The 115343-nt window shown below is 60.6% G+C and carries 106 protein-coding genes (2 of these 106 running past the window's edge); 66 read left to right on the top strand and 40 right to left on the bottom strand.

The annotated features are described in order from the left end of the window. Both H4W29_RS05660 and H4W29_RS05655 read right to left on the bottom strand, forming a co-directional pair. Positions 1–1228: the 5' portion of an inorganic phosphate transporter gene (locus H4W29_RS05660; protein WP_192728057.1), read on the bottom strand. Its footprint begins 269 nt before the window's first position; only the first 1228 of its 1497 coding nucleotides appear in the window; the start codon lies at positions 1226–1228; its stop codon lies beyond the left edge, outside the window. Positions 1229–1290: 62 nt separating this feature from the next. Then, positions 1291–1803, bottom strand: coding sequence for an NUDIX hydrolase (locus H4W29_RS05655; RefSeq protein WP_192728056.1), 513 nt, complete (start codon positions 1801–1803; stop codon positions 1291–1293). A 269-nt stretch (positions 1804–2072) separates the two neighbouring features. Here H4W29_RS05655 and H4W29_RS05650 point away from each other — a divergent pair, with 269 nt between their 5' ends. Further along, entirely contained in the window at positions 2073–2951 is an 879-nt protein-coding gene (locus tag H4W29_RS05650) for a LysR substrate-binding domain-containing protein (protein ID WP_192728055.1), read from the top strand. Between the two features lie 91 nt (positions 2952–3042). After that, the gene (locus H4W29_RS05645; RefSeq protein WP_192728054.1) at positions 3043–4200 is read left to right on the top strand and encodes an adenosylhomocysteinase; all 1158 of its coding nucleotides are present in this window, start codon (positions 3043–3045) and stop codon (positions 4198–4200) included. 52 nt (positions 4201–4252) lie between these two features. On the opposite strand, the gene H4W29_RS05640 is transcribed toward H4W29_RS05645, so the two are convergent. Next, on the bottom strand, positions 4253–5239 hold the full coding sequence (locus tag H4W29_RS05640; protein ID WP_192728053.1) for a zinc-dependent alcohol dehydrogenase family protein: 987 nt from the start codon (positions 5237–5239) through the stop codon (positions 4253–4255). A gap of 104 nt (positions 5240–5343) precedes the next feature. On the opposite strand from H4W29_RS05640, the gene H4W29_RS05635 reads away from it, so the two are divergent. Next, positions 5344–6192: a LysR family transcriptional regulator gene (locus H4W29_RS05635; RefSeq protein WP_192728052.1), complete on the top strand. Its 849-nt coding sequence runs from the start codon at positions 5344–5346 to the stop codon at positions 6190–6192. A gap of 12 nt (positions 6193–6204) precedes the next feature. On the opposite strand, the gene H4W29_RS05630 is transcribed toward H4W29_RS05635, so the two are convergent. Continuing rightward, positions 6205–7101, bottom strand: a complete 897-nt coding sequence (locus H4W29_RS05630; RefSeq protein ID WP_192728051.1) for a LysR family transcriptional regulator — start codon at positions 7099–7101, stop codon at positions 6205–6207. Between the two features lie 136 nt (positions 7102–7237). Here H4W29_RS05630 and H4W29_RS05625 point away from each other — a divergent pair, with 136 nt between their 5' ends. The 4 genes from H4W29_RS05625 (at position 7238) to H4W29_RS05610 (ending at position 11919) form a co-directional block, all read left to right on the top strand. Then, positions 7238–8677: an FAD-linked oxidase C-terminal domain-containing protein gene (locus H4W29_RS05625; RefSeq protein WP_192728050.1), complete on the top strand. Its 1440-nt coding sequence runs from the start codon at positions 7238–7240 to the stop codon at positions 8675–8677. Further along, positions 8674–9873, top strand: a complete 1200-nt coding sequence (locus tag H4W29_RS05620) for an FAD-binding protein (protein WP_192728049.1) — start codon at positions 8674–8676, stop codon at positions 9871–9873. The genes H4W29_RS05625 and H4W29_RS05620 overlap by 4 nt, the downstream gene beginning before the upstream one ends. 257 nt (positions 9874–10130) lie before the next feature. Beyond that, the gene (gene glcF, locus H4W29_RS05615; RefSeq protein WP_192728048.1) at positions 10131–11441 is read left to right on the top strand and encodes a glycolate oxidase subunit GlcF; all 1311 of its coding nucleotides are present in this window, start codon (positions 10131–10133) and stop codon (positions 11439–11441) included. 37 nt (positions 11442–11478) lie between these two features. Then, positions 11479–11919 (top strand): hypothetical protein, encoded by a 441-nt coding sequence (locus tag H4W29_RS05610; protein WP_192728047.1) that lies wholly within the window; start codon positions 11479–11481, stop codon positions 11917–11919. Positions 11920–12147: 228 nt separating this feature from the next. Here H4W29_RS05610 and H4W29_RS05605 read toward each other — a convergent pair whose 3' ends face one another. Together H4W29_RS05605 and H4W29_RS05600 are read right to left on the bottom strand one after the other, a co-directional pair. Then, positions 12148–12819, bottom strand: coding sequence for a L,D-transpeptidase (locus H4W29_RS05605; RefSeq protein WP_192728046.1), 672 nt, complete (start codon positions 12817–12819; stop codon positions 12148–12150). A 135-nt stretch (positions 12820–12954) separates the two neighbouring features. Beyond that, positions 12955–13707, bottom strand: coding sequence for a L,D-transpeptidase (locus tag H4W29_RS05600; protein ID WP_192728045.1), 753 nt, complete (start codon positions 13705–13707; stop codon positions 12955–12957). Positions 13708–13917: 210 nt separating this feature from the next. Here H4W29_RS05600 and H4W29_RS05595 point away from each other — a divergent pair, with 210 nt between their 5' ends. Further along, complete coding sequence (locus tag H4W29_RS05595; RefSeq protein WP_192728044.1) at positions 13918–14547, top strand: DNA-3-methyladenine glycosylase I; 630 nt, start codon at positions 13918–13920, stop codon at positions 14545–14547. Further along, on the top strand, positions 14544–15029 hold the full coding sequence (locus H4W29_RS05590) for a hypothetical protein (protein ID WP_192728043.1): 486 nt from the start codon (positions 14544–14546) through the stop codon (positions 15027–15029). Before H4W29_RS05595 ends, H4W29_RS05590 begins: the two co-directional genes overlap by 4 nt. A 6-nt stretch (positions 15030–15035) precedes the next feature. Here H4W29_RS05590 and H4W29_RS05585 read toward each other — a convergent pair whose 3' ends face one another. Continuing rightward, positions 15036–15740 carry an HAD family hydrolase gene (locus H4W29_RS05585; protein WP_192728042.1) on the bottom strand — a complete coding sequence of 235 codons (705 nt, stop codon included), beginning with the start codon at positions 15738–15740 and terminating at the stop codon, positions 15036–15038. A gap of 244 nt (positions 15741–15984) precedes the next feature. Here H4W29_RS05585 and H4W29_RS05580 point away from each other — a divergent pair, with 244 nt between their 5' ends. Continuing rightward, positions 15985–17037, top strand: a complete 1053-nt coding sequence (locus H4W29_RS05580; RefSeq protein WP_192728041.1) for an aldo/keto reductase — start codon at positions 15985–15987, stop codon at positions 17035–17037. A gap of 57 nt (positions 17038–17094) precedes the next feature. Here the strand turns inward: H4W29_RS05580 and copM are convergent, their stop codons facing one another. The 3 genes from copM to H4W29_RS05565 all read right to left on the bottom strand — a co-directional run bounded on the left by copM (position 17095) and on the right by H4W29_RS05565 (position 18706). Then, a complete protein-coding gene (gene copM / locus H4W29_RS05575; RefSeq protein WP_192728040.1) occupies positions 17095–17454 on the bottom strand; it encodes a CopM family metallochaperone in 360 nt (119 codons plus the stop codon). 69 nt (positions 17455–17523) lie between these two features. Then, positions 17524–17907 carry a hypothetical protein gene (locus H4W29_RS05570; RefSeq protein ID WP_192728039.1) on the bottom strand — a complete coding sequence of 128 codons (384 nt, stop codon included), beginning with the start codon at positions 17905–17907 and terminating at the stop codon, positions 17524–17526. Between the two features lie 40 nt (positions 17908–17947). Next, positions 17948–18706, bottom strand: a complete 759-nt coding sequence (locus tag H4W29_RS05565; protein ID WP_192728038.1) for a hypothetical protein — start codon at positions 18704–18706, stop codon at positions 17948–17950. A 135-nt stretch (positions 18707–18841) separates the two neighbouring features. On the opposite strand from H4W29_RS05565, the gene hisS reads away from it, so the two are divergent. The 3 genes from hisS to hisG all read left to right on the top strand — a co-directional run bounded on the left by hisS (position 18842) and on the right by hisG (position 22407). Next, complete coding sequence (hisS, locus tag H4W29_RS05560; protein ID WP_192728037.1) at positions 18842–20413, top strand: histidine--tRNA ligase; 1572 nt, start codon at positions 18842–18844, stop codon at positions 20411–20413. A 180-nt stretch (positions 20414–20593) separates the two neighbouring features. Beyond that, the gene (locus tag H4W29_RS05555) at positions 20594–21715 is read left to right on the top strand and encodes an ATP phosphoribosyltransferase regulatory subunit (RefSeq protein WP_192728036.1); all 1122 of its coding nucleotides are present in this window, start codon (positions 20594–20596) and stop codon (positions 21713–21715) included. Next, the gene (gene hisG / locus H4W29_RS05550) at positions 21712–22407 is read left to right on the top strand and encodes an ATP phosphoribosyltransferase (protein ID WP_192728035.1); all 696 of its coding nucleotides are present in this window, start codon (positions 21712–21714) and stop codon (positions 22405–22407) included. Before H4W29_RS05555 ends, hisG begins: the two co-directional genes overlap by 4 nt. Before the next feature lie 71 nt (positions 22408–22478). On the opposite strand, the gene H4W29_RS05545 is transcribed toward hisG, so the two are convergent. Continuing rightward, positions 22479–22907, bottom strand: a complete 429-nt coding sequence (locus H4W29_RS05545) for a DoxX family protein (protein ID WP_183728957.1) — start codon at positions 22905–22907, stop codon at positions 22479–22481. Between the two features lie 204 nt (positions 22908–23111). Between H4W29_RS05545 and H4W29_RS05540 the strand changes: the two genes are divergently transcribed. Further along, positions 23112–23822 (top strand): glutathione binding-like protein, encoded by a 711-nt coding sequence (locus tag H4W29_RS05540; protein WP_192728034.1) that lies wholly within the window; start codon positions 23112–23114, stop codon positions 23820–23822. Between the two features lie 98 nt (positions 23823–23920). Here the strand turns inward: H4W29_RS05540 and H4W29_RS05535 are convergent, their stop codons facing one another. The 3 genes from H4W29_RS05535 to groES form a co-directional block, all read right to left on the bottom strand. Continuing rightward, complete coding sequence (locus H4W29_RS05535) at positions 23921–24367, bottom strand: hypothetical protein (protein ID WP_183728963.1); 447 nt, start codon at positions 24365–24367, stop codon at positions 23921–23923. Positions 24368–25028: 661 nt separating this feature from the next. Next, on the bottom strand, positions 25029–26666 hold the full coding sequence (gene groL, locus H4W29_RS05530; RefSeq protein ID WP_183728966.1) for a chaperonin GroEL: 1638 nt from the start codon (positions 26664–26666) through the stop codon (positions 25029–25031). 56 nt (positions 26667–26722) lie between these two features. Next, positions 26723–27019 carry a co-chaperone GroES gene (gene groES, locus H4W29_RS05525; RefSeq protein WP_004675403.1) on the bottom strand — a complete coding sequence of 99 codons (297 nt, stop codon included), beginning with the start codon at positions 27017–27019 and terminating at the stop codon, positions 26723–26725. A 310-nt stretch (positions 27020–27329) separates the two neighbouring features. On the opposite strand from groES, the gene H4W29_RS05520 reads away from it, so the two are divergent. Together H4W29_RS05520 and H4W29_RS05515 are read left to right on the top strand one after the other, a co-directional pair. Beyond that, positions 27330–28178, top strand: coding sequence for a TIGR01459 family HAD-type hydrolase (locus H4W29_RS05520; protein WP_192728033.1), 849 nt, complete (start codon positions 27330–27332; stop codon positions 28176–28178). A gap of 14 nt (positions 28179–28192) precedes the next feature. After that, positions 28193–29176: a bifunctional riboflavin kinase/FAD synthetase gene (locus H4W29_RS05515; RefSeq protein ID WP_192728032.1), complete on the top strand. Its 984-nt coding sequence runs from the start codon at positions 28193–28195 to the stop codon at positions 29174–29176. Between the two features lie 62 nt (positions 29177–29238). Here the strand turns inward: H4W29_RS05515 and H4W29_RS05510 are convergent, their stop codons facing one another. After that, positions 29239–30453, bottom strand: coding sequence for an MFS transporter (locus H4W29_RS05510; RefSeq protein ID WP_192728031.1), 1215 nt, complete (start codon positions 30451–30453; stop codon positions 29239–29241). Between the two features lie 461 nt (positions 30454–30914). On the opposite strand from H4W29_RS05510, the gene ileS reads away from it, so the two are divergent. Next, complete coding sequence (ileS, locus tag H4W29_RS05505; RefSeq protein WP_192728030.1) at positions 30915–33821, top strand: isoleucine--tRNA ligase; 2907 nt, start codon at positions 30915–30917, stop codon at positions 33819–33821. A gap of 131 nt (positions 33822–33952) precedes the next feature. Beyond that, a complete protein-coding gene (locus tag H4W29_RS05500; RefSeq protein ID WP_192728029.1) occupies positions 33953–34582 on the top strand; it encodes a hypothetical protein in 630 nt (209 codons plus the stop codon). 46 nt (positions 34583–34628) lie between these two features. Here the strand turns inward: H4W29_RS05500 and H4W29_RS05495 are convergent, their stop codons facing one another. Together H4W29_RS05495 and H4W29_RS05490 are read right to left on the bottom strand one after the other, a co-directional pair. Continuing rightward, positions 34629–34934, bottom strand: a complete 306-nt coding sequence (locus H4W29_RS05495; RefSeq protein ID WP_192728028.1) for a hypothetical protein — start codon at positions 34932–34934, stop codon at positions 34629–34631. Continuing rightward, a complete protein-coding gene (locus H4W29_RS05490) occupies positions 34931–35368 on the bottom strand; it encodes a nucleoside deaminase (protein WP_192730678.1) in 438 nt (145 codons plus the stop codon). The genes H4W29_RS05495 and H4W29_RS05490 overlap by 4 nt, the downstream gene beginning before the upstream one ends. 89 nt (positions 35369–35457) lie before the next feature. Between H4W29_RS05490 and H4W29_RS05485 the strand changes: the two genes are divergently transcribed. The 3 genes from H4W29_RS05485 to H4W29_RS05475 are packed head-to-tail and all read left to right on the top strand — an operon-like array spanning position 35458 to position 38929. Beyond that, positions 35458–37485 carry a pseudouridine synthase gene (locus H4W29_RS05485; RefSeq protein ID WP_192728027.1) on the top strand — a complete coding sequence of 676 codons (2028 nt, stop codon included), beginning with the start codon at positions 35458–35460 and terminating at the stop codon, positions 37483–37485. Continuing rightward, positions 37466–38026, top strand: coding sequence for a 16S rRNA (guanine(966)-N(2))-methyltransferase RsmD (rsmD, locus tag H4W29_RS05480; RefSeq protein WP_192728026.1), 561 nt, complete (start codon positions 37466–37468; stop codon positions 38024–38026). Before H4W29_RS05485 ends, rsmD begins: the two co-directional genes overlap by 20 nt. Before the next feature lie 21 nt (positions 38027–38047). Continuing rightward, a complete protein-coding gene (locus H4W29_RS05475) occupies positions 38048–38929 on the top strand; it encodes a patatin-like phospholipase family protein (protein ID WP_192728025.1) in 882 nt (293 codons plus the stop codon). A 12-nt stretch (positions 38930–38941) separates the two neighbouring features. Here H4W29_RS05475 and H4W29_RS05470 read toward each other — a convergent pair whose 3' ends face one another. Continuing rightward, positions 38942–40753: a monovalent cation:proton antiporter-2 (CPA2) family protein gene (locus H4W29_RS05470; protein WP_192728024.1), complete on the bottom strand. Its 1812-nt coding sequence runs from the start codon at positions 40751–40753 to the stop codon at positions 38942–38944. Positions 40754–40868: 115 nt separating this feature from the next. Between H4W29_RS05470 and H4W29_RS05465 the strand changes: the two genes are divergently transcribed. The 6 genes from H4W29_RS05465 (at position 40869) to lpxK (ending at position 46715) form a co-directional block, all read left to right on the top strand. Then, positions 40869–42218 carry a TldD/PmbA family protein gene (locus tag H4W29_RS05465; protein WP_192728023.1) on the top strand — a complete coding sequence of 450 codons (1350 nt, stop codon included), beginning with the start codon at positions 40869–40871 and terminating at the stop codon, positions 42216–42218. Positions 42219–42234: 16 nt separating this feature from the next. Further along, entirely contained in the window at positions 42235–43041 is an 807-nt protein-coding gene (locus tag H4W29_RS05460; RefSeq protein WP_192728022.1) for a 3'(2'),5'-bisphosphate nucleotidase CysQ, read from the top strand. Between the two features lie 61 nt (positions 43042–43102). Continuing rightward, complete coding sequence (locus H4W29_RS05455) at positions 43103–43351, top strand: DUF4170 domain-containing protein (RefSeq protein ID WP_192728021.1); 249 nt, start codon at positions 43103–43105, stop codon at positions 43349–43351. Between the two features lie 167 nt (positions 43352–43518). After that, positions 43519–44838, top strand: a complete 1320-nt coding sequence (gene waaA, locus H4W29_RS05450; protein ID WP_192728020.1) for a lipid IV(A) 3-deoxy-D-manno-octulosonic acid transferase — start codon at positions 43519–43521, stop codon at positions 44836–44838. Between the two features lie 9 nt (positions 44839–44847). Beyond that, the gene (locus H4W29_RS05445) at positions 44848–45567 is read left to right on the top strand and encodes an HAD family hydrolase (RefSeq protein WP_192728019.1); all 720 of its coding nucleotides are present in this window, start codon (positions 44848–44850) and stop codon (positions 45565–45567) included. Between the two features lie 104 nt (positions 45568–45671). Next, positions 45672–46715: a tetraacyldisaccharide 4'-kinase gene (gene lpxK / locus H4W29_RS05440; protein ID WP_192728018.1), complete on the top strand. Its 1044-nt coding sequence runs from the start codon at positions 45672–45674 to the stop codon at positions 46713–46715. Here the strand turns inward: lpxK and H4W29_RS05435 are convergent. After that, positions 46712–46939 (bottom strand): DUF2093 domain-containing protein, encoded by a 228-nt coding sequence (locus H4W29_RS05435; protein WP_192728017.1) that lies wholly within the window; start codon positions 46937–46939, stop codon positions 46712–46714. The genes lpxK and H4W29_RS05435 overlap by 4 nt on opposite strands. Before the next feature lie 67 nt (positions 46940–47006). Beyond that, positions 47007–48827, bottom strand: coding sequence for a DNA mismatch repair endonuclease MutL (gene mutL, locus H4W29_RS05430; protein WP_192728016.1), 1821 nt, complete (start codon positions 48825–48827; stop codon positions 47007–47009). A 183-nt stretch (positions 48828–49010) separates the two neighbouring features. On the opposite strand from mutL, the gene H4W29_RS05425 reads away from it, so the two are divergent. Both H4W29_RS05425 and H4W29_RS05420 read left to right on the top strand, forming a co-directional pair. Further along, positions 49011–50723, top strand: a complete 1713-nt coding sequence (locus tag H4W29_RS05425; protein WP_192728015.1) for a response regulator — start codon at positions 49011–49013, stop codon at positions 50721–50723. Positions 50724–50851: 128 nt separating this feature from the next. Beyond that, positions 50852–52219, top strand: coding sequence for a putative bifunctional diguanylate cyclase/phosphodiesterase (locus H4W29_RS05420; RefSeq protein ID WP_192728014.1), 1368 nt, complete (start codon positions 50852–50854; stop codon positions 52217–52219). A gap of 67 nt (positions 52220–52286) precedes the next feature. Here the strand turns inward: H4W29_RS05420 and H4W29_RS05415 are convergent, their stop codons facing one another. The 5 genes from H4W29_RS05415 to H4W29_RS05395 form a co-directional block, all read right to left on the bottom strand. Beyond that, on the bottom strand, positions 52287–52916 hold the full coding sequence (locus tag H4W29_RS05415) for a PRC-barrel domain-containing protein (RefSeq protein ID WP_192728013.1): 630 nt from the start codon (positions 52914–52916) through the stop codon (positions 52287–52289). A gap of 223 nt (positions 52917–53139) precedes the next feature. Next, entirely contained in the window at positions 53140–54027 is an 888-nt protein-coding gene (locus H4W29_RS05410; protein ID WP_192728012.1) for an SMP-30/gluconolactonase/LRE family protein, read from the bottom strand. 4 nt (positions 54028–54031) lie between these two features. After that, positions 54032–54664: a 2-dehydro-3-deoxy-6-phosphogalactonate aldolase gene (locus H4W29_RS05405; protein WP_192728011.1), complete on the bottom strand. Its 633-nt coding sequence runs from the start codon at positions 54662–54664 to the stop codon at positions 54032–54034. 33 nt (positions 54665–54697) lie between these two features. Then, positions 54698–55615, bottom strand: coding sequence for a 2-dehydro-3-deoxygalactonokinase (locus H4W29_RS05400; protein WP_192728010.1), 918 nt, complete (start codon positions 55613–55615; stop codon positions 54698–54700). Beyond that, on the bottom strand, positions 55615–56376 hold the full coding sequence (locus H4W29_RS05395) for an SDR family NAD(P)-dependent oxidoreductase (RefSeq protein WP_192730677.1): 762 nt from the start codon (positions 56374–56376) through the stop codon (positions 55615–55617). The genes H4W29_RS05400 and H4W29_RS05395 overlap by 1 nt, the downstream gene beginning before the upstream one ends. Before the next feature lie 131 nt (positions 56377–56507). Between H4W29_RS05395 and H4W29_RS05390 the strand changes: the two genes are divergently transcribed. The 11 genes from H4W29_RS05390 to H4W29_RS05340 all read left to right on the top strand — a co-directional run bounded on the left by H4W29_RS05390 (position 56508) and on the right by H4W29_RS05340 (position 67634). Continuing rightward, positions 56508–57320, top strand: a complete 813-nt coding sequence (locus tag H4W29_RS05390) for an IclR family transcriptional regulator (protein ID WP_192730676.1) — start codon at positions 56508–56510, stop codon at positions 57318–57320. A gap of 260 nt (positions 57321–57580) precedes the next feature. After that, on the top strand, positions 57581–58312 hold the full coding sequence (locus H4W29_RS05385) for a LuxR family transcriptional regulator (RefSeq protein WP_192728009.1): 732 nt from the start codon (positions 57581–57583) through the stop codon (positions 58310–58312). 552 nt (positions 58313–58864) lie between these two features. Beyond that, positions 58865–60016 carry an Mrp/NBP35 family ATP-binding protein gene (locus tag H4W29_RS05380; protein WP_192728008.1) on the top strand — a complete coding sequence of 384 codons (1152 nt, stop codon included), beginning with the start codon at positions 58865–58867 and terminating at the stop codon, positions 60014–60016. A 405-nt stretch (positions 60017–60421) separates the two neighbouring features. Further along, entirely contained in the window at positions 60422–61399 is a 978-nt protein-coding gene (locus H4W29_RS05375) for a magnesium transporter CorA family protein (RefSeq protein WP_192728007.1), read from the top strand. Between the two features lie 18 nt (positions 61400–61417). Further along, positions 61418–63316 (top strand): potassium transporter Kup, encoded by a 1899-nt coding sequence (locus H4W29_RS05370; protein ID WP_192728006.1) that lies wholly within the window; start codon positions 61418–61420, stop codon positions 63314–63316. A gap of 216 nt (positions 63317–63532) precedes the next feature. Beyond that, on the top strand, positions 63533–64711 hold the full coding sequence (locus H4W29_RS05365; protein ID WP_192728005.1) for a cell wall hydrolase: 1179 nt from the start codon (positions 63533–63535) through the stop codon (positions 64709–64711). A 283-nt stretch (positions 64712–64994) separates the two neighbouring features. Continuing rightward, positions 64995–65333, top strand: a complete 339-nt coding sequence (locus H4W29_RS05360) for an AtpZ/AtpI family protein (RefSeq protein ID WP_192728004.1) — start codon at positions 64995–64997, stop codon at positions 65331–65333. A gap of 59 nt (positions 65334–65392) precedes the next feature. Further along, positions 65393–66145: a F0F1 ATP synthase subunit A gene (locus H4W29_RS05355; RefSeq protein ID WP_192728003.1), complete on the top strand. Its 753-nt coding sequence runs from the start codon at positions 65393–65395 to the stop codon at positions 66143–66145. 67 nt (positions 66146–66212) lie between these two features. After that, positions 66213–66440, top strand: a complete 228-nt coding sequence (locus H4W29_RS05350) for a F0F1 ATP synthase subunit C (RefSeq protein WP_003588243.1) — start codon at positions 66213–66215, stop codon at positions 66438–66440. Positions 66441–66518: 78 nt separating this feature from the next. Next, a complete protein-coding gene (locus H4W29_RS05345; protein ID WP_192728002.1) occupies positions 66519–67139 on the top strand; it encodes a F0F1 ATP synthase subunit B in 621 nt (206 codons plus the stop codon). 3 nt (positions 67140–67142) lie between these two features. Then, entirely contained in the window at positions 67143–67634 is a 492-nt protein-coding gene (locus H4W29_RS05340; protein ID WP_184395271.1) for a F0F1 ATP synthase subunit B, read from the top strand. A 229-nt stretch (positions 67635–67863) separates the two neighbouring features. Here the strand turns inward: H4W29_RS05340 and rnhB are convergent, their stop codons facing one another. Beyond that, on the bottom strand, positions 67864–68556 hold the full coding sequence (gene rnhB / locus H4W29_RS05335) for a ribonuclease HII (RefSeq protein ID WP_192728001.1): 693 nt from the start codon (positions 68554–68556) through the stop codon (positions 67864–67866). A gap of 224 nt (positions 68557–68780) precedes the next feature. Then, complete coding sequence (locus tag H4W29_RS05330) at positions 68781–69938, bottom strand: PA0069 family radical SAM protein (RefSeq protein ID WP_192728000.1); 1158 nt, start codon at positions 69936–69938, stop codon at positions 68781–68783. Between the two features lie 139 nt (positions 69939–70077). On the opposite strand from H4W29_RS05330, the gene H4W29_RS05325 reads away from it, so the two are divergent. Continuing rightward, on the top strand, positions 70078–70596 hold the full coding sequence (locus H4W29_RS05325) for a glycosyltransferase family 2 protein (protein WP_192730675.1): 519 nt from the start codon (positions 70078–70080) through the stop codon (positions 70594–70596). Positions 70597–70774: 178 nt separating this feature from the next. Next, a complete protein-coding gene (locus H4W29_RS05320; protein WP_192727999.1) occupies positions 70775–71089 on the top strand; it encodes a hypothetical protein in 315 nt (104 codons plus the stop codon). 23 nt (positions 71090–71112) lie between these two features. Here H4W29_RS05320 and moaB read toward each other — a convergent pair whose 3' ends face one another. The 4 genes from moaB to H4W29_RS05300 all read right to left on the bottom strand — a co-directional run bounded on the left by moaB (position 71113) and on the right by H4W29_RS05300 (position 75615). After that, the gene (moaB, locus tag H4W29_RS05315; RefSeq protein WP_113295162.1) at positions 71113–71664 is read right to left on the bottom strand and encodes a molybdenum cofactor biosynthesis protein B; all 552 of its coding nucleotides are present in this window, start codon (positions 71662–71664) and stop codon (positions 71113–71115) included. Next, entirely contained in the window at positions 71664–72557 is an 894-nt protein-coding gene (locus H4W29_RS05310; protein WP_192727998.1) for a 4-(cytidine 5'-diphospho)-2-C-methyl-D-erythritol kinase, read from the bottom strand. Before H4W29_RS05310 ends, moaB begins: the two co-directional genes overlap by 1 nt. A 6-nt stretch (positions 72558–72563) precedes the next feature. Further along, positions 72564–74396 carry a tetratricopeptide repeat protein gene (locus tag H4W29_RS05305; protein ID WP_192727997.1) on the bottom strand — a complete coding sequence of 611 codons (1833 nt, stop codon included), beginning with the start codon at positions 74394–74396 and terminating at the stop codon, positions 72564–72566. Positions 74397–74598: 202 nt separating this feature from the next. Then, a complete protein-coding gene (locus H4W29_RS05300; protein ID WP_192727996.1) occupies positions 74599–75615 on the bottom strand; it encodes a polyprenyl synthetase family protein in 1017 nt (338 codons plus the stop codon). Between the two features lie 109 nt (positions 75616–75724). Between H4W29_RS05300 and H4W29_RS05295 the strand changes: the two genes are divergently transcribed. Then, positions 75725–75952, top strand: a complete 228-nt coding sequence (locus tag H4W29_RS05295; protein WP_007814300.1) for a putative signal transducing protein — start codon at positions 75725–75727, stop codon at positions 75950–75952. A gap of 4 nt (positions 75953–75956) precedes the next feature. After that, a complete protein-coding gene (locus H4W29_RS05290) occupies positions 75957–76733 on the top strand; it encodes a tRNA1(Val) (adenine(37)-N6)-methyltransferase (RefSeq protein WP_192727995.1) in 777 nt (258 codons plus the stop codon). Between the two features lie 28 nt (positions 76734–76761). Here H4W29_RS05290 and H4W29_RS05285 read toward each other — a convergent pair whose 3' ends face one another. Continuing rightward, positions 76762–78105, bottom strand: coding sequence for an Nramp family divalent metal transporter (locus H4W29_RS05285; RefSeq protein WP_192727994.1), 1344 nt, complete (start codon positions 78103–78105; stop codon positions 76762–76764). A gap of 190 nt (positions 78106–78295) precedes the next feature. Here H4W29_RS05285 and H4W29_RS05280 point away from each other — a divergent pair, with 190 nt between their 5' ends. The 12 genes from H4W29_RS05280 (at position 78296) to H4W29_RS05225 (ending at position 93154) form a co-directional block, all read left to right on the top strand. Further along, on the top strand, positions 78296–79156 hold the full coding sequence (locus H4W29_RS05280) for a S49 family peptidase (protein WP_192727993.1): 861 nt from the start codon (positions 78296–78298) through the stop codon (positions 79154–79156). A gap of 18 nt (positions 79157–79174) precedes the next feature. Beyond that, positions 79175–79366 carry a hypothetical protein gene (locus H4W29_RS05275; protein WP_192727992.1) on the top strand — a complete coding sequence of 64 codons (192 nt, stop codon included), beginning with the start codon at positions 79175–79177 and terminating at the stop codon, positions 79364–79366. Positions 79367–79465: 99 nt separating this feature from the next. After that, positions 79466–80425, top strand: coding sequence for a glycine--tRNA ligase subunit alpha (locus H4W29_RS05270; RefSeq protein WP_192727991.1), 960 nt, complete (start codon positions 79466–79468; stop codon positions 80423–80425). Next, positions 80422–80973, top strand: coding sequence for an AAA family ATPase (locus H4W29_RS05265; RefSeq protein ID WP_192727990.1), 552 nt, complete (start codon positions 80422–80424; stop codon positions 80971–80973). Before H4W29_RS05270 ends, H4W29_RS05265 begins: the two co-directional genes overlap by 4 nt. Before the next feature lie 248 nt (positions 80974–81221). After that, positions 81222–82970 carry a DUF2207 family protein gene (locus H4W29_RS05260; protein WP_192730674.1) on the top strand — a complete coding sequence of 583 codons (1749 nt, stop codon included), beginning with the start codon at positions 81222–81224 and terminating at the stop codon, positions 82968–82970. Between the two features lie 111 nt (positions 82971–83081). Next, positions 83082–83633, top strand: coding sequence for a LemA family protein (locus H4W29_RS05255; protein WP_192727989.1), 552 nt, complete (start codon positions 83082–83084; stop codon positions 83631–83633). Between the two features lie 83 nt (positions 83634–83716). Beyond that, positions 83717–84988: a 3-phosphoshikimate 1-carboxyvinyltransferase gene (gene aroA / locus H4W29_RS05250; RefSeq protein ID WP_192727988.1), complete on the top strand. Its 1272-nt coding sequence runs from the start codon at positions 83717–83719 to the stop codon at positions 84986–84988. Between the two features lie 35 nt (positions 84989–85023). Further along, a complete protein-coding gene (locus tag H4W29_RS05245) occupies positions 85024–86961 on the top strand; it encodes a DUF2207 domain-containing protein (protein WP_192727987.1) in 1938 nt (645 codons plus the stop codon). Between the two features lie 90 nt (positions 86962–87051). Then, a complete protein-coding gene (gene purD / locus H4W29_RS05240; protein WP_192727986.1) occupies positions 87052–88323 on the top strand; it encodes a phosphoribosylamine--glycine ligase in 1272 nt (423 codons plus the stop codon). 107 nt (positions 88324–88430) lie between these two features. Next, positions 88431–88883 (top strand): plant virulence effector HPE1-like domain-containing protein, encoded by a 453-nt coding sequence (locus H4W29_RS05235; protein ID WP_192727985.1) that lies wholly within the window; start codon positions 88431–88433, stop codon positions 88881–88883. A gap of 349 nt (positions 88884–89232) precedes the next feature. Further along, on the top strand, positions 89233–91053 hold the full coding sequence (locus tag H4W29_RS05230) for a methyl-accepting chemotaxis protein (protein ID WP_192727984.1): 1821 nt from the start codon (positions 89233–89235) through the stop codon (positions 91051–91053). 280 nt (positions 91054–91333) lie between these two features. Beyond that, positions 91334–93154: a methyl-accepting chemotaxis protein gene (locus tag H4W29_RS05225; RefSeq protein ID WP_192727983.1), complete on the top strand. Its 1821-nt coding sequence runs from the start codon at positions 91334–91336 to the stop codon at positions 93152–93154. A 39-nt stretch (positions 93155–93193) separates the two neighbouring features. Here the strand turns inward: H4W29_RS05225 and H4W29_RS05220 are convergent, their stop codons facing one another. Both H4W29_RS05220 and H4W29_RS05215 read right to left on the bottom strand, forming a co-directional pair. Then, entirely contained in the window at positions 93194–93718 is a 525-nt protein-coding gene (locus tag H4W29_RS05220; RefSeq protein WP_192727982.1) for a 2-thiouracil desulfurase family protein, read from the bottom strand. A 32-nt stretch (positions 93719–93750) separates the two neighbouring features. Continuing rightward, positions 93751–94665 (bottom strand): LysR family transcriptional regulator, encoded by a 915-nt coding sequence (locus H4W29_RS05215; RefSeq protein ID WP_192727981.1) that lies wholly within the window; start codon positions 94663–94665, stop codon positions 93751–93753. A 97-nt stretch (positions 94666–94762) separates the two neighbouring features. On the opposite strand from H4W29_RS05215, the gene H4W29_RS05210 reads away from it, so the two are divergent. Continuing rightward, positions 94763–94972, top strand: coding sequence for a tautomerase family protein (locus tag H4W29_RS05210; RefSeq protein WP_112542906.1), 210 nt, complete (start codon positions 94763–94765; stop codon positions 94970–94972). Between the two features lie 53 nt (positions 94973–95025). On the opposite strand, the gene glyS is transcribed toward H4W29_RS05210, so the two are convergent. Further along, the gene (gene glyS / locus H4W29_RS05205; RefSeq protein WP_192727980.1) at positions 95026–97203 is read right to left on the bottom strand and encodes a glycine--tRNA ligase subunit beta; all 2178 of its coding nucleotides are present in this window, start codon (positions 97201–97203) and stop codon (positions 95026–95028) included. A gap of 238 nt (positions 97204–97441) precedes the next feature. Here glyS and H4W29_RS05200 point away from each other — a divergent pair, with 238 nt between their 5' ends. From H4W29_RS05200 to ubiA, 5 genes are all read left to right on the top strand, one after another. Next, positions 97442–99751, top strand: coding sequence for a Tex family protein (locus tag H4W29_RS05200; RefSeq protein ID WP_192727979.1), 2310 nt, complete (start codon positions 97442–97444; stop codon positions 99749–99751). Positions 99752–99884: 133 nt separating this feature from the next. Further along, complete coding sequence (locus H4W29_RS05195) at positions 99885–101144, top strand: cyclopropane fatty acid synthase (RefSeq protein ID WP_192727978.1); 1260 nt, start codon at positions 99885–99887, stop codon at positions 101142–101144. Positions 101145–101192: 48 nt separating this feature from the next. Then, positions 101193–101771, top strand: coding sequence for a histidine phosphatase family protein (locus tag H4W29_RS05190; protein ID WP_192727977.1), 579 nt, complete (start codon positions 101193–101195; stop codon positions 101769–101771). 116 nt (positions 101772–101887) lie between these two features. Continuing rightward, positions 101888–102697: a MipA/OmpV family protein gene (locus H4W29_RS05185; RefSeq protein ID WP_192727976.1), complete on the top strand. Its 810-nt coding sequence runs from the start codon at positions 101888–101890 to the stop codon at positions 102695–102697. A 167-nt stretch (positions 102698–102864) separates the two neighbouring features. Then, the gene (gene ubiA / locus H4W29_RS05180) at positions 102865–103824 is read left to right on the top strand and encodes a 4-hydroxybenzoate octaprenyltransferase (RefSeq protein ID WP_192727975.1); all 960 of its coding nucleotides are present in this window, start codon (positions 102865–102867) and stop codon (positions 103822–103824) included. Between the two features lie 76 nt (positions 103825–103900). Here ubiA and H4W29_RS05175 read toward each other — a convergent pair whose 3' ends face one another. Continuing rightward, positions 103901–104467, bottom strand: a complete 567-nt coding sequence (locus tag H4W29_RS05175) for a DUF6101 family protein (RefSeq protein WP_192727974.1) — start codon at positions 104465–104467, stop codon at positions 103901–103903. A gap of 300 nt (positions 104468–104767) precedes the next feature. On the opposite strand from H4W29_RS05175, the gene H4W29_RS05170 reads away from it, so the two are divergent. Continuing rightward, entirely contained in the window at positions 104768–108508 is a 3741-nt protein-coding gene (locus tag H4W29_RS05170) for a DUF1217 domain-containing protein (protein ID WP_192727973.1), read from the top strand. 53 nt (positions 108509–108561) lie between these two features. Here H4W29_RS05170 and H4W29_RS05165 read toward each other — a convergent pair whose 3' ends face one another. The 3 genes from H4W29_RS05165 to H4W29_RS05155 form a co-directional block, all read right to left on the bottom strand. Continuing rightward, positions 108562–109992 (bottom strand): FAD-binding oxidoreductase, encoded by a 1431-nt coding sequence (locus H4W29_RS05165; protein ID WP_192727972.1) that lies wholly within the window; start codon positions 109990–109992, stop codon positions 108562–108564. 19 nt (positions 109993–110011) lie between these two features. After that, positions 110012–110986 (bottom strand): L-threonylcarbamoyladenylate synthase, encoded by a 975-nt coding sequence (locus H4W29_RS05160; RefSeq protein ID WP_192727971.1) that lies wholly within the window; start codon positions 110984–110986, stop codon positions 110012–110014. Positions 110987–111076: 90 nt separating this feature from the next. After that, positions 111077–111685, bottom strand: coding sequence for a DUF6656 family protein (locus H4W29_RS05155; RefSeq protein WP_192727970.1), 609 nt, complete (start codon positions 111683–111685; stop codon positions 111077–111079). A 393-nt stretch (positions 111686–112078) separates the two neighbouring features. Between H4W29_RS05155 and H4W29_RS05150 the strand changes: the two genes are divergently transcribed. Both H4W29_RS05150 and H4W29_RS05145 read left to right on the top strand, forming a co-directional pair. Next, complete coding sequence (locus H4W29_RS05150) at positions 112079–113323, top strand: aromatic ring-hydroxylating oxygenase subunit alpha (protein WP_192727969.1); 1245 nt, start codon at positions 112079–112081, stop codon at positions 113321–113323. A 142-nt stretch (positions 113324–113465) separates the two neighbouring features. Beyond that, positions 113466–113951 carry a BA14K family protein gene (locus H4W29_RS05145; protein WP_192727968.1) on the top strand — a complete coding sequence of 162 codons (486 nt, stop codon included), beginning with the start codon at positions 113466–113468 and terminating at the stop codon, positions 113949–113951. Positions 113952–114002: 51 nt separating this feature from the next. Here H4W29_RS05145 and H4W29_RS05140 read toward each other — a convergent pair whose 3' ends face one another. Next, positions 114003–114995 carry a transporter gene (locus H4W29_RS05140; protein ID WP_192727967.1) on the bottom strand — a complete coding sequence of 331 codons (993 nt, stop codon included), beginning with the start codon at positions 114993–114995 and terminating at the stop codon, positions 114003–114005. A gap of 308 nt (positions 114996–115303) precedes the next feature. Here H4W29_RS05140 and H4W29_RS05135 point away from each other — a divergent pair, with 308 nt between their 5' ends. Further along, a protein-coding gene (locus H4W29_RS05135) for an acyl-CoA dehydrogenase family protein (RefSeq protein ID WP_192727966.1) crosses the window boundary here: on the top strand, positions 115304–115343 show its start. The gene runs 1739 nt beyond the window's last position; only the first 40 of its 1779 coding nucleotides appear in the window; it begins with the start codon at positions 115304–115306; the stop codon falls past the right edge of the window.

The following is a 115343-nucleotide window of genomic DNA, read 5'->3' as shown; positions in this document are numbered from 1 at the left end:
TGGTACTGACCGGCAGGCCGAGCCAGGAGGCGACGATGACTGTGAATGCGGTCGAGAGCGCCACGCAATAGGCGCGCGCCGGATTGAGCTTGGTGATCTCCTCACCGACGAGCCGGATAAGGCGCGGTCCGAAAAGCAGGAGGCCGACCGAGATTCCAAGGGCGCCGATCAGCATCACCCAGAGCGGCGGGTGGCCGATCATGCTGTTATCGGCAATACCGGCCGAGTGAACGATCGCCGAAAGCGGGCCGACCGCATTGGAGACATCGTTTGCACCATGCGCGAAAGAGAGGAGGGCAGCCGAGCCGATCAGCGGAAAGTGCAACAGTGTGCGAAGCGAGCTGTTACGGTTTTCGAGATTCTCTGCCTGCCGCACGATGACCGGCCGCGCCGCGAGCCAGCTGACGAGACCGATCCCGATGCCGATCAGGAGGATCGTCAGAGACGGATATCGTCCCCGTGGCGCGAGCTGGAGCACCATATAGGCCATGAAACCGCCGGCCATCACGGCGATCATGACGGGCACCCATTGTCTGGCGGCGGCGATCTTATCCTCGCGGTAGACGATGAGGGTCTTGACCAGGTAGAGCAACCCCGCGGCAATCAATCCGCCAATCAACGGCGAGGTCACCCAGCTCACGGTGATTTCCAGCATGACCCGCCAATTGACAGGCTCGAATCCGACCGCTCCCACGCCGGCGCCGATCACCGCGCCGACGATCGCATGCGTCGTCGAAACTGGCGCATTCATCCATGTGGCGAGGTTGATCCAGAGCGCGGCGGCCGTGAGGGCCGCCATCATGATCCAGCCGAGTGTTGCCGGCGGTACCTGCACCGTATCGACGATACTGGAGGAAATCGTCTTGACGACTTCGCCACCGGCAATTGTCGCGCCCAGCACCTCGAAGATCGCGGCGACGATCAGCGCCTGCTTCATTGTGATGGCGCGTGCTCCAACGGCCGCGCCCACATTGTTGGTCACGTCGTTGGCGCCGATGTTCAAGGCCATGTAGGCAGCAAGTGCCGCCGCTGCGATCACCAGCACTGCGCCGGGCCTGTCGAACACGTAGACGCCGGCAAAAAGCATGGCGAGGCCGAGAAAGATCAAGCCAAGCCCCGGTGCCACCAGCCGTCGCGAGACATATTTGGCCGCATCCTCGACATGGGTGAGCTTGTCGAGATCCTTATCAAGCGTGCGTTTCGTAAGGACGGGGTTGCGTTGCGGCATTCTGTTTCCTGGCCAGGTCCTGCTTTTGCGCTGCGTTTTCTAGCCGCACAAGATGGCAAGACTTATTCTGCCGGAATTTGTTTCGGAATACCGCTGGAAAGCTTTTCGGCCATGCGCCGTTTAAAGGCGAGGAACAGGTTGCGCAGTTCAGCTTCCTGGACGCGCTTGACCGCTTCGTCGCAGGAAACCCACTCGACGGTTCGCTCGCCCTTTTCTTTGAAATTCTTGGCCGCACCAGTCACTTCGAGGGCATAGACCTGAACCTTGCAGATCACCTTCATGCCGTCGCGCAAAACTTTTGGGTAGGTATAGTGGCCGAGCGTTTCGGTCTCCACCGTGCCGCGGACGCCAGCTTCTTCCAGGGCTTCCTGTGCCGCAACTTCATAGGCACATTTGCGGTTCATCGGCCAGCCCTTGGGGATTACCCACCGCCCGGTATCGCGGCTGGTCATCAGCAGAACTTCGAGCTCGCCCGTCTTCTTTTTGACCCGATAACAGAGCGCAGCATACTGCTGTCGCGGCGGACGCCGAAACATGAGTTGCACATCAGAAGCCAGGCGGGCAAGAAGGGTCAATTGTCGGGTCACCTTTACGATCGTTAAGCTGAGTCGTTATTATATTAGTATGATATGAAAAGCTTGCGCGATCCATACGTGCAAAACGAACTGAAAAACTATTTTATCCACTGTACATAGGAAAAATCGAGGTCAGGCAGGTTCGGAAATCTCGCCATTTTCTGTCTCGAATACGTCGTCTTGCACAGCTGTACAATATGGCCCGACCTTGTGTTTCATTCAATGGCGAGATCTTCTGATCCACCATCATTTTCTACAATGTGGTAACTATGCGACTCCCGCCCCTCAACGCGATCCGCGCCTTTGAAGCTGTCTGTCGTCACGGCAGCATTCTGAAGGCGGCCGAAGAGTTGGGTGTGGTGCGCGGCGCCGTGCGTCAGCAGATATCGACACTCGAAAATCACCTCGGCAGCAAACTCTTCTCGCGTGACGGGCGCAGGCTGGTTGCGACCGAAAAGGCAAGCGCCTTTGCCGAGGCCGCCGGTGCTGCTCTGACCATATTGAAACGCGCCGCCGATGAATTCGAAGAGGCGGGCAGGCAGCGTATCCGCCTTGGCGTGCCCTCGGCTTTCGCCATCTGGTGGCTGATGCCGCGAGCAGCCGACATGCAGGCAAGCCTTGGTGATATCGAGATCGATATCGTGCCGATGACGGTAGTCGAGCCCTTGTCGCAACATCCGGATTTCGATGCCGTGATCATGGGCGGCGAGATCAGATCCTCTGCCGGTATCACCGAGACACGTTTCATGGAGGATGAATTCGGCCCGGTTGCAACACCTGCAATCGCTGCCGGGCTTGCAGGCGATGTCGCGGCCTTGGCGCAATCAAACATCCTTGTCAGCCGCAGCGCGCCGAAACTCTGGACGGAATGGTTTGCCGAAAGCGGCACGCCGCCTGTTGCCTTTTCCCGTCTTCGGGAATTTGAGGATCTTCTTCTGGCGGTGGGTGCGGCCCGAGCCGGTCTCGGCATTGCACTGGCGCCGAAAGCCTCGATCGAGGACGATCTCGACCGCGGCATTCTGGCCGCCCCTTACGGCTTCATCCGCCGGCCGGCCGGTTACAGCCTCTGCTGCCGAACATCAGATGCGAAACGGTCGGCCTTCGCAGCGCTCCGCAACTGGCTGCTGCGCTCGGGCGGCGCTTCCTGAAAGGGCAGTTTTTCTGCCCTTTCATCAGAAATATCTCCATGCCCGCCCTATCTTTGCCTCGCTAGAACAGAGGGGAACGAAAGGGCATGAGATGGAAAAACCTGCGACACGCATAGACTGGATCGGCAATAGCTGCCGCCTGCTGAAGGCAACGGCTGCGGAATTCGAAAAGACGCGGCCCTTTGCCGGTCTTTCGATCGGTACCGGCATCCATCTGGAGCCGAAGACGGTCGCTCTGCTGATGACCCTGCGGGCTGGCGGGGCGCGCCTGATCTGCACCGGCAATCTGAACAGTACACAGCCGGCAACCGTGGAATTCCTGCGCACGCAGGGCATCACCGTCTTCGCAACCCCGACGACCGATCCCGTCGCCCATCACCGGAGCCTCGAAGCTGTCCTTGCCGAAAAGCCCGATCTCCTGCTGGACAATGGCGGCGATCTCTTCGCCATTGCAGCCGAGAGGCCCTACGCCAATTTGCTCGGCGGCACGGAAGAAACGACATCCGGCCGAACCCGCCTGCTGCCGATGCGTGAGAAGCTCGCCATGCCGATCCTCGTCATCAACGACAGCCCGATCAAGCAATTCGCAGAAAACAAGCACGCCGTCGGCCAGAGCCTGTTCGAAAGCTACATGCGCTTCACCAACCGCTCCACCAATGGCAAACGCGTGACCGTCTTCGGTTACGGCGCCTGCGGCAAGGGCACGGCCGCCGCCTTCCGCAATGCTTTCTCCACGGTCAGCGTCGTCGATGTCGATCCCGTTATCAGCCTCGAGGCGCATCTCGATGGTTTCGTCACGCCGCTCCACGAACAGGCGATCCGCTCGGCGGACGTGATCGCTACCGTCACCGGTTTCCCCGGCATCGTGACTGCCGCCGATCTGGCGCTGATCAAGGACGGCGCAATCCTCATGAACGGCGGACATTTCCCGCATGAGATCGATGTGCCCGCCTTCCGCAGCCATCCCGATGTCGTTGATATCGATCGCTACGAGGCCGATTTTATCGAGACTTTCCACCTGAGGGACGGCCGGTCATTCCACGTTCTTGGTGGCGGTCATATGGCCAACCTCGCCGGCCCGCGTCCGCTTGGCAATTCCGTGGAATCCATGGACCTTGGCTTTACCCTGCAGGCCCGCTGCCTGGAGCGGGTCGCAAAGCGTGGCGTCGGCGCCGAATCCTGCATCGTGCCGGTTCCGGCGGATATCGATGCGATGGTTGCGAGCGCCTATCTCGATCTGGCGCGCTAGAGCTCCAGCGAGAGCGTGTCGCGGTTCCGCGTCGGAAATTGTGGGAGCATCGTCAGATGTTCACGACCACCTTGCCTTCAGCCTGCCGGCTTTCGAGCAGCCGGTAGGCCTCGCCCACGTCTCCAAGCGAAAATTGCCGCCGGTCGAGATTCGGCATTAGCGCACCGGCTTCGACGCGCGATGCGATCTGCTTCAGTATCTCGCCATGATGGGCGCGGTCTTCGCCCGTCAGCAGCGGCGCCAGCGTGAAGACGCCGGAATAGGTCGCGCCCTTGAACGACAATGGCGCCAGCGAATGCGTCCCCCAGCCCAGACTGGTGACGACATGGCCGAACTTGGCGACGGCCTGGAAGGCGGCATCAAGCCCCTTGCCGCCGATCGTGTCATAGACGATGTCGAAGCCTTTCCCGTCGGTATACCGGGCGACAAAATCCTCTGTCGTCTCCTTCGCATAGTCGATCGGCGCTGCACCAATACTGAAGATGTATTCGGCCTTCGAACTGCTATCGACGGCATAGACCCCGGCACCGGCAGCGACTGCCATCTGCGCGGCGATATGACCGACGCCGCCACCACCACCGATGACCAGCACCTTCTGCCCGGCCTTCACCTGAGTGCGTTCTTTCAGACCTTCCCAGGCGGTGATGGCGATCAACGGCAGGGCGGCCGCCTGGCGCAGGGTGAGATTGCGCGGCTTCAGCGCAACGAGATCGGCATCAACGGCCGCAAATTCCGCCAGCGATCCCTGCAACCCGCCGACGCCACCCGTCATGCCATAGATTTCGTCACCGACGCGAAAACTGGTCACGCCAGGGCCAACCGCCTCGACGATCCCTGCCATGTCGATGCCGAGAATGGCGGGCAGGGGATGGCGTGCATGGGCCGCCTCGCCGGCCCGGATCTTCAGATCCAGCGGATTGAGCGCGGCGGCCTTGATGCGCACGAGAATCTGACCGGCTTCCGCGACGGGCTTTGCAATATCGGCAATGGTGAATTCGGCATTTTGCGCTTCGACAAGCGCTGCTTTCATGCTGCTCATGGAGCTTCTCCTCGATCTGTTGGACGCAGAATGCCGCATTGAATTCTGAATGAAAATCAAAGATAACGCATGTAGATCATGCATTTTTGTTTGAGGCTAAATCCTTGGAATGGAGCGATCTCAAACTCTTCCTCGCCATTGCGCGGCTTGGAACGCTGGGTGCTGCCGCCCGCAGCCTCGGCCTGACGCAGCCGACCATGGGCCGGCGGCTGCGTGCACTCGAAATCTCGCTCGGCCAGACGCTCTTCCAGCGTACCGCTGATGGTTTCATCCTGACGGATGAAGGCACGACCGTCTTTGCCCATGCCGAGCGGATAGAAGAGGAAGCGCTCGGGCTGGAGCGCGAGCTCGCCGGCCAAAGCAGGCAACTCGACGGGTTGCTGCGGCTCTCCTCGTCGGACTGGTTCGGAGCCCATGTTCTTTCACCCGTGCTTGCCGAGTTCTCTGCTGCCTATCCCAAGGTTATCATCGAACTGCTGACCGATAGCCGGCTTCTCAGCCTCTCACGCCGCGAAGCCGATATCGTCTTCCGGATCGCGCCTTTCACCGAGACCGAGGTCATATCCCGCAAGTTGCTGCATATCGACTATGGTCTCTATATCCGTCGCGGTCTGCCGCATCCTGAGGCGGGCGATGGTAGAGGTGCCCGGCTCGTCACCATGGACGAGGCCTTCGGCGGCATGCCCGATGTCGGCTGGCTGCAGCGGATGTTGCCAAAGGCGGATATCGCCATGCGCAGCAACAACAGGGATGTGCAGGCGACCCTCTGTGCCGGAGGCGCCGGCCTTGCCGTCCTGCCGCGCCCGCTTGGCGACGCCATCCCGGCGATCGAGCCCGTCGATCTCGGTGAGACGCCGCCCGGTCGCGATACCTGGGTTGGCTATCACCGCGATATGAAGCGGCTGGCGCGGCTGAGGGCGCTGCTCGACCTCGTCATCGAGAGGCTGGCATGATAGTCGCCCGCTTCAGCGCTCCCAGTAGGGGACCGGGCCGTAAAGCTCGGCCAGAAAATCGATGAACAGCCGAACCTTGGCCGGCAAAAACTGGCGGCTCGGGTAGACTGCGGAGAGGGTCACATTGTGTGAGCCCTCGTAGGCCGGCAGCACCTGCATGAGCTTGCCGTTTTTCAGCTCCTCGCCGATATCCCAGGTGGAGCGCAGCGCAATGCCGAGGCCGGCAATGACCGTTTCGCGGATCACCTCACTGGAATTGGTAATCAGCATGCCCTCGGGCCGCAGGCTGAAGGCCCCATCCGGGCCGTCCAGTCGCCAGACGTCGTTGTTATGAGCCGGCAGACAGCGGTGCTGCTTCAACTCTTCGATATGTTTTGGCATGCCATGGGCAGCGACATAATCAGGCGAGGCGCAGAGCACGCGGCGCACGGGCGCGAGCCGGCGAGCGACAAGGCTGGAATCGGTCAGCTCCGCGATCCGGATGGCGAGATCGAAGCCGCCGCCGACGATATCGCTGAACTCGTCGGTCAGCACCAGATTGATCGCAAGCTCCGGATGCGCCTCCATGAAGGCTTTCAGATAGGGCGCGATATGCATGCGGCCGAAGGAAGTGGGGGCGGAAATTTTCAGCGTGCCGTGCATCTGCGCCGAGCGGCCGGAAATATAGAATTCTGCTTCCTCCAGCCCCGCCAGAATGCCGAGGACGCGGTCGTAGAAACCCTGGCCGGCTTCGGTGAGCGAAATCTGCCGCGTCGTGCGCTGCAGGAGCCGCGTGCCGAGCCGGTCCTCCAGCCGCTTGATGCGCTTGGAAACCACAGCAGGGGAAAAGCCGAGCGCGCGGCCGGCGAGCGACATGCTGCCGGTCGAAACGACCTTGGCAAAGATTTCGAGATCACCCAGATTGGTCATAAGCTTTTACAACTTTTTCCCTTTTGGCATAAGTGCTTAACATTTGCGCCGGTTTCGGGAAAGTGCTAAGCCGAAAGGACCGGTCACAGGGAGGATTTGTCACCGGTTTCCGTCCTGTTGGCCGAGGGAGAACGCCATGTCCGACGCCATTTCGTTCCTCGCTCCGCGCCCCCAAGTTCTTGCGCGCCGCAAGGAAATTGTTGCCGATCTCGTCGACCTCCTGCCGCCGGAATGCCTGATCCACGAAGCGCGCGAACTCGTGCCATTCGAGACGGATGCCTTCGTTTCTTACCGCCGCCTGCCGCTTGCCGTTGCCTTGCCGCGTTCGACGGCGGAAGTAGCGGCCGTGATGAAATACTGTCATCGTTACGGCATTCCGGTTGTCCCGCGCGGCGCTGGTACCTCGCTCTCTGGCGGCGCCATCCCGCAGGAGGATGCCGTCGTGCTCGGCCTGTCGAAGATGAACCGCATCCTCGAAGTCGATTTCGCCAATCGCTGCGCTGTCGTCCAGGCCGGTGTGACCAATCTAAATATTTCCGAAGCCGTCTCGGCGGACGGTTTCTTCTATGCGCCTGATCCGAGCTCGCAGCTTGCCTGCACGATCGGCGGCAATATCGGCATGAATTCCGGCGGCGCCCACTGTCTGAAATATGGTGTCACGACCAACAACCTGCTCGGCGTCAAGATGGTGCTGACTGACGGCACGGTCATCGAGCTCGGCGGCAAGGCTCTGGATGCGGCGGGTTACGATCTGCTCGGCCTCGTCTGCGGTCATGAGGGCCAGCTCGGCATCGTCACCGAAGCGACGGTGCGCCTCATCGCCAAGCCGGAGGGGGCCCGACCGGTGCTTTTCGGTTTCGAAAGCTCCGAAGAGGCAGGCCGTTGTGTGGCCGACGTCATCGCCGCCGGCATCATTCCCGTCGCCATCGAATTCATGGACAAGCCGGCGATCGAGATCTGCGAAGCCTTCGCCCATGCCGGTTATCCGCTCGATGTCGGCGCGCTCCTGATCGTCGAGGTCGAGGGATCGGAGGCGGAAATGGACGACATGCTGAAAAGCATCGTCGACATCGCCCGCAAACACGGCGTCAAGACGGTGCGCGAATGCCAGTCCGCAACCGAGGCGGCGCTGATCTGGAAAGGGCGCAAGTCCGCCTTTGGCGCCACCGGCCGTATCGCCGATTACATCTGCATGGATGGTACCGTGCCACTCAGCCAGCTTTCGCATGTGCTGCAGCGGACGTCCGAGATCGTCGCCGGTTACGGCCTGCGCGTCGCCAATGTCTTCCACGCCGGCGACGGCAACATGCACCCACTGATCCTCTTCAATGCCAATGATCCCGAGGATGCCGCCAAGGCCGAAGCGGCCGGCAACGATATCCTGAAGCTCTGTGTCGATGCCGGCGGCTGCCTGACCGGCGAACACGGTGTCGGCATCGAAAAGCGCGACCTCATGCGCCATCAATATTCCGATGTCGATCTCGCCCAGCAGATGGCTGCGCGATCAGCCTTCGATCCGCAATGGCTGCTGAACCCTTCCAAGGTCTTCCCGCTCGAGGGGCGTCCTGCCGCATGATCGATCTGGTGCCTGCAAGCGAAGAAGAAGCCGCGGCGATCGTCCGCGCACATGCGCAAGAGGGTCGTGCGCTCGCCATCAGTGGCGGCGATACGCGCTCGGGTTTCGGCAATGCGGTCGATGCGGAGGATCGCCTGCGCTCGACTGGCCTGTCCGGTATCGTCGCCTATAATCCCGGTGAGATGGTAATGACCGCGAAAGCGGGCACGTCGCTTGCAGACGTCGAGGCCGCCCTTGCCGAAAACGGCCAGATGCTCGCCTTCGAGCCCATGGATCACCGCGCCCTGATGGGCACATCAGGCGAGCCGACGATTGGCGGCGTCTTCGCCGCCAATGTCTCGGGGCCGCGCCGCTTCGTGGCAGGGGCTGCTCGTGACAGCCTGCTCGGCATCCGCTTCGTCAACGGCAAAGGCGAGATCATCAAGGCAGGTGGCCGGGTTATGAAGAATGTCACGGGCCTCGATCTGGTGAAGCTGCTCGCCGGCTCGCATGGCACGCTCGGCTTCCTGACCGAGGTGACTTTCCGTGTACCGCCGCGCCCCAAGACCGAGGAGACCATCGTCATCTCCGGTCTCAACGATGCCGAGGCCGCAAATGCCATGGCGGCGGCCATGGCTTTGCCGGTGGAGGTTTCGGGTGCTGCCCACCTGCCTTTGACGGTGACCTGGAAATTCCTCGACGGCAAACTGCCGGAGGGAGAAGCAACCGTGCTGCGTATTGAAGGCCTGCCGGGCTCGGTGGAGCCGCGGGTGGCCAAGCTTCTGTCTGCGATGACCTCTTTCGGCGACGCGAGAAGGCTCGATCAGGCGGCCAGCCGGCAGCTTTGGCAGGGCATTCGCGACGTAGCGCCCTATGCCGATGGGACGCAGCGTCCCGTCTGGCGCGTCTCGGTCGCACCCAGCATCGGTCATCAGCTGGTGGCGGCGCTCCGGCTCGAAGCCGGGGTCGACGCCTTCTATGACTGGCAGGGCGGTCGCGTCTGGATGCGCATGGAGGCCGATCCCGAGGCCGATCTCCTCCGCCGTTTCGTCAAGGCGCTCGGCGGCGGTCACGCGACGCTGCTCCGAGCAACGGCGAATGCAAGGGCCGCTGTTCCTGCCTTTCATCCGGAAGAAGAGGGTGTGGCCCTGCTGTCGCGCCGGGTGAAGGAAAGCTTCGATCCGGCGGGAATCTTCAATCCGGGCAAGATGGGATGACTGAGATGCTTGTTCCGGCTTATCCACGTTCGATGGATTGCGCGATGGCAACGTTTGCTCCCCCTTCGCTCCGGCGGGGAGAAGGTGGCCGTAGGGCGGATGAGGGGGCTACACCCGCAGCGAAAGCGGAAGAGCAGCAAAAGCTGTGCCGCGTGGCCCCCTCATCCGACCCTCCGGCCACCTTCTCCCCGCCGGAGCGAAGGGGGGAGCAAGCGGCACCGCTCCGCATCCTTCACGCTCGGCCGGAGCTCGCGTAAATGCAGACCAACTTCACCCTCGCCCAGCTCGCCGATCCGCATGTGGCCGAATCCGAGCAGATCCTGCGCAAATGCGTCCACTGCGGTTTCTGCACCGCCACCTGTCCGACCTATGTCACCCTCGGCAACGAGCTCGATAGTCCGCGCGGGCGCATCTATCTCATCAAGGACATGCTGGAGAACGACCGTGCGGCCGATACCGAGGTCGTCACCCATATCGACCGCTGTCTTTCCTGCCTTGCCTGTACCACGACCTGTCCCTCCGGCGTCGACTACATGCATCTGGTCGACCATGCCCGGGTTCACATCGAGAAGACCTATAAGCGGCCAGTCATGAACCGGCTGACGCGTGCCATTCTGGCGGCGGTGCTGCCCTATCCCCGCCGCTTTCGCGCGGCCCTTGCGCTTGCCCGCATCGGCCGTCCGTTTGCTGGCGTGCTGCGCGGCGAGGCGCTGAAGCCTTTTGCAGCCATGCTGGCGCTTGCGCCGTCAAGCGTTCCGGCGCCGTCGCCTTTTGCCCGGCCTGGCCGGCATGAGCCGCAGGCCGAACGCCGCGGCCGTGTCGCGATCCTCACCGGCTGCGCGCAGCCCGTTCTCGATCCCGCCATCAACGAGGCGACCATCCGGCTGCTGACGCGATTGGGCGTGGAGGTGGTCGTTCCCGAGGACGAAGCCTGCTGCGGCGCTCTCGTCCATCATATGGGGCGCGAGGAACGGGCTCTCGCCTCGGCCCGCGTCAATGTCGATGTCTGGACCCGCGAGATCGAAGCTGGCGGCCTCGACGCGATCATCATCACCGCCTCCGGCTGCGGCACGACGATCAAGGATTACGGTCACATGCTGCGCCTCGACCCCGCCTATGCCGGCAAGGCGGCGCGGGTGTCGGCGCTTGCCAAGGACATCACCGAATATCTGGCCGGCCTCGAACTGCCCGCTCACACGCCGAAAGGCATCACGGTTGCCTATCATTCAGCCTGTTCCATGCAGCATGGCCAGAAGATCACTACGGCGCCGAAGCAGCTGCTCAAGGCGGCCGGTTTTACCGTTCGAGATCCGGCCGAGGGCCATCTCTGCTGCGGCTCGGCCGGCACCTATAACATCCTGCAGCCGGATATTTCCGCCGCCCTGAAGGTCCGCAAGGTCAAGAACATCGAGGCGACCAAGGCCGATATCATCGCCACCGGCAATATCGGCTGCATCACCCAGATCAGGTCAGGCACGGCCACGCCGATCCTGCACACCGTCGAGCTTCTGGACTGGGCGTATGGTGGTGCTGTGCCTGAAAAATTAAGGGGTTTGCCGCTAGCCTGAGTGCACCGATTCATTGGCCGATTCAGGAGTTCTGGCTATGTGGCGTGGATTGATGGTGCTTGCCGTATTGCTCGGCGCGGCTGGTGCGGCACATGCCGACAGTCGCTATTTCTGTTCTGCGGACGACAAGGATGTGCGCTTCACGCTCGAAAGCGCTTTTGAAGATGGAGGCGGTCACCCGCTGATCCATTTTCGTGGCGCGCTGATGCTCAAGGACGTCAATAAATCCAAGAACTTCGGCAAGCGGATCCTCGAATCGAAGGATTTGACAAACCGCTGGTCGCGTGATGGCGATCTGCGTCTGGAAGTTTTCACGACGGAAGGTACCGATGCTGAAAGCGAATCTCTGGATCTCGCGGTTCTCGCCGGCGAGCATGGCAAGGCTTCGCCGAATTTCAGCGGCACTTATGCTTTGCGGATCGAAGGCAGCACAAGCTTCTTCGTCGTCGAAGGCAAGGTGAGCTGCGGCACCAAATAATCCCGCAGCTCTATCTGTTTGTTTGACGCAATTCCGGACGCAAGACCGCTGCACACTTTTGCTGGAATTGCTCCGGATCACCAGTGGTAGGAAATACCGACGTTGACCGCGTTGGCGACGATGTTCGTCTTTAGGCAGTCGCCGCTGTCTCTGGCAGATTCATGTGTCACAATCTTAAAGAACAAAAAGGCGCATCGAGTGCGCCTTCATTTTTGCCAAAAGTGTTGCTCAGCCGCCAAACATGGTCCGCAGGATATCGATGCCCTTGTCCTGGAAGGCGACATTGCCTTGCTTGTTGCCGGGGCCGACGACGATGACCTTGGTGCCGACTGAGACGCGGTTGTAAAGATGCGTCACGTCGCTATTCATCATGCGGATGCAGCCTGACGACATGTTGAGGCCGATTGTCCAGGGCTGGTTCGTGCCGTGAATGCGGAAGATCGTGTCGCGGCCGCCCTTGTAGAGATACATGGCGCGCGCGCCGAGCGGATTGTCCGGGCCGCCGGGCTGAACGGCGGGAAGATTGTGACCCGCACGCGCCTCGCGGGCGCGCATTTCAGCCGGTGGCGTCCAGCTCGGCCATTCGGCCATTCGGCCGACCGTCACGACACCCGACCAGCCGAAGCCGTCGCGGCCGACGCCGATGCCGTAGCGCGTAGCGCGGTTGTTGCCTTCGACGAGGTAGAGAAACTTGTTGTTGGTGTCGACGATAATGGTGCCAGGCTTTTCGCTGGTGGCCAGACGGACGACACGCTTGCGGAACTGCGGCTTGATCTCGCGGGTCTGCTTGACGCCACGCACGGCGTCCGTAGCCGTCATGACCGGTTCCGCGCTGACGGCCACAACTGTACAGGACAACGCAACGGCAGCCGCCGCCGCGAGCCTAAAAAACTGCTTCATTTTCGATACCCTCTCCTTCAGACCGCGTAGAGGCTAGTCAAATCGGTTTGAATTTCAAGTCGAAGAGGTGAGGGACACGGTTTTTTGTTGTCCAGCGGGCGGCTGTTCTTGCCATCCGCTGGCGTTATTTGGCCTTTACATCACGATGACGCGGGTGCCGACATTGACGCGATCGTAAAGGTCGACCACGTCCTCGTTACGCATGCGGATACAGCCGGAGGAGACGGCGCTGCCGATCGTCCAGGGCGCATTCGTGCCATGAATGCGGTAAAGCGTGGAGCCGAGATACATGGCGCGGGCGCCGAGCGGATTTTCCGGGCCGCCATCCATGCGGGCGGGAAGATAATGGCCCTTGGCGGCTTCGCGGCTCACCATTTCGGAGGGTGGGGTCCAGTCCGGCCACTCCGACTTGCGGGTAATCTTGTGGGCGCCCGCCCATTCGAAGCCGGGCTTGCCGACGCCGACGCCGTAGCGGCGCGCCTTGCCATCATCCATGACGAGATAGAGGAAGCGGTTGTTGGTGTCGATGATAAGCGTGCCGGGCCTTTCCTTCGTATCGTAATCGACGATCTGCGGCAGGAACTGCGGCTCGACCTGCCCGCGGATGACGGGAACGCCGGGGCGAATGGCCGAAACGGTCTGCGGTGTTGGCTGCGGCGCGCGCTGGATGTACGTCCGGCGCTGCTGGAAAAGGCCGCGCTGCTGGTAGACGACCGGCCGCTGGTAGACGACAGGACGAACCGAGCCGCCGCCGAGCTGGTTGATCCAGGGGGCGGTAAGATCGGGGCTCAACACCACGGGTGGACGGGAGGCGTAGCGGTCGTCTGCAAGGGCGGCCGTGGACAAAATGCCGAGCATGGCTGCGGCAAGGACAAGGGGTTTCATCATCGGACGAACTCTCTACAAATGGCCGAAAATGCGCTGGCGGAATTGTCCGCCTGCGGTCATGCTGCCACTGCGTTTGCCAGCGAATGGTAAATGCGGATTCATGAAAAGGCGGCGGACGGAATAAACTTTTCGTCAGGGTTACCGTCCGGTTTGGAAAGAAGGTTTGCAAATGGTAAAGCCGGTTTCACAGCCGCAAAACGAGAAGAAAATATGAGCGAAACCGGCATCATCATCGGCGAAGACGGCAAGAGCCGCTGTCACTGGCATGCGAATCTGCCCGACTATCTGCGCTACCACGATGAGGAGTGGGGCAGGCCGGTCACCGATGACACCAGGCTCTTCGAGAAGATCTGCCTCGAAGGGTTTCAATCAGGTCTTTCCTGGCTGACGATCCTGCGCAAGCGCGAGAATTTCCGCGCCGCTTTTGCCGGTTTCGATTTCGAGAAGGTGGCGCGTTTCGGAGATGAGGATATCGCTCGCTGTCTCGCCGATGCCGGCATCATCCGCCATCGCGGCAAGATCGTCTCGACCATCAACAATGCGCGGCGCGCGATCGATCTCAGAAGCGAATTCGGCTCGCTCGCCCGCTACTTCTGGAGCTATGAACCGCGCCAGGAAGATCGGCCTGCAGTCGTCGACCGCGAGCATATCGTCGCCAATCCGACCACCGCCACGTCAGTCAGGATTTCCAAGGATTTGAAGAAGCGCGGCTGGACCTTTGTCGGACCGACCACAGTTTATGCCTTCATGCAGGCTATGGGTCTCGTCAACGATCATCTCGAAGGCTGCTTCTGCCGCGCTGAAGTGGAGGCGATGCGGGCAGCATTGGTGCGCCCATGAAATCGCTTCGTTTGCTTGCCACAACACTTTTCCTATCCGCCTCGGCAGCCCTTGCACAGACGCCGCAACTCGACCCGGGCGAGAAAATCGAAAAGCTGCAGTTCCCCGCCGTGACCATGCAATTGAAGGGTTGGACCAAGTTCGGCAACAGCCACGTCTATACGCTGCCCGTGCGCGCCGGCCAGCATGTGAAGATCAGCTTCGAGACAAAGAGCAAATTCGCCTATCTCGCGATCTTCGATCTGTCGAAACCCGATGACGAAGCCTTTTTCGGCACGGACGAGGACGGCACCAGCTACGAGACGACAGTCAAAGAAAACGCCACCTGGCTGCTGCGCCCTTACTATTCCAAGGTCTCGCCGCGGCGCGGGCTCGGTGCGCCCTACAGCATCCTGATCGAGCCGCTTGCCGCCGCTCCTCAGGCTACGCAACCGGCGCCTGCCCAGCAGGAGCAGCCGTCGCTGTTTCCGAAGCGGAAATAGTGTCGCTTAGTGTAACCCGTCGATCAGCCCGTGCAGTTCGCCGAGATGGACGATCCTGCGGAAGCGCGGCGCGTCCTTCGGTTCCTCGACCCGCTCCAGGACCCAGGTGAGTTCATGGGGCACGAAGACGCCGTAGCTGCCGGCGGCAATGGCCGGCACGATATCGGACTTCAGCGAATTGCCGACCATCATCGCCCGCTCCGGCCCGTCGCCGACCTTGGAGAAGATGCGCCGGTAGGTGACCGCCGTCTTGTCGGAGACGATTTCGATAGCATCGAAATAGTCGCCAAGTCCGGATTGGGCGAGCTTGCGCTCCTGATCGAAGAGATCCCCCTTGGTGATCAGCACCAGCAGATATTTTCCGGCAAGCGTTTCCAGCGTGTCGCGCACATGGGGGAGGGTCTCGACCGGGTGGGACAGAAGGTCGCGTCCGGTATCGAGGATTTTGGCGATCACACTCGCCGGCACCTTGCCCTCGGTGATCTCGATCGCCGTTTCGATCATCGACAGCGTGAAGCCTTTGATGCCGAAACCGTAATGGGCGAGGTTGCGTTTTTCGGCTTCGAGAAGCCGCTCGGAAATCTTCGCGCCTTCGGCGAAATCGGCGAGAAGCCGGGTAAAATGCTCTTCCGTCAGCCTGTAATAATGTTCATTCTGCCACAGTGTGTCATCGGCATCGAAGCCGATCGTCGTCAATGGTCGGGCGGTCATATACGCACCTCTAGAAATACGCCCTGTCGATATAGGGCGGCAATCTATTCCCGGCCTGTGTCGAGACAAGGGCGTCTCCACAGTGCCGTGTTCCGTTGAAAAACGCGGGCTGGCGACCTACATGAAGAGTGCCTCACCTTCAGCCAGCCCCGGCTGTGCCTGTTACGCGCAGGCCAATAATCAAAAAATAGAGTTCAGCAGTCCGCAAGCCCCTATTGCGGCAGACACAAGGGAATTTCTCGACATGCGTTATAATCAACTCGGAAATACCGGACTTTTCGTATCTGAAATCTGCCTTGGCACCATGACTTTCGGTGAAGCCAAGGAAGGTACTCCTTGGGGCGCCATCGCCGATGTCGATCAGAAGGCGGCGGATGAGATCGTCCAGCGCTCGCTTGATGCCGGCGTCAATTTCATCGATACCGCAGACGTCTATTCCTTCGGTGAATCCGAGCGGCTGCTCGGCCAGGCGCTGAAGAACCTCGGCGTACCGCGCAAGGATGTCGTCATCGCCACCAAGGTCTATGGCGTCATGGGCGACAAGCCGAACGACCGCGGCGCCTCGCGCGGCCATATCATGGATTCCGTCGAAGCGAGCCTCAAACGCCTGCAGACGGATCATATCGATCTCTACCAGATCCATGCCACCGACCCGGTCACCCCGATCGACGAGACCCTGCGCGCCCTCGACGATCTCGTCTCCCGCGGCTTGGTCCGGTATGTCGGTGTGTCCAACTGGCAGGCATGGCGCATCGCCAAAGCGCTCGGCATTTCCGAGCGCAAGGATTATGCCCGTTTTGAGACCGTGCAGGCCTATTATTCGATTGCCGGCCGTGATCTCGAACGCGATATCGTCCCGCTGCTGCAGGAAGAAAAGCTCGGCCTCATGGTCTGGTCGCCGCTCGCCGGCGGCCTGCTCTCGGGCAAGTATGGTCCGGGCGCACCGGGCAATGGTGAGGGCCGCCGCGCCAATTTCGACTTCCCGCCTGTCGATAAGGATCGGGCCTGGGCCTGCGTCGCCGTCATGCGCGAAATCGCCGAAAAGCATGGCGTAAGCGTCGCCACCGTGGCGCTCGCCTATATCCTTGCCAAGCCTTTCGTGACGACCGTCATCATCGGTGCCAAGCGTGTCGACCAGCTCGACCAGAACCTTGCCGCCGTCAAGCTGAAGCTCGATGCCGACGAGATCAAGCGGCTCGATGAGGTCAGTGCTCTCGCTCCAGAATATCCGGGCTGGATGCTTACCCGTCAGGCCGCCGGCCGCCGGCCCGTCGATTTCGAGCCCAAGGCCCAATAAAACAGGCCTGATCAAAAAGGGCCGCCGTTTCGATGGCGGCCCCACATTCCTCGCCGCTTACTTGGCGTGCTTCTTCAGCCAGGCATTCATTTCGGCGATTTCCGCCTCCTGTGCCTTGATGACGCTTTCGGCAAGCTTGCGGATCTCGGGATCCTTTCCGTATTGCAGCTCGATCTTCGCCATGTCGATCGCGCCCTGATGGTGAGGGATCATGCTGCGGACGAAATCCACATCGGTATCGCCGCTCAATTTGATCATCATGTCCTTGTGCATCCTGTCATTGGCCTCTGTGAAGGCCTGGCTGGATGGACCATGGCCTCCCATGTGCTTGGACATGTCCATATCAGACATATCCTCGGCAAAGGCCGGCGCTGCAAAGGCGACGAGTGCGGAAAGGGTGATAATTTTCAGAGACATGAGTATTCCTTCCTCTGTCTGACAATAGGTTCCGATGGCAGCGAACGCTGCCGTTCTGCAAAGCGCTGGTCAGATGAAGCGGGGAGGAGGCGCCTGCGGTGCGGGCCTGTTGTCCCTCAATGCCCGGTCGGGCGCAGGAGCCGGATATGCAAGAACCGCCTTGCCGCCATCGGCAATGAAATCGGCCGGCGGCACCATCATGCAGGCGGCGCAAAGCGGCGTATGGGCGACGCCAGTGGCGCAAGGATCTTTGGCGGAATTGTTTTTGGCGGCCATGCCACTCTTCGACATCATGCCACCCGTGCCCATGCCATCGGTGTGGAGATGGGCCGTGCCGGCTTCGGCTTGAACAGCCATATTCATCGACGCGCAGGTCGGACAGCCCGCCCATGCGGACATGGTGCTGTAGACCAGCCAGCCGAAGAACATCGTCATGAGGGCGAAAGCGCGCATGGGAAAAACATAGGTAGGTGCCGGCGAAAAGCCAAGGACCTCACAAGGCGGCAATGACCTTGTGCACGATCGTGTAGTCACGGCTCTCCTCACCGAATGGCGCGACGGGCCAGTCCCAGCTGGCTTTCCCATCAGGTGGTTTAACACCGTGCAGCAGGTCGGCTTCCTCATGCACCTTGCCGGTGAGATCAATAACGGCGTAGGAGATATCGGTCACCAGACAGGTCCGGCAGGGCAGGTCTGCCAGCCCCTGAATATGGGCCGCGATCAAGCACTCCACTGTATCCGCCGGCATTCCGGGAGAGGCTTCGGCCTCGTATCGCCGTTTGACGCCCCGGCCGATCTGCGAGAGCAGGTTGGCGGACACGACGAAATCGAGATAAGGCACGCTTCTCAGGAAGCCGAGCGGCTCCGCATCCTTCCCGGCCTTGAGGTCGTCATAACCGGAGAGATCGCGTTCGATCAGCCGCACGTTCCGATAACGCTTGCCCTTCAGCCCCAGGCGCACGGATGCCAGATGCACGAGGTCGACGAGCACCACCGTATCGAAGCTCCCAGCCAGATCCTCGATCGGCACGTCCCGGAGCAATCCGGAGCCGAGCACGACGGCGGTCCGCCGCTGCGACAGGCCTGATATTGCAGCGGAAATGGCCTCCTTGCTGTTGGCCTCGTGGGACGCCCAATCCCGGCTGCAGCGGCCGGCGCGCGACCAGAGACTGACCGAATAGCGCACGAAGCGGCGGTGCGCGCTGCCCGTAAGCGCTGCTGTGGCGAGATACTGAAGCGCTTCCGCGATCATGGCTATATCCTGATGACAGGTCCTTTCCGCATCGTTCCATCGATTCTGGTCGCCATATCAAGACCCTTGCCCTTGCCGCTCCCGGCCCAATCCGCTAGGAAACCGCCACTGTCACATATGTGGAAATCCCCCGAAATGAACGACAAGCAGAAGAAACCGCAAAAGCTCAAGGCCCGCCTTCCGCGCGGCTTTGTCGACCGCTCCGCAGCCGATCTCCGCGCCGTCAACGAAATGACCGCGAAGATCCGCGAGGTCTACGAGCATTATGGTTTCGATCCGGTCGAAACGCCGCTGCTTGAATATACCGATGCGCTCGGCAAGTTCCTGCCGGACAGCGACCGCCCGAACGAGGGCGTCTTCTCGCTGCAGGACGATGACGAGCAGTGGATGTCGCTGCGTTACGACCTGACGGCGCCGCTCGCCCGTCATGTTGCCGAAAACTTCAACGAGATCCAGCTTCCCTACCGCACCTATCGCGCCGGCTACGTTTTCCGCAACGAGAAGCCGGGTCCGGGCCGTTTCCGCCAGTTCATGCAGTTCGATGCCGATACGGTTGGTGCACCGGGCGTGCAGGCCGATGCCGAAATGTGCATGATGATGTCCGATACGCTGGAAGCGCTCGGCATCAAGCGCGGTGATTATGTCATTCGCGTCAACAACCGTAAGGTTCTGGATGGCGTGCTCGAAGCGATCGGCCTCGGCGGCGACGACAAGGCCGGCCAGCGCCTCAATGTGCTGCGTGCCATCGACAAGCTCGACAAGTTCGGCCCCGAAGGTGTGGCGCTGCTGCTTGGCCCCGGCCGCAAGGATGAGTCCGGCGACTTCACAAAGGGCGCCGGCCTTGACCAGAGCCAGATCGAGAAGGTTCTCTTCTTCGTCGGCATCAAGGACTATGCAGAAAGTGCTGTCCAGCTGGCCGAACTGGTCGCCGGCACTGAGAAGGGCGTCGAAGGCGTCGAGGAGCTGAATTTCATCGGCGCGCTCGTCACCAGCGCCGGCTATCGGTCCGACCGCATCAAGATCGATCCGTCCGTCGTGCGCGGCCTCGAATATTATACCGGCCCGGTCTATGAAGCTGAGCTGCTCTTCGACGTCACCAACGAGAAGGGCGAAAAGGTCGTCTTCGGTTCCGTCGGCGGCGGCGGCCGTTATGACGGTCTCGTCTCCCGCTTCATGGGCCAGCCCGTTCCGGCAACCGGCTTTTCCATCGGCGTCTCACGCCTGATGACGGCGCTGAAGAACCTCGGTAAGCTCGGCCAGCAGGACATCATCGAGCCTGTTCTCGTCACCGTCATGGACGGCGATGTCGGGGCGATGGGCCGCTACCAGCGCTTCACGCAGGAGCTTCGTTCAGCCGGCATCCGCGCTGAAATGTTCCAGGGCAACTGGAAGAAGTTCGGCAACCAGCTGAAGTATGCCGACCGCCGCGGCTGCCCGATCGCCATCATCCAGGGCGGCGACGAGCGTGCACAGGGCGTCGTCCAGATCAAGGATCTGATCGAAGGCAAGCGGCTCTCCGGCGAGATCGAGGACAACACGACCTGGCGCGAAGCGCGTGTGGCACAGGAAACCGTTGCGGAAACCGGTCTCGTCGCCAAGGTGAAAGAAATCCTCGCCGCTCAGGCGGAGGACCGGAAGAGGGCTGCTGACGGCTTCGAAATTCCATATGACCCCGCTCAACCCGGTGATGACGATGACGACGTTTGAGGGGGATCTCCCCTTCTCCCCTCGGGGAGAAGGTGGCCCGCAGGGTCGGATGAGGAGGCGGCATATCGGAACCTGTCCTTCGCTCGCCGCTCAGGACATTCGTCGTTTACACTCCTCATCCCCCTCATCTGCCCTGACGGGCATCTTCTCCCCGCTGGGGAGAAGCGGGAGATCCAGCCAATGCCACTGATCAACCTCCCCGCATTCTCCGGCGAGCTTCTCGACGAATTTTCCACCCGCAAGGCGGAGCGCATCGACACACCCGTCATCCAGCCAGCCGAGCCCTTTCTCGATATCGCGGGTGAAGATCTTCGCCGGCGTATCTTCATGACGGAAAGCGAAACCGGCGCCAGCCTTTGCCTGCGCCCGGAATTCACCATTCCCGTCTGTCTGCGCCATATCGAGAGCGCCACCGGTACGCCGAAGCGCTATTCCTATCTCGGTGAGGTCTTTCGCCAGCGCCGTGACGGCAGCAACGAATTCTATCAGGCAGGCATCGAAGATCTTGGCGACATCAATCTCGCCAGCGCCGATGCCCGCGCGATCGGCGATGCCGTCGGCATACTCTCACGCCTGCTGCCCGGTCGGCCGCTTTCGGTGACGATTGGCGATCAGGCTGTCTTTGAGGCCGTGGTGCAGGCGCTAGGCCTGCCGCTCGGCTGGCAGAAGCGGCTGATTCACGCTTTCGGAAACATGATCCAGCTGGAGAGCCTGCTGGCGAGCCTCGTCAGCCCGCAATTCGTGACTGGCCTCGACGACAAGGTCGCTGGCCTCGTTGGCCAGGACGACGAGACGGCGCTGGTTGCCTATATCGATGAGACGATGCAGGCGACCGGCTATTCCACCAATGCCAGCCGCTCGCCGCAGGAAATTGCCCGGCGGCTCAAGGAAAAGCTCGTCCTCTCCGAAACCCGGCTGGATGACGCGGCCTTCCAGGTACTGGAACAGTTCCTGTCGCTCAACGTGCCGCTGGTCAACGCATCGGCTGCACTCTCGCATTTCGCCGATGCGGCCGGGCTGAAGCTCGGCAATGCGCTCTCCCGTTTCGATGGCCGTGTCGCCGCGCTTTCCAATGCCGGCGTCGATCTCTCGCTCATCGAATATCGTGCTGCTTTCGGCCGCCCGCTTGATTACTACACCGGCCTGGTCTTCGAGGTAATGGTTGAGGGCTCCTCGGCGGTTCTGGCAGGTGGCGGCCGTTTCGACAGGCTGATGACCTTCCTCGGCGCCAAGGATCGTATTCCCGCCGTCGGCTTCTCCCTCTGGCTCGACCGTATCGAAACCGAAAGGGCAGCCGCATGACGATCACCATTGCGCTTCCCTCAAAGGGCCGCATGAAGGACGACTGCTCTGCGATCTTCGAACGCGCCGGCCTGAAAATCTATGCCGTCGGCAATGATCGCTCCTATCGCGGCCGCGTCGAAGGCTGGGACGATGTGGAAATCGCCTTCCTCTCGGCCTCGGAAATTTCCCGCGAGCTCGGCAACGGCTCGATCGATTTCGGCGTCACCGGTGAGGATCTCGTGCGCGAGGGTCTGGCGGAAGCCGACAGGCGGGTCGAATTCTGCGCCCGGCTCGGCTTTGGCCATGCCGATGTTGTCGTCGCCGTGCCGGAAATCTGGCTGGATGTCGATACCATGGCCGATCTGGTGGACGTTGCCGCCGACTTCCGCGCCCGTCATGGCCGCCGCCTGGCGATCGCCACGAAATACTGGCGACTGACCCAGCAGTTCTTCTCCAGCCAGCACGGTATCCAGCTCTACCGCATCGTCGAGAGCCTGGGCGCCACTGAGGGCGCTCCTGCCTCGGGTTCGGCCGATATCATCGTCGATATCACCTCGACCGGTTCGACGCTGCGTGCCAATCACCTCAAGGTGCTCTCCGATGGCGTCATCCTCCGCTCGGAAGCCTGCCTGGTGCGCGCCCGCAAGGACGCCCATGCCGATACGCCTGCGGTGAACGCGATCGTCGAGGCTGTCCGCTCGGTTCTCTGATCACGTTATTGAATATGCAAAACCCGCCGTCAGGAGAGACGGCGGGTTTTCGTGTTTGGGAGGAAATGGAATTAGCGGGCCGCGACGGCCTGCGGGCTGCGGCGTGCGTCGATCGAATAGGCACCGGCACCGACGGTGGCGAGCAGGATGTACGCACCGGCCAGTGTGATGTTCTTCATGACCATGATCTGGTTGAGGATATTCACGAGTTCCGCGCCACTTGCGTAGGGCAGATGGAAGACAACGCCCGTGAAGACACAGAAGCCGGCAAGCAGCCAGCCGACAATGCGGACCTGGAAGCCCGTGAGAACCGCAAGGCCGGCCAGCAGTTCGAAGAGGCCTGCGACATAGGCCAGGAGGGTTGCCGCCGGAAGGCCGGCACCGGCGATCATGCCCGCAGTACCGGCAGCATCCGTTACCTTGCCGAAGCCGGCAAGGATGAACATGAAGGATAGAAGAATGCGGGCGAGAAGGATGAGGGCGTTATTCGTATTCGACATGGACATTGCTCCGTTGAATGACTTTTGAGGTCTTGATGCCCCGGCACCGTGTTGGACCTCGGCTGCCCTCTATTTCGCCTTTTTCTGACATTGAGGAAAGATAAACGCCAGCGGACAGTTTGTTCACTAATATGAAACGATCGGTTCGCTTGCCTTGTATGGCGGCTGTCTTTTATGGTCGCCGCCTCACCCAAGGAGAAACCGATGGCAGATCTTTCCGCATTTCCGATCACCAGCCGCTGGCCGGCGAAAAATCCGGATATTATCCAGCTTTATTCGCTTCAGACGCCGAATGGCGTGAAGATTTCAGTCGCGCTGGAGGAACTCGCTCTGCCCTATGAGCCCCATTATGTGTCCTTCGCGACGACGGATCAGAAGACGGCGGAATTTGTATCGCTGAATCCGAATGGTCGCATCCCCGCTATTATCGATCCCAACGGCCCGGACGGAAAGCCGATTGGCCTTTTCGAATCCGGCGCCATTCTGCTCTACCTGGCGGAAAAGACCGGCAAGCTGATCCCGGCTGATGCGGCAGGCCGCTATGAAACCATCCAATGGGTCTTTTTCCAGATGGCGGGCATTGGCCCGATGTTCGGCCAGTTCGGCCATTTCTACAAATTCGCCGCCGACAAGGTCGCCAACAATTCCTACCCAGTGGAGCGCTACCGCGACGAGGCGAAGCGCCTGCTCAGCGTTCTGGAAAGCCGCCTGAAGGGCCGACAGTGGATCATGGGTGACGAATACACGATCGCCGACATCACCACCTTCCCGTGGATCCGCGGCGCCGACATTTTTTATGGCGGCCGCGAGGTGCTGGACTATGCGAAGTTCCCTGCCGTCATGGACTGGCTCCAGCGCTGCATCGCCCGCCCGGCGAGCGAGAAGGGCCTCAACATTCCGGTCAAGCCGGCCTGAGCAATCCCAGCAAAAGTGCGCAGCGGTTTGCGTCCGGAATTGCGCTAAACCAAAAAAGGCCGGTCGCGGGACCGGCCTTTTGAGGGTATGCAGGCAAATTACTGCCGGCTGGCGATCTGGCTCGCGCCTTCCAGCTTGAAGCGCGGGAAGACGAAAACGCCGACCATGCTACCGCTGTACTTTTCTTCCAGCCCGTTGGATTCGCCCATGCAAAAGAGCGGCTGGCGAAAGCCGTTCGGCATGATGATGGTCGTCGAAAAACAGAAGGATGAGGAAAGCGTCGCAGCCTGTTCAAAGAGCTGCAGAACGTGGTTGCGGTCCTTGGCATCGTAGCAGCGTACCAGGCTCAACAGGCCGCATTCCTGCGCCAAGAGACCATGCAGCATCGCGCTCCACTCGCCGAGCCTGATGACTCCGGTCGAAAAGTCTCCGATCCAGCTTTCGGAGACGGAAAACTGCGCCAACATGTCGTGATTATGATTGTTGTAGTCCAGCGAGCCGGGCATCAAGGGTGCGGCAACATTGGCTTTGGCGATCTTAAACAAGGCGTTCCCCAGTTCGGGTGCGGCTCCCCTGCCGCACGCTCGGCAAACACAAAGAAACAGGATCACGTAGCGCCAGGCATCATGCCTGTGCTTTCACCTTGCGAAAACAGTTGCTCGGCTGCGCCTTTGATGGTCGCCGCTCGAATATCTCCCGCAAGATTTAATCTCGTATGTTCGCGGATACCTTCGAAAGCCCGAATGTTCACGCATGGCCTTTGGCGTGTCCGGTCTCTCGTCTGCGGCGAGAATTCTTCCAGGGCGAACGTCAATTGCAGCGCGGATTTATAGGAACTTTTGCGCAAACGGCAACGGCTTTTTCCGGGGCGTTAGGCTGACGTTATGATTGGGATTTGTATGAATTTGCGCGTCATCCGCTAATTTTATGACCAAAAATCTCATTTATGCATTGTGGGAGCGGTTCCACTCGCGCCATAGTATGCAAATTTCGCAAATTAGGCAGCGCGGCGACCGAATTTCCCTGAAGTGGAAAATGCGCGGCACGCAAGCCTCGCGAAAGCTTCGAGCCAAAAGCGAGGGCTCCAGTGACCGGCTTAAACGTTCGAACGCCGGGTATTTCCGAATCGGCCGAATAAAAAAGGGCGGTCCGAAGACCGCCCTCCATAGACTGAACCGGATGGCTCAGATGTACGACCCAAAGGTCTTACATCATGTCCATACCGCCCATGCCGCCCATGCCGCCCGGCATTGCCGGAGCATCCTTCTTCGGCAGCTCGGCGATCATGGCTTCCGTGGTGATCAGCAGCGAAGCAACCGAAGCTGCGTTCTGCAGGGCCGTACGGACAACCTTGACCGGGTCGACGATGCCGAGCTGGATCAGGTCGCCATATTCGCCGGTCTGGGCGTTGTAGCCGTAGTTGTCCTCGTTCTTGTCGAGGATCTTGCCGACAACGATCGAAGCTTCGTCGCCTGCATTTTCAGCGATCTGGCGAACGAGGGCCTGGAGAGCGCGGCGAACGATGTTGATGCCGGCTTCCTGGTCGTCGTTTTCGCCCTTGGCCTTGATCTTCGTGGAGGAGCGCAGCAGAGCGACGCCGCCGCCCGGTACGATGCCTTCCTGAACAGCAGCGCGCGTCGCGTTGAGGGCGTCGTCGATGCGGTCCTTCTTTTCCTTCACTTCAACTTCCGTCGAACCGCCGACGCGGATAACGGCAACACCGCCAGCGAGCTTGGCAAGACGTTCCTGCAGCTTTTCGCGGTCGTAGTCGGAGGAGGTTTCTTCGATCTGGGCCTTAATCTGGGCAACACGGCCTTCGATGTCGGACTTGGCGCCGGCGCCGTCGACGATCGTGGTGTTTTCCTTGGAGATCGAAACCTTCTTGGTGCGGCCGAGCATGTCGAGGGTGACGGACTCGAGCTTGATGCCGAGGTCTTCGGAGATGACAGTGCCGCCCGTGAGGATAGCGATGTCTTCCAGCATGGCCTTGCGGCGATCGCCGAAGCCCGGAGCCTTGACGGCAGCAATCTTCAGGCCGCCGCGCAGCTTGTTGACGACGAGCGTAGCAAGAGCTTCGCCTTCGACGTCTTCAGCGATGATGAGGAGCGGCTTGCCGGTCTGAACGACAGCTTCGAGAACCGGGAGCATGGACTGCAGGTTCGAGAGCTTCTTTTCGTGCAGCAGGATAAAGGCGTCTTCGAGGTCAGCAACCATCTTTTCCGGGTTGGTGACGAAGTACGGGCTCAGGTAGCCGCGGTCGAACTGCATGCCTTCGACGACTTCGAGTTCGGTTTCAGCGGTCTTGGCTTCTTCGACGGTGATAACGCCTTCGTTGCCGACCTTCTGCATTGCTTCAGCAATGTCGAGACCGATCTGCTTTTCGCCGTTTGCGGAGATCGTGCCGACCTGGGCAACTTCTTCCGACGTGTTGATCTTCTTGGCCTTGGCCTGGAGATCCTTGACGACTTCAGCAACAGCGAGGTCGATACCGCGCTTCAGGTCCATCGGGTTCATGCCGGCAGCAACTGCCTTTGCGCCTTCGCGAACGATGGCCTGTGCGAGAACCGTTGCAGTCGTGGTGCCGTCGCCGGCGACGTCGTTGGTCTTCGAAGCAACTTCGCGGACCATCTGGGCGCCCATGTTTTCGAACTTGTCTTCGAGTTCGATTTCCTTGGCGACAGAAACACCGTCCTTGGTGATGCGCGGAGCGCCGAAGGACTTGTCGATAACGACGTTACGGCCCTTCGGACCGAGGGTGACCTTCACTGCGTCAGCGAGGATATCGACGCCGCGCAGCATCTTTTCGCGCGCGCCGCGGCCGAATTTTACTTCTTTAGCTGCCATTTTGAGAACTCCTGAAAAGGGGTGTCAGCGATATCGGATGAAAGACAACCGGCTGATTAGCCGATGATGCCCATGATGTCGGCTTCCTTCATGATCAGAAGGTCTTCGCCGTTGATCTTGACTTCGGTGCCCGACCACTTGCCGAACAGAACACGGTCGCCAGCCTTGACGTCGAGTGCAACGACCTTGCCGGACTCGTCACGAGCGCCGGAGCCGACAGCGACGATCTCGCCTTCCTGCGGCTTTTCCTTAGCGGTATCCGGGATGATGATGCCGCCCTTGGTCTTCTCTTCGGATTCAACGCGACGGACAACGACGCGATCGTGAAGGGGGCGGAAATTGGTGCTTGCCATTGTCTAATCCCTCGATCAAATGACATTCGCGGACCGGGGTGGTCCACATGGTGAATGTTAGCACTCAACTCCCGTGAGTGCTAGCGCCGTGCATTTAGGGATGGCTCCGGAAGGAGTCAAGGAGAGCCATCACGGATTTTTGTGCCGGAATTGTGGAGACAGGCAGGGATTTGTCCGGCGTGGTTACCGGGCGTTGCTCAAGTCCAGCTTTTGAGCCTCCTGCGTTCTTCGCCTGACGCAGAAAATGCCTTGCCATTAAAGCCCGCCTTTGCAATGTCACCGGTGACTGAAAGCGAAGCAGGAAAGCGGAATGGCAAAGCGGATTGCGAACTTCTCCGAGATCACCGATCGATATGACGCGGTGTTCTGCGATGTCTGGGGCGTCGTTCATAACGGCGTCGATCCGTTTCCCAAAGCCGGTGAGGCGCTTCAGGCAGCCCGCGCCGCGGGTCTGACCGTCGTTCTCATCACCAATTCGCCGCGCGTTTCCTGGCAGGTCGTCGAGCAGCTGCGCCAGATCGGCGTGCCCGATGGCGCTTATGACCGCATCGTCACCTCGGGCGATGTCACCCGGGCGCTGATTGCCGAAGGCCCGCGTGAAGTCTTCCTGCTCGGCCCCGAGCGTGACAACCCAATCCTTGAAGGCCTCGACATCGAGCGCGCCGCCGCGGGCGAAGCTACTTCGGTTGTCTGCACCGGCTTCTTCGACGACGAGACGCAGAAGCCGGAGGATTACACCGACATGCTGCTGGACTTCAAAGCCCGCAACGTGCCGATGATCTGCGCCAATCCCGACCTTGTCGTCGAGCGCGGTCATCGCATCATTCCCTGCGCCGGCGCCATGGCCGCCTATTACGAGCAGCTCGGCGGCTCCACCCGTATCGCCGGCAAGCCGCACCGGCCGATCTATGAGGCGACACTTGCCGCCGCCCGCGAAGTCCGAGGCGATTTTCCTGTTAACCGCGTGCTGGCGATCGGCGATGGCATGCCGACGGATGTTCGCGGCGCCTTGAATTACGGCCTCGACCTTCTTTACATCAGCGGCGGGATCCACGCGAAGGAATATACGCTGAACGGTGAGACCGATGAGGCGATCCTGCATGCCTATCTCGAACGGGAAAAAGCTGCGCCCAAGTGGTGGATGCCGCGCCTCGCATAAGAGAATTGAAGCCGATGACCGTTTTTCACCGCAATGAAACCCGCGATCCGCTGCCCGAGCATCTGAAAGGCGGCGTCATCGCCATCGGCAATTTCGACGGCGTCCACCGCGGTCATCAATCGGTGCTGAACCGGGCTCTCGATATTGCAAGGGAGCGTGGCATTCCGGCCCTGGTTTTGACCTTCGAGCCGCATCCGCGCACCGTTTTCAAGCCGGATGCACCGGTCTTCCGCCTGACGCCGGCGCCCTTCAAGGCCCGCATCCTGGAGGAGCTGGGCTTCAACGCGGTCATCGAATATCCCTTCAATTACGAATTCTCGCAGCGCTCGGCGGATGATTTCATCCATTCCATCCTGAAGGACTGGCTCGGTGCGTCCGAAGTTGTGACCGGCTTCGACTTCCATTTCGGCCGCGGCCGTGAGGGCGGGCCTGCCTTCCTGATGGATGCTGGCAGCAAATATGGTTTCGGCGTCACCCTGATCGACGCATTCCGCGACGAGAACACGGACGTCGTCTCATCGAGCCATATCCGTGCGCTCCTGAAGGAAGGCGATGTCTCCTCGGTCGCCGCCATGCTCGGCTATCACTATACGGTGCAGGCGAAGGTGATCGATGGCGAGAAGCTTGGCCGCCAGCTCGGCTTCCCGACCGCCAATATGCAGCTGCCGCCGGAGGCGGAACTTGCAGCCGGCATTTACGCCGTTCGTTTCCGCCTCGAAAACGGCAGGCTCTATGATGCAGTGGCAAGCTATGGCCGCCGCCCGACGGTGACGGAAAACGGTGCGCCGCTGCTCGAAACCTATCTTTTCGATTTCAGCGGCGATCTCTACGGCCAGACCTGCTCGGTCTCCTTCTTCGGCTATCTTCGCCCCGAACTGAAGTTCGACGGGCTCGATCCGCTCGTCGCGCAAATCAAGCGCGACGAAGAGGAGGCGAGGGCACTGCTATCAGGTGTGAGACCGCTCGGCGAGCTCGACCGGAAGCTCTGTTTCGATTAAGCAATTCCAGCAAAAGTGCCTGAGCGTTTTGCGTTCGGAATTGCGCAAAAACGAAGAACCGCTCAGGCCGCGCCAAGCGCGGGCTGCGCCTTCTGTCGCGGCAGCGGCGGGAATGCGAGCGCGATCGCCGCCGCACCGAGCCCGACCAAGGCGGAGCCGATGAAAAGCCAGGAATAATTGGCATAGGTGTCGTAGATCCAGCCGCCGACCAGCGGGCCGAAGGCCATGCCGAGGCTTGAGAGCATTGTCGCCGCCCCGAAGACCGTGCCGATGATGCGCGGGCCGAAATATTCACGCGCCAGCACGGCATAGAGCGGCATCACGCCGCCATAGGCGCTGCCGAAGATGACGGCGAGTGCATAGAACTCCCCGAGCTTGCTGACGGCAAGATAGGTTGCAAGGGCCGCCGCCTGCACCAGCAGGCCTGCGATGATGACCGGCTTCACGCCGATCCGATCGGCCAGCGTGCCATAGAGCAGGCGTCCGCCGAGACCGGCAAGACCCTCGACACTGTAGATGCTGACGGCAGCCATCGGCGCGACGCCACAGAACGTTGCGTAGCTCACCATATGGAAGATCGGTCCGGAATGGGCGGCACAGCAGGCGAAGAAGGTCAACCCCAGCACGATGAACTGCGGCGAGCGGAAAACCCTCCAGAGATTGGGGGCACTGCCATCGGCTGACACGATGGCCTCCTGCATATCCTGCGGCGGCGACGGCCGCCGACGTACGAGAAGTGCTGCTGGGATCATCAGGATGAGTGCACCGATGCCGATGATCAACATCGCCGGGCGCCATTCATAGGCGGTGATCAGCCAGCGCGCGAAGGGCGAGATCGTCATCGGCGCAACACCCATGCCCGCCGAAACCAGGGAGACGGCAAGGCCGCGGTTCTCGTCGAACCACTCCGTCGTTGCGGCGATCATCGGTGCGAAAAAGGCGCTGGCCGAGAGCCCGACCAGCACGCCATAGGTCAGCTGGAACTGCAGCAGCGTTTCCGCGCGGCTGGCAAGCATCAGCGCCAGCCCGAGGATGACGGCACCGATCAGCACCACCGGACGTGGTCCGTATCGGTCGCTGGCAGCGCCCCAGAAGAAGCCGCCTATGCCCATGACGATGAAATTCAGCGTCATCGCGCTGGCGATGCCGGCATGCGACCAGCCGGTCGCGTCGGCGATCGGTTGCTGGAAAATGGCGAGAGAAAACATGGCGCCGAGAGCAACGCACGTCATCAGTGCGCCGGCTGCGACGATTACCCAACGATAGGAACTGCTCATATCCACATCACTCCTTGCGGGCGGGTTTGATCGGCATGATGAATTTCCCATGCCTGCCAGTCAAAGACGTTCGGGCAGTCTGGAATTCGACAGGGACTGCGGATTTTTTGCATTGGGAGCAGTAAATCGTCGCCGTCATCGTCAATCTCCTCGCGCCGGCGAGGGGAATAGCAAGAGCCTGAGTGCCGCAGAAAGCAAGCCACAGGCGTCCGGCCGCGGCATCTTCGCAGCGGCTGGAGACTGAAATCCCTCTTCCTTTTCCAGCGAAAAGCGCCTATGAACCGGCGCAATGAGTAAATTCCGGCTGGCGCATTCGATACGAATTATCGGCCCGGTCTTCCGCGCGCGCTGAGCGGCCGGAAGGTCCGGGTTTTCGGCGCTTGGCTTGCGCGAGCGCTTTCCGTCACCACAGATTTCATATCGCGCGCCCTTGTCCGGGCCGCCAGAAACGATTGTCACACATGACCGACACAGCCGAAAAGATCGATTACTCGAAAACCCTCTATCTGCCCGAAACGGATTTTCCGATGCGCGCCGGCCTGCCGCAAAAGGAACCGGAACTTGTTGCCCGCTGGCAGCAGATGGACCTCTACAAGAAGCTGCGCGCCTCCGCCGCCGGCCGGGAAAAGTTCGTCCTGCACGACGGCCCGCCCTATGCCAACGGCAACATCCATATCGGCCACGCGCTGAACAAGATCCTCAAGGACGTCATCACCCGCTCCTTCCAGATGCGCGGTTACGACTCCAATTACGTTCCCGGCTGGGACTGCCACGGCCTGCCGATCGAATGGAAGATCGAGGAAGAGAACTATCGCGCCAAGGGCAAGGCCAAGCCTGACCTGAGCGAGCCGTCGGCGATGATCGAGTTCCGCCGCGAATGCCGCGCCTATGCCGAAAAGTGGATTGCCATCCAGGGCGGCGAGTTCCAGCGCCTCGGCATCGTCGGCGATTTCGAAAACCCCTATCTGACGATGAACTTCCACGCGGAAAGCCGTATCGCCGGCGAACTCTTGAAGATCGCCAGGAGCGGTCAGCTCTACCGCGGCTCCAAGCCGATCATGTGGTCGGTCGTCGAGCGCACTGCGCTAGCGGAAGCCGAAGTCGAGTATCATGACTATGAGAGCGACACGATCTGGGTGAAGTTCCCGGTTGCGAAGGGCTCCGATGTCCTCAAGGACGCCTTCGTCGTCATCTGGACGACCACGCCCTGGACGATCCCCGGCAATCGGGCGATCGCCTATTCCTCGCGCGTTTCCTACGGCCTTTACGAAGTGACGGCTGCCGAGAACGATTTCGGCCCGCGTCCGGGCGAAAAGCTGATCTTTGCCGACAAGCTCGCCGAAGAATCCTTTGCCAAGGCGAAGCTGCAGTACAAGCGTCTCGCTGATGTCACGGCCGCCGATCTCGCCGGCATCACCTGCGCCCATCCGCTGAAGGGCCTCGGTGGCGGCTACGAATTCCTGGTACCGCTACTCGATGGCGATCACGTCACCGACGATGCCGGTACGGGCTTCGTCCACACCGCACCGAGCCACGGCCGCGAAGACTTTGATGTCTGGATGGCGCATGGCCGGGAGATCGAGGCACGCGGCATCGAAACCAAGATCCCGTTCCCGGTCGACGACGGCGGCTTCTACACCGCCGATGCGCCCGGCTTCGAAGGCGCGCGCGTCATTGACGACAACGGTAAGAAGGGCGATGCCAACGACCGCGTCATCAAGGCGCTGATCGAGGCCAACGCGCTCTTTGCCCGCGGCCGCCTGAAGCATCAGTATCCGCATTCCTGGCGTTCCAAAAAGCCGGTGATCTTCCGCAACACGCCGCAGTGGTTCGTCTATATGGATAAGACGCTCGCGGACGGAACGACGCTGCGCACCCGTGCCCTGAAGGCGATCGACGACACCCGCTTCGTGCCGGCCGCCGGCCAGAACCGTCTGCGCGCCATGATCGAACAGCGCCCGGACTGGGTTCTCTCCCGCCAGCGCGCCTGGGGCGTGCCGATCTGCGTCTTCGTCGACGAGCATGGCGAGGTGCTGCAGGACGATGCCGTCAACCAGCGCATCCTCGACGCGTTCGATGCCGAAGGCGCCGATGCCTGGTTTGCCGAAGGCGCCAAGGAGCGCTTCCTCGGCAACGAGCATGACCCGGCCAAGTGGTCGCAGGTCATGGATATCCTCGACGTCTGGTTCGACTCGGGCTCCACGCACACCTTCACGCTGGAAGACCGCCCCGACCTGAAATGGCCGGCCGATCTCTACCTCGAAGGCTCCGACCAGCATCGCGGCTGGTTCCATTCCTCGCTGCTGGAATCGGCTGCGACGCGTGGCCGTGCGCCTTATGACACCGTCCTCACCCATGGCTTCACCATGGACGAGAAGGGCGAGAAGATGTCGAAGTCGAAGGGCAACGTCACAGCACCTCAGGAAGTGATGAAGGATGCCGGCGCCGATATCCTTCGCCTCTGGGTCATGACCTCGGACTATGCCGACGATCTGCGCGTCGGCAAGACGATTATCCAGACCAATGTCGATGCCTATCGCAAGCTGCGCAACACGATCCGCTGGATGCTCGGCACGCTGGCGCATGACAAGGGTGAGGTCATCGCGCTCGCCGATCTGCCGGAGCTGGAGCAGCTGATGCTGCACCGCCTCTCCGAACTCGACCAGCTCGTGCGCGAAAACTACGACGCCTTCGACTTCAAGAAGATCGCCCGTGCGCTCATCGATTTCGCCAATGTCGAGCTCTCGGCCTTCTATTTCGACGTTCGTAAGGACGCGCTCTACTGCGATGCGCCCTCCAGTCTTCGCCGCCGTTCGGCCCTCTATGTCATCCGCACGATCTTCGATTGCATGGTGACCTGGCTTGCGCCGATGCTGCCATTTACGACGGAAGAGGCATGGCTCTCGCGCAATCCTTCAGCCGTCTCTGTGCATCTGGAGCAGTTTGCCCCGGTTGCCAAGGAATGGCGCAACGAGGCGCTGGCCGAGAAGTGGAAAAAGATCCGCGCGATCCGCAGCGTCGTGACCGGCGCGCTCGAAATCGAGCGTAAGGATAAGCGCATCGGCTCGTCGCTGGAAGCGGCACCTATCGTCCATGTCGCCGATGCGGAACTCCGCAAGGCGCTGGAAGGGCAGGATTTCAGCGAAGTCTGCATCACCTCGGGCATCACGATCGAGACGAGCGCCGGCCCGGCTGATGCTTTCCGCTTGAGCGAAGTGCCTGAAGTTGCCGTCGTCCCGGCGCTGGCCGAAGGCGTAAAATGCGCCCGTTCCTGGCGCATCACCACTGATGTCGGCTCCGATCCGGATTATCCCGACGTTTCGGCGCGTGACGCTGCGGCCCTGCGCGAACTCGGCATCCGTGGCTGAAGATATTTGCCGGGTGAATTGCCTTTATGGCGTTCATCCGGTAAAAGCTGCCTGAAAATGGCCGGATTTTTGCGTCAGGGGGACGATTGTCCGGTGGGCAGTACTGATTCCGGCATGCGGGAAGGGTTTTCATGTTAGCGACGCATTGGTTCCGTTTGGGCGCCTGCCTGTCTCTTGTTATGGCGGGAAGCTCCATGATGTCCGGCTGCGCCAGCAGCCCGACCTACGGCACCGACAAGACCGCCATGGAACAGCTTGCCGACGACCTCGGCCAGTCCGTTTCGCTGACAGGCCCCGGCCCCAAGAACACCGGCGTGAAGTACACGCCGCGCCCGACGCTGGTCATGCCCGCTCCGGGCCAGAAGGAAACCCTCGTTCAGCCGCAGGAAACGGTTGCGAACAAGGATAATCCCCAGTGGGTTGAATCGCCGGAAGAAGCCCGTACGCGTCTCGTCAAGGAAGCCGACGAGAATTCGGATAATCCGAGCTATCGTTCGCCGCTCGCCAGCTCCGCCATCGAAGGCGGCCGCCAGACGACAGAAGCCCAGACCAAGGCCTATCGCGAAGCGCGCGCCCTGCAGAAGGGCGCCTATATCGACCAGCGCCGCTACATTTCCGATCCGCCGACCGAGTATCGCGCCGTCGATGACCCGGCAAAGCTCGATGATCTCGGCACGCCGGAGCAGAAGAAGGCCAAGCAGCGCAAGAAGGATGCAGCGGTCGCCAATAGCGGCACCAAGTGGTGGCAGATCCTTCAGTAAGAGCAATTCAGCAAAAGCGTCTAGCGGTTTTGCGTCGGGAAATGCTTTAACGGCGCGACGCGTTAAACCAGCGTTGTGTCAGCGTGATATGCAGAAGCTGGCACGCGAGAAAGACGCCACCCATCAAGGCGATATCGGCGTTGCGCGCTTGGTCGCCGAGCAGGATCGCGGCCATGATGATAGCTGCAAGCCCTGGAATGAAGGTGAAAGCGATCGTCCGCGGCGCCGTCCAGTTCACACTTCCTTTCAGTGACCATTGCATTGGCAGCTTCGCCACGCCGGGCGCAACTGTTCGGTTGGCGTAGGCGGCGAGCGCGCCCATCACGATGATGGTTCCGATGGCCAGGATCATGGCAGGTCTCTTCTCTCAGAAAAGAATGCCCTCAGCATATCCGCCGCTTCCGTCTCGTTGAAGCCTGAATAGACCTCCGGTGCGTGATGGCAGGTCGGCTGAGCATAGAAGCGCACGCCGTTGTCGACTGCTCCCCCCTTCGGGTCCTCCGCGCCATAATAGAGCCTGCGGATGCGGGCGAAGGAAATGGCTGCCGCACACATGGTGCAGGGCTCCAGCGTGACATAGAGATCGGCGCCGGTAAGCCGTTCCTGGCCAAGCTCTTCGCAGGCCATGCGGATAGCGGCGATCTCGGCATGCGCGGTAACGTCGTTGAGCTCCCGCGTTCGGTTTCCGGAGACGGCGATTGCCGCGCCATCGACGACGACGACGGCGCCGATCGGCACTTCGCCGCGATCTCCCGCAGCGCGCGCTTCCCTTAACGCCATCTCCATAAATCGATTTGTCTTCACGTTCGCAGAATTTCCACTTAACCGCAGGTGCATGACCTGATAGACAGGCCGAAAAGGCAGGCAAACAACAAATGACACCCAAAGACAAGCCAAAACGCCCCGGCACCACGGCCCCCGCGCGCGAAGCCCGGGCCAAAAGCGGCCCGAAGAGGGGCAGCGAGAAGCCGTTGAAGGCTGCTGCCGCGAAAGCCGCTGCTAACGAAGCGGATGGCGACGCCAAGGCGGAACGCATCTCCAAGGTGATGGCGCGCGCCGGCGTCGCCTCCCGTCGCGATATCGAGCGCATGATCATGGACGGCCGCGTCACGCTGAACGGCAAGCTCCTGGACACGCCCGTCATCAACGTCACGCTTGAAGACAAGATCGAAGTCGATGGCGTGCCGATCCGCGGCATCGAGCGCACGCGCCTCTGGCTCTACCACAAGCCGCAGGGTCTTGTGACGACGAATTCCGATCCCGAGGGACGCCCGACCGTCTTCGACAATCTGCCGGAAGAACTACCGCGCGTCATGTCGATCGGTCGTCTCGACATCAACACAGAGGGCCTGCTGCTGCTCACCAACGATGGCGGCCTGGCCCGTGCGCTGGAACTGCCGACCACCGGCTGGCTGCGTCGCTACCGCGTCCGCGCGCACGGCGATATCGACCAGGATGCGCTGGACAAGCTGAAGGATGGCATTGCCGTCGACGGCGTTCTCTACGGCTCGATCGAGGCGACGCTCGACCGCACGCAGGGGTCCAATGTCTGGATCACCATGGGCCTGCGCGAAGGCAAGAATCGCGAAATCAAGAACGTGCTCGGCGCGCTCGGCCTCGAGGTCAACCGGCTGATCCGCGTCTCCTACGGCCCGTTCCAGCTTGGCGAATTGCCGGAGGGTCACGTGATCGAAGTGCGCGGCCGCACGCTGCGCGACCAGCTTGGGCCACGTCTCATCGAAGATGCCAAGGCGAATTTCGACGCGCCGATCTACAACGCCCCGGCCGTTACCGCCGAAGAGGCTGAGGAACCGGCGCCCGAGCGTCGCGAACGCCCGCGCCGCGACGAAGACAAGCGCGAACGTGCGCTGAGCCGCCTCGACACCAAGCGTGATGACAGGCGGGATGACCGTCGTGACGATCGCCGTGGCGACGATGACAAACCGAAGCGCCCGGCGCTCGGTACCCGTCGCAACGCCAATGTCTGGATGGCGCCCGGCGCGCGTCCGCTCGGCGAGAAGGCGGCGGCCAAGGCTGCCAAGAATGCCCAGACCGCACGTCGTCGCGGCGAGACGGCCTCCCCGGCGAAGGAACAACGCTTCGATCGCGGCCCGGATCGTCCGCGCCCGCAGATCAATCGCGTCCACGAAGAGGATGGCGAGTGGATCCGTTCCAGCGAGGAACAGCCCCGCAAGCGCGACGAGGACGAAGGTTTCGGCCGCAAGCGCTCTTTCGGCGATCGCCCGCCGCGTGGTGAGGGTGGCGATCGTCCGCGCTCGGCCCGAGGCTTTGGCGGTGAGGGTCGCTCCGAGCGTCCGCGTTCCTTCCGTGATCGTCCACGTGAGGATGGCGAACGCTCTTCGCGTCCGGCCCGCAGTTTCGGCGGCGAAAGCCGCTCCGACCGTCCGCGTGGCGACAAGCCTTTCGGTGCGAAGCCCCGCGGCGAACGCGGTCCGAGGGCAGAGGGTGAAGGAGGTGCACGTCCTTTCCGCTCACGTGAGGATGGCGGCGAACGCTCCTCGCGTCCGGCTCGCAGCTTCGGCGGCGAAGGTCGCTCGGAACGCCCGCGTGGCGACAAGCCTTTCGGTGCGAAGCCCCGCGGCGAGCGCCGTCCGAGGGCAGAGGGTGAAGAAGGTGCACGTCCTTTCCGCTCGCGTGAGGATGGCGGCGAACGCTCCTCGCGTCCGGCCCGCAGCTTCGGCGGCGAAGGTCGTTCGGAACGTCCCCGTGGCGAAAGATCCTCTGGCGACAAGCCCTTCGGCGACAAGCCGCGTGGCGCAAAGAATTTCTCCGGCAAGCCGAAGGGCGATCGGCCCGGTGGCGGCGGCAAGCCTTCCGGCGGGCCGTCCAGAGGTGGTGCGAAAGGCAAGGGAATGACGCGCGGTGCGGATCGTCGGCGGTGAGTTTCGCGGACGGCCGCTAGCCGTACCAAAATCCAACGACATCCGGCCGACTGCGGACCGGACGCGTGAGAGCCTATTCAACATTCTGAGCCATGCCTATCCGGAATGCGTCGATGGCACCCGGATACTCGATCTTTTCGCCGGTACAGGCGCCGTCGGCCTCGAGGCCGTCTCGCGTGGCTGTCGCCATGCGCTATTCGTTGAAAACAGCGTGGAGGGCAGGGCGCTCCTCTGGGAAAACATCGATGCGCTGGGCCTGCATGGCAGGACGCGAATCCTGCGCCGTGATGCGACCGATCTCGGCAGCATTGGCAATCTCGAGCCTTTCGACATGCTCTTTGCCGATCCGCCCTATGGCAGGGGGCTGGGAGAGAAGGCGCTTGCGGCCGCTGCCGACGGCGGCTGGCTCAAGCCTGGAGCGATTACCGTTCTGGAAGAACGCGCGGATGTTGCCGTTTCGGTTCATCCCTCCTATGTTTTCCTCGAAAGCCGAATATTCGGCGACACAAGAGTACATTTCTTCCGGTATCAGCCGCAGTAGTCGGCACGTTGGGAGCAGGTCGTGCCGCAGGCGGAAATCATCAGTCCGAAATCGCCTGCGATCAGCGACCTTCCGACGGTTGCTGTCGCCTTCGGCGGCGGTGGCGCACGCGGCCTCTCGCATATCCACATCATCGAAACGCTGGATGAGCTCGGCATCCGCCCGGTGGCGATCTCAGGGTCCTCCATCGGCGCCATTATGGGCTCCGGCATGGCCGCCGGCATGTCGGGTGCTGAGATCCGCGAACATGCGCTGGCAACCGTCGGCAACAAGGCAGCCGTCGTCAGCCGTATCTGGGGGCTGCGGCCGACAACGGTGCGTGATGCCGTCGCCAAGGGCATCCGTATCGGTCAGTTCAATCTCGAACGCATCCTGAAAGCCTTCCTGCCCTCAGAGCTTCCGGCGCGCTTCGAGGATCTGCTGGTGCCGATGAAAGTGATCGCCACCGACTATTACGGCCAGGCCGAGGTCATCGTCGAACAAGGCCAGCTTTTTCCGGCACTCGCCGCATCATCGGCTATTCCTGCGGTGTTCATGCCGGTGAGACTGCATGGCCGGGTGATGATCGATGGCGGCATCGCCAATCCCGTTCCCTACGAGTGCCTGATGGACCTCGCCGATATCGTCATCGGCATCGATGTCGTCGGCGCGCCCGAAGGCGACGGCACCCATATTCCGAACCGGATGGAAAGCATCTTCGGCTCCGGCCAGCTGATGATGCAGGCGGCAATTTCCCTGAAGCTGAAGCTCCTGCGGCCGCATATCTTCCTGCGCCCCATCGTCGGTCGCACAGGCGTCATGGATTTCCTGAAGGCGCGCGACGTGCTCGCCATGTCCGTTGGCGTCAAGGACGAGCTGAAATATGCGCTCGACCGGGAAATCGAGGCGCGGCTGAAGCGGTAAACCGGTACTGCCTCAGGCGTCTGCCGTCACATCGGCCGTATTTGCCAGCGGATCGTTGTCGAAGGGATCGGGCGCACGCTTGGGTTTGACCAGCGGTTCCGGATGGATCGGCTTCGAAAACAGCAGGTCCTGTCCCGCTTGCAGGCCCTCGGAAACCTGCAGCACGAGCCGCGCTTCGTCGCGCTTGCGAATGTCCTCGCCGATCTCATAGGCATTGACTTCGGAAACGCCAAGCGCCTCCAGCGTGCGCCGGCCGAAGAGCAGGCCGGATTCCAGTGTTTCGCGTAGCTCGTAGTCGACGCCCTTGTTGCGCAGTTCGATGGAGTGAATACGGTCATAGGAGCGCACGAAGAGCGTCGTCTGCGGGTAGTCGGCCTGGATCAGTTCGACCACCTTGTCGGTGATCTCTTTCTTCTGGGTGCAGACGAGCACGATCTTGGCCCGGTCGATGCCGGCCGAGCGCAGCACATCCTTGCGAGTGCCGTCGCCGAAATAGATGCGGAAACCGAAGGAGGACGCCTGCCGGATGCGGTCGGCGGAAAAGTCGATGACGGTCACGCTCCGGCCGCCGGCAAGCAGGATCTGGGCGGCGATCTGGCCAAAACGCGAGAAACCGACCATCAGCACATCCGCACCCGCACCCTCGAAATCCTCGTTGAGTTCTTCATGTTCCTCTCCCGACAGCATCCGTTTGGAAAGGGCGGCACCCAGAGGTGTCAGCGCCATGGAAAGGGTGACGATCGCAACGAGCAGCGAAGCTGTACTGCTGGGCATCAGTCCCGCGACGGCAGCCGTGGTGAAGAGGACGAAGCCGAATTCACCCCCTTGCGGCAGCAGGAAGGCGATGCGTACGGCATCATTATGTGAGGAGCGTGCCGCGCGGCAGAGCATATAGATGATGAGCGCTTTCACGGCCATGATGATAGGCACGGCGATGATGATGAAGAGCACGTTGTCGAGCAGTACCTGAAGCTGCAGCGACAGCCCGACAGCAATGAAGAAGATAGCGAGAAGCACGCCGCGGAAGGGTTCGATATCGGCTTCCAGCTCATGCCTGTAGGAGGATTCCGCCAGCATGACGCCGGACAGGAAGGCGCCCATCGCCATCGAGAGCCCGGCAAGCTGCATCAGGCTTGCCGATCCCATGACGACGAAAAGCGCGGCCGCGATCATTGCTTCGCGCGCGCCGGTACGCGCAATGATCTGGAAGAGCGGCGTCAGCAGGTATCGGCCCATGATGATCATCGCGCCGACTGCGGCCACGGAGATAGCGAAATCGACCAATGGATTGCCGCTGCCCTTGTTGCCATCGAGGATAGTGACCACAGCCAAAAGCGGGACGATCGCCAGATCCTGAAAGAGCAGCATGGAGAAGGAGCGCTGCCCGTAGCGGGTGTTCACGTCGCCATCGCCTTCGAGGATCTGCATGGCGAAGGCGGTGGAGGAGAGCGCCAGCCCAAAACCCGCAACGATGCTGCCGCGCCAGTCGAGAACGCCGGAGGCCCATGCAAGTGCTGTCAGCGCCAGACCCGTTACCACCACCTGTGCCGTACCGAGACCGAAGATGTCGCGCCGCATCTGCCAGAGGCGGGTGGGCTTCAGTTCAAGACCGATGATGAACAGCAGGAAGACGACACCGAGTTCGGCGACATCGAGGATCTGCTCGCCATCCGTGATGCCATGGAAGATCGGCCCGATGACGATACCCGCCGCCAGATAGCCGAGAACCGTGCCGAGCCCGAGCTTCTTGAAGATCGGTGCGGCGACGACCGCGCCGCCGAGCAGCAGGATCGTTTCGGTGAAAAGCGCGTTGGGTGCGGACATGCTTCATTTCTTTCGGGTGGCGGGGCAAGCAGGCAGCCAGGAAAAGAATCGGCATCCACGGCCTTGATGCTTTCAGGAGTGCACAATAAATGGAACGGGAAGGAAAGGCCAAATCATGTCCTCTGAAATCGATTCCTCGACACTTCTTTCCCGCGCAAGTCAACTGATCGATCTGGCGAGAAAGGCAGGCGCCGACGCCGCCGACGCCGTGGTCGTCCGCTCGCGCGCCCAATCAGTCAGTGTACGCCTCGGCAAGGTCGAAGGAACCGAGTCCTCCGAGAGCGATGACTTCTCGCTGCGTGTCTTCGTCGGCAAGCGAGTGGCAAGCGTTTCCGCCAATCCGGGCTTCGACCTGCAGGCTCTGGCCGAACGCGCGGTGGCCATGGCCAAGGTCTCGCCGGAAGATCCGTTTGCCTGCCTCGCCGATGAGAACAGGCTCGCGAAAACCTATCCCGATCTGCAGTTGCTCGATACGACCGATGTCAACGCCGACCAGCTGCGGGAGGCAGCCCTTGCTGCAGAAGCTGCAGCCCTTGCCGTGAAAGGTGTCACCAATTCCTCCGGCGCTGGCGCCTCTGCCGGCCTGGGCGGGCTGGTGCTTGCCACCTCGCATGGCTTCGAAGGCAGCTATATGGCGTCGCGCTTCGGCAACTCCGTCAGCGTCATTGCCGGCGAAGGCACCGGCATGGAGCGCGACTACGATTTCGACAGCCGTCTCTATTATTCCGAACTGGACGATCCCGCCGAGATCGGCCGCCGGGCCGGCGAGCGCGCCGTCAAGCGCGTCAATCCCCGGCAGGTGCCGACCGGCAAGGGTATTACCGTCATCTTCGATCCGCGTATTGCTCGTGGTTTCGTCGGCCATATTGCCGGCGCCATCAATGGTGCGTCGGTTGCCCGCAAGACGAGCTTCCTGCGTGACAAGATGGGTCAGCAGGTGCTGAAGTCAGGCCTGTCGATCACCGACGATCCCCTGATCGTGCGGGGCCCGTCCTCCCGTCCCTTCGATGGTGAGGGCGTCTCCGGCGAGCGGCTGGTGATGATCGAGGACGGCGTGCTCAAACACTGGTTCCTGTCGACTTCCACTGCAAACGAGATCGGCGGTCTGGAAACCAATGGCAGAGGCGTGCGCGGCGGCACCTCTGTCACGCCCGCCTCCACCAATCTGGCGCTGGAGCCCGGCGACATCTCGCCCGAAGAGCTGATCCGCAGCGTTGGCAACGGTTTCTACGTTACCGAGCTGATCGGCCAGGGCGTCAACATGATAACCGGCGAATATAGCCGGGGTGCAACTGGTTTCTGGATCGAAAACGGCGAACTCACCTTCGCGGTATCGGAGGTGACGATTGCCTCGAACCTCAAGGACATGTTCATGCGGCTGACGCTCGCCAACGACATAGACCGCAAATTCGGTGTCGCGGCTCCGACCTTCGCCATTGAAGGCATGACGCTTGCCGGCCGCTGACGAACGGATCGACGCGATGAGCGACACGGATAACCGCTGGCAGAGCGATCTCGCGCTGATCGCCGATGCTGCAAAACAGGCGGGCGCCGTCGCACTTGGTTTCTTCAACAAGTCACCGGAAGTCTGGTGGAAGAACGAGGAACGCTCGCCCGTCAGTGCCGCCGATTTCGCCGCCAATGAAAAGCTTGAAACCATCCTGCGCAGGGCGCGGCCGAACTATGGCTGGCTGTCCGAAGAGACCGACGACGATGCCGGTCGCCTGGAACACGAGACGCTGTTCATCGTCGATCCGATCGATGGCACACGGGCCTTCCTCGCCGGCAAGGATCTCTGGTGCGTCAGCGTCGGCATCGTCCATCGTGGCCGCCCGGTTGCCGGCGTACTTTATGCGCCGGCGCTCGATGAACTCTACGAAGCGGTGGAAGGTGGTGCGGCGCTGAAGAACGGCGAACCGATTTCCGTCTCCACGCGCGGTGAGGCCGATCTCAGCCAGCTTGCGGTCAGCGAGGAGCTGTTCAAGCTTCTGCCGGCGGCAGTTCGCGAACGCAGCGAGCGTGTCAAACATGTCCCCTCGCTCGCCTACCGCATCGCCATGGTGGCCGACGGCCGTCTGGACGCGACGTTTGTTGGGCGCAATGCCCACGACTGGGATATTGCCGCCGCCGATCTCATTCTGGAGCGGGCCGGTGGCTGCCTTGTTGACCTCACAGGTCGTCCGGCAACCTATAATAGAGAAAAAGTCAGCCACGACGCTCTTTGTGCCACGCCAATTACCCGCCTTCAGGAATATCTGGACTTACTCACTCAGCTAAGAGACGGTTGACGTTTCCGTCAAAATCCCTCAGATGAGGGGCCGGAGGAGAATAGGCAGAAAGAGAATAAAAATGACGGACTCCGGCGGTAAAAAGCAGCTCCTGCACCTCGTCTTCGGTGGCGAACTCGAAAACCTCGATGGCATCCAGTTTCGTGATCTGAAGGATCTCGATATTGTCGGTATTTTCCCCGACTATGCCACGGCACTGACGGCCTGGAAGGCCAAGGCGCAGCAGACGGTCGACAATGCGCATATGCGCTATTTCATCGTCCACATGCATCGTTTGCTCGATCCGCAGGATACGACCGGGAGCAAGTGACCCGCGCAGCAAATCGGCTTGTCCTCCGCTGTCCACAGCGGGGGCCTTCGCGCATCGGTTCTCGCCCTCGTTCGACGCATTCTGAACAAATTGATCGGTCATGGCGGCCGCAACGATAATTAGGGAATTGGATTGATGTCGGTCTGCATGGATCGGAGGCCTACTGAATGAGCTCCCGGATGGCGCGGATCGGTCTGAGCGCGTACCGTCTGGCGGGAACTGTGGCGTCGCCGGTCGTCGGCCTCTACATCACCTACCGCACGGCCAAGGGCAAGGAAGATCGTGCCCGCCGGTTGGAGCGCTTTGGCTATGCGAGCGCCAATCGGCCGCAAGGCCCGCTCGTCTGGTTTCATGCCGCAAGTGTCGGCGAAACCAACGCTGTCATTCCCCTGATCCGTGAAATTCGCCGCCGTGACATCAATGTCATCCTGACGACAGGCACCATCACCTCCGCGAGGCTTGCCGCTGAACGTCTCGGCAATGACGCGATCCATCAATATGTGCCGCTCGACCTGAAGCCCGCCGTTGGCCGCTTCCTCGATTACTGGCAGCCGGATTGCGCCATCATTGCCGAATCCGAGATCTGGCCCGCAACCGTGCTCGAACTTGGCCGTCGCCGCATTCCGCAGATCCTCGTCAATGCCCGCATGTCGGACCGCTCCTTCGCCCGCTGGCGCCGCCGCCCGTCGCTTGCCGAGGCACTCTTCGAAAACCTGGCGCTCGTCATCGCCCAGTCGGATTTGGATGCCGAGCGTTTCCGTGATCTCGGCGCCGTGCCGGTCATCACGTCAGGTAATCTGAAGGTCGATACCGACGCGCCGCCCTATGACGGCGCTGTCTTCGCCCGCTACAAGAAGCAGATCGGCGACCGCAAGACATGGGCAGCGATCTCCACCTTCGACGGCGAGGAAAATGCAGCCGGCATCGTCCACCGGGCGCTGCGTGACCGCGACAAGCAGCTGACAATCATTGTGCCGCGCCATCCCGAGCGCGCTGACGAGATCGAGGCAGCCCTCGTCAAGCAGGGGCTGAAGGTCGCCCGCCGTACACGAGACGATGTCCTGACCCCCGATATCGATATCTTCCTTGGTGATACGATCGGCGAAATGGGCCTTTATCTGCGCCTGACGGAAGTGGCCTTCGTCGGCCGCTCGCTCTTTGCCGAAGGCGGCCAGAACCCGCTCGAGCCGGCCATGCTCGGCTGCGCCATCCTGTCGGGCGGCAATGTGCAGAATTTCCGCGAGGCCTATCAGAAACTCGCCCGCAGCGGCAGCGCCCGCATGGTGCGCGACACCGAGATGCTGGCGAAGGGCGTGCATTACTTGCTGACCAATGACGAGGCGCGCGGCAAGATGATCCAGGCCGGCATCGCCACCGTGCATGAAATGCGCGGCGCGCTGAGCGCCACATTGAAGGGGCTGGAGCCCTATATCAATCCGTTGACGGTGAAGGCGCGTTTGCTGCCGAAGGCCGCGGCGCAGGCCTGAGGAGCGGTCATGTCGGCAGAGAAGATCAGGGGCATCCTCTTCGACAAGGACGGTACGCTGCTCGACTATGATGAAAGCTGGCTGCCGGTAAACCGAGAGCTTGCCCGCATCGCCGCCGAAGGCGACGCGACGCTTGCCGATCATCTGCTTGCCGCATGCGGCATGGACCCCGTCACGGGCCATATCGTTCCCGACAGCCTGCTTGCTGCCGGCAATACCCACCAGATCGCGGAAGGCCTCGTTGCCGCTGGCTCGAAGGTCGATGTGATCGAACTGACGATCAAGCTCGACAATCTCTTTGCCAATGCCGCAGAATTCTCGGTGCCGGTCACCGATCTCGCAGCCTTCTTCGGACGCCTGCACAAGCGCGGCTTCAAGCTCGGCATCGCCTCCAGCGACAATGAGCGCTCGATCCGCCAAACGGCCCAGCGCTTCGGCATTTCCGACTATGTCGACTACATCGCCGGTTACGACAGCGGCTTCGGCAGCAAGCCTGAGCCCGGCATGGTGCTGGGCTTTTGTGCTGTGACGGGCCTGCAGCCGGAAGAGATCGCCATGGTTGGTGACAACAACCACGATCTTCATATGGGCAGGAATGCAAAAGCCGGCCTGACGATCGCGGTTCTGACCGGCACCGGCTCGCGTGAATCGCTCTCCGCCGCCGCCGATCACGTTTTGGACGACATCACCCACATCGAAGCCCTATTGCCGGATCTGCAACTGGCTTGACGCGCAAAGGCTTGCATTTTCACGCATTTTGGCTTCTCAATCCGCCCTGGTCGATTTTGTGAGACCTCGCCTGGGGGTGAGGGCAAGGGAAACGGGACGGCATCATGATATCCGAAGCGCCGCCTTTCTGGTGGAGGCGGGCGGGTTGGCAGGCATGGGCTCTGTCGCCCCTTTCTTTCCTCTATGGTCGTGTGGCGGGCTACCGCATGGTCCATGCGCGCCGCGCCTCGGTTCCGATCCCCGTCATCTGCGTCGGTAATTTCACGGTCGGCGGCGCCGGTAAGACGCCGACGGCAATCGCCATTGCCCGTGCCGCCAAAGCCAAGGGTCTCAAGCCCGGTTTCTTAAGCCGCGGTCACGGTGGCTCGCTGGATGTCACCACCGTCGTCGATCCCGCTCATCACCGCGCAGTCGCTGTCGGTGACGAGCCGCTGTTGCTGGCGCAGGAAGCATTGACTGTGATCTCCCGCAGGCGTGTCGACGGTGCTGCGAGGCTCGTCGAAGAAGGCGCCGACTTCATCATCATGGACGATGGTTTCCAGAGTGCGCGGCTCGCAATCGACTACGCGCTTCTGGTGATTGATGCGACACGCGGTCTCGGCAACGGACATATCGTGCCGGGTGGCCCGGTGCGTGCGCCGGTTCGCCTGCAACTGCGCCAGGCGACCGCGCTTCTGAAGGTCGGAGACGGGAATGAGGCCGACCGTATCGTCCGCATCGCGGCACGCGCTGCCAAGCCCTATTTCACCGCTGCGCTGAAAGTGTCCGGCGAGAATTATCTGGAGGGCCTTAAGGTACTCGCCTTTGCCGGTATTGCCGATCCGGAAAAATTCTTTCGCACCGTCCGCTCGCTTGGAGCGGCCATCGAGGTCGCGACCTCCTTCGGCGATCACGAGCATTTAAGCGAGGAAGAGATCGACGGTCTTCTGACGACCGCAGACCAGCAGAACCTGACGATTGTCACGACATCGAAGGATTTCGTGCGTCTCGCCGGTCATCACGGCAAGGCGGAGCAGCTTGCGGCCCGCTGCCGTGTCGTCGAGGTGGAAATGGCCTTCACCGACCCGCTTGCCCCCGGTCTCATCATCGACCGCGCCTTTGAAGCCTGCCGTGAGCGGCGGCTCAAGGAGGCAAAGGCAAAAACTTAGCGCTGGGTCGGCAGAGCTCCGGCGCGCCGGTCGGCTTCCAGTGCGGAGGCGACATCGACATAGGGCTCCTGCCGCGCCACGCTCCAGTAGCGAAGTTCGTCGAGTGGGACGTGTTTGCCTGTCAGTGCGCAGACGACATAGGAGCCTGGCGACAGAATCTGGAAATCGCCGTCGAGATAACGGATCTTCGCCTCGCGGTTTCCGTGTCCTTCGAACAAGTTCATGCGCTCCATTCCCTGCAGTCTGTCATCTGTCTGCCATACTCCCCGAGAAGCCGTTTTGCCAGCTTTTTCAGCTCCGGCCAAACAAGCGCTCGATATCGGCAAGCTTGAGTTCGATATAGGTCGGGCGTCCGTGATTGCACTGGCCGGAGCCTGGAGTCACCTCCATTTGGCGCAAAAGCGCATTCATTTCTTCCGGCCGCAGCCGTCGTCCTGATCGGACCGAGCCATGGCAGGCCATGGTTGCGGCCACATATTCGAGCTTGGCGGAGAGACCGGAGGCCGTATCCCATTCGGCGATCTCATCGGCAAGCTGGCGGATGAGGCCTTGCGCATCCACTTCGCCGAGCATGGCCGGCGTTTCGCGCACGGCAATGGCGCCCGGCCCGAAACGTTCGATCGCGAGACCGAGTTCGGAAAACTCCGCCGCATGCACCATCAGCCGGTCGCAATCCTCTTCGGGAATGTCGACGATCTCGGGGATCAGCAGCACCTGTGAGGCCAGCCGCTTGGAATGCAACGCCTTGCGCATCGCCTCGAACACCAGCCGCTCGTGAGCAGCGTGCTGATCGACGATGACGATGCCGTTGTCTGTCTGCGCGATGATGTAGTTTTCATGGATCTGTGCCCTCGCGGCCCCGAGTGGATAGCGCGCCACCGGTTCGGCTACAGTGGCTGCGGCCTGCGCTTGGGATGCAGGCTCGAAAACCGGTTCTGAGCGCGCCGTCGGATGGACGAGCCCGTCGAAGGAGGCTTGCGGTCTTTCACCGAAACCGGCCGTCGACTGATACGGCCGGGAGGGAGAAGTTGCCGCCGACCATGGTGCCTGCGGCCGCTGTGGTGCCGCCTGAAAGCCGGGGCGGAAAGCGCGCAGCATGTCGCTTGCACCAGTCGTTGCCGCCCGGCTGCCATCACGCGCGAGAGCTTCGCGGATCGCGCCGACAATCAGCCCCCTAACCAGTCCCGGATCGCGGAAGCGGACATCGGATTTCGCCGGATGTACGTTGACGTCAACGAGCGCAGGATCGAGCGTGATGGACAGCACCGCGACCGGATAACGGCCGGAGGGAATCGTTTCGGCATAGGCGCCGCGGATCGCCGACAGGATGAGTTTGTCCTGTACGGGACGGCCGTTGACGAAAGCATACTGATGAGCCGAATTGCCCCGGTTGAAGGTCGGCACGCCGGCAAAACCGGTCAGTTGCACGTCTTCACGTTCGGCGTCCAGGGCGATGGCATTGTCGCGAAATTCCTTGCCGAGCACCTGCGCCATGCGCGCCAGATGATCCTCGCCGGTTGCCGGAAATTCCAGCGTCGAGCGATCAGGGCCGGACAGCACGAAACGCACGCCCGGAAAGGCGATCACCATACGCTTGACGATCTCGGTGATTGCCGCCGCTTCCGCCTTCTCCGTCTTCAGGAATTTCAGCCGCGCCGGTGTGGCGAAGAACAGGTCGCGCACTTCGACGATCGTTCCGGGATTGGCGGCAGCTGGGCGCAGATGCACGATCTTGCCGCCCGCGACGGAAATTTCGTTACCCGCAGCGCTGTCGCGCCTGCGGCTTGCGATGCTGAGCCGCGCCACCGAACCGATGGACGGCAATGCTTCGCCGCGGAAGCCGAGCGTGCGGATATCGTCGAGCGTCTCCGATATCTTCGAGGTGCAGTGCCGCTTGACCGCAAGTTCCAGATCGGCGGCATCCATGCCCGAGCCGTTATCGCTGACGCGCAGCAGCGCCTTGCCGCCGCCGGCGGTTGCGATTTCGATACGGGTCGCGCCTGCGTCGAGCGCGTTTTCGATCAGCTCTTTTGCAGCACTCGCCGGCCGTTCGATGACTTCGCCGGCGGCGATCTGGTTGATAAGCGTTTCGGAGAGTTGTCTGATGGCCATGTCCCTATTTTCGGGGATTCGCGGCCGGGAGGAAAGGGTTTTCATAAGCCCGTGAGAGGACACGGGAGGCTTCTCCCCCAGATTTGGGGGGCATTACTGTTAAGCGGCCCTTAAGACAAAAAAGGCATTTTATTCATATACCTCCGAAACCGCGAAAATCGGACAGATGTGGGATGTGAATGAATGAGTGCCGGCTTCGAAAAGGCGGACACATCATCAGCGAGTGACGCAATGCCGCCTGAGGCTGACCTTCAGACGGTGCTTTTCGATGCCGTATGCGATAGCCTTTCTGCTGCGTTCGTCATCTATGACCGCAACGATCTTCTCATCTTCGCCAGCCGTCAGGTCATGGAATTCTTTCCGGTGCCCGAGGATGTGCTTCGGCCTGGCGCCCGGCTTCGTGATTTCCTGGGCGCGGTCTATGATACCGGCATTCGCGAGCAGACCCTCGTGCGCCAGCCGGGTTCGCTCAGCCGCGAGGACTGGTTGTCCCAGCGCATTGCCTCCCATTGGCGCGAACGGTTCGAATCCGTCGAGCGCCACGGCGCCGACCGCTGGGTGCGCTTCCTGAAGCGCCGTCTGCCGAACGGCTACGGCGTGACCGTTATTTCAGATATTTCCGAAGTGCGTAAGCGCGAGGAACAGTGGCGCTACGATCTCGAGCGCGTGCAGCTCACTGAGGACATCCTCGACCATCTGCCGTTTCCGCTCTTCGTCAAGGATCGCAACCTCGCGTATGTCGCCGTCAACCAGGCCTTCTGCGAGAAATACCAGACGACGGCGGACGAGGTTCTCGGCCGCAAGAGCGGTGATCTGTTTTCGCCTGACATCGCGAAGCGCTTCGAGGAAAGCGACCGCCACGTGCTGGAAACCGGCGAAATGTCGATCTCCCGCCAGCGCCAGATCGCCCGCGACGGTACCGAGCGCGACATCGTCAGCCGCAAGCACCGGATCGGCAAGCCCGGACGCTACTTTCTCGTCTCCACCATGCAGGACCTGCCGCGCGACGGCGACGATCTCGACGAATTCAATCAAGCCTCCGAGATCACTACTTCCAGCAACCAGACCTACCGCCGCGCCTATGTGCCGGTAGCAAACGCATCGCAGCGCCGTGAACCGGCGGCGATGGAGGCGATCGTTCCGGAAAACTTCTCCGGCCGAAAGATCCTCATCGTCACCTCGGATCTCGCCGCCGAGGCTGCCGCGCTGCGCACACTCGCCAAATACGGCTTCGAAGCCTGCTCGGTCCGCGGCGAGGATGAGGAGGAACATTTCCTCGAGATTGCCAACTCCTCCGGTATCGTGCTCGATCTTTTGATTATTGATAACCAAATGGGCATGCGCTGCCTGGAGCTCGCCGAACAATACGGCATTCCCGCCCTCGTCATGGACGGCTTCCAGATCGCCAACGAGCTAACCTTCCAGATCGCCCGTCACTTCAACCGCAGCGGACGTGGCGGCACCGAAGGCGACTGGGAAATCACCACGACTGAAGAAGCAGCAGGCCTGCAGGTTCTCGTTGCCGAGGACAACGACATCAACCAGATCGTCTTCACGCAGATCCTCGAAGGTCTCGGTTACCGCCATCGGATCGCGGCGACCGGCGAAGAGGTCGTTCGTCTCTGGGCGGAACACAGGCCACAGATCGTGCTGATGGATATTTCGCTTCCGGTCTTCAACGGCTTTGAGGCCTCGCGCCTCATTCGCCAGATGGAGGAGGGACAGGGCACGCGGACCCCGATTATCGGCGTGCTGACACAGGCCTTCGAGCGCGACCGCGCCGAATGCGCCAAGGCCGGCATGGATGACGTCATCATGAAACCGGTCAGCCCCGACATCCTGGAAACGGTATTTCAGAAGCACCTGATGGACAGGCCGATCAAGGCGCAAATCTAGATAAAATGCCGGTCAACTCCCCAGAATTTGGGAATGCTTCGGGTTGTAGCGCTGTCGATTTACTATCGAATTGTTAAGATTTGGCCGTCATTCTTCCCCACGCCGTGGAGCAAAATCTTGGGTTTGGAGTGATGGTGTCGGCGGAAATACCATTCATGGCTGTGAGTCAAAACGAACTCCAGACGATGGCCTATACCGATCCGCTGACCGGATTGGGAAACCGCAATCGCATGCGGGACAAGGTGATACAGATTTCCTCCGAGCGGGCGAGCGATCCCGCGCCTTTCACCATCGGCATCGCCAATCTCGACAGCTTCAAGCCGATCAACGATCTCTTCGGTTCTGCCGCCGGTGACGAAATCCTGTGTCAGGTCGCTCATCGCCTGAAAGCCTGCATTCCGGATGGTGCGCTGGTGACCCGTCATGACGGCGACGAGTTCGCCTTCGTCCTGCCGCTGATCTTCGAGCGCGCCAGTGCCGAAAAGTTCGGCCAGATGATCCGTGAGGTGCTCTCGGCCCCCTACGATCTCGGCGACCGCAACGTGCGCCTTTCCGCCTCCTTCGGCTTTGCGATCTATCCGTTTGCCGGCGAGGACTGCGAGGAACTGCTGAAGAGTGCCGAAACCGCACTCTATCGTTCCAAGCGCCGTGGCCGCGGGCAGATCACCGTCTATTCGCGCGAGATCGCGCAGGAGATGAAACGGGCGACCCAGCTCGAACAGGCGCTTCGAAACGCCATCATCTCCGATGCGATCGACGTGCATTTCCAGCCGATCGTCTCGCTCGCCAACAATCAGGTGGTGGGTTTCGAGGCACTTGCCCGCTGGAACGATCCCGATCTCGGCTTCGTCTCGCCCGGCGTCTTCGTCCCGCTCGCCGAGGAGCGCGGTTTCATCGACGCACTCTCGGAAGCGCTGCTGCGCAAGGCTGCCGAAGCGGCACTCTCCTGGCCGCGCGAACTCTTCCTGTCCTTCAATCTGTCTTCGGCCCAGCTCATGGATCCGGGCACGAGCAGCAGCATCCTGTCGATCCTCGGCCGAGTCGGCTTCGACCCGCATCGTCTGGAGCTCGAGATCACCGAGACAGCTGTCATGAGCTCTGCCGATACGGCGCACCGGATCATTGCCGATCTGAGAGCTGCGGGCGTGCGAATCTCGCTTGACGATTTCGGTACCGGCCAGTCGAGCCTCGGGCGCCTGCGCGATTTCATCTTCGACAAGATCAAGATCGACCGCGCCTTCGTCTCGCGCATCAATTCCGACCGCGCCTCCGAGCACATCATCAAGGCGATTCTTGCCATGTGCGAAGGCCTCGAACTCGAGGTCGTGGCCGAGGGCATCGAGGATTATTCTGAAGCGGTCAAGCTGCGCATGCTCGGCTGCGGCATGGGGCAGGGCTATCATTTCGGCCGGCCGGCCGATGGCATCGCAACGCTGCGCTTCCTGCACGAGAACTATTATCACGATACAAGCGCACAGGAGCGCGTCAGCGCATAGCTGCAGGAGCAGAAAAAACGATGGCGCCCCATGGACGCCATCGTCTACGCTCTGCTCTCCGTACGGATTACTTGTTGGTCGTGGACCCTGTTGCGGTGTTATCCGTCGGCATGGCCGTGCCGGTTGCTGCCGGAGCCTTTTCAGCTGACTGCATGGCCAGCGTCTTGAATTCCGGAGCTGCCTTCAGGGATTCGGCAGTTTCGGTGGTCGTCAGCTTGACGGAGCCGTCCTGCGTATTCTGGGCAACGGTAACCTTCTCCATGGGAACGGCGACATTTTTTTCGCCGATGCCAAGGAAGCCGCCGACACCGATCACGGCTGCAACAAGGCCGCCGTCCTTCTTCATGATCAGGTCATTGACGCTGCCGATGCTCTCATTGTTGGCGTTATAGACCGACTGGCCGATATAGGTATTGGCGCTGATCTGGTCAGGGGCCTGCTGTGTCAGATAGGTGTCGCCACCTGCCTGAGCCGTATCGGTGGCCGGTGCCGGGGCCGGAGCCTGGGCGGCATCACCTGCAGGCTCCATCGGCTTGACCGGCTCTGCCGGTGCGGGAGCTGCCGGATCGGCGGGCGCAGACTGCGTCGGGGCAGCAGGGTTCGCCGGCTGTGGAGCCGTCTGCGAAAATGCCGCCGGTGCGAAAGCCGTGGCAAACAGTGCGCCAGCGGCAACGGTCGTCAGAAGTTTGCGTGTCATTTCGAACCTACTTTCGTTCCTTGAGTGATCCCTGGTGCAGCAGCGCCTGTTTTTCAGGCATTCCTGCCGCGCCGGCTCAAGAGTGAAATGACCGATGAGCTTATTGGTTCCGGACGAAGACACGGAAAATTTTACGGTTTTCACGGAACCTTGATCGGAAAACGATCCAAAAAGAAAAGGCGCCCTGCAACAGAACGCCCTTTGTAAATGTGAGCTTCGACGTTCAGATCACATAGGCAGGATCGAAAACACCCTTCACCGTGATACCGAGCTCGAGCAGCGCGCCTGCGCTCGGCTGGGCTGAGCGAGCATCCTCGTCCAACCCTTCCCAGGCCGTCGTCACCACAAGCCGGTCGGCATTGGCACCGATGAAGGCCGGGCAGGAAGGCTGTGCGGCCGGCACCTTGTAGCGGGCGATGCGCAGGCCGTCCGGGCTGTAGCGGTCGACGACGCCAGCACCCCAGCGCGCGTTCCAGATATAGCCGTCGGCATCGCAGACTGAACCGTCGAGCCCGCCGGGTTCGTCCATGCTGTCGACCATCACGATCGGTTCGCCCGAAGGAAGGCCGGTATGCGGATCGACCATAACCCGCATCAGGCGGCTGATGCGGGTATCAGTGAAGTAGCCGATCGTACCGTCGGGCGAAAAGCAGATGGAGTTCGGAATGCTGATACCGCTGAAGATCTTCGTCACCTTGCCGGCGGCAACATGATAGATCGCGCCGGCCTGGTTTTCGGCGCGCTTGCTCATCGTGCTGATCCACAACGCGCCTGAGGGATGCGTGCGCCCGTCGTTGGAGCGGTTTTCCGGCTTGTCGTTTTCCAGCGCCGCATAGAAGGTCAGCTTGCCGCTCGCGATATCACGCACGAAAAGCCCTTCTTCGGTCGCCAGCAACTGACGATTGGAATCGATACGAGCGAGTACACTCGCCATGACAGGCAGCGGATGCACCTTCTTCTCTTCCGTCGAAAGATTGAGCTCGTGAAGTTCCTTGCCGAGAATGTTGAACCACCAGACGGCGTTGGTATCAGGGTCATAAGTGGGGCCTTCACCGAGAACCGAATTGGTGTTGCAAAGTGTTTTGCCCTCGAATTCATAAATATCAGTCATATGCCTATGCTCCTATGGCTGCGTCATAGGCTAAGATGGTTGCCTTGGCGCGCTCGGCAACCTCTGCCTCGGTCATTCCAGGCTTGTAAATGCTGGTCCCGAGACCGAAGGCGAAAATGCCGGCCTTGGTGTAATCGGAGAAGTTCTTGTCCGACACACCACCGACCGCCGCAATGACCAGTTCCGGCGGCAGGATGGCGCGGATTGCGGTGATGCCTGACGGCCCCAGAACGCTGGCGGGGAAGAACTTGAGGCCGGTCGCACCCGCGCGCGCTGCCTGCAACGCTTCCGTGGGCGTGAAGACGCCGGGCATAGTTACCATGCCATAGTCGCGGGCGCGGATGATGACGTCGGGCTCGACATTCGGTGTCACCAGCAGCTTGCCGCCGGCCGCATGCAGGCTGTCGACGGCTCCGGTGGTCAGCACGGTGCCGGCGCCTATCAGCACATCTGCCGGCGCCATCTTGGCGGCGATCTCGATGGACTTGAAGGGCTCCGGCGAATTCAGCGGGATCTCAATCGCCGTCAGGCCGTTTTCGATCAGCGCGCCGACCACGGCTTCGGTTTCCTCCGGCTTGATGCCACGTAGAATGGCAATCAGCGGACGCTTCATGTCGGGGAAGGGGATACGGTTCATGGGGAGGGATCTTTCTCAATTCGGCCAGATGGCTCAGTTCGGCCAGATGGCTTGGGCAGCGGCCGAAAGCCCGCCGCGAACGGCGGCATCGGCGTCGATGGCGGTGAAGGAAAGGGAGAGCGTGCGGAAGGCCTGCTCGTAGAGCGCCTGCAGGCGCCCGGAGGCGACGAGCGTAATGGCCGTATCCTTTCCGGCATCCTGCAGCGCGCCGGCGATTTCGAGGCCGATCAGCGTACCCGAGAGCTTGGCTTGGGCAGCGGCAGCCGAAATACCGTGCAGAAGCTGGCCGGAGCGGGCGGTGAAAATCAGGTTCGACGCGAGCGCCGGCCGCTGGAAGGCGGCTGCAACCGCCGCTTCGAAGGCCGCGGCATCGGCCGGCTGGCCCTCGGCGCCGGCAACGGCATGCATGAGGATCGTATGTTTGGTGATGGTGTCGAAGAGCTCTCCGGTCATGAAAGTGGAAAAGCCGGTGACCTTGCCCTCCTTGACATGCACCCACTTGGAATGCGTGCCCGGCATGCAGACGGCCTGTGTACCCTGACTGTCAGGCCCCAGCGCCCCGAGAAGCTGCGTTTCCTCGCCGCGCATGACATCCGGCGTCGCCGCATCGCGCTGGGCAAGGCCCGGCAGTATGCGTACGTCACGGCTTTCGCCAGGCACAGAGACCGCACCCGATAGAATCGAGGAAAGCGAAGCTGGCACGTCGATATAACCCGCCTCTACCCAGCCCTGCCGCGCGCCCGCCATGCCGCAGACGATGACCGGCAGGTTGTCAGGCGCTTCGACGGCTGCGAGATGCCCTTCAAGAACCTGAGAAAAACCGGTCTTGGCGGCGGTGGTCATGCCTTCGCCGCTGCGGCGTTCGGCAAGAACAGCCCCATCGGCATCAATAAGCCAGAGCCGGAAGCTGCTGGTGCCCCAGTCCACCGCGACATAAGCGGGATTTACCATCAGAGAACGCCTCCATCGACGATAAGGGACTGCGCGGTCATGCCGGCCGCACAGTCGGATGCAAGAAACAGAGCCGGACCGACGATCGCGTCCGGCTTCAATGGGGTCTTCAGGCATTGTTCCTGCACGGAGCGGGCAATGCTTTCCTCCGTCAGCCATAGTTTCATCTGCCGCTCCGTCACCACCATGCCGGGCAGAATGCAGTTGACGCGGATATTCTCGGGGCCAAGTCTCCCGGCCATGCTCTTCGTCAGGCCGACGATTGCTGCCTTGGCGGCGGCATAGGCGGGAAAGACGCCCATGTTCAGCTTGAAGGCAATCGACGACATGTTGATGATCGCTCCGCCGCCGGCTGCTCGCATCGAAGGGGCAACCGCCTGCGAGGTGAAGAAGACATGGCGCAGATTGACCGCCTGGTTATTGTCCCAATAGTCCTCGGTTACATCGTCGAATTCGTGTCGGTCGTCCCACGCGGCATTGTTGACGAGCACCCGGATCGGCCCGGACTTTTCGACAACCTCGTTCACCGCGCGCCTGATGGCATCGATATCGCGCAGGTCCGTGTGGTAGAAGCTGACAGGATGCGCAGTCTCTCGGGAAAGCCGTTCCGCCAATTCCCGGCTTTCTGCCTCGGCGATGTCGAGAAAGGAAACCTTAGCACCCTGCCTCGCGAAACCCTCGACAAGGGCAGCGCCGATGCCGGAACCGCCACCGCTCACCAGCACCGTGCAATCTCTGAATTCGGGGAATTGTGCGGACATAGCGCTCACCGTCTCTCCTCCGGTATGCTGTTGTTCCATTATTTGGAACTTAATTTGACTATATGGAATTATCCGATTAGGCTGCGTTTCCTGTCAAGAGTAGGAAGGCAATGAGTTCCAGCGGCGACAGCATGGCGCAGGCGAATGACAAAGACACATCGCGTAACATCGGTACGTCGCGCGACACTGGCACGCTCGGCAAGCTGATGGTGCTGCTCGATCTCGTCACGCATGTCGATGCACCGTTGCGTTTCACCGACATTCTCGCGCTTGCCAACCAGCCGCGTGGTACACTGCACCGGCAGCTTAGCCATCTGGTCGAGGAAGGGCTCCTCGAACTTGACGTCGAAGGCCGTTATGCGCCGGGCCTCCGGCTGCTCGACTTTGCCTCGCGAAGCTGGGCGCGCAACGAATTTCGCCTGATTGCCGCGCCGCATCTCGCCGCCCTTCATCGGCAAACGGGCGAGACAGTCCATCTCGGCGTGCTGCGCGGTTCGTCCATCATCTATCTCGACAAGGTCGAGGGACACCAGCCGGTCCGCATGTATTCACAGATTGGCAATGCCTCGCCCTGCTATTGCACCGGTGTCGGCAAGGCCGCCCTCTCGGTGCTGCCGTCGGATAAAATCGATGAAATGCTTCCTGGTCTGCATTTCAACCGCTTCACCCCGGCGACGCATATGAATGCTGAAAGCCTGTTGGCGGAGATCGGCGAAATCGCCGCTGCCGGTCATGCTTTCGATCGCGAGGAGCACGAGGCAGGTATTTGCTGTGTCGCCGCCCCCATCTGGTCGGATGACCGCTCCTTCATCGGCGGGATCTCCGTCACTGGTCCCGCTTATCGGCTGTCAATGGAACTTCTGCAGGGATGGGCCGTTCCGGTTCAAGCGGCGGCACGGAAAATCATGGACGAAATGCGCATCCGCCTCGGGCCGAGGCGTTGAAACCGATTTGACCATTGTCATTGCTGGACGTCGTATACATAGCATGCTTATGATGAGTGCGTTATTGAGATTTGACGGCGAATCACGCCAACTGGGGTCGTCCGCAAAATCATCGACAATTCACCGGCCAAACGCGCTGCACGCCGAGGCTGAATCCTATTGATATGACGGGCGTTGTGTAACTCACCCTGTACCTGACCGTTTTTCCACACAGGCTGCCAGCGGTTTACCCAAAGCCCGGTTCGAAGGCGAAAAATCTGATGGCAAGCTTACCGCAAAATTCGGTGGAAGACGCCTACGTCCAGGAGGTCGCCGGTCTAAAGACGCAGTTCGACATTTTCCGTTTCATGAAGCGGGTGACGGAGGTCTATCGAAGCCGGGCATTCATGGTTTTGAACCTGCCGCCGATTACCTCCTTCGATCTTCAGGCCAATACGATTATCACCAGTTGGCCCGCTGAACTGCTGTCCATATACGATCAGGAAGGACTGATGGTGAACAGCCCTGTCCTGCGGCGACTGCGCACGTCGACCCTGCCTTTCTTGCACGATACGTCGCGCGCCAACTGGGTGCGCGACGACGGCAAGACTGGTGTCGTTGCAACCCTTTTCGAGCGCTTCAAGATGATGCGCGGCGCCTATTTTCCGACGCATGAACCATCTGGCGCGCGCGGTGCAGTCTCCTTCGCCGGTGATCGCGAGCCTTTCACCTCCGTAGAGATGCGTGAACTCAGCTACATCGCGATCCATGTCTTCGATCGCCTGGCTGAGATCCGCAATCTCGATACGCGCATCACCGATACGCTGACGGACCGCGAGATCGATTGCCTCAACTGGACTGCCGCCGGCAAGACCAGTGCCGAGATCGCCGAAATTCTCGATCTCTCTGAACACACGGTCAATCACTATCTGAACCGCGCAACGAAGAAGCTGGATACCGTCAACCGTACCCAGGCCGTTGCCAAGGCGCTGCGCATTGGCCTCATCAAGTAAGGGCCCCGATTTAGCAAGAATTGCAGCCTAAAATTACATCATTCGCTACCAGGTTGATCAACATCTGAGCGTCGATTTCTTCATCGGCTGCCAGAACTGACGATTACCGGTCTTTTTCCGCGGATTTCGCAGTTGGCACGCTTCCTGCATTCGTATCGGCAGAGGTCCAGAGGGGACTTTGAAACAGCGCCAGCTCAATGGCGCGACCGACACGCCGCCGTCTGATGTCGCCGCCGCTTTTCTCCCGGCGGTCCGATATCGGCGGCGGTTGTTGCGTTTGGGCAACCGCCTCCTGCCCTGTTCCAAAAACCGGACGATTTCTTTCAATTTTTTTCTGGCCTTTTTTGCCGGTTGCTCTACTTCGCCCCGAATTGCGCCGGTTCTCGGGGAGTCCGTTGCGGCCATCAGGGCGAGAGCCCAGCGGACTTGATGGCCGCAACGGCGAGAGAACGCGCTGCCTTTCCTTTGATGTGAGATGTGCTTCCGACCGATTTTGTTTGGCGAAGCTGCTGGCCTCCACTATTTACTGAAGTGAAAAGCAGTGAGGGCTGAATGACCGAGATCACCAAGGAACAGGTTCTGGAAACGCTGAAGACCGTGCGCGGGCCGGATCTGGAGCACAGCATCGTCGAACTCGGCATGGTTTCCGATGTCTTCATCTCCGATGGCAAGGTCTATTTCTCGATCACTGTGCCGGCCGAACGCGCCAAGGAACTGGAGCCGCTGCGGCTCGCTGCCGAGCGTGTGATCAAGGAAATGCCAGGCGTGAAAGGTGCGCTCGTGGCGCTGACGGCAGACAAGAAGGCGGCCGCAAATGCACCCGCAGCACGTCCCGCCCCACAGGTTGATCACGGCCATCACGGCCACTCCCATGCTCCGCAGCAGCAGCCGCGCACCGCCAAGATCGGCGTTCCCGGCATTGGCGCCATTATCGCTGTCGCATCGGGCAAGGGCGGCGTCGGCAAGTCGACAACGGCGGTCAATCTGGCGCTCGGCCTGCAGGCGAATGGTCTTCGCGTTGGTATTCTCGATGCCGATATCTACGGCCCCTCCATGCCGCGTCTCCTGAAGATTTCCGGCCGTCCAACCCAGATCGATGGTCGCATCATCAATCCCATGGAAAATTACGGCCTCAAGGTCATGTCTATGGGCTTCCTCGTCGATGAGGAAACCGCGATGATCTGGCGCGGGCCGATGGTCCAGTCCGCCCTCCTGCAGATGTTGCGCGAGGTCGCCTGGGGCGAACTCGATATTCTCGTCGTCGACATGCCGCCCGGCACTGGTGACGCCCAGCTCACCATGGCCCAGCAGGTGCCGCTCGCCGGCGCCGTGATTGTCTCCACACCGCAGGATCTGGCGCTGATCGATGCCCGCAAGGGCCTCAACATGTTCCGCAAGGTCGAAGTGCCGGTTCTCGGCATTGTCGAGAACATGAGCTATTTCGTCGCGCCCGATACCGGCACGCGCTATGACATCTTCGGCCACGGCGGTGCCCGCAGGGAGGCCGAGCGCATCGGTGTGCCCTTCCTTGGCGAAGTGCCGCTGACCATGAATATCCGCGAGACTTCGGATGCGGGAACGCCGCTTGTCGCCTCCGATCCAAATGGTATTGTCGCCGGCATCTACCGCGCAATCGCTGCCAAGGTCTGGGAACAGGTCGGCGAAAACCCGCAGCGCGCCGCACCTGCGATCGTCTTCGAATAGTGCGAATCACTTCGCCGCTTACCTCAAATTGTGGGGGAAATGAGATGAAAGGGCGCAGTTCACGTAAGATGTCTTGATTATTTTCCGGCTTTGCTTCATATGCGCGCCGGCGTCATGATGGCGCGTCTGCAAATGCTCTGTGATGGCCGCCTGTCGATGGAGGTTCCGGCCTCGCTGCATATTCGGAGTTGACTTGTCGATCGAAGGATTGGTGACTGCGATGCGGTGGAGCAACCCGGCCGGTAAGGCCGGACATGACCGGAGTTTTATGAACTTTCTTTATCCGCTTCCGTTACGATCGATGGGGAGTGTGCCCTGGCGTCACCGCACTCGCGAGGGTATGGAAGGGTTTTCAATGAAAAGCACCGTGACGGCTGAGTGCCGGTGCCGCCGGAGATGCGGGCTGTGATCACCGCATACTGTTCCAACTGCAAGTCGGTCGAGATTCGTGATCTTGCCAATCCTCCGGAGTTTCCGGCGGATGTGGTATGGATCGACATGGTCGAGCCGACTCGTGAGGAGGAACTGCATGTCGAAACGATTCTTGGCATCGAAGTACCGACCCGCGACGATCTCAGGGCGATTGAGCCGTCAGCCCGCCTTTATGTCGAAAATAACGCCGTATACATGACTGCTTCGCTGATATGGAAAGCGGAAACGGAAGCGCCGACCCTGACGGATGTCGCCTTCATCCTTGCCGGCGACAAGCTGGTGACCATCCGCTATGCCCATCCGAAGTCCTTCGCACTCTTCATCGCCGCCCTGCACCGCGTACCGGAACAGTGGCGCAGCGGTGCCTCTCTGCTTGCAAAGCTCCTGGAAACGATCGTCGATCGCACCGCCGAAGTTCTGGAAATGTCGGTGTCCCGTCTGGACATCCTGTCGGTGCATGTTTTCGGGGACCGCGCCAAGAAGGTGCGCAAGCCTTCAAACTATCTGGAAGAGAAGCTGAAGGACATTGCCGGCCATCACCGCATGATCAGCAAGCTGCGCGACAGTCTTGGTTCGCTTTCGCGCCTTCTCACCTTCTTCTATACGATCCCGGTCGTGCAGAACGATCAGGAAACCAAGGAACTTTGCCGAACGATTTCGCGTGACATCCAGTCCCTTTCGGAACATGCGTCCTTCGTCGCCGGCAACATCACCTTCCTGCTCGACGCCTCGCTCGGCCTTATCAACATCGAGCAGAACGCCATCATCAAGATTTTCTCGATCGCTTCGGTGGTGTTCTTGCCGCCGACGCTGGTCGCCTCCATCTATGGCATGAATTTCGAGTTCATGCCGGAGCTGCACCTGGCCGCGGGTTATCCCTACTCGCTGGGCCTCATGGTGATCTCCGCCGTCATTCCCTTCTTCTTTTTCCGCTGGAAAGGCTGGCTCTGAGGAGCCTGTAATTGCTTCATGTCCGAAGAAAGCCATTCTCAAGAACGCAACCTTACGCCGCGCAAGCTCTTTTATCTTGCGCTAGGCTCCGTAGGTGTCGTTTACGGGGATATCGGCACGAGCCCGCTTTATGCCTTCCGCGAAGCGCTGAAGCCGGTCGCCCATGATGGTCTCACCCGCTTCGAGGTCATCAGCCTCATTTCCCTGATGATCTGGGCGCTGACCATCATCGTCACGATCAAATACGTGCTCTTCCTGCTGCGCGCCGACAATGATGGCGAAGGCGGCACGCTGTCGCTGCTCGCCCTCCTGATGAAAACCGCCAATGGCCATACAGCGCTTTTGATGCTGCTCGGCCTGATGGGCGCGGCACTCTTCCTTGGCGACGCTATGATCACGCCGGCGCTCTCGGTTCTGTCGGCCGTCGAAGGTATCAAGCTCGTTACGCCGCAACTGTCGGAATATATAGTGCCCATATCGGTAGCGATTCTGGCGCTGCTCTTCGTCGTGCAGTCGCATGGCACGGGGGCGGTCGCACGGTTCTTCGGCCCGATCACGGCGCTTTGGTTCCTCGTTATGGCCGCCGCCGGTATCGCTCATATTTCCGATGACTACGGCATCCTCGCCGCCTTCAACCCCTATTATGCCATCAGCTTCCTGCTGCATGAGGGTTTCTACGGCATCGTCGTTCTCGGTGCCGTCTTCTTGACGGTGACGGGTGCCGAAGCGCTCTATGCGGATCTCGGTCATTTCGGTCGTCGCCCGATCCAGTGGGCATGGTTCCTGCTGGTCTTCCCGTCGCTGACGCTGAACTATCTGGGGCAGGGCGCGCTCGTTCTCGGCAATCCGATGACGATGTCCGATCCTTTCTACCTCATGTACCCGAAGTGGGCGCTGCTGCCGGTCGTCATCCTCGCGACTGCCGCCACCATCATCGCCAGCCAGGCCGTCATCACGGGGGCCTTCTCGCTCGTACGTCAGGGGATCAACCTCGGCTTCCTGCCGCGGATGGAAATTCTCTTCACCTCAGAGACCAATACGGGGCAGATCTTTGTACCTTCGGTCAATGCGGTGCTGTTCTTCGGCGTCATCTTCCTCGTGCTCGGCTTCAAGACCTCGGATTCGCTGGCGACCGCCTACGGCATCTCGGTCACCGGCGCGATGGTCGTCACCTCGATCATGGCCTTCGAATTCGTCCGCGTCCGCTGGAACTGGTCGCTTCCGGTTGCCATCATCGCGCTGCTTCCGCTGGTCACGCTCGAACTGATCTTCTTGGGCGCCAACCTCCTGAAGATCCATGACGGCGGTTACATCCCGATCATGATTGCGACGGCCTTCACCGTCATTATGTGGACCTGGCGTCGCGGCACGGCGATCCTGACGGAAAAGACCCGCCATACGGATATTCCGCTTGCTTCCTTCGTAAGTTCCATCGAGCGCAAGAGCGAGCATTCGCCGGCCCATGTTCCGGGTACCGCGATCTTCCTGACCAGCGATCCGGATTCCGCACCCGCGGCCCTGCTGCACAATCTCAAGCACAACCACGTGCTTCATGATCGCAACGTCATTCTGACGATCCGCACGGTCAACAAGCCACGCGTCTCGCCGCAGGAGCGCTACAAGGTCGAGCAGATCTCCGAACGTTTCTCGCGCGTGGAACTGCTCTTCGGCTTCATGGAATCGCAGAATGTCTCCCAAGCGCTGGCAGCATTGCGCAAGACCGGCCTCAAGTTCGACATCATGACGACGTCCTTCTATCTCGGCCGGCGCAAGCTGGTGCCCGATGCCAAGTCCGGCATGCCCTACTGGCAGGACCGCCTCTACATCGCGCTCGCCAATGCTGCCGCCAATCCCTCCGACTACTTCCGCCTGCCGGCCAACCGCGTGGTGGAATTGGGTTCGCACGTCATCATTTGACGAGAAGCAAGGGGAGGGCGCCGTCTCGCTCTCTCCCAATTTTGCCACCGGCACGGGAATGAGCGGGCGGCGTGATTCGCCTCTCGAAAATATCCGCCGCATCAGAATATGCAGAAATCCTCATGGGCATATTCCGGGACAGGTCGTTAACCAGCTATCAAGGTTAATGCGAGATTTTCTTGGGACTGTTCCTGCGTCCCATGCCCGGAGTCCGCGTTGCGTCGAAATGGCCGCTTCCGCAGCAAGCTGCGTCTCTTGCCCCAGAATTGGGTCTCTCCCGCGATCTTCGGCGTGGCCGGATGGCTGATCTTCCCGAGCGTCGCCTCTCATGCCGATCTCGCCACCATGCTCGCCGGCCTCGACAATGATGGCGAAAGCTGGCGCATGGTACTGACCAATTCGCCGGCCGGCTCCATCCATCAGGCTGAGCTCGCTTTTGCCGATCCCGCTGCCACCGGCTCGATCGTATCAGGTGCAGGCATGGTGCTGCCCGACGGCCGCAAGGTTGCCTTCGTCTCTGGTGGGAAAAGTAATGACGGCAGCCTGGACGAAGATCGTGTCAATCGCAATGCCAAGAAGGGCCGCGTCGTTGCCGTCGAAAAGGTGCTGCCGCCGAAGGATTTCTCCGCCGGCTCCATCCTTGACCGCACCAGGCTTCTCTTCCGCCCGGTCTTCGATCTCAAGGATAAGTCGGCCTTCGTGAAGCCGACGATCAAGGGCAAGGAGATCGAGATCGCCACGGCCTTCTACAAGACGCAGCCGGTGCCACAGCAGAACACTGCTGTGCCGGCAATGCTGGCAAGCCTCGTGACCAGCAACAAGGCGGACGTACTGGCGACAGCCTATGCACCTGCCGCACCGGATTATTCCCGCCAGTCGCCTTTCGATTCGATCCTGACGGACAAGGATGAAGGCCGTTTCGTGCCGCAGATCGGCCCGAGGGACCATGCCTGGGCTGCCAGCATCCTGCCCTCCAGCGTCTTTTCCGCCCGCGAGCAGCAATGCCTGGCTTCAGGCATCTATTTCGAAGCGCGCGGCGAATCCGTGAAGGGGCAGGCGGCCGTCGCGCAAGTCATCCTCAATCGCGTCCGCAACCCCGCCTATCCGAAGACCATTTGCGGCGTCGTCTACCAGAACGAGGACTGGCGCAACCGCTGCCAGTTTTCCTTCGCCTGCGACAACATCAAGGACCGCGTGAATTCGCAATATCACTGGCGCGTCGCCCGCGATGTAGCCATGGCCGTGACCGCCGGCAAGATCTGGCTGCCGCAGGTCGGCTCCGCCACGCATTATCATGCCGTCTATGTTCGTCCGAACTGGGCAAAGACCATGGAAAAGGTTGGCCGCATCGGCATGCATGTCTTCTACCGCACCTATGGGGGCGGCTGGAGCTGACCAGAAAGGGCCGCGGATCGCGGAATTTCAACCGTCTAGCCGTGTTGGATGACGGATTCTTTCCGAGAAAACGCGGCGAGGCGACAAAATTCCGTTTAAATCTTTGATTCTCTGCGGTTATTTTATGGCTGGACACAAGCTGTCTACGCCTTGACTATGCTAATCCCTAAAACTATGTTGCGCGCGACTTCAGAACGGGCCGGAAGGTTCTCTAACCTTTGCGTCCGTGGTTCGGAAAACCGGGGTAGCGGGATTGCGGGCGACGGGAGCGGAGGAGAGCACGATGGCGGATGACCGCGAAGAAAGTCTTGAGCAGCGCCGTCGGCAGCTGGAAGCGGAACTTGCCTCCAAGCGTGTCGATGACAGGAAGGAAGAAGCGCGGGAGGCCAGCGCCGAGCAGAGCCGTAAAGGTTATGCCCAGGCGATGAAGCTCTCGAGCGAATTCATTTCCGCCATCGTTGTCGGTGCTGTGCTCGGCTGGCTCTTCGACCATTTTGTTGGCACGACGCCTTGGGGGTTGATTGTTCTTCTGCTTCTTGGATTCTGTGCTGGCGTTTTGAATGTTTTGCGCGCTGCAGGGAAGGTTGCCCAACCCCTGGATCGCCAAAACAATGATAAATAGGGCCGCCCGGCCCAGTGCAATTTCCGCCTCTTGGGCGGGCCAAAGAGAGAGAGCAACCGGTGTCAAACGATCCGACTCATCAGTTCCAGATCTTTAAGATTGTGCCGATCGAGATCGGCGGGATTGATTTCTCGTTCACCAATGCATCGCTCTTCATGGTTGCTTCGGCTGCCGTAGCCGCTGGTTTCCTCTATTTCTCGACTTCGAACCGCGCCATCGTTCCCGGCCGTTCGCAGTCGCTTGCCGAAATGTCCTACGAGTTCATTGCCGGCATGCTCAAGGAAGGGGCGGGCACCAAGGGAATGAAGTTCTTCCCGCTGGTCTTCTCGCTCTTCATGTTCGTGCTGACGGCAAACTTGCTCGGCATGTTCCCGTATTTCTTCACGATTACCAGCCAGATCATTGTCACCTTCGCACTGGCGATCCTCGTCATCGGCACGGTTCTCGTCTACGGCTTCTATAAGCACGGCTTCCACTTCCTGAACGTCTTCGTGCCCTCGGGTGTGCCAGGCATTCTGTTGCCGCTGGTCGTCGCGATCGAAATCATTTCCTTCCTGTCCCGTCCGATTTCATTGTCGGTTCGTCTTTTCGCAAACATGCTCGCTGGTCACATCACGCTGAAGGTGTTCGCAGGCTTCGTCGCCTCGCTTGGAGCCCTCGGTGCTGTCGGTGTCGGCGGAGCCATTCTTCCTCTCATCATGACCGTCGCCCTGACCGGTCTCGAGTTCCTCGTCGCCTTCCTCCAGGCTTACGTCTTTGCGGTGCTGACTTGCATGTACCTCAACGACGCGATCCATCCGGGCGGGCACTAAGGATAACGACATCGACGTCAAAGGGCGTCAGTCATTCGCCGCAACAACCATTTCAAAGGAGTTCAACATGGAAGCGGAAGCAGCAAAGTTCATCGGTGCAGGCCTGGCTTGCTTTGGTATGGCCGGTACGGCTCTCGGCCTCGGCAATATCTTCGGCAGCTACCTCTCCGGCGCTCTGCGCAATCCGTCTGCAGCTGACAGCCAGTTCGGCCGTCTGGTATTCGGCTTCGCCGTTACGGAAGCTCTGGGCATCTTCTCGCTGCTCGTCGCTCTCCTTCTGCTCTTCGCCGTCTAATATCGGTGGATTGAAGGATCACGGCCTGCGAACAGCGAGCCGTGATCCTTTGCATTTGCAGTACACCTGGAGGTGAGCATGTACTTTGTGACCCCGGCCTACGCTGAAGAGGCACCGGCGGGAACCGCGACGGATGCGCATGCCGCTCCGGCTGCCGGCGAGGTTCATACCGAGACCGGCGTCGCCGAAGGCGAGCACGCGCGTGGGCCTTTCCCGCCTTTCGATTCGTCGACCTATGCATCCCAGCTTCTGTGGCTGGTGATTACGTTTGTCATTTTCTACCTGCTCATGCAAAAGGTCATTGCCCCGCGCATCGGCTCCATCCTCGAGCAGCGTCACAACCGCATCTCGCAGGATGTCGAAGAAGCCGGCCGCTTGAAGGCTGAGGCCGACGCCGCCGTCGCAACCTATGAAGGTGAGCTTGCCGCTGCCCGCACCAAGGCGAATTCGATCGGCACTGCCGCTCGTGATGCCGCCAAGGTCAAGGCCGAGGAAGACCGCCGCGCCGTCGAGGCAAGCCTGACCGAAAAGCTGAAGGCTGCCGAGGCCCGCATCGCCGATGTGAAGGCAAAGGCTTTTGCCGATGTCGGTGCCATCGCCGAGGAAACCGCAGCAGCGGTTGTCGAGCAACTCGTCGGCAGCTCCGCTGCCCAGTCTGATGTCACCGCTGCCGTTGCAGCCGCCAAGAAGGAGGCTTGATCGATGGAATTTGCTTTTGATGCAACTTTCTTCGCCTTCGTTGGCCTCGTTCTCTTCCTGGCGCTGGTCGTCTATCTGAAGGTTCCGGGCATGATGGCGAAGTCGCTTGACGACCGCGCCGACCAGATCCGCAACGAGTTGGCGGAAGCCAAGCGTCTGCGCGAAGAGGCCCAGCACCTGCTCGCTGAATATCAGCGCAAGCGCAAGGAAGCTGAGGCCGAAGCCGCTCACATTGTTGCAGCTGCCGAGCGCGAAGCTGAAATGCTGACCGCCGAGGCGAAGAAGAAGACGGAAGAATTCGTCGCCAACCGCACGGCGCTGTCCGAGCAGAAGATCAAGCAGGCTGAAGCCGACGCAATGAAGGCTGTTCGCTCTGCTGCAGTCGATCTCGCCATTGCAGCCGCTGAATCCGTTATCGGCAAGCAGGCTGATGGCAAGGTTCAGTCCGAACTCTTCGGTCAGGCCGTCGGCGAAGTGAAGACCCGTCTGAACTGAGCTGTAGCGCTATAGGATTGGAAAAGCCTCGCCTCAGCGGGGCTTTTCTGCTTTTGGCGGTGCTGTTGTGTTTGGCGTGATATCTAAACTTGTGATGGGCAGCGCCGCGAATAACGGATAGCTCGTTTTGGAAGCTTTTACCGCCCCATGCCGGTACGGCAATGAAGCGTCTTTGACAGTTACCATCCCGGTGGCTTACAGCGAAACGCGACGGATATCTGGCTGGAGCCTAATCCTCCAGCATCTCTCCATTCACATCTCCCACGACGCCGTCCTTGCGGAGCGGCCGGAAGCTCATCCGGTGCAGCGAGCACGGTCCGTGCTTCTCGATGCCGGAGCGATGCTGCGTCGTGCCATATCCGACATGAGCAGCAAAACCATATTCGGGAAACACCAGATGTGCGCGCGCCATCATTCGGTCGCGAGTCACCTTCGCCACGATAGACGCGGCGGCGATCGAAACAGATCGCGCGTCACCCTTCACCACGGCCTGCCCGGGGCAGTCGAGCCCTGCCGGCACGTCTAGCCCGTCCGTCAGCACATAGCTTGCTGGTACGGAAAGGCCGCAGATCGCGCGGCGCATGGCGTCGAGGCTTGCCTTGCGGATATCGGTTTCGTCGATGCGTGTCGAACTGGATGAGGCGATGGAAACCGTAGCGGTCGCAAGAATTTGGACGAAGAGCTCCTCGCGCTTCTGCGCCGAAAGCTGTTTGGAATCGTTGAGGCCCTCAGGAATACGCTTGGGATCGAGGATCACGGCTGCAGCAACGACAGGGCCTGCCAGCGGTCCGCGTCCGGCTTCATCGGCGCCTGCGACAGGCCAGTGGCCGGCCTTGCGAGCCTTCAGCTCCAGCCGGAAATCCGGCACGAGGGGGAACTCTTCAAAAAGCAGAGGAGAATCGGGTGACGTGCGACGTTTCATGCGGTTGAACCTCGCACGCCAACCCGATTTCCTGCAAGCCCCCGGATCAGGGCGGCGACGGCCGGGGGCAGTCCGACGGATGGTGCGGTCAGGGCCATCCGCGGGAATTGCGCAAGACAGAAGACGCAGGGCAGGTCTTCTTCAGGCCTTACGCAAGCTCAAGAGCAATTCCAGCAAAAGTGCATCACGGTTTTGCGTTTTCGGAATTGCGTGAAAATAAGCAGTCAAAGCAACGAAAGCTGCACGCCGCTTCCATTTGGCGGCACGAAGAGATCGTCGCGCAAGGCAAGGCTTCGACGGGTCAACTCCAGCCGCTTTGCCGCCATCTCGAAGCGTCGGGCGATTTGCCACGCGTAGGGGCCGGCACCTTTCATGCGTTTGCCGAACTCGGCGTCATAATCCTTGCCGCCACGCATCGAGCGCACCAGCGACATGACGTGACGATAGCGATCAGGATAATTCTGCAGCAACCAGTCGCGGAACAGCGGACTCACTTCCAGCGGCAGCCGCAGCAGCACATAACTTGCCTCTCCTGCGCCTGCCGCCTTCGCAGCATCCAGAATACGCTCCAGCTCATGATCGTTGAGCGCCGGGATAATCGGCGCAGCCATCACTGATGTGCGCACACCGGCCTCGGAAAGCCCACGGATCGCCTCCAGCCTGCGCGTCGGCGTCGAGGCCCGCGGCTCCATCAGGCGCGCAAGCTTGCGATCGAGCGTCGTGACCGAAATACCGACACGCACGATGTTCTTCGCCGCCATCTCCGTGAGAATATCGAGATCGCGCAGGATCATCGCCGACTTGGTGACGATCGCAACCGGGTGGTTCGCCTTGTTCAGCACGTCGAGGATCTGCCGCATGATGCGCCATTCCTTCTCGATCGGCTGGTAGGGATCGGTGTTGGTGCCGATCGCGATGACGCGGACCTTGTAGCCAGGCTTGGCGAGCTCGCGCTCCAGAAGCTTCGGCGCGTCCGGCTTGGCAAAAAGCTTGCTTTCGAAATCCAGCCCCGCCGAGAGACCCATATAGGCATGTGTCGGCCGGGCGAAACAGTAGATGCAGCCATGCTCGCAGCCACGATAGGGATTGATCGACCGGTCGAAGGAAAGATCGGGGGACTCGTTGCGGGTGATCGCCGTGCGCGGCTTCTCGATCTGCACATCCGTCTTGAAGGGCGGCAGTTCCTCAATCGTCTGCCAGCCATCATCGAAGGCCTCGCGCTGGGTCGGTTCGAAGCGGCCGCTCGGGTTCAGCCCCGCGCCGCGGCCACGCCGCCGGTCAACCTCTATGCGCAGCCCCGAGGCCGCGATCATCGCGTCGGCAATATCCGCCGTATTGGCAGGCGCAAATGCGGCCTGCCCTGCAAGGGACTGTGGTCTCATCGGATTCTCCAGCGGCGGAAAACGCTCGATCCCGCTCGTTTTGATGATTATATTCCTATCTATAAAAAGAGAACAATGCAAGAACAAAATGAGGAAAGTGGTGCTGGCAAAATTTTGTGCGGCGCTCTATAAACAGGCAATGTTGACTGTCGTTCTTGAATGCCAGGATCAGGAACCTGAACTGGCCCAGACTCTATCGGTATTGGTGGCAGGCGCCGTGGAAGGTCTCGTCAGCGACGTGGTCGTGCTTGATCACGGCTCACGCGACGGCACCTCGCGGGTGGCGGATGCCGCCGGCTGCCGTTTCCATTCGCAGTGGGATATCAAGGACATCATCCGCTCCGCTCGCGGCGAATGGCTGCTCTTCGTCGAGCCGGGCGCAAGACCTCAGGCGGGCTGGATCGACGAAGTCTCGGAATATGTGGCCTTGAATAAGGTCTCGGCGCGCTTTACTGCCTCCCGAGGTTATCGCCGCCCTTTTTTCCAGCGCGTTGGCCGTGCCAGGCCGCCGCTGGAACTGGGCTTGCTCATGCCGAAGAAACTTGCCATTTCAGTTGCAAAGAGCGGCATGCGCCTTACAGAATTCGTCAAGGCACAGAAGCCACGCCAGCTCTCCAGCGAATTGATTCCCTCCTGGGTCGCCCGCGCCGCGCGATAGCTGCACTCCTCGATATTGCGAAAAGATGGCGCCCAATAGGATTTCGCGCTATAATCTGGCTATGGCGCCGCCGAAGCGCCTCGCTTCGCAACGGATGGCCATGGAATGCCGGTGAACGGCAGAGCAGGTCAGCGAAAATCTCCTCTTCTGCCGGGATTCCGGCGAAAGGAGGTGCGTCATGCTACGCAATATGGTCCAAGGCCTGCTGGCCGCCATATTGACGACATCGCTGATCGCGCATCCGCATCCGGCAGCATCGCAGATGATGCGCAGTTGCGCAGGCCGATCCGAGATCGTCAAATTCCTGGACAGCAACTTTGCTGAAAAGCTGACGGCAGTCGGACTGATCAACCAGAACGCCATTCTCGAGGTCTATGCCGCTGAAAGCGGCACCTGGACGCTCGTCGTCACGGATGTTCACGGCATAAGCTGCGTGCTGCTATCAGGTGACAGCTGGGAAACGATGCCCGCCCTGCCGGGCCTCGCGACATAGAGGAAACCGCTGTCGCAGCCAGCCTATTTCGTCGCGCCGCGCTTGAGGTGCTCGTCCAGGCGCGGCATGATCTCCACGAAATTGCAGGGCATCTGCCGGTAGTCGAGCTGCGCCTTCAATATGCCGTCCCACGCATCTTTGCAGGCGCCGGGCGAGCCCGGCAGCACGAAGATGAAGGTGGCGTTGGCAACACCTGCCGTGGCGCGCGACTGGATCGTCGAGGTTCCGATCTTGTCGTAGGAAATGCGGTGGAACACGGCCGAAAACCCGTCCATCCTCTTTTCGAAGAGCGGTTCCAACGCGTCGGGTGTCACGTCGCGGCCGGTGAAGCCGGTCCCACCCGTGGTGATGACGACGTCGATCTCCTTGGCTTCCGTCCAGGCGCGCACGCGTGCGGTGATTCTCTCGCGGTCGTCAGGCACGATGTCGCGGTCGACCAGCTGATGTCCGGCTTCCGCAATCCGTGCCACCAGCGTGTCGCCGGATTTGTCGTCCGCCAGCGTACGCGTATCCGAAACGGTCAGAACCGCAATGCCGAGGGGTATAAAAGCTCGTTTTTCATCCAGGCCTGCCATCATGCACCTCCTGCGAAAGTCTCGGTCGACTGGAAATACCAGTCCGGGCGGGCCGCGTGAAGACGCTCAGCGGCGCGCAGCGCAGCAACGGGTGTCTCGAAAATGCCGAAGCAGGTCGCGCCAGAGCCGGACATGCGGGTGAAAAGCGCGCCTTCTGCCGCGAGCATGTTTGAAATCTCGGCGATTTCGGGAACCAGTTCCCGCGCCGGCATCTCAAGATCATTGCGTGTCGCCCGTATGGCTTCCATCCAGTGCTGCGTCTTCTTCAGGACGAGCGGAGGATTGTTCTTGGTGACAAGCCGCTGGAAGATCTCGGGCGTGGAAACGCTTTTCAACGGATTGGCGAGCACCATGGCGAAGGAGGGCAGGGCATCGGCGGTCTCTATCTGTTCACCGATACCGCGGGCAATCAGTGGCGTGCTTTTCAGGCACATCGGCACGTCGGCCCCAAGCTTCAGCGCGAGGGCGGCAACGGTCTCAGCGGGAAGCGTCACGCCCCACAGGCGCATCAGCCCGCGCAGCGTCGCGGCCGCATCGGCAGAGCCGCCGCCGATTCCGGAAGCGACCGGCAGATTCTTTTCCAGATGGATGCGCACGGGCGGAGCATCACCTGCCGTTTCTCGCAACAGGTCACGCGCCTTCAGCACCAGATTGGTGCCGGGGTCATCGGCAAGCACGTCGGCGAACTGGCCGGAAAGCGTGAAATCATCGGCATCGGCAGGCGCAAAGCCCAGCCGGTCGCCATGGCGCGCAAATGTCACCAGCATTTCAAGAAGGTGGTAGCCGTCAGGCCTCTGGCCCGTCACATGCAGGGCCAGATTGATTTTTGCGCAGGCATCTTCGGTAACGGCAAAGTCGCCTGTCACGGAAAGTGGCATGCCCATGTCAGGCATGCGGCCTCAGGATTTCTTGTCGACCGGCGGCGGCGTTACCGGCTGCGGGTCCGGCTGCTTCTTGTCGACGGTCTTGGAGTCGTCATCCTGTGCAGGCAGGCCATTGGCGACCTTTTCCTTTATCTTCGGAATCGCCGCTTCCTCTGGTTCGGAGGCCAGTGCTCGGTTCCACTGATAGACGGCTTCCAGCTCGCGGCCGACACGCCAGTAGGCATCGCCGAGATGGTCGTTGATCGTCGCGTCGCCAGCCTTGATCTGCGCAGCACGCTCCAGCTCATCAACGGCATCGTTGTAACGGTTGAGACGGAAATAGGCCCAGCCGAGCGAGTCAATGATGTAACCGTCGTCAGGACGCAGCTCGACGGCCTTCTTGATCATCTCAAGGCCTTCATCGAGGTTGCGGTTCATGTCGATCCAGGAATAGCCGAGATAGTTGAGAACCTGCGGCTGGTTCGGATTGAGGTCGAGCGCCTTGCGGAAATTCGGCTCCGCCTGGTCCCACTTCTTCAGCCGCTCATAAGCGATGCCGCGCTGGAAGAAGACGCTCCAGTCTGCGCGGCCCGGCAGCGGCCCGATCACTTCGACGGCCTTGTCGTAATTGTCGGCCATCGCCTGATAGTCCTTGGCGTCGGAAAGCACGCTGCCATAGGCAAGATAGCTCCTGACATCCTTCGGGTCGGAAGCGATCAGCGCCTGAAGGTGCTTGCGGGCTTCGTCCACCTTGCCGCCTTGCGCGAGCGCGAGGCCCAGCTGCAGCTCGGAGATGCGGCGCATCGGCGAATTCGCCGGCACCTTCTGGTAAAGCGCAATCGCCCGGTCCATCTGGTTCTGCTTTTCGGCAATGCCGCCGAGCAGAACCAGCGTGTCGGCACTGTTCGGATCAAGCGCGTTGGCCGTCTGCAGATAGAGCGAAACAATGTCTTCGGCGCCGTCACGGTTCAGCGCGCCGCCGACCGAAAACAGCACGCCGGCCGCACCTTCTTCCGCACTCTTGACCTGCTGTTCCTGCTTTTCGCCCTTTTCGATACTGTCGCGCAGCGCGTTCAGCGGCGTGTAGTTCGGCAGCAGGTTGTCGCCGACCGAGACAGCGTCGAGCGCCTTCTGCTTGTTGCCCTGCGAGGCTTCGAGGCGTGCGAGCGCCATGATGGCGCGCATGAACGTGTCGGGTGCCGTTGCGCCGCCTTCCTTGTCCAGCACAGCATCATTGAGATGCTGGCGGGCAGATTTGACGTCGCCGTTGACGATCGCGATCGCACCGGCATTGTAGTTCTGGAAGATGCGGACCCAGTCCGGTCCCTTCATCTTCTCGACCATGGCGAGCCCTTCCTTGCCGCGGCCGGCGCCGACACGCGCCCAGGCCAGCAGGAGGTCGTTCATCATGCGGTCGAGATCGTTGGGCCCGTCATATTTCAGGATCGATTCCGCCGTCTTGAACTCGCCGCGGCGCATCGCATCCATGCCGCGCACGATCGTGGTAATCCGCTCGACGGTCGGGTCGCTCTTCAGGTCGTTGGCATATTTCACGCCGTCCTTGATGTCGCCGTTCAAGAGCAGCGAGATCATCAGGCGCTGGCGGATTTCCGGATTGCCCGGCTCGATTTGCAAGGCTTTCTTGTAGAGCTCGATCGCCGTCGGATAGTCGTGGTCCACATCGGCCGTGCGGGCAGCGAGAAACGCGCCCGAGAAAGTGGTGACGCTGTCCGGATCGAAAGTCACGGTCTTGCCGGCATCATCCGCCTTAGCCGCGTCTTCGGCACTCACACCGCCGATCCCGCCGAGCGAAAGCACTGCCGCCAGGGCTGCGCTCGAAAGGAGACGGGTGACAAATCTCTGCCGCATTAGAAAACCTTTCTTCAGGGACGGCCGACTCAACGCGCCGACCGCAAAATCAGTTGCAAACACTGATTCACAACAGGATGGCTTTTTTGAAGCGGCCCTGCAAGAAATTCAGCCCACGTTCAAGGACGTTTGATTAAAGCGCCGCCGCGCAAAAACGTGCGGCGGCTTTGCTGCAAAGACATGCCCCTCGCAGAGGCACGCGTCAGTTCACGCGCTCGATGCAGAAATCGATGACTTCTATCAGGGCCGATTTCCAGGGGCTGTCCGGCAGCGGTGCCAGCGCATCCCGTGCGATCGTGCCATAGTGCACGGCCCGTTGGATCGTGTCGTTGAGCGTGCCGTATTTGGTGATCAGGCCAAGCGCCTTTTCCAGATTGGCATCGCTGCTGTTGCCGCCTTCGATCGCATCACGCCAGAAAGCACGCTCGTCCTGCGTGCCACGGCGATAGGCGAGGATGACGGGAAGCGTAATCTTGCCCTCGCGGAAATCGTCTCCGACATTCTTGCCGAGATCGGCCGCCTTGCCGCCGTAATCCAGCGCGTCGTCGACGAGCTGGAAGGCGAGACCAAGATTCATACCGTAGGATTTCAGTGCGTTGCGGTTGGACTTGCTGGTCTCGGCAACGATCGGGCCGACTTCGGCGGCAGCGGCAAAGAGTGCTGCCGTCTTGGCACGGATGACCGAGAGGTAGTCATCCTCGGTCGTTTCCATGTTCTTTGCGACGGAAAGCTGCAGCACTTCGCCCTCGGCGATGACGCAGGCGGCAGAGGAAAGAACATCGAGCGCTTCCAGCGAGCCGACTTCCACCATCATGCGGAAGGCCTGACCGAGGAGGAAGTCGCCGACCAGAACGCTTGCCTGATTGCCCCAGATCGTGCGTGCGGTCGACTTGCCGCGGCGCAGGTCGCTTTCGTCCACCACGTCGTCATGCAGCAGCGTTGCCGTATGCATGAACTCGACTGACGTGGCGAGCTTGACGTGATTCTCGCCCCTGTAATTGAAGAGCGAGGCCGCAGCGAGCGTCAGCATCGGCCGCAGGCGCTTGCCGCCGGAGGAGATGAGATGGTTCGCCACCTCCGGGATCATCTGGACATCGGAGCCGGCCTTGGAAAGGATAAGCTGGTTCACCCGCTCCATATCCGCCTTGGTGAGATCCACCAGCGGCTTGATGGAAGCCAGTTTGTTTTTGTTTTCTTCAAGCGGTATGACCACGCCCAACGACCCGGACTCCTGTTCATTCGTTGCCTTTGACAATAGAAAGGGGCGATGGAGGCGGCAAGGGGTGAATTGTCGCTGCCAGCAAATTCGAAAGGGAAAATGACGGCAAATGCATGAGCTTATCCGCGCAAACGATCCCGTTCTGCTCTCATTTGCCGAGAGCCTCATGAAGGATGCGGGAATTGCGTGCTTCATCGCCGATCAGGGGATGAGCGTGCTGGAGGGCTCGCTCGGCATGCTGCCGCGCCGCCTCTTGGTTGACGAGGCGATGGCCGATCAGGCCCGGCGCATCCTCACCGATGCGGGTCTCGGCGGCGAATTGCGCGAGCGGAAGTGAAGAGATGACACAGGCGGTGACTGACACGATAGACGCCTTTCATCGCGGCCTTTTCCATATTGTCCAGCCGAAGGGCAGGGGCCATCGCGCCGGCATGGACGCCATGCTGCTCGCTGCTCTCGTTGCCGATGATCGCCCGATCAAGGTGGCCGATCTTGGTGCCGGAGCCGGTGCAGCCGGCCTTGCGGTCGCCTCCCGCCTTGCAAAGGCCGAGGTCGTACTTTTCGAGCGATCGGCGGAGATGGCCGACTACGCCCGCCGCAGCATCGAACTGCCTGACAACGCCCATATGGCGGGCCGCGTCTCGGTCGTTGAAGCCGATGTCACACTGACGGCCAGGGCGCGAAACGACGCAGGTCTCATCGACGAAAGCTTCGATCACGTTATTATGAACCCGCCGTTCAACGATGCCGGCGACCGCAGGACGCCGGATGCGCTGAAGGCTGAAGCCCACGCCATGACCGATGACCTTTTCGAGAGCTGGATCCGCACGGCCGGCGCCATCATGATACCGGGCGGACAATTATCGCTGATCGCGAGGCCGCAATCGATCGCGGAGATCATTGACGCCTGCGGCAGGCGCTTCGGCGGCATCGAGATCACGGCCATTCATCCGCGTGAGGGGGAAAACGCCGTCCGCATTCTCGTGACGGCGATCAAGGGCTCACGGGCACGGCTTTCGCTGCGTGCGCCCCTCGTTATGCACGAAGAGGGGAGCCACAAGTTCTCCCCTCTCGTCGATGATTTCAACAATGGCCGCGCGGCCTATGCTAGGCTTTAGACCGTGCCAAACTGCTTGAGAACAAACATTAGCCGCCGGTCACAAAGTCGAGGAGCAGCTTGACGTTCAGGCCGGCAATCACGACAGCGACCACATAGGCGACGGCGCTGAGCCATCTCGGAGCGACAAGTTCCCCCATCTTCGCCTTGCTGGCTGTGAACATCACAAGCGGGAAGACGGCGAAGGAAAGCTGCAGGCTGAGCACCACCTGGGTCAGGATAAGCAGTTCCGCCGTGCCTTGATCGCCGTACCAGATTGTCACGAAAGCCGCGGGAACGATGGCGATGGCGCGGGTGATCAGGCGCCGCACCCAGGGCTTCAACCGGATTTTCAGGAAGCCTTCCATGACGATCTGCCCGGCAAGCGTGGCGGTGACCGTGGAATTCAAGCCGCAGCAGAGCAGCGCGATGCCGAAGAGCGTCGGCGCAATCGCAAGGCCGAGCAGCGGCGACAGCAGCGAATGCGCCTCACCAAGTTCCACTACATCCGTCTTGCCGTTGGCATTGAAGGCGGCCGCAGCGAGGATAAGGATCGAGGCGTTGATCAGGAGCGCGAAGCAGAGAGCCACGGTGGAGTCGATTGTGGCAAAGGTCAGCGCTTCCTTCTTTTCCGGCACGGTATGGCCGTAGGAGCGCGTCTGCACGATGCCGGAGTGAAGGTAGAGATTGTGCGGCATCACGGTCGCGCCGAGAATACCGAGTGCCAGGTAGAGCATTTCCGGGTTGGTGACGACCTCGGGCGTAGGCAGGAAGCCCCTTATGACGGCGCCCCATTGCGGGTCGGCCAGGAAGATCTGCACCGCAAAGCAGATTGCGATGACGCCGAGCAGCGTAATGATGAAGGCCTCCATCCAGCGGAAGCCGAGCCTTTGCAGGAGAAGGATGACGAAGACGTCGAGCGCGGTGATCACCACGCCGATCTCGAGCGGAATTCCAAAAAGCAGATTGAGGCCGATCGCCGTCCCGATCACTTCGGCAATATCAGTGGCGATGATGGCGATTTCCGCAAAGGCCCAGAGCGGTACGGCCACATAGCTTGGATAGGCATCGCGACAGGCCTGCGCGAGGTCGCGGCCGGAGCCGATGGCAAGACGCGCGCAAAGCGATTGCAGCACGATTGCCATGATGTTCGAAAGCAGTGCGACGGTCAGCAGCGCATAGCCGAACTTCGATCCGCCGGCGAGCGAGGTCGCCCAGTTGCCAGGATCCATGTAGCCGACCGCCACCATGTAGCCGGGGCCGAGGAAGGCTGCCGCCCGCCGCCACGTGGAGCTGTGCCGCCCCGTACCAACCGTACGGTAGACGTCGGAGAGCGAAGCCTCCCCGCGCTCGGTCCGCCAGCCGCCCTTTGCATTCGGATTTACGATGTCCATGCCATTTTCACCTGTTTAGCCATGCCGGCACTATGCCTGACTGGAATGATAATGCAAGTCATTCGCAACAAGAAATTAGGAAGACGATGTTTTGGAGCTTGGCCATTGCGTTTGTCGTTGCAGCGCATACATGCAATGCCCTTGTAATGTGCACATGCATGCTGGCGCCGATCATGGTGAAGGAAGAGAAATGGCTGGATTTTTGAGAAAGCTGATGCCGAAGCGGTTTCGCGGGGACGGGATCGTCATCCCCGTCGTCAGGCTGCAGGGCGCGATCATCAGCGGCGGTGGTCAGTTTCGCCCGACCCTCAATCTCGCCAATGTTGCGCCGGTGCTGGAAAAGGCCTTCTCCATGAAGGACGCACCCGCCGTTGCCATCTCCATCAATTCGCCTGGCGGCTCGCCTGTCCAGTCCCGCCTTATTTTCACGCGTATCCGCGAGCTTGCGCGGGAAAAGCAGAAGAAGGTGCTGGTCTTCGTGGAAGATGTCGCGGCCTCGGGCGGCTACATGATCGCGCTGGCGGGCGATGAGATCATCGCCGATCCGACGTCTATCGTCGGATCGATCGGCGTCGTCTCGGGCGGCTTCGGTTTTCCGGAGCTCCTGAAGAAGATCGGCGTCGAGCGCCGTGTCTATACGGCAGGCGAAAACAAGGTGATACTCGATCCCTTCCAGCCCGAGAAGGAAAAGGACATCGAATATTTGAAGAGCCTGCAGCTCGAGATCCATCAGGTCTTCATCTCGATGGTGCGCGAGCGCCGTGTCGGCAAGCTGACGGACGATGCGACAGTTTTCTCCGGCCTCTTCTGGAGCGGTACGCGCGGCCTGGAACTCGGCCTCATCGACGGCCTCGGCGACATGCGCCAGGAATTGAAGAAACGCTACGGCCAGAAAACGAAACTGCAGCTCGTCACGGCCACTCGCGGCCTGCTCGGCCGCCGTATTCCCGGTGTGTCGCCGGTTTCGCTTGAAGGTGCAGCATCCGGCCTCGCATCGGGGCTTGCCGAAGCAGCGGAGGAAAGGGCATTGTGGAGCCGCTACGGGCTTTAACGGGAGAAACGAGGGGACATGGCACAGCTAATTACGTTATTGATCCTCGTCTGCGCGGGTTGGTGGCTCTACCGTCGCTTTGTTTCCGATGCGCGGAGACTTGCTGAAAAATCCCGCCGCGCCGAGAAGGAGCGCCAAACGGGAGCGGTCGGCACGCTGGTGAAGGATCCCGCAACGGGCGAATATCGCCTCAAGCGGGAAGACGAATAGCAGCACCTGGCTTTAGGCGAATACAGTGCAAAAGCCTTGACCCCTGCAGCGCTGCATGGCACCTGTCGCGCTCATATTTCAAGCAATCGGTGCCCCTCCATGTCCGCGACAATTCCAGACCATATGAACCCGAAGCGCTCGTTCCAGGCGCTGATCCTCACCCTGCATCATTACTGGGCGGACAAGGGTTGTGCGGTTCTGCAGCCCTATGACATGGAAGTGGGCGCTGGCACCTTCCACCCGGCCACGACGCTGCGCGCCCTTGGCCCAAAGCCGTGGAAGGCCGCTTACGTGCAGCCCTCCCGCCGCCCGTCCGACGGCCGCTACGGCGAAAACCCGAACCGCCTGCAGCACTACTATCAGTATCAGGTCATCCTGAAGCCGAACCCGCCGAACCTGCAGGAACTCTATCTCGGTTCGCTCGCCGCCATCGGCCTCGATCCGCTGCTGCACGATATCCGCTTCGTCGAGGATGACTGGGAAAGCCCGACGCTCGGCGCCTGGGGCCTCGGTTGGGAATGCTGGTGCGACGGCATGGAAGTCTCGCAATTCACCTATTTCCAGCAGGTCTGCGGCATCGAATGCTCGCCCGTCGCCGGTGAGCTGACCTATGGTCTGGAGCGCCTCGCCATGTATGTGCAAGGTGTCGACAACGTCTACGACCTGAACTTCAATGGCCGCGAAGGCGACGAGAAGATCAGCTACGGCGACGTCTTCCTGCAGGCCGAGCAGGAATATTCCCGCCATAATTTCGAATTCGCCAATACCGAGATGCTGCATCGCCATTTCATTGATGCCGAAAAGGAATGCCAGGCGCTGCTCGCCGCCGGTGCTCCCGGTGACAATGCCAACCAGCGCCTGCACAAATGCGTCTTCCCGGCCTACGACCAATGCATCAAGGCCAGCCACGTCTTCAACCTGCTCGACGCCCGCGGCGTGATTTCCGTGACCGAGCGCCAGAGCTACATCCTGCGTGTGCGCACGCTCGCCAAAGCCTGCGGCGAAGCATTTCTGCTGACGGATGCGGGTGGTGTAAACGTGTCGAAAGAGGCCGCGTGACGCAAAAGCCTGCCAGCCGTATAGTTCATATCAACGGCTGGCCAGGCACTGGGAAGCTGACTATCGGCCGCTTGCTGGCGAAAAGGCTCGGCGCGCGGCTTATCGACAATCACATGCTGCTTAATCCAGCGGAAGCTCTTTTCGCCCGCGGCAACCCTCTGCATGCATCACTGCGTGAACAGATTCGGCGAGCGGTTTTCGATCATGCCGTGCGTGCCGATCCGGCTGAAAGCTTTGTCTTTACCGATGCTCTTGCGGATGACGAGCATGATAAGGCGACGTTCTCCTGGTATCTCGATTTGGCTGCTGCTAGAGGCGCGGATCTGGTCGCGGTTCTCCTCGATTGCGCGCCGGAGGAGAATGCCAGGCGCCTCATCTCTCCTGGCCGATCCGAGGCGCTCAAGCTGACGGATACGGCGATGCTGCAACGGCTGCGGGCAAACTATAAACTGCTGCGCGGGTTGGCTGAACACACGGTCGAAATCGATACGACGGACCTTTCACCGGAGCGGACGGCGGCCCGAATTCTCGCGCATATCGGTGGTTGACGACAGCCGAGATCCTGCGTCGTTGCCCGAAGATTTCCGCGAAACCTTGCCGTGCTGGCGGCGTCAACTGACGAGCGAGGCGGCGTAAGCCGTCTCGAAAATTCCCGTCGCTTCAGGGCCAGCCTTCTTTTGTATTGCGTAAAACACTACTACGTTGTCAGCTGTTGTGACAACGTAAGCTTCGGTATCTCTTTTTGAAGAACGATATTCTTTACTTTAAATTTTCAGATGAGAATTTCGCCGCCAAGGTGTTGCGTCTTTTAGCATGGCCCATCTTATGCGCCATGCTGGTCTTTCTGACGTCGTGCAGCGATTTTGACAAGGAGTTCACGGTCCAGTCGGCAAACAGTACGGTTGAAGTCTACACCGACGGCACTGGCTTCGTGTCGGAGTTCTTCGACATCGCAGTAAAAAAGGCAGAAAATTACGGCGGTGTCTACGTCGATATCCCTCAACGTTTCACGGATGCGTCAGGGGGTGTTCACTGGCGAGATTTCCAATTGGCCGCAGCCCGGCGCGACGGGCGCGACGAATACTATTCCTGGGAAAACAACGTACCGGGCTACTCGATCTACATCGGAGCGGAGCACTGCAAAAACTGCTCTGCAGATCTGCCCACCGGTCTTACAAAGATCCAGATCGCTTACTGGCTCGGACGCCTGGTTCGTCAGGAAGGCGGCCGCGAGGTTCTCTTCCTGCCTGCCTATATGGGCCGCGTGCACGGCCAGGGTGCCAAAAAAACGCTGACTCTGAAGCTACCGCCAGGGGGAACGTTGCGCCCTTCGCAACAGGATCGGACGGCGGCCTATGACGTGGTGAGGAGCGCACCGAATGAGATCCAGGTGTCTATTCCAGCAGGTAAAGGGGACCGAGTCCTACCTGACATCGAGGTCGAATATCCCGCTGGGACCTTTGTGACCGTAACGAGCGGCAAGCGGGTAGAGTGGTGGCTCTCCGATCACTTTCTCCCATTCATCAGCATTTCGGGATTGCTCATCGCCGGTCTGTTTATCCTCAATAGGTGGCGGGGCTGGCGATTGCCTGCATGTTCGATTGCTGTCGATAGCAAGGAGACGGAGAGCATATCGCCTGCTCTAGCCGCCTATTTATTCTTGGACTGGAAGCCCGGTGCTGCAAAGGCGGCCTTCATGGCGTCTGCCTGCCATCTCGCAATGAAAAGAATGCTTCGCCTTTCTGGCCTCGGCGAGGATTGCGAAGCTTCGGATTTGTCTGCCAGACAGGTGCGGAAGAAGGGTAAGGTGGCGCGCGCCAGATGGTACGGTCTTCCAGCTGTGACGCGTTCGGTATTTGGCCGAATTGAAGGGGAACGGCCTGTCAATGACCGGCGGACAGTCGTAAATGCCCTGTACGGTTTCGAACGTGACTTGCATCAGATCGTCGCTGAGGAATATCGGAAAATCAGAGGCGGTGTTGATCGAACACGGCTGGCAACTGCGGCTATCATTCTGGCCCTTGGCGTTGCCGTCGCCTATTTTATCGGTCTTTTGCTCTATTCCGCCGCCATCTCAGGGTTATTGTTGATTGTTTTTGTGGTTGTAACCATGTTCCGCCATCCTGAGCGGTTTCCCGTGGCAACCGGCACCGCCGAGCAGTTCAAGCAGGCGCTTGGTTTGATGGTGGGTCTTCCGGTGATGGTGATTGTTGCACTTGTCTATATCGGCACGACTGAGGTGATCAGCGAACAGTGGCCGTATCTGATGGCGATCTTGCTGCACATTGCCGGCATCATTGCGGTTTTGGCGATGTTGCGCATGCCAACGTCGAAGCAGCGGCGGATCCGCAACAACATTCTAAATTTGAGTCGTTATTTCAACGGCGAGATGGATGGCCCGGCAATGTCGGTCGAATGCTACGAGCACTATCTCCCGTTCGCGGTTGCGCTTGATGTCGAGCAACGCTGGACCGAACGCTTCAATCTGTGGCGAGAGAGCCAAAAGATGGATGCCTGTGCTCCGGATTGGCGGATCAGTTCTTAGAGACATTGTGAATTCGAAGTCTGCTTGAATTCCGCGAAGACGTCCGCGCCGAGATGACTTTCCCAACCCGAATCACTAACGTGCGATCATCAAATCGGGGAGCCCATCTGCATGTACGTGATACTCGCTGTTCTCGTTGTCATCGCACTCTACGTCGTCTTCATCTACAACGGCTTGGTTCGCTCCCGGCAGATGGCCGAGGAAGCCTGGTCCGGTATCGATGTGCAGCTGAAGCGCCGTGCGGACCTGATCCCCAACCTGATCGAGACCGTCAAAGGCTACGCCGCCCATGAAAAGAGCACGCTCGAAGAGGTCGTCGAACTCCGAAACAAGGCGCAGGCGGTTCCCGCTGGTGATGTGGCGGGCAGGGCGCAGGTGGAAGGTCTGCTCGGCCAGGCGCTCGGCCGGGTGATGGCGCTTGCCGAAGCCTATCCCGATCTGAAGGCTAACCAGAATTTCTCCGAGCTTCAGGCTTCGCTGGAAACGATGGAAAGCGAAATCCAGATGGCGCGGCGCTATTATAACGGCGCTGCCCGCGATCTGAATGTCAAGGTCGAGAGCTTCCCCTCGAACCTCGTCGCCGGCCAGTTCGGCTTTTCCAAGCGCGAATATTTCGAAATCGCCAACGAGGCCGACCGGGCCGTACCGACCGTCAAGTTCTGACCTTTGTCTTTGCACAAAAACTGCTATGAGCAGTCCCAGAGGGTCGCTCGCGGCCGCTGTAATGGACGGAAGAGACAAGCGCAATGAGTAAAGCCAAGCTCACCATCATCCCGCCGGGCAAGCCACTCACCGGTCGTGCCGTGGTTCCGGGCTCCAAGTCAATCACCAACCGCGCCCTGCTCCTGGCGGGCCTTGCCAAGGGCACGAGCCGGCTGACCGGCGCTTTGAAGAGCGACGACACGAAATATATGGCCGAGGCGCTCAGGGCCATGGGCGTGCAGATCGACGAGCCCGATGAGACGACCTTCGTGGTAACAGGCAGCGGCAAGCTTTTGCCTCCGAAAGCTCCGCTCTTCCTCGGTAATGCCGGCACGGCGACGCGCTTCCTGACGGCGGCTGTCGCTTCCGTCGAAGGCACTGTCGTCGTCGATGGCGACGAGCATATGCGCAAGCGCCCGATCGGCCCGCTGGTCGCAGCCCTGAAGTCGCTCGGACTGGATGCCGAAGCCCCGACCGGCTGCCCGCCGGTAACCGTGCGCGGTAACGGTCATTTCGCTTCCGGTCGCGTCGAGATCGATGCCGGCCTGTCCAGCCAGTATGTCTCCGCCCTTCTCATGGCAGCACCGCTTGCCAATCCGGGCGCTAACGCACCCGTGACGATCGCGCTCGCCGGCACCGATATTGGCGCCCGCGGTTATGTCGATTTGACCCTTGCCGCCATGGAAGCCTTCGGCGCCAAGGTGGAGCAGCTCGATGCTGCGACCTGGCGCGTCGAGCCGACCGGCTACACCGCAACCGATTTCGTCATCGAGCCGGATGCCTCCGCGGCAACATATCTCTGGGCGGCCGAAGTGCTGAGCGGCGGCAATATCGATCTCGGCGTCGCCAACGAGGCGTTCACGCAGCCCGATGCCAAGGCCTATGAGACGATCGCCAAATTCCCGCATCTGCCGGCCGAAATCGACGGCTCGCAGATGCAGGATGCCATCCCGACGATCGCGGTTCTTGCCGCCTTCAACGAGACGCCGGTCCGTTTCGTCGGCATTGCCAACCTGCGCGTCAAGGAATGCGACCGCATCCGCGCATTGTCGACGGGGCTCAACAATATCAGCGAGGGCCTGGCGGTCGAGGAGGGCGATGATCTGATCGTCCATTCCGATCCTGAACTCGCCGGTCAGACGCTGCCGGCCGACATCGATACCTTTGCCGATCACCGCATCGCAATGAGCTTTGCGCTCGCCGGCCTGAAGATCAACGGCATCACCATTCTCGACCCTGACTGCGTCGGCAAGACCTTCCCTGCCTACTGGCGCACGCTTGCGGGACTGGGGGTTGCCTACAAGGACGAAGCCTGAGCTGAGCTGGGGCAAACCGTAACCGGGGAGGGGACATGATCCGGCGGTTTTTCGGCATTTGTTTCGCATTGCTGCTGCTGTTTGCGGCGCAGGCAGCGATAGGCGAAGAATTCATCGCCTCCTTCGATGCCGCCATCCAGCTGGAAAAGAGCGGGGCATTGACGGTGGCGGAAACGATCACCGTCAATGCCGAAGGCGACCGCATCCGGCGAGGCATCTTCCGCGATTTTCCATTGACATTCAGGGATGCGAACGGGCGGCGCCGCAGCGTCGATTTCAGTGTCGTCTCGGTCAAGCGCGACGGCAGGGACGAGCCTTGGCACACGGAATCCATCACTGGCGGCATCCGCATCTATGCGGGCTCCGAAGACGTGACGATCTCTCCCGGCCGCCACCAATATGTCTTCACCTACAAAACGAACCGTCAGATCCGTTACTTCGACGATCATGACGAGCTCTATTGGAACGTCACCGGCAATGGCTGGATTTTTCCGATCCGCTCGGCCGTAGCGACGGTCACCTTTCCGCAGGGCGTTGTGCCCGAAGATGTCGCCGTCTTCACTGGCCCCGTCGGCGCCGCCGGCAAGAACGCTCGAGCGAGCGTAGACGACGGCAGACTGGTCGTCGCCACTACGGCGCCCCTCGGTGCGCAGGAGGGGCTGACCTTTGCCGCGAAACTGCCGAAGGGTGCGATCGATCCGCCGAGCGCCGATCAGGAAAGCAGTTGGTGGTTCAGTGACAACAGGGACTATTTCATCGGTTTCGGCGGCCTCATCCTAGTCTTCCTCTATTACACGCGCTCCTGGCTGAAGGTTGGCCGTGATCCAGCGCGCGAGATTGTCGTACCGCGCTGGGATCCGCCTTCTGGTATCTCGCCCGCGCTTGTTAATTACGTCGACAACAAAGGCTTTTCCGGCCAGGGCTGGACTGCACTTTCGGCAACCGCGCTCGATCTTGCCGTGCGCGGCTACGTCACGCTGGGAGATCTCAAGGACTCGATCCTCATCCGCCGCACCGACAAGCCGCTCGGCAAGGAGAAGCTCCAGGCCGGCGAGGCCGAGCTCCTAAAGGCGGTCGGGGGCAGCGGCGATACGCTCACCATCGACAAGGCCAACGGCGAAAAGGTCAAATCGGTCGGCCAGAGCTTCCGCTCATCGATCGAACGGGAACACCGCGGCAAATATTACAATTCCAATGCGGGTTATATCACCGGCGGCGTGATATTAAGCGCCGCCGCCCTAGTGGCACTCTTCGTCTTCGGCTCTCTGGAGCCGGATACGATTGCGCTGATGATCATCCCCATCGGCATTTCCGTCTTCCTGTCTGTCTTCGTGGCAGGTTTTGCGAAGGCGCTGCATCGCGGTCGTTCGCTCGTTGGCAAGATTTTCGCGGTCATCGCCATCGCTATCGCCGTTTTTGTGGGCTTGAGCATTCTCTCGGCCGTTGTGCTGGCGCTCGGCTCTTCGCTGATGGAATTCCACGAAACGCCCATGCTTTTTGCGGTGGGCGGCATCGTGCTCCTCAACATCCTCTATTTCTTCATCATGGGCGCTCCGACACCGCTCGGTGCCAAGATGACAGCTGGCGTTGATGGCTTGCGGCAATACCTGACGCTCGCCGAAAAAGACCGCATGAACACGGCCGGCGCTCCGCAAATGTCGCCGCAACATTTCGAGACCCTGCTGCCCTATGCCGTGGCTCTTGGTGTCGAAAAGCCATGGTCGCGCACATTCGAGACCTGGCTGGCGGCGGCTTCCGCAGGGGCGGCCGCGGCGGCCTATAGTCCCGGCTGGTATTCCGGCAATTTCAATAGCGGCAGCTTCTCTGATCGCATTGGCGGCTTCTCGTCGTCGATGGCCTCGACGATCGCGTCCACTATTCCTTCACCGCCGCCCTCCAGTTCGTCCTCGGGTTTTTCCGGCGGCGGCTCGTCCGGCGGAGGTGGCGGAGGTGGCGGAGGCGGGGGCTGGTAAGCTTTCCCGCTTGACCTTTCGGGCCTTCCCGCTTAACCGCCAGACCAACAGGCTAGGCCAAAGGCCAGACCAGCAGGAAAGGGATCAGGCATGAAGGTTCTGTTGATCGGATCGGGCGGACGCGAGCACGCACTTGCCTGGAAGCTGGCACAATCGCCGCTGATGACGGAATTCTATGCCGCCCCGGGCAATCCCGGCATCGCCGAACATGCCACGCTCGCTGCCCTTGATATTGATGACCACGATGCGGTGGTCACCTTCTGCCGGCAAAAGTCGATCGACTTTATCGTCGTCGGACCGGAAGCCCCACTGGTTGCCGGTATTGCCGATCAGCTGCGTGCTGCGGGCTTTGCGGTCTTCGGCCCATCTGCGGCAGCGGCTCAACTCGAGGGTTCCAAGGGTTTCACCAAGGATATCTGCGCCCGCTACAACATCCCGACCGGCGCCTATCAGCGTTTCAACAACGCGCCGAAGGCCAAGGCCTATATACGCCAGCAGGGCGCACCGATCGTCGTCAAGGCCGATGGTCTCGCCGCCGGCAAGGGTGTGACGGTCGCCATGACGCTTGACGAGGCGCTCGCCGCGGTGGACGATTGTTTCGAAGGCGCTTTCGGGGAGGCCGGGGCCGAAGTCGTCGTCGAAGCCTATCTCGATGGCGAGGAGGCGAGCTTCTTCTGCCTCTGCGATGGAAAGAGTGCCCTGCCGCTCGCAACCGCGCAGGATCACAAGCGTGTCGGTGAGGGCGATACCGGGCCCAACACAGGCGGCATGGGCGCCTATTCGCCCGCGCCTGTCATGACGGCCGAGATGATCGAACGCACGATGAAGGACATCATCGAGCCGACCATCCGTGGCATGGCCGAAAGTGGCCATCCCTTCAGCGGTGTCTTCTTCGCTGGCCTGATGATGACCGCCAAGGGGCCGGAACTCATCGAATACAATGTCCGCTTCGGTGATCCGGAATGCCAGGTGCTGATGATGCGGCTGAAGAGCGATCTCCTGCCGCTGCTGCTTGCCTGTGCCCATGGCACGCTGGACCAGGTCGAGGCCGAATGGACCGATGACCCGGCACTGACCGTCGTCATGGCCTCGAAAGGCTATCCGGGCTCCTATGAGAAGAACACCCCGATCCTCGCGCTGCCGGCAGCCGGCGAGGGCGAGAAGGTGTTTCATGCCGGCACATCGCTGAAGGATGGTGCTCTGGTGGCAACCGGCGGCCGCGTCCTGAACGTGACGGCGACGGGCCGCACGGTCGGCGAGGCGAAGGACCGCGCCTATGCCCTGATCGACGGTGTGAAATGGGAAAATGGTTTCTGCCGCCGCGATATCGGCTGGCGCGCGGTCGAGCGCGAAAAGGCATAAGCGGCGGGCGGACACGGCCCGTTTCGCTAAATTTTTACCCTTTCTTCTGACGGGATGGAAACAAAGCTGCGCTAATCTGGCTCCTGATATAAGACGGAGTAGGGCTGATGCGTCGGATTTTCCTCAGTGCAGTATTTCTGCTGGCGGCTGGTTCCGCCATGGCCGGTTCGATCGAAGTGGTCGGGCCGAGCAAGCCGAAGGAAGCCGGCAGCATCATTACTGAGACCTGCGGCCATTGCCCGCCGCTTCGGACGGAAGCCTCTAGGAAGGATTATACGGTGCCGGAGCTGCGCCCCGGCGCTTTCCAGCAGGCCGAGGTCCGTGATGTCGATGGAGAGAAAAAGATCTATCGCACCGAAAACTGGATGGGTGGTTCCCCCGTCCTCTTTGTGAGCAAGGCAACGCCCGAGCAGATGCTTGCGCTGGCCCCGCCGGTGCCAACCGAAGGTATCGACAATCAGGCGACGGCAGCTGTGGTCGGCGGCGATGCGAAGCCGATAGCGGCCGACATGGGCGGAACCACATCTCTCGACGCTTCGGCGTTTGAGCTCCGTTTCTAATTCGCATCTCATACCAGTCCGATTGAAGTTTCGATCGTTGCGAACGCACCTCTGAAGAGAAGCAGGGTGCGTTTGTTTATTTTAAATAAGTATGCTCTAATTTATATGATTGTGCTCATGAAGAGCTGCAACTTATACAGGTCTGCAAGAAGATACCCATCAATTCTACTAGAGCGACCGAGTAGAAGCTCTGTCTTTGTTAAAAGATAATTTAGTCATTCGCATTAATTTTACTTACGGAGGGCCGGAGGACGCATGATTGCGCTAGCTGAGCGCGCGATGTTTCGCGCGCAGGTCGGGAGTTGACCGATCCGGGATACTGCATTTCACCTTTTCCGTGAGGCCAATCATGAAGAAACTCAAGATTGCTCATCAGCTTTTTGCGCTGGTCGGTGTTTTGATGGCTGCATTTGCAGTCGCAACCTATTTTGAAATCCGCACATCCGAGCAGGCGATCTATGATGAGCGCTTCGATATGCTTCGCACGCAGGTCGAATCAGGCATCTCCGTCCTTAATACTTTCTACGAACGCGAGAAAGCCGGCCAGATGACGCATGAAGCGGCCCAGGCCGAAGCTTTCGACGTCCTGAAGCGCATCACCTTCCAGCCATCAGGTTATCTCTTCGGCTTCGATTACAATGTCGTCCTGCTCTTCCATCCGAGCCCGGTCAATGTCGGCAAGGACATGAGTGGACAGGTCGACAAGACAGGCGCGAAATTCAGCCAGGCGCTCGTCGACCACGGCAAGGCCGGCGGCGGCCGCACCTTCTACTATTGGGGCAAGCCCGGTCAGCCGGAAGACCAGCTCTTCCTCAAGGGCGGTTACTCCAAGGCCTTCGAACCGTGGAAGATCGTCGTCGGCACCGGCGTCTATCTCGACGACCTGCAGCAGAAGGTCAACGCGACGATCTGGAAGGCGCTGACCGCCTCGCTGATCGTCTTCGTCTGCGGCATCGGCGCCGCCGCCTACTTCATCCGCGGTATCACCAGTCCGCTGAAGGACGTGCACACCGCGCTGCAGGCGGTTGCCGAAGAAGATGTTTCCCTGAAGATCCCGCATACCGGCATGAACAACGAAGTCGGCATGATGGCGAAGGCGACGCAGTCGCTGCAGGAGAAGATCCGGGAACGTCACGCGATGTCGGATCGCGAGGCAGCCCAGCAGCTGGCGCTCGAAAGCGAGCGCGAAAGCAACCTGCGCCATCAGCAGGATGAAGCCTCGCTGCAGGCCCGTGTCGTCAGCACCATCGGTCAGGCGCTGGAGCAGATCGCCCACGGCGACCTGACGGTGCGCTGCGCCGACATCGGCCAGAAATACGCGGCTCTGCGTGACAACTTCAACGATGCGCTCTCGCATCTCGAGGCCGCCATGGCCCAGGTCAGCGCCAAGGGCGGTGATATCGGTGTCGCCAAGGAAGAGATCCGCCGTGCCTCCAACGAACTGTCGCAGCGCACCGAGCGCCAGGCCGCAAGCCTGGAGGAAACCTCGGCTGCTCTCGACGAGCTGACCGTCGCCGTCCGCCAGACGGCCGATGGCGCCCATGAAGCCAGCAAGCGGGTTCACTCGGTCTCGACCGAAGCAACCCACAGCGATGCGATCGTCACCCAGGCGATCGAAGCCATGAGCGGCATCGAAAAGTCCTCGTCGGAGATCACCAAGATCATCGGCGTCATCGATGAAATCGCCTTCCAGACGAACCTTCTGGCGCTCAACGCCGGTGTCGAGGCAGCCCGTGCCGGCGAAAGCGGCAAGGGCTTTGCCGTCGTCGCCCAGGAAGTGCGTGAACTGGCCCAGCGCTCGGCGGCTGCCGCCAAGGAGATCAAGGATCAGATCGCCCGTTCCTCCAGCCAGGTCGACCATGGTGTCCGCCTCGTCGGCGAGGCAGGCGAAGCGCTGAAGCGCATCTCCGACCAGATCAAGGCCGCCAACGAGATCGTTGCCAAGATCGCCCACAGCGCGTCCGAACAGGATACGACGCTGCGCTCGATCTCGTCCTCGATGAACCAGCTCGACGCCGCCACCCAGCAGAACGCCGCCATGGCCGAAGAGACCACAGCATCGGCCGAAACGCTGGCTGCCGACACCGATGAACTGCTCGGCCTTATCCGCGGCTTCCGTGTCGGCAACGCCGCAGCGCCTGCCATGCATCACGGTCGCCGCGCCGCTTAAGACGGGGCGGAGACATCAGGACTTTTCATCACCAAAATATTAGCGGCCGCCGGATGAAGATCCGGCGGTTTTGCTTTTGGCGCACCCCCGGATTTGTAGGGAAATTTTGTCCAAAATCTAATAAAATTAAAGCTTTATTATAGGATGAATGCCAATCGTAGCGAACCGGTCGCAGCATGTTCTTTTAGCAGCGGTAGACGCGCGCCTTCATCCGGCGCGTTCGCACAGGCGGTAGAAAACCGCACCGGAATGCAGCCACTCATTCCCGTTGCGAGGCATCATGAAAAATTTGAAAATATCGAAGCAGCTTATCTTGCTGGTCATCGGCCTGATGGTAGCGTTTGCAATCGCAACCACCCTCCAGGTCCGCTCCTCGGTCGATGCGATCTACAAGGAACGCTATGACATGCTGCGTTCGGAGGTCCAGTCCGCAGTCTCCGTTCTCAAGCTCTATCAGGCGAAGGTGACTTCAGGCGAAATGAAGCTGGAAGACGCCCAGAAGCAGGCCTACGCCACGCTCAACGCCATGAAATACGACCCGGATGGTTATTTCTTCGGCTATGGCTACGACATCCAAATGATGTTCCACTATGACGCCTCGAAAATCGGCCAGACCAACAAGGGGCTGCCGGACAGCAAGGGCAAACTCTATCGCGAAGAGCTGGTCAAGGTCGGGCAGCAGGGCGGTGGTCTCGTCGAATACTATTCCACAGCCAAACCGGGCCAGCCCGTTGGCGACTATCGCAAGACGGCCTATGCACTGGCCTTCGATCCCTGGAAGGTCGTTGTCGTCACCGGCGTCTACATGGACGATCTCGATGCCCAGGTGAACGACAAGATTCTGTCCGCGCTGTCTGGCACCATCGTCCTGTTCTTCTTCGCCCTTGTCGCCGCCTATCTGGTCATCCGCGGCATATCGAACCCTTTGAAGGACGTGCATAACGCTCTGCAGGCGGTTGCCGAAGAAGATGTTTCCCTGAAGATCCCGCATACCGGCATGAACAACGAAGTCGGCATGATGGCGAAGGCGACGCAGTCGCTGCAGGAGAAGATCCGGGAACGTCACGCGATGTCGGATCGCGAGGCAGCCCAGCAGCTGGCGCTCGAAAGCGAGCGCGAAAGCAACCTGCGCCATCAGCAGGATGAAGCCTCGCTGCAGGCCCGTGTCGTCAGCACCATCGGTCAGGCGCTGGAGCAGATCGCCCACGGCGACCTGACGGTGCGCTGCGCCGACATCGGCCAGAAATACGCGGCTCTGCGTGACAACTTCAACGATGCGCTCTCGCATCTCGAGGCCGCCATGGCCCAGGTCAGCGCCAAGGGCGGTGATATCGGTGTCGCCAAGGAAGAGATCCGCCGTGCCTCCAACGAACTGTCGCAGCGCACCGAGCGCCAGGCCGCAAGCCTGGAGGAAACCTCGGCTGCTCTCGACGAGCTGACCGTCGCCGTCCGCCAGACGGCCGATGGCGCCCATGAAGCCAGCAAGCGGGTTCACTCGGTCTCGACCGAAGCAACCCACAGCGATGCGATCGTCACCCAGGCGATCGAAGCCATGAGCGGCATCGAAAAGTCCTCGTCGGAGATCACCAAGATCATCGGCGTCATCGATGAAATCGCCTTCCAGACGAACCTTCTGGCGCTCAACGCCGGTGTCGAGGCAGCCCGTGCCGGCGAAAGCGGCAAGGGCTTTGCCGTCGTCGCCCAGGAAGTGCGTGAACTGGCCCAGCGCTCGGCGGCTGCCGCCAAGGAGATCAAGGATCAGATCGCCCGTTCCTCCAGCCAGGTCGACCATGGTGTCCGCCTCGTCGGCGAGGCAGGCGAAGCGCTGAAGCGCATCTCCGACCAGATCAAGGCCGCCAACGAGATCGTTGCCAAGATCGCCCACAGCGCGTCCGAACAGGATACGACGCTGCGCTCGATCTCGTCCTCGATGAACCAGCTCGACGCCGCCACCCAGCAGAACGCCGCCATGGCCGAAGAGACCACGGCATCGGCCGAAACGCTGGCTGCCGACACCGATGAACTGCTCGGCCTTATCCGCGGCTTCCGTGTCGGCAACGCCGCAGCGCCTGCCATGCATCACGGTCGCCGCGCCGCTTAAGACGGGGCGGAGACATCAGGACTTTTCATCACCAAAATATTAGCGGCCGCCGGATAAAGATCCGGCGGCCGCGCTGTTAGAACCGATGCGTTGGATGAGCCGATCGATCTCGCGGTCGGAAAAAACCTCAATACCGGCCCGTTTCAGCGCCGCCGCGGTAACGCCGTTGCCGGCTCGCCGGTTACCCGAGAAGGAACCGTCGTAGATGAAGCCGGAACCGCAGGACGGGCTGCCATCGATCAGCAGCGCGTAACGGCAGCCGCTATCGACCGCAAGCCGCACGGCATTTTCCGCCGCCCGCAGGAATTCCTCGGTCACATCGCCACCGGTCAACTCCACGACGCGGGCAGTTCCTGCCAGTACATCCTCGCCATCAGCCGCATCGCCGATTTCGGCCGGTGGCCGCGGCACTGGCATGCCGGCCGACATTTCCGGACAGATCGTCACGATCAGGCCTTCCTGCATCCAGCGTTCGATTGCCGTATGGGCGAGCGGCTTCGCGCGGCCGTCATATCGGACGGCGTGGCCCATGAGACAGGCACTGACGAGGATCTTGGACACCATTGGATGAGCTTTAAAGGAGATTCATGCAAACGTCACCGCCTGAGGTCAGGTGCAACCCCGGCAACGCAATTCCGAAACCAGCGCTGCGCCGGATGTACATCGTTGCGCCGATGCCAGGACATGACGAAGGGGATAGGCTCCAGCATGAGCGGCGGCTCCAACAGGGCAAGTTCGTCCGCATGGCCGGAGGCTGCCACAACACCGGCCATCAAGGTGGCAACCATGTCCGAACGGGCAATCAACAGCGGCGCGGCATACATATTGGGAAGCGTGAGCGCGAGCCCCCGTTGAAGCCCTTTCTTTGCCAACGCCGCGTCGACATGGCCGAAACGCTCGTTTTCCGGCGAGACGAGCAGGTGCGGGAGAGCCAGAAAGGCGTCGAGATCAAGCGTGCGTCGCACAGCCGGATGATCCTTCCTGACGATGCAGACGAAACGCTCCTCAAACAGAGGCTGGGTCAGAATGCGTCCCGTTTTCGTTGCCGGCACTCCGATCGTCACATCGACCTCTCCGGCATCCAGGAGGTCGATGGCGTCATCGCGGGCGCTGAAATTCCGGACCTGCAATGTCGCATCCGGAGCCGATTTCGTAAGATGCGCAACGAGTTGCGGCAGAAGCGCGAAGGTCGGATGGTCGGAGAGGCCAATCGTGAAGGTGGCAGACGAGGTCGCGGGATCGAACGCCTGGGTAAAATCGAGTGTGCGCTGGATATCGGTAAGAGCACGCGCCAATGGCTCGGCGAGATCGAGCGCTCTTGGTGTCGGCTGCAGGCCTTGCGGCCCCCGCACCAGAAGCTCATCCTTGAGAAGGCTGCGCAACCGCGCCAAGGCAGCGCTCATGGCGGGTTGCGTGCGGCCGATGCGAATGCCGGCCTTCGTCACGCTCCGTTCCTTCATGAGGGCGTCGAAGGCGACGAGCAGGTTGAGATCGATGCCGTATAAATCCATGGCATGGATGAATGCATATACTTCATATCAATTTCAAGCATGTCGCCGATGCCGCTAGGTTTGCCGGGTCACAACGCAAACCAGGCAGGAGCTCATCATGCCATTCGCAAATTACAAGTTTCCCGAGGGTACCCTGACGTCGGAGCAGAAGGAGGACATCATCCTCCGCACGACCGCTATGTTCGTCGACTTTTTCGGGGAGGGCGTCCGCCCCTACACCATGGTTCTTGTCGATGAGGTCGTGGATGGCGGCTATGGCCGCGCAGGCGAAACGCTCACCATCGCCAAGATGCAAAAGGGACGATGAAGGCAAAAAGCAAAATGGGGCCGTTCGGCCCCATTTTTTTGTTTGTCGGCCGTTTAGCCGGCGATCTTTGAAAAGTCCGCGACTGTCCCCGTCGCCGCACGGATCATCCGCAAGAGGGCGAGGCGATTTGCGCGGATCGCAGCATCCTCGTCATTGACCAGCACATCGGTGAAGAAGCGGTCAACGGGAGCACGCAGCTTCGACAGCGCTTCCATGGCCGAGCGGAAGTCTTCATGCGCAACCGCTCCGGCAGCTTCCGACGAAGCCTTGGTGATGGCGGTAAACAGTTCCTTCTCGGCGTCAAGCTTCAGTAATGCCTCGGAAACGCCGTCGGCGATAACCGTGCCCTTCTTTTCCTCAGCCGCCAGAAGCTGCGTGGCACGCTTGGTCCCGGCAAGCAGGTTGATGCCGTCTTCCGAGGTAATAAAGGCCGTCAGCGCCTCCACGCGGCGGGCGACCATCAAGAGGTCGTCGGATTCAGGTGTCAGCACGGCGTCGATGAGGTCGTGGCGGGCACCCTGTTCGCGCAGATAGACCTTCAGGCGGTCGTGGAAGAAGGAGAGTAGATCAAACTGCCGCGTCAGGTCGTCGGTATCAACATTGGCACCGATATCCATGTCGATGCGCTGCATATGCGAGACAATGCGTGGCAAAAGCGTCACGCGCGCGCGCTTTTCAAGCAGGATGCGGATGATGCCGAGCGCCGCACGGCGAAGCGCAAACGGGTCCTTCGAGCCGGTCGGCTTCTCGTCGATTGCCCAGAAACCGATGAGCGTATCGAGCTTGTCTGCGAGCGCTACTGTTATCGCCACCTTGTCGTCAGGCACGCGGTCGGACGGGCCCTGCGGCTTGTAATGGTCTTCGATGGCGGTGGAAACGGAGACGTCTTCGCCCTGCAGTGCTGCATATTTGCGGCCCATGACGCCCTGCAGTTCCGGGAATTCGCCGACGGCTTCGGTACGCAGGTCCGCCTTGCAGAGAACCGCGGCGCGGTCCACCACCTTGTAATCGGCGCCGACAGGCATGGCGATCTTGGCGGCCATCGCCCGGATGCGTTCGACGCGATCGCCCTGCGTGCCGAGCTTGGCATGGAAGGTCACGTTCAGCGCATCGAGCTTGGCCATGCGCTGGTCGAGTGGCTTGGCAAGGTCGAGGCCGAATTTCTTGGCGGAAGCTTCCAGCGTTTCGAGGTCCGGCAGGTTGCCCTGGTCGCGCTTCCAGAAATGCAGCGCGTCGGAAAGGCGCGCACGCACGACCTTGCCGTTGCCATGGACGATTTCCTTGCCGCCATCCGTCGCCTGGATGTTGGAGACGAGGATGAACTTGTTCGAAAGCGTCTCATCACCCTGTTTGCGTGTGACGAAGCACTTCTGGTTCGTCTTGATGGTCAGGCGAATGATTTCCGAGGGGATCGAGAGGTAGTCCTCCTCGAAGGAGCCCATCAGCACCTGCGGCCATTCGACGAGACCGGAAACTTCTTCCAGCAGGCCCTCGTCCTCGACCAGTTCCAGCCCGCTTGCAAACGCAATGTCGCGGGCATCATGCAGGATGACATCCTTGCGTCGCTCTGCATCGAGAATGACCTTCGCCTTTTCGAGGCTCGAGACATAATCGTCGAAGCGCTTGACGGTGATGGCGTCTGGCGCGTGGAAACGATGGCCGTAGGTCACGTTGGAAGCGACGATGCCGTCGATCTCGAAGGGGATGACCACGGTTTCTTCATGCTCGCTGCCGAAGGTGCAGACGATCGATTGCAGCGGGCGCACCCAACGCAGCGAACCGGGCTGCGAGGAAGCCTTGCCCCAGCGCATCGACTTCGGCCATGGGAAATCCTTGATGATGCCGGGCATGACTTCGCCAATGATCTCTTCGGCGCCGCGGCCGGGCTTGGAGATGACGGCGACATAGAAATCGCCCTTCTTCGGATCGCTTACGACTTGCGCCTCGGCAACAGAGGAAAGGCCGGCGCCGCGCAGGAAGCCTTCGATCGCCTTTTCGTTGGCATCGGTGCGCGGCCCCTTGCGCTCCTCACGGATATCGGCGGAACGGGCCGTCAGGCCGTGAATGTCGAGCGTCAGGCGGCGCGGCGTCCAGTATTCACGCGCACCCTCATAGGTCAGTCCTGCTTCCACCAGGGCGTCGGTAAGGAGCTTCTTGAGGTCGCCGGCGGCCTTGCGCTGCATGCGGGCGGGGATCTCTTCGGAGCGAAGTTCGAGAAGCAGGTTCGGCATGGTACTCTTTTCCTGGCGCCTGCAGGGCAGGGGCAATCAAAAATGGTCGCCTCTGCTACCAAAGAATGCCGCATCTGCACAACCGCAAAAACAGGAGGCGAAAGGCTCAATTGCGCCTCAGATATATGACTTAAACCGACAGGAGCGTTCCCTTCCGTTGTGGAAAGCGGCGGTAGGCATTGCCTTGCCGCTTTTCGTCGCTATGGTCCGCCAACCCTAATAAACTGCAGGAAATCTCATGGCCGCTGACCTTCGTTCGCTCGCAGCAAGCATCTCCGCCGAAATCAACGCCCGGCCCGATCAGGCCAAGGCGGCGATCGAGCTGCTGGACGAGGGCGCAACAGTGCCGTTCATCGCCCGCTACCGCAAGGAAGTGACGGGTGGGCTGGATGATACGCAGCTCCGCACGCTGGCCGAGCGCCTCGTCTACTTGCGCGAGTTGGAAGCTCGCCGCGATACGATCGTCGAATCCATCACCGGCCAGGGCAAGATGAGTGACGAGCTGATGGCGAAACTTTTGGGCGCCGCCACCAAGGCCGAGCTGGAAGACCTTTACCTGCCCTACAAGCCGAAGCGCCGCACCCGCGCCGAGATTGCCCGCGAGCGTGGCCTTGGCCCGCTTGCCGAAGCGATCCTCGCCGATCGTGGCAAGGATCCGGCCGCGCTGGCAGAGACCTACATCACTGCCGACGTGCCCGACGTGAAGACGGCCCTCGAAGGTGCCCGCGACATCGTTGCCGAAGGTTTTGCCGAAAATGCCGATCTGCTCGGCAAGCTGCGCGCCCATATGCGCAGTGCCGCCCTTCTCAAGGCGAAGGTCGTGGAAGGCAAGGAAGCGACCGGCGAAAAGTTCTCCGACTATTTCGACCATTCCGAACGCTGGGCGACCGCGCCCGGCCACCGCGCGCTTGCCATGCTGCGCGGCTGGAACGAGGAAGTGCTGACACTTGCGATCGAGGCCGATGCCGAGATCACTTCGCCGAACAAGCCGGTCGAGCGGATGATCGCCGCTGCCTACGAGATCGGTGCTGCCCGTCCCGGCGACCGCTGGCTGATGGACGTCGTAAGCTGGACCTGGCGCGTGAAGCTCTCCATGTCGCTCTCGCTCGACCTGATGCGCGAACTGCGCGAACGGGCCGAGGAGGAGGCGATCCACGTCTTTGCCCGCAATCTCAAGGATCTGCTTTTGGCAGCGCCTGCCGGCTCGCGCGCCACGATGGGCCTCGATCCGGGCATCCGCACCGGCGTCAAGGTTGCGATCATCGATGGTACCGGCAAGCTGCTCGACACCACTACTGTCTATCCCTTCCCGCCGAAGAATGATGTGCGTGGCACGCAGGCCGAGCTCGCCTCCCTTATCCGCAAGCACAATGTCGAGTTGATCGCGATCGGCAACGGCACGGGCAGCCGTGAGACAGAAAAGCTTGTGGCCGATATGCTCGCCGCACTTCCTGCGCCTAAGCCCACCAAGGTTATCGTCTCTGAAGCCGGCGCCTCCGTCTATTCGGCCTCGGAAACCGCCGCTGCCGAATTCCCGCAACTCGACGTATCGCTGCGCGGTGCCGTCTCCATCGCGCGCCGCCTGCAGGATCCGCTTGCTGAACTCGTCAAGATTGAGCCGAAGTCGATCGGCGTCGGCCAGTATCAGCACGATGTCGATCAGACGAAGCTCTCCCGCTCGCTCGATGCCGTCGTCGAAGATGCCGTGAATGCCGTCGGCGTCGATCTCAACACGGCGTCAGCGCCGCTGCTGTCGCGCGTGTCCGGTCTTGGCCGCTCGATTGCCGATGCAATCGTGCTGCACAGAGACCAGAATGGCGCCTTCGAAAGCCGCAAGGATCTCCTGAAAGTTGCCCGCCTCGGCCAGCGCACCTTCGAACAGGCTGCCGGCTTCCTGCGTATCCCCGATGGTAAGGAGCCGCTCGATGCCTCCTCCGTACATCCGGAAGCTTACGGCATAGCAAAGAAGATCGTTGCCGCCTGCGGCCGTGATCTGCGCTCGCTGATGGGCGACAGCGTCACCCTCAAGGCGCTCGATCCGCGCAAGTTCATCGACGAGAAATTCGGCCTGCCGACGGTCAAGGACATCATCGCAGAGCTGGATAAGCCCGGCCGCGACCCGCGCCCGAGCTTCAAGACGGCGACCTTCGCGGAAGGCATCGATGAAATCAGCGACCTGAAGCCGGGCATGGTGCTGGAAGGTACCGTCACCAACGTGGCGGCCTTCGGCGCCTTCGTTGATATCGGCGTGCACCAGGACGGGCTGGTCCATGTTTCACAGCTCGCCGACCGCTTCATCAAGGATCCTCACGAAATCGTGAAGGCGGGCGATGTGGTCAAGGTGCGGGTGGTCGAGGTCGACGTGAAGCGCAAGCGCATCGGTCTCTCGATGCGCAAGGATGACGGTGCTCCAGCGGGTTCGCCACGCGGTGAGTCGCGTGGAAATGCAGGTTCGCGCCCGCAGCAGGAGCGCCGCCCGGCGCCGGCTAAGCCGCAGAGCCAGGGCGCCTTTGGGGCTGCACTTGCCGAAGCGATGAAGCGAAAATAAGGGCTTAGGCCCCGAATTGGCAAAAATGTCACACTTTGGCAATTGAATCTGCGGAGTGCTAAATCCGACGCTTGTAAGGCAGAAGAAGGCTATTAAGTTGATGTGACCATCCTGTCACATTTGCGAGGCGTCCATGGCGTCGGCATTCTTATCGATTGTCCAAAAAATTGTCCGCAAGGGCTCTTTGGCCCTTACTCTTGCCAATGGCGAGACCCACACGATTGGCGACGGCACTGGTGATCTGGTTGCCGTTCGTCTTGCCGATCAGGAAGCCGAGGATGCGATCCGTCGCGATCCGACGCTGAAGCTCGGCGAAATGTATATGGAAGGCCGGTTCATTCTCGAACAGGGCGACATTTACGACTTCCTCGCTTTGGTGAAGCAGAACACTACTAATGAAATCTTCGATTTCAAGATGGCCGCCCTGCTGATCGGCCGCATTGCCATGCAGCAGCTGAAGAGCCGCATGCCGATCAACCACAACAAGCGGAACGTCGCCCATCATTACGACCTTTCCGAAAAGCTCTTCGAACTCTTCCTCGACGAGGACTGGCAGTATTCCTGCGCCTACTTCGATCCGCCAGGCATTGGCCTGGAAGAGGCGCAGGTTGCCAAGAAACGCCACATCGCTGCAAAGCTCATGCCGCAACCGAACCAGCGCGTGCTGGAGATCGGCTCCGGCTGGGGCGGCATGGCCATGTATCTGGCCGAATCGACGCCCGGCCTTGATGTCACTGGCATCACGCTCAGCGAAGAGCAGCTGAAGATTTCCCGCGAACGTGCGCAGAAGCGCGGTCTTGCCGATCGCGTCCGCTTCGAGCTGCAGGACTATCGTCACCTGACCGGTAGGAAGTTCGACCGCATCGTCTCGGTCGGTATGTTCGAGCATGTCGGCATCGGCAATTACGGCAACTTCTTCAAGAAGGTGCACGAACTGCTGGATGACAATGGCGTCATGCTGCTGCATTCGATCGCCCGTCCGAAGCCGAGCTTTGCGACCAACGCCTTCATCGAGAAATATATTTTCCCGCAGGGCTACATTCCCTCGATCGCAGAGACGCTGGTGCCGCTCGAAAAAGCCGGGCTGCTGACCCGCGATGTCGAGGTGCTGCCGCTGCATTACGCCTATACGCTGCGCCACTGGCGCGAGCGCTTCGTTGCCCGCAAGGCCGAAGCCGTGGCGCTTTACGACGAGAAGTTCTTCCGCATGTGGGAGTTCTATTTGGCCGGTTCCGAAATGGGCTTCCGCTGGGATGAACTCTTCATCGAGCAGATCCAGATCACCAAGAACCAGTTCGCGACGCCTGATAACCGTAATTACATTGCGCAGAACGAGACGAAGCTTAGAGAATTCGAGGCGACGCGGCCGCCCCTGGAAAAGTTTACCTTCTGATGTCGAAAGCGCGGCCGGGCCGCGCTTTTTCTTCTTGGAGAGACGGATATGAGCGCATTTCCGGAAATCACCCTCGTGCGCCATGGCGAGACGGCATGGTCATTGTCCGGCCAGCATACCGGTCGCAGTGACATCCCGTTGACCGAAAACGGCGAGGCTGCTGCCCGCGCGCTCGTTCCGCGGCTTGCCGGTCTTTCTGTGTCCGCCGTCTGGTCGAGCCCCTCGCAGAGGGCGCGCAATACCTGTGCGCTTGCTGGTTTCGGGGAAGGCGCCGTGATCAAGCCGGATCTCGCCGAATGGGATTATGGTGCCTATGAAGGCATCACCACCAAGGAAATCCTGTCCAAACATCCCGGTTGGCAGCTTTTCCGCGATGGCTGCCCGGATGGTGAAGCGGCGGCGGACGTCGGTGCGCGTGCGGATCGCATCATCGCCGAATTGCGCAAGGCAAATGCGCCGATCCTGATCTTTTCGAGCTCGCATTTCCTGCGCGTGCTCGGCGCCCGCTGGCTCGGCCTGCCGCCGGAAGACGGCTCCCGTTTCATTCTGGATACGACCAGCATCAGCGTTCTCGGCTATGAACACGATCTGACGGAACCGGTCATCCGCCGCTGGAACCAGAAGTAATTTCCAATCCCTCGATCTCAGCCTCTTGGTTAAGAATGAGGTAACACCCTCACTATAAATGTACCGATCGCCGCCGTCCGCGGTCGTTCTTGTATTGCGTTTTCTGGAGTGCGGATGTGTTTAATCGATCTGTCGTATCGATCTCTTTAGCTATTGCTCTTTCCTCTTTCGGCACCGCCTCCGCTCAGGAAGGCGGCCATTGGTGGTCCGGTGACTGGTATCTGAAGGTCGGCGTATCAGGCTTTTCCGCACCGAAGTTCGAAGGCGCCTCCAGCAACGAATTCAAGTTCAGCCCGCTGATTTCGGTTGGTCGCCAGGGCGCCGGTCCGCGGTTCTCTTCGCGCAACGACAATCCCTCCTTCGCACTTGTCGATAATGGCGGCTTCCGCGCCGGTATCGTCGGCCGCTATGTGCCGCAGCGTGACCAAGATGACGACAGCGATCTGCGCGGCCTGAAGAAGGTCAAATGGGGCGCGGAAATCGGTGGTTTTGCCGAGGTTTATCCGACCGATTGGCTGCGTGCCCGCGCCGAAGTGCGTCAGGGTATCCGTTCTCATGACGGCCTCGTGGCCGACGTGGCGCTTGACGCCTTCACCGATATCGCGCCCGATCTGCAGCTCTCCGGCGGCCCGCGCGCCACCTTTGCGACCAGCGGATACTTCCATTCCTATTACGGCGTCAACGAAGCGCAGTCAGCCGCAAGCGGGTTGAAACCCTATGATCCCTCGGGTGGCATCCAGTCTTACGGCGCCGGTACTGCGCTCACCTGGAACGCAACGGAGAACCTGTCGACGAGCGCCTTTGCGGAATATAAGCGCCTTGCCGGTCCGGCCGCCGACAGCAGCCTCGTGCGCGAGAAAGGTTCGAAGAACCAGTTCCTGATCGGCTTGTCTGCGAGCTACAAGTTCAATTTCACGCTGAACTGATCGGCTATTCGAATCGTCTAAATCAGCCTGCCGTCGATGCGATGAACTTTCCTTCGTCGCGCAGGGCAGGTCTCTTGCGGGACGAGGCGCTTCCATCCAGCCGCAGAGCGCGAACTCGACAGCGATGAAGTCTTGACCATGAACGCTGCCCATCGCTAGATGGCCGCATGCAACAGATTGATGGTCTCAACGGGCGCGTTGCCGATGCGCCTTCGGATAATTGGGTTTATCGCATCCTGCCGCCCTGGCTGTGGCCCTATGCGCAGCTTGCGCGCTGGGACCGGCCGATCGGCTGGCAGCTTCTCATGTGGCCGTGCTTCTGGTCGGCTACGCTTGCCGCCAATGCGGCAATCGAACCGCGTGTTTTTTCCGGCGCGCTGCTGCTCTACCATCTATTCCTTTATTTCATAGGCTCTGTCGCCATGCGCGGCGCCGGCTGCACTTATAATGACCTTGTCGACCACGAGATCGACACGCAGGTTGCGCGCACCCGCTCGCGTCCGCTGCCTTCGGGTCGTGTGACGCGCAGGCAAGCGAAGATTTTCATCGCACTGCAGGCGTTGGTCGGCCTGTTCGTGCTGTTGCAATTCAACTGGTTTGCCGTTCTCCTCGGGGTTCTGTCGCTCGGCGTCGTCGCTCTCTATCCCTTCGCCAAGCGTTTTACTGACTGGCCGCAATTCTTCCTCGGTCTTGCCTTTTCCTGGGGCGCGCTCATGGGCTGGGCAGGGATTTTCGGTAGCCTCTCCTTCTCTGCCGTCCTGCTTTACCTCGCCTCGGTCGTCTGGACGATCGGCTACGACACGATCTATGCCCATCAGGACAAGGAGGATGACGAACTGATCGGCGTTCGCTCCACCGCGCGCCTGTTCGGCGAGCGCACGCGTCTGGCGCTTGTCGGCCTCTATGGGCTGACGCTGGTGCTGATGTTCCTGTCCTTTGCGCTTGCCGGTGTCGGCCTTCTGGCCTTCATCGGTCTGCTGATTGCGGCCGGAATGTTCGCCTGGCAGATCAGGACGCTCGATATCAACGACGGCGCTCAGTGCCTCGCGCTCTTTAAATCGAACACCCGAGTCGGATTGATCATCTTTCTCGGCCTGTTCGTCTCGCTGCTGTTTGCCATTCCCTGATCTCAAATGAAAAATGGCGGCAAATGAAAAAACCCGGCGCGATGGCCGGGTTTGAAATCGGGTCAGAGCGTATCGCTCAGCTGCGAGCGATGATTTCCTTGCCTTCGATCTTCATGTTGACGCCGAGCTTGCCGGTCGTGCGGCGCACGAGGAAGCGCGGGCGACGGTTTGCAAAATAGGAGTGGCGGCGGCGCGGCTTCATTTCGCTGGTGCGCAGTCCGCCGAGATGTTCTTCGAGCGGGCGGGCGATACCATCGGCTTCCACCATCAGCATGGGAATGCCGAAGGCTTCCGACCAACTGCGCCAGTCGGCGGCGATATCGCCCAGATCGTGGGCGACGAGCAGCGGAATGCAGAGTTCCGGATCTTCGTGATGCAGCTCGAGCGTCACGGTGACTTCGCCGTTGCCGTGGTCGATGGCGCGGGCTGCAACGCCCTTGAAGACCCGCCGCGGCAGGGCGATGGAGAGTGGCAGGCCGCTGGAGGGGAGAATCTTGCGCAGGACCGCGCCGCGTTCGTCGATCGTTATGCTGACGTCACCGGCATCGTCGTGGATGGCATAGCTTACCTGCTGCGGAAAGCGAGACGGATCAAGACGCAATGTCGTGCCAGCCCAGACGGGCTTCAGAACGGTATTCTTCATTTCATTTCTACCCTTGTCTTACCTGAGAGCCGGTTTCCGGTCTTCTCCTTGGGACTTTTCGTCCTCTATGGCCCGACAATAGGCGGCCCCCGTTCCGTACAGCTTAAAAATCGCGGTTAAAAAAATCCTGCCTCCGGGAATGGTTAGCAAAACTGAATATGGCAGGGTTTCCAGATGGTGAACGCGCCCGTGTCTAAAAGCGGGACAGCTTCAGGTAAGTCTCGAGTAAGTTTTGCGTGGCAAAATGCTCGCACCAATAGTCCGTCATTCTTTAAAGACTTTGCTGAAAAGGGCGCATTCATGATCACGGCATCCCTGGCATACGTCATTCTGTCTCGTGATATGCCGAAGAGCCTCGACCGCGTCGCCAATCAGGCGCAGGTCAAAAAAGACGCCCAGTATTACGCCGATAACATCAACAAGGTGAAGGACGTCGACGACTTCGTTGGCGACTACAAGCTCTACAGCTACGCCATGAAAGCCTATGGCCTTGATGACATGATCTATGCCAAGGCCTTCATGAAGAAGGTTCTGGAGAGCGATCTCACGGATGCGAACAGTTTCGCCAACAAGCTTTCCGACACGCGTTACAAGGAATTCGCCGCCGCCTTCAACTTCAATGCGCCGCCCAAGGATATTCAGACGGACGCGCAGGAAGACGATCTGATCGGCCTCTACAAGCAGTCTTTTGCCGACGCGGCACAGCAGACTGCCACCGAAACGAAATATTACAGCGCGCAGATGGATGCCGTGAAGACCGTTCAGGACTTCGTCGGCAATTCCCGCCTGCTGAACTACGCGTTGAAGAGCGTCGGCATCGACCCGACGTACATATCGAAGGACTATATCGCCAGTGTCCTGACCACTGACATCAGTAAGCTTGCCGGCAAGGCGCCGGACCCCAACGATCCGAACGCACCGCCTGTCGATCCCACCAAGACATATGTCGGCGACAAGCTCTATGCGCTCGCCCAGCAATTCAACTTCAAGCCTGATAACGGCGACACCCAGTACTTCCGCGACAATATCGGTTCGGTGCAATCGGTCGACGACCTTCTAGCCGATCCGCGCCTGCGCACGGTGGCGCTGCAGTCCGTCGGCATCGATCCGGCAACGGCCGATAACGCTTTCATCAAGATGGTGCTGACAAGCGATCCGGCCACACTTGGCGGCGACCCGCCGCTCAACAACCCCGATCCGTCGCTCAACTACGTCGGCGACAAATACAAGGAACTTCGTTCTTATTTCAACTTCAACGCCGATGGTTCGGTCAATGGTTCGGCGCAGAATTCCGGCCAGACCGACGCGGTCGCAGAACTATACGCCTTCCGCGCTCCCGTAGTCGGTGGTGCCGCCCAAACCGCGACGCAGAAGAACAACGTCATCGAACAGTATAACATCAAGACTGCGACGCAGATCGTCGACCGCGACGGCACGGCGAGCGATGTGTACTATACCAGCCCGGCAATGTCCGATCTCAACAAGAGCTACTATCTGTCCAAGATCGGCACGATCACCAATGTCGATCAATTGGTCAACGACAAGCGGCTTGCAGATTATGTTCGCTCCGCATTCGGCATGGATCCGGGCTTTACGCAGCTGAAAAACGTCCTGACCGATCCTGCCTATGCCCGTTCGGTCGATTTGGGAGACGCCTACGAGGCCTTCAATTTCAAGTCCGACGGTACGGTCTCTCCGACGGAGCGTGCCCAATCCTACGATCAGTTGACGGGTATCGTGAATGGTTCGGCAAACGTCTCGAGCTACTTCTCGAACATGATGAAGCCGCCGGGCGGCGTCAGCCCGATCGACAACGTTGACGAACTGCTGTCCGACAAGATGCTGACTTCCTACATCAAGGACGCCTACGGCCTCGGTCAGGATTTCAGCAATGCCGAACTGAAGAACATCCTCACGGATTCTGCCTATGCCGATACCGCAGGCCATAAGGACATCCATGATGCCTTCAATTTCAACGCGGATGGCTCGGTCACCTTTCAGACGCAGCCGGATGGTTCCGTTGTCGGCGCGCAGAATGCCGCGCAGCTTCAGGGCATCAACCAACTGGCCAGCAACAACTCCTCCTATTACCAGACCAAGCTCAGCGATCTCTCCAATAACGGTTCGACTGCCGCAGTCGACGTGTTCCTTGCCGACGACAGGCTGGTCAGCTTCCTGCGCGCCAGCATGCAGATCGGCAACGACATCAGCGAAAGCACCCTTCGCGGCATTCTGACCGATCCGGCGGTTGCGGCAGCCCAGGGCTATAGCGACGTCTATCAGCTCTTCAATTTTCGTCAGGACGGCACGGTCGCCCAAAACACCCTCTCGCAGGACGCCAACCAGGTTGCCGCGCTGAACAAGAAGGCAAGCGACGCCGCTGCCTATTACGGCAGCACGATGCCTTCGATCTCCAGCGTCGATCAACTGCTGGGCGATCAGAAGCTCAACAGTTACATCCGTTACGCCTTCAGCATTCCGACAAGCGTTTCGGATAGTGATCTGCGCAACATCCTCACTGATCAGAGCGGTACCGGCCCCTATGCCAAGGTGAAGGCGGCGTTCAATTTCCAGGCGGATGGCACCGTTGTCCCCGGTCTTCCGGCACAGACGACCACGCAGATGGCCTCCTTGAACTCGGCCGCCAACATGCGGGAGCAAGGCATCCTGGACCGGATGGGCGACGTCAACGACGTCGATCAGTTGCTCGCCGACTCGTCCCTGACGGACTATCTGAAAATGGCTTACGGCCTCGCCTACGACACGAGCAATGCCGAGCTGAAGAGTATTCTGACTGATCCGGCCCATGCCGCTTCCGTCGGCCAGGCCGATCTCAACGCTGCTTTCAATTTCGCCTCGGATGGATCGCTGCCGACCTCGACGACCGCCCAGACCGGCGAGCAGACGACGAACACGTCGGACAATTACGGCGCTCGCGCCAACAATCAGGGCAACGATCTCATCGACCGGATCATCGCGAACTACAAGTCGCGAATGGACGACGCCAAAGGCGTGAAGAGTGTCAACGATTTCATGAAGACCAACAAGACCGCCGATACGCTGCTCGGTAACGACTCCTATCCGGATCTTTATCAGATAGCGCTGCAGGCTTACGGTCTGACGACGAACGATGTCTCGCGCTCTACCATGCGCAAGCTGCTCGTCAGCGACCCCTATGATCCGAAGGGATATGTCGCATCCTTCAAGGACGACCGTATCACCAAGATGGTGCGCGCTTTCAACTTCGGTCCTGATGGCAAGGCTGCCGAGCCCCTGTCGGCCCTTTCTGCTGCCACCATGGCGAAATATGCGACCGATTATAAGTCGCACGTGACCATGCTCATGAAGGACGGTCCCGCAAAAGACCGCGCTTCAAAGGATGCCACCAAGGAAGTGGATTATTTCGGCAAGACCATTCCAACCGTAACGTCGCTTGACGATTTCCTGGCCGACAAGCGCCTGACGGATCTCGTGCTGAAAGCAAATGGCCTTGATCCGAAGAAATACGACAAGGATACGCTGAAGAAGATCTTCACCTCCGATCCTGATGACAAGAAGAGCTATCTCAACACCACGGCCGACGCGCGCTTCAAGGAAATCGTCGCTTCTTTCAACTTCGACAAGGACGGCAACCTGACCCGCGCCAAGATGGGTACAATCCAGGACAAGCAGGCCGAGGCGAATACGCAGCAGCAGTATGTGCAGATGACCCTGGAAACCCAGGAGGGCGAAAAGAACGATGGCGTTCGCCTGGCGCTCTATTTCAAGCGCAAGGCCGGCGACGTCACGTCGCTGTACAACATTCTTGGTGACAAGGCACTCTATCAGGTCATCCAGACGGCCTACAGCCTGCCGAAACAGATTTCGTCAATGGACGTGGCCAAACAGGTCGATCTTCTCGGCCGCTTTGTGAAGCTGGAAGACCTGCAGGATCCGAAGAAGGTTGACAAGCTCGTCAAGCGCTTCACAGCCATGTACGATATCCAGAACAATACGCAGCAATCGCCGGCGCTCCAGCTCCTGACCGGCGGTACCGGCTAGGCGTAATCGTTGTTTTGATAATGGTGTGAGCCTCTCAGAGTCCAGGAACGGTTCTAGAGTCTCACCACCTTGTCCGGGTTCATGATGCCGGCCGGATCAAAGGCGCGCTTGATGCGGCGCATCAGTTCCATCTCGATTGCCGGCCGGATCGATGCCAATTCGTCACGCTTCAGCTGACCGATACCATGCTCGGCGGAAATCGAACCGCCATGGGCAAGCACTAGCCCGTGCACGATATGGTTCATCTCGTGCCAGCGGGCGATGAAGGCATCCTTGTCGGCATCAACCGGCTGCGAGATGTTGTAGTGGATGTTGCCGTCGCCCATATGGCCGAAGGCGCAGATGCGCGCACCGGGCATGGCGGCCGTCACTGCCTCTGCAGCCTCGTTCATGAAGTGCGGTATCTTCGAAACCGGCACGGAAACGTCGTGCTTGATTGAGCCGCCCTCGGGCTTCTGGGCGTCTGACATGCTCTCGCGCATGTGCCAAAGTGCCTTCTGCTGCGCGACGGAAGAGGCGATTGCCGCATCCTGCACCAGTCCTGCTTCGAAGCCTTGCTCCAGCACTGCATTCATCATCCGCTCGGCCGTTTCGGCGGAATCGGAGGTGGAGATATCGACCAGCACATACCAGTCATGCGGCGTCTCCAGCGGATCGCGCACGCCGTCGATATTGCGCGCGGTGATTTCGACGCCGAAGCGCGGCATCAGCTCGAAGCCGGTGAGAGAAGTGCCGCAAAGGCTGGAGGCAAGGTTGAAGAAGGCGAGCGCATCCTCGACCGAAGAAAACCCCGCAAAGGCCACCTGATGGCCGAGCGGTTGCGGGAAGAGCTTCAGTACCGCACCGGTGATGATGCCGAGCGTACCTTCCGCGCCGATAAAGAGATCGCGCAGATCATAACCCGTATTGTCCTTCTTGAGGCGACGAAGCCCATCCCAGATCTCTCCCGTCGGCAGCACGACTTCGAGACCGAGGCAGAGCTGGCGCATGTTGCCATAGGCGAGAACCGCCGTGCCGCCAGCATTGGTGGACAGGTTGCCGCCGATGCGGCAGGAGCCCTCCGAGCCAAGCGAAAGCGGAAACAGACGTCCGTGCGCCTCAGCCGCCTTCTGCACTTCGGCGAGGATCGCACCGCCGTCGGCGACCAGCACGTTTGCGACCGGATCGACATCGCGGATCCTGTTCATGCGTTCGAGCGAAAGGATGACATCGGCCTTGCCCTCACGCGGCGTCTGCCCGCCGACGAGGCCGGTATTGCCGGTCTGCGGCACGATGGCCGTACCGGTCTCGGTGGCAAGTTTCATGATCGCGGAGACTTCTTCGACCGAGCCGGGCTTCAGCAGGAGAGGCGAGGAGCCGTGATAGAGGCCGCGGTTCTCGATGAGATGCGGCGCGAGATCCGCTTCGCTGCGCAGCGCATATTTCTCACCGACGATGGCGGTGAAACGCGCGATGATCTCTGCAGAAATACTTGTGCTGCTCATGGAGCCCGGTTCCTCTTCCTCACTCGCGCGGTGCCGCCGCTCGCCGCAGCCGGTCGTTGATTGCCTCTCCAAGTCCTTCGTCGGGGATTGGCGAGAAGGCGATCACGGCCGCGCCGCTGGCATCGGCCTTCTTCATGTAGTCGAAAAGATTTGCGGCCGCTTCCGAGAGATCGCCACGCGGGCTGAGGTTCAGCGCGATCGCTGCTTGCTCGGCGCCTGCCACCCTGTCTGGACCGAAGGCAATCAACGCTTCACCCGGTTCCAGCGCTGTGGCTTCGAGCCGGACAGCCGCGCCCGGTGCGTAATGCGAGGCGAGCATGCCCGGCGCTTCGATCGCCGCGCTTGCTTTCTTGGAACGCAGCAAACGCTTGCCGGCCACCCGCTCTATCTCCTTAGCCGGCAGTCCGCCCGGCCGCAGCAGGCGCAGTTCGCCGTTCTCGACCTTTACGATCGTCGATTCCACGCCGACAGTGCTGGCGCCAGCGTCAAGGATGAGAGGTATCTTTGCCCCGAGATCAGCCTCGACATGGGCTGCACTTGTGGCGCTCACCTTGCCTGACGTATTGGCGCTCGGTGCCGCAAGCGGCCGCCCGAAGGCGCGGATCAGATCGCCGGTAAAACCCTTGGGTATGCGGATGCCGACGCTGTCGAGACCCGCGGTCGCCAGCGCATGGATCGCGGTACCTGATTTCAGCGGCAGCACCAGCGTCAGCGGGCCGGGCCAGAAGGCCTCTGCGAGCGCGCGGGAGATCGGGTCGAATTCTGCATAGGCTTCCGCCATCGCAAGATCCGCCATGTGGCAGATCAGCGGATTGAAGCGTGGCCGCCCCTTGGTCTCGTAGATGCGGGTGATCGCCGCCGGATTGGTGGCGTCGGCGGCAAGGCCGTAGACCGTCTCGGTCGGAATGGCGATCGCAAAGCCTCCGGCAAGTGCCGCGCAGCCGGCTTCGAGTGCCGTCTGCCTGTCCGCCTTGATGTCGATTATTCTTGCCATGTCCTGCCCGGTTTTACTGCGGCAGTCATTAGGCCTTCCTTGCGGCGCGATCAATCCCGCCGGAGCCAGCGGACGAACAACCGGCGGACTTTAAAGCTGGCGGATGATCTGGCGAAGCTGCTCGTTGCGGGCGCCGAGCAGGAGGATGTTGCGGATGGCGATCTGCGGATCGTTGGTGCGGAAGAGCAGGCCGTTGCCGCGCACGGAGCGATCGACCACCATCCTCTCCGGCGTGCTTTCACCCGGCTTGATCGCCACGGCGAAATACATGCGGGAATTCTGCACCGCGATATTGTCGAAGAAATTGTCGTTGTCGCCGATGTCGGAATAGAAGTTGGCGATGTAGAAGGCCCAGGCCACTTCGTCGTAGCGGGCAAATTTGGTGCGCGCGGCCGTGACGTGGCAGTAGCCGAGATGCGGGCTGTCGGCCAGTGTCCGGTGGAAGATCATCTTCGGAAACTGGATCGTGCGGTGGAAGCCGTTGATGTTCTGGTGGGTCTTTTCGCCGGCGGCCTGCAGCTTGCGTGCGGTCTTTTCAGCGACTTCCTCATGGGTGAGGTAGCGGCGCTCCTCCGGGAGCCAGTCTTCGCGACGGCGGCTGATACGGCCGGTGCGCAGGAATTCCGAATGCTTGGTTTGAAGCCGCGGCTCGATGAGTTTGGGCTCTTCCCGCGTGTCAAAATATCGGAGTTTGGCCATGGCTATCGCAGTCTTCGCTGTGTCGGTCGCCTGTAAGGATAGAATTTCATGTTTAACGGCCTGTTAAAATCGGTAGGCGTGAAATGAGTCGCATTGCTCTTCATCGTAGGGTGTCGCAAATACGACAGGGAATGCCTGCGGCATTGGATTTGCTTGCGGCCAGGAGCCGATGAGATGTCGCAATTGACGATGGTCAAGGCAGGATGGAATGATTTCGGGGATGTCCGGTTCCCTGTCGTCAATTTCGAAGCGGATGTCGCTTTACAACCAAGCGACCGGCATGCTCGGTGCTTAAATAACGCCATGACCAGTTCTCCGGAGAGAGAAGGAAGCGGGCGCGCTTCCGCTGCGGTGCTCGAAAAGAGTAGCAGCCACATGCACGAGGATAGGCAGATGGATATTCGCAGCAACGTTTTGCGCCAGCTCAAGAGCCGCCGCGAGGGTTTCAGTCTCGAACAGCCCTTCTACATTGACGAGGATTATTTCCGTCTGGACATGGAGATGATCTATTATCGCGACTGGCTGTTCATCGGTCATGATTGCGAACTGCCGAAGCCAGGCGCCTACTTTACCGTCCAGATCGGCGAGTATCCCGTCGTCATCGTGCGTGGACGCGACAATGTCATTCGTGCCTTCCACAATAGCTGTCGCCATCGCGGCTCGCGTGTCTGCACCAAGGAGCACGGCTCGTCGGTACGCCTGGTCTGCCCCTATCACCAGTGGACCTACGATCTCGACGGCAAGCTCGCCTTCGCGCGCCATATGGGCGATGATTTCGACAAGAGCGGCTACGGGCTGAAACCGGTCCATTGCGAAATCGTCGCCGGTTACGTCTTCATCTGCCTCGCCAATAGCGCGCCGGACTTCCAGACCGTACGCGACAAGATCGAGCCCTATATGGCGCCCCACCATATCGGTGAGGCTAAGATCGCCTTCCAGAGCACCATCATCGAGAAGGGCAACTGGAAGCTGGTATGGGAGAATAACCGCGAGTGCTATCACTGCGCCGCAAACCATCCCGAGCTCTGCCGCACCTATCCGGAGGCGCCGAGCGTTACCGGCACGGATGGTGGCGCCGATGATCCGGAGATCGCCGGTCACTGGGCGCGCTGCGAGGCGGCCGGCCTGCCGAGCAAGTTCCAGATCTCGCCTGACGGACAATTCCGCACCGCCCGCATGCCGCTGATCGAGGATGCCGAAAGCTACACCATGTCGGGCCGGCCGGCCGTCAAGCGCCCGCTTTCCGACGACGTGAAGATCAGCCATATCGGCACGATGCTTCTCTTCCACTATCCGACGACCTGGAACCATCTGCTCGGCGACCACGCCATCTCCTTCCGCGTGCTGCCGCTCAGCGCCAACGAGACGGCGGTGACGACCAAATGGATCGTCCACAAGGATGCGGTCGAAGGCGTCGATTATAATCTTGAGGAGCTGACGCACGTCTGGACCGAAACCAATGACCAGGATCGCCGCATCGTCGAAGAGAATGCCTTCGGCATCCGCTCGCCGGCCTATGAGCCAGGTCCTTATTCGCAGGTCCACGAGGGCGGGGTCATGCAGTTCCTCGAATGGTATTCGAACTTCATGATCAACCGTTTGCAGGGCGATCAGGCCAAGCTCTCGGTCGTTGCCTGAGGGCGGATGCCGCCGGTTAATGTCCGGTTCATTTCGCCTCCGCTAAGAGTGATCGTGGATGCCGCTTTCGGGTCATTCGGGAACATTTTTCCGTTTTATTCGTTGAATGGCAGGCTTTTTCGCTCTTGATCGGAGATAAGCAATGTTTGGGCTGAGTAAGAAGGTCGCGACTGCGGTTATGGCCGCCGCTGTCGTTGTGACGAGCTTCGTGCCGTCGCAGGCAATCCAGATGCCGGCCGCCCCGCAGGTGGAAAAGTCTTCACCTGTCGAAAACGTCCAGTACCGCCGTTACTATCGTCCGGGCTATCGCCCCGGCTACTATCCGGGCTACCGCCCGGCCTATCGGCCCGGTTGGTACGGCGGCTATCGCGGCTATTCCTATTATCGTCCGGGCTATCGTCACTATAACGGCTATTGGTATCCGCTGGCAGCCTTTGGTGCCGGCGCGATCATAGGCGGCGCCATCGCCGCTCAGCCGCGCTACTATGCACCCGCACCGGCTCCCTCGGGTATCAATCCGAGCCATGTTGCCTGGTGCGAAAACCGCTACCGTTCCTACAGGGTCTACGACAACACGTTCCAGCCCTATAATGGTCCGCGCCAGCAGTGCTATTCGCCCTACTATTGAGGCGCACCAAAGATCGGCACACACGCCCGGCCATCGCGCCGGGCGTTTCATTTAGAGGATACGCACCCGCTTCAAGAGCCACCATGCGAACACGATGGAGGCGACGATGAGCCCCACGGCATATTCCGTACCATAGTCTCCGACTGCGAAGGGCAGGTTTGCCGTATTCATGCCGAAGAAGCCGGTCACCAGCGTCGGCGGCAGCAGGAAGGCCGTCATGATCGACAGGATGTAAAGGTGGCGGTTCGTCTCCGAGGAGAGCTTGGAGTCTATTTCTTCGTGCAGCAGCCTTGCCCGGTCCTGCAGCGCATAGACGTCGTGGTCGACGGTCTCCAACCGGCTCGTCAGTCGTCCGGCAATATCGTCGAAACCGAAGGGCATCTCGTCTTCGTCGGAGGCTGCGGCTCGCCGCATCAGCGCCAAGACCGTGCGCAGATGGCGGTGCAGGCGCACGATCGTGCGGCGGACGGGAGCAAGCCTGCGGCGTTCGTCCCGCGGCGCATTGTCGTAGACGAAGTCCTCGATCAGGTTGAGCTCTTCGGTGAGCTCCATGACGACTGATATCAGCGTACGCTGGAACTCGGTCACAAGCAGTTCGAAGAGATCGACTGGGCGGGTGAACTTGCCCGGATTCTTCTCGATCATCACGCGCGTCCGCTCCACGCTTCTCAGCGGCTGCAGGCGCGTTGTGATGATGAAACGATCGGAGATAGCGAAATGCAGCCAGCCGAGATCGGCCGTGTCCTGGTCGAATTCGCGCTGGCAGTCCACCAGCGTGCCGTAGAGCATCTGTTCGTCGACAGTCAGAACCGCGTGCGTGTCGCGCGTGGTCAGCGCCGACTTGGCTTCATCCATTACGCCGAGCGTGTCGAGTAGGGCGGGCACGCGGGCATCGGCGAGGTTGAGATGCAGCCAATAGAAACCGTCGTCCGCGGTTAGCTCAGCGGCCGTCGCGCTGTTTTGCAGTCGCGCCGCCCTCTTGCTTTCCGGCGAGAAACGGTAGGCCCATACGAGGCCGGGTATGTTGACGGGCAAGGTATCCATTATTGCCGATCCTCTCGCGAAAACGATCAGTTCTACTAAAGCATGGCGCGCAAAAGTGTGTAGCGGTTTTGCGATAACGACATGCGTCAAACAAGACCTAAGCGTGGCAGCGGATCTGAAAGATCGCGACACGCTTAGAGATTCTCCATGACGTTTGTTTGTACAAGTGCACAAGCGAAAAGGCGCCTTTGATCAAGGTTATCGACGGAAACCAAATTGACGTTTACGTAAAAATCAATTAGCTCTTCGAGCGGAGGCGCCTGTGCACCGGCTTGGCCGTGCGTGAGCCGAATGCGGAGGAAAATAAGATGTATAAAGCGCCTGTCGAGGAAATCGCGTTCACGCTGA

The organism is Rhizobium viscosum (assembly GCF_014873945.1).
Lineage (GTDB): Bacteria > Pseudomonadota > Alphaproteobacteria > Rhizobiales > Rhizobiaceae > Rhizobium > Rhizobium viscosum.
Note: the sequence above shows the minus strand (reverse complement) of the source record. Positions and strands in the feature narration are given on the sequence as shown.

Excerpts from the sequence above, each read along its gene's own strand:
- H4W29_RS05225 (WP_192727983.1), top strand. The coding sequence starts at position 91,334 with ATGAAAAATTTGAAAATATCGAAGCAGCTTATCTTGCTGGTCATCGGC.
- H4W29_RS05325 (WP_192730675.1), top strand. The coding sequence starts at position 70,078 with ATGTTGACTGTCGTTCTTGAATGCCAGGATCAGGAACCTGAACTGGCC.
- H4W29_RS05140 (WP_192727967.1), bottom strand. The coding sequence starts at position 114,995 with ATGGATACCTTGCCCGTCAACATACCCGGCCTCGTATGGGCCTACCGT.
- H4W29_RS05605 (WP_192728046.1), bottom strand. The coding sequence starts at position 12,819 with ATGAAGCAGTTTTTTAGGCTCGCGGCGGCGGCTGCCGTTGCGTTGTCC.
- H4W29_RS05415 (WP_192728013.1), bottom strand. The coding sequence starts at position 52,916 with ATGACACGCAAACTTCTGACGACCGTTGCCGCTGGCGCACTGTTTGCC.
- H4W29_RS05435 (WP_192728017.1), bottom strand. The coding sequence starts at position 46,939 with ATGAACTTGTTCGAAGGACACGGAAACCGCGAGGCGAAGATCCGTTAT.
- H4W29_RS05410 (WP_192728012.1), bottom strand. The coding sequence starts at position 54,027 with ATGACTGATATTTATGAATTCGAGGGCAAAACACTTTGCAACACCAAT.
- H4W29_RS05155 (WP_192727970.1), bottom strand. The coding sequence starts at position 111,685 with ATGGCCAAACTCCGATATTTTGACACGCGGGAAGAGCCCAAACTCATC.
- H4W29_RS05585 (WP_192728042.1), bottom strand. The coding sequence starts at position 15,740 with ATGACCGCCCGACCATTGACGACGATCGGCTTCGATGCCGATGACACA.
- H4W29_RS05510 (WP_192728031.1), bottom strand. The coding sequence starts at position 30,453 with ATGAGCAGTTCCTATCGTTGGGTAATCGTCGCAGCCGGCGCACTGATG.
- glyS (WP_192727980.1), bottom strand. The coding sequence starts at position 97,203 with ATGCCGAACCTGCTTCTCGAACTTCGCTCCGAAGAGATCCCCGCCCGC.
- H4W29_RS05630 (WP_192728051.1), bottom strand. The coding sequence starts at position 7,101 with ATGACCAATCTGGGTGATCTCGAAATCTTTGCCAAGGTCGTTTCGACC.
- waaA (WP_192728020.1), top strand. The coding sequence starts at position 43,519 with ATGAGCTCCCGGATGGCGCGGATCGGTCTGAGCGCGTACCGTCTGGCG.
- H4W29_RS05275 (WP_192727992.1), top strand. The coding sequence starts at position 79,175 with ATGGCACAGCTAATTACGTTATTGATCCTCGTCTGCGCGGGTTGGTGG.
- H4W29_RS05570 (WP_192728039.1), bottom strand. The coding sequence starts at position 17,907 with ATGCGCGCTTTCGCCCTCATGACGATGTTCTTCGGCTGGCTGGTCTAC.
- H4W29_RS05350 (WP_003588243.1), top strand. The coding sequence starts at position 66,213 with ATGGAAGCGGAAGCAGCAAAGTTCATCGGTGCAGGCCTGGCTTGCTTT.
- H4W29_RS05565 (WP_192728038.1), bottom strand. The coding sequence starts at position 18,706 with ATGATCGCGGAAGCGCTTCAGTATCTCGCCACAGCAGCGCTTACGGGC.
- H4W29_RS05215 (WP_192727981.1), bottom strand. The coding sequence starts at position 94,665 with ATGGATTTATACGGCATCGATCTCAACCTGCTCGTCGCCTTCGACGCC.
- H4W29_RS05490 (WP_192730678.1), bottom strand. The coding sequence starts at position 35,368 with ATGGAGATGGCGTTAAGGGAAGCGCGCGCTGCGGGAGATCGCGGCGAA.
- H4W29_RS05160 (WP_192727971.1), bottom strand. The coding sequence starts at position 110,986 with ATGGCAAGAATAATCGACATCAAGGCGGACAGGCAGACGGCACTCGAA.
- H4W29_RS05545 (WP_183728957.1), bottom strand. The coding sequence starts at position 22,907 with ATGTCGAATACGAATAACGCCCTCATCCTTCTCGCCCGCATTCTTCTA.
- mutL (WP_192728016.1), bottom strand. The coding sequence starts at position 48,827 with ATGGCCATCAGACAACTCTCCGAAACGCTTATCAACCAGATCGCCGCC.
- H4W29_RS05385 (WP_192728009.1), top strand. The coding sequence starts at position 57,581 with ATGGCAAGCTTACCGCAAAATTCGGTGGAAGACGCCTACGTCCAGGAG.
- H4W29_RS05295 (WP_007814300.1), top strand. The coding sequence starts at position 75,725 with ATGCATGAGCTTATCCGCGCAAACGATCCCGTTCTGCTCTCATTTGCC.
- H4W29_RS05590 (WP_192728043.1), top strand. The coding sequence starts at position 14,544 with ATGAAATCGCTTCGTTTGCTTGCCACAACACTTTTCCTATCCGCCTCG.
- H4W29_RS05595 (WP_192728044.1), top strand. The coding sequence starts at position 13,918 with ATGAGCGAAACCGGCATCATCATCGGCGAAGACGGCAAGAGCCGCTGT.
- H4W29_RS05255 (WP_192727989.1), top strand. The coding sequence starts at position 83,082 with ATGTACGTGATACTCGCTGTTCTCGTTGTCATCGCACTCTACGTCGTC.
- H4W29_RS05405 (WP_192728011.1), bottom strand. The coding sequence starts at position 54,664 with ATGAACCGTATCCCCTTCCCCGACATGAAGCGTCCGCTGATTGCCATT.
- H4W29_RS05465 (WP_192728023.1), top strand. The coding sequence starts at position 40,869 with ATGTCCTCTGAAATCGATTCCTCGACACTTCTTTCCCGCGCAAGTCAA.
- H4W29_RS05625 (WP_192728050.1), top strand. The coding sequence starts at position 7,238 with ATGTCCGACGCCATTTCGTTCCTCGCTCCGCGCCCCCAAGTTCTTGCG.
- H4W29_RS05190 (WP_192727977.1), top strand. The coding sequence starts at position 101,193 with ATGAGCGCATTTCCGGAAATCACCCTCGTGCGCCATGGCGAGACGGCA.
- groES (WP_004675403.1), bottom strand. The coding sequence starts at position 27,019 with ATGGCAAGCACCAATTTCCGCCCCCTTCACGATCGCGTCGTTGTCCGT.
- H4W29_RS05370 (WP_192728006.1), top strand. The coding sequence starts at position 61,418 with ATGTCCGAAGAAAGCCATTCTCAAGAACGCAACCTTACGCCGCGCAAG.
- aroA (WP_192727988.1), top strand. The coding sequence starts at position 83,717 with ATGAGTAAAGCCAAGCTCACCATCATCCCGCCGGGCAAGCCACTCACC.
- H4W29_RS05330 (WP_192728000.1), bottom strand. The coding sequence starts at position 69,938 with ATGAGACCACAGTCCCTTGCAGGGCAGGCCGCATTTGCGCCTGCCAAT.
- glcF (WP_192728048.1), top strand. The coding sequence starts at position 10,131 with ATGCAGACCAACTTCACCCTCGCCCAGCTCGCCGATCCGCATGTGGCC.
- H4W29_RS05470 (WP_192728024.1), bottom strand. The coding sequence starts at position 40,753 with ATGTCCGCACCCAACGCGCTTTTCACCGAAACGATCCTGCTGCTCGGC.
- H4W29_RS05340 (WP_184395271.1), top strand. The coding sequence starts at position 67,143 with ATGGAATTTGCTTTTGATGCAACTTTCTTCGCCTTCGTTGGCCTCGTT.
- H4W29_RS05170 (WP_192727973.1), top strand. The coding sequence starts at position 104,768 with ATGATCACGGCATCCCTGGCATACGTCATTCTGTCTCGTGATATGCCG.
- copM (WP_192728040.1), bottom strand. The coding sequence starts at position 17,454 with ATGTCTCTGAAAATTATCACCCTTTCCGCACTCGTCGCCTTTGCAGCG.
- H4W29_RS05610 (WP_192728047.1), top strand. The coding sequence starts at position 11,479 with ATGTGGCGTGGATTGATGGTGCTTGCCGTATTGCTCGGCGCGGCTGGT.
- H4W29_RS05150 (WP_192727969.1), top strand. The coding sequence starts at position 112,079 with ATGGATATTCGCAGCAACGTTTTGCGCCAGCTCAAGAGCCGCCGCGAG.
- H4W29_RS05230 (WP_192727984.1), top strand. The coding sequence starts at position 89,233 with ATGAAGAAACTCAAGATTGCTCATCAGCTTTTTGCGCTGGTCGGTGTT.
- H4W29_RS05320 (WP_192727999.1), top strand. The coding sequence starts at position 70,775 with ATGCTACGCAATATGGTCCAAGGCCTGCTGGCCGCCATATTGACGACA.
- H4W29_RS05285 (WP_192727994.1), bottom strand. The coding sequence starts at position 78,105 with ATGGACATCGTAAATCCGAATGCAAAGGGCGGCTGGCGGACCGAGCGC.
- H4W29_RS05555 (WP_192728036.1), top strand. The coding sequence starts at position 20,594 with ATGCCACTGATCAACCTCCCCGCATTCTCCGGCGAGCTTCTCGACGAA.
- H4W29_RS05455 (WP_192728021.1), top strand. The coding sequence starts at position 43,103 with ATGACGGACTCCGGCGGTAAAAAGCAGCTCCTGCACCTCGTCTTCGGT.
- H4W29_RS05540 (WP_192728034.1), top strand. The coding sequence starts at position 23,112 with ATGGCAGATCTTTCCGCATTTCCGATCACCAGCCGCTGGCCGGCGAAA.
- H4W29_RS05650 (WP_192728055.1), top strand. The coding sequence starts at position 2,073 with ATGCGACTCCCGCCCCTCAACGCGATCCGCGCCTTTGAAGCTGTCTGT.
- H4W29_RS05165 (WP_192727972.1), bottom strand. The coding sequence starts at position 109,992 with ATGAGCAGCACAAGTATTTCTGCAGAGATCATCGCGCGTTTCACCGCC.
- H4W29_RS05520 (WP_192728033.1), top strand. The coding sequence starts at position 27,330 with ATGGCAAAGCGGATTGCGAACTTCTCCGAGATCACCGATCGATATGAC.
- H4W29_RS05620 (WP_192728049.1), top strand. The coding sequence starts at position 8,674 with ATGATCGATCTGGTGCCTGCAAGCGAAGAAGAAGCCGCGGCGATCGTC.
- H4W29_RS05395 (WP_192730677.1), bottom strand. The coding sequence starts at position 56,376 with ATGTCCGCACAATTCCCCGAATTCAGAGATTGCACGGTGCTGGTGAGC.
- H4W29_RS05645 (WP_192728054.1), top strand. The coding sequence starts at position 3,043 with ATGGAAAAACCTGCGACACGCATAGACTGGATCGGCAATAGCTGCCGC.
- H4W29_RS05390 (WP_192730676.1), top strand. The coding sequence starts at position 56,508 with ATGGCGCAGGCGAATGACAAAGACACATCGCGTAACATCGGTACGTCG.
- hisS (WP_192728037.1), top strand. The coding sequence starts at position 18,842 with ATGAACGACAAGCAGAAGAAACCGCAAAAGCTCAAGGCCCGCCTTCCG.
- H4W29_RS05600 (WP_192728045.1), bottom strand. The coding sequence starts at position 13,707 with ATGATGAAACCCCTTGTCCTTGCCGCAGCCATGCTCGGCATTTTGTCC.
- H4W29_RS05345 (WP_192728002.1), top strand. The coding sequence starts at position 66,519 with ATGTACTTTGTGACCCCGGCCTACGCTGAAGAGGCACCGGCGGGAACC.
- H4W29_RS05380 (WP_192728008.1), top strand. The coding sequence starts at position 58,865 with ATGACCGAGATCACCAAGGAACAGGTTCTGGAAACGCTGAAGACCGTG.
- H4W29_RS05245 (WP_192727987.1), top strand. The coding sequence starts at position 85,024 with ATGATCCGGCGGTTTTTCGGCATTTGTTTCGCATTGCTGCTGCTGTTT.
- H4W29_RS05270 (WP_192727991.1), top strand. The coding sequence starts at position 79,466 with ATGTCCGCGACAATTCCAGACCATATGAACCCGAAGCGCTCGTTCCAG.
- H4W29_RS05495 (WP_192728028.1), bottom strand. The coding sequence starts at position 34,934 with ATGATCCTGGCCATCGGAACCATCATCGTGATGGGCGCGCTCGCCGCC.
- H4W29_RS05360 (WP_192728004.1), top strand. The coding sequence starts at position 64,995 with ATGGCGGATGACCGCGAAGAAAGTCTTGAGCAGCGCCGTCGGCAGCTG.
- H4W29_RS05400 (WP_192728010.1), bottom strand. The coding sequence starts at position 55,615 with ATGGTAAATCCCGCTTATGTCGCGGTGGACTGGGGCACCAGCAGCTTC.
- H4W29_RS05445 (WP_192728019.1), top strand. The coding sequence starts at position 44,848 with ATGTCGGCAGAGAAGATCAGGGGCATCCTCTTCGACAAGGACGGTACG.
- H4W29_RS05580 (WP_192728041.1), top strand. The coding sequence starts at position 15,985 with ATGCGTTATAATCAACTCGGAAATACCGGACTTTTCGTATCTGAAATC.
- H4W29_RS05640 (WP_192728053.1), bottom strand. The coding sequence starts at position 5,239 with ATGAGCAGCATGAAAGCAGCGCTTGTCGAAGCGCAAAATGCCGAATTC.
- rnhB (WP_192728001.1), bottom strand. The coding sequence starts at position 68,556 with ATGAAACGTCGCACGTCACCCGATTCTCCTCTGCTTTTTGAAGAGTTC.
- lpxK (WP_192728018.1), top strand. The coding sequence starts at position 45,672 with ATGATATCCGAAGCGCCGCCTTTCTGGTGGAGGCGGGCGGGTTGGCAG.
- H4W29_RS05210 (WP_112542906.1), top strand. The coding sequence starts at position 94,763 with ATGCCATTCGCAAATTACAAGTTTCCCGAGGGTACCCTGACGTCGGAG.
- H4W29_RS05145 (WP_192727968.1), top strand. The coding sequence starts at position 113,466 with ATGTTTGGGCTGAGTAAGAAGGTCGCGACTGCGGTTATGGCCGCCGCT.
- H4W29_RS05425 (WP_192728015.1), top strand. The coding sequence starts at position 49,011 with ATGAGTGCCGGCTTCGAAAAGGCGGACACATCATCAGCGAGTGACGCA.
- H4W29_RS05200 (WP_192727979.1), top strand. The coding sequence starts at position 97,442 with ATGGCCGCTGACCTTCGTTCGCTCGCAGCAAGCATCTCCGCCGAAATC.
- H4W29_RS05220 (WP_192727982.1), bottom strand. The coding sequence starts at position 93,718 with ATGGTGTCCAAGATCCTCGTCAGTGCCTGTCTCATGGGCCACGCCGTC.
- purD (WP_192727986.1), top strand. The coding sequence starts at position 87,052 with ATGAAGGTTCTGTTGATCGGATCGGGCGGACGCGAGCACGCACTTGCC.
- moaB (WP_113295162.1), bottom strand. The coding sequence starts at position 71,664 with ATGGCAGGCCTGGATGAAAAACGAGCTTTTATACCCCTCGGCATTGCG.
- H4W29_RS05515 (WP_192728032.1), top strand. The coding sequence starts at position 28,193 with ATGACCGTTTTTCACCGCAATGAAACCCGCGATCCGCTGCCCGAGCAT.
- ileS (WP_192728030.1), top strand. The coding sequence starts at position 30,915 with ATGACCGACACAGCCGAAAAGATCGATTACTCGAAAACCCTCTATCTG.
- H4W29_RS05500 (WP_192728029.1), top strand. The coding sequence starts at position 33,953 with ATGTTAGCGACGCATTGGTTCCGTTTGGGCGCCTGCCTGTCTCTTGTT.
- H4W29_RS05280 (WP_192727993.1), top strand. The coding sequence starts at position 78,296 with ATGGCTGGATTTTTGAGAAAGCTGATGCCGAAGCGGTTTCGCGGGGAC.
- ubiA (WP_192727975.1), top strand. The coding sequence starts at position 102,865 with ATGCAACAGATTGATGGTCTCAACGGGCGCGTTGCCGATGCGCCTTCG.
- H4W29_RS05460 (WP_192728022.1), top strand. The coding sequence starts at position 42,235 with ATGAGCGACACGGATAACCGCTGGCAGAGCGATCTCGCGCTGATCGCC.
- hisG (WP_192728035.1), top strand. The coding sequence starts at position 21,712 with ATGACGATCACCATTGCGCTTCCCTCAAAGGGCCGCATGAAGGACGAC.
- H4W29_RS05195 (WP_192727978.1), top strand. The coding sequence starts at position 99,885 with ATGGCGTCGGCATTCTTATCGATTGTCCAAAAAATTGTCCGCAAGGGC.
- H4W29_RS05235 (WP_192727985.1), top strand. The coding sequence starts at position 88,431 with ATGCGTCGGATTTTCCTCAGTGCAGTATTTCTGCTGGCGGCTGGTTCC.
- H4W29_RS05485 (WP_192728027.1), top strand. The coding sequence starts at position 35,458 with ATGACACCCAAAGACAAGCCAAAACGCCCCGGCACCACGGCCCCCGCG.
- H4W29_RS05290 (WP_192727995.1), top strand. The coding sequence starts at position 75,957 with ATGACACAGGCGGTGACTGACACGATAGACGCCTTTCATCGCGGCCTT.
- H4W29_RS05305 (WP_192727997.1), bottom strand. The coding sequence starts at position 74,396 with ATGCGGCAGAGATTTGTCACCCGTCTCCTTTCGAGCGCAGCCCTGGCG.
- H4W29_RS05310 (WP_192727998.1), bottom strand. The coding sequence starts at position 72,557 with ATGCCTGACATGGGCATGCCACTTTCCGTGACAGGCGACTTTGCCGTT.
- H4W29_RS05175 (WP_192727974.1), bottom strand. The coding sequence starts at position 104,467 with ATGAAGAATACCGTTCTGAAGCCCGTCTGGGCTGGCACGACATTGCGT.
- groL (WP_183728966.1), bottom strand. The coding sequence starts at position 26,666 with ATGGCAGCTAAAGAAGTAAAATTCGGCCGCGGCGCGCGCGAAAAGATG.